The 115,315-nt window shown below is 67.6% G+C and carries 89 protein-coding genes and 2 tRNA genes (1 of these 91 running past the window's edge); 35 read left to right on the top strand and 56 right to left on the bottom strand.

The window, feature by feature from the left end:
- A partial coding sequence (locus RIV12_RS04560; RefSeq protein WP_309322465.1) for a chromosome segregation SMC family protein occupies positions 1–2,075 on the bottom strand: 2,075 nt, incomplete at its 3' end.
- A 173-nt stretch (positions 2,076–2,248) separates the two neighbouring features.
- On the opposite strand from RIV12_RS04560, the gene RIV12_RS04555 reads away from it, so the two are divergent.
- Complete coding sequence (locus RIV12_RS04555) at positions 2,249–3,202, top strand: ABC transporter ATP-binding protein (protein ID WP_309322463.1); 954 nt, start codon at positions 2,249–2,251, stop codon at positions 3,200–3,202.
- Entirely contained in the window at positions 3,199–4,443 is a 1,245-nt protein-coding gene (locus RIV12_RS04550) for an ABC transporter permease (protein ID WP_309322461.1), read from the top strand. The genes RIV12_RS04555 and RIV12_RS04550 overlap by 4 nt, the downstream gene beginning before the upstream one ends.
- 123 nt (positions 4,444–4,566) lie before the next feature.
- Here the strand turns inward: RIV12_RS04550 and ndk are convergent, their stop codons facing one another.
- Positions 4,567–5,007 carry a nucleoside-diphosphate kinase gene (ndk, locus tag RIV12_RS04545; protein WP_075418617.1) on the bottom strand — a complete coding sequence of 147 codons (441 nt, stop codon included), beginning with the start codon at positions 5,005–5,007 and terminating at the stop codon, positions 4,567–4,569.
- 84 nt (positions 5,008–5,091) lie between these two features.
- Entirely contained in the window at positions 5,092–5,772 is a 681-nt protein-coding gene (gene dhaL, locus RIV12_RS04540; protein ID WP_309322459.1) for a dihydroxyacetone kinase subunit DhaL, read from the bottom strand.
- Between the two features lie 374 nt (positions 5,773–6,146).
- Between dhaL and RIV12_RS04535 the strand changes: the two genes are divergently transcribed.
- Positions 6,147–6,878 carry a UTRA domain-containing protein gene (locus RIV12_RS04535; protein WP_075418620.1) on the top strand — a complete coding sequence of 244 codons (732 nt, stop codon included), beginning with the start codon at positions 6,147–6,149 and terminating at the stop codon, positions 6,876–6,878.
- A gap of 164 nt (positions 6,879–7,042) precedes the next feature.
- Here the strand turns inward: RIV12_RS04535 and RIV12_RS04530 are convergent, their stop codons facing one another.
- A complete protein-coding gene (locus RIV12_RS04530; RefSeq protein ID WP_309322456.1) occupies positions 7,043–9,094 on the bottom strand; it encodes a PTS sugar transporter subunit IIABC in 2,052 nt (683 codons plus the stop codon).
- 111 nt (positions 9,095–9,205) lie between these two features.
- Complete coding sequence (locus RIV12_RS04525; RefSeq protein WP_309322454.1) at positions 9,206–10,894, bottom strand: alpha,alpha-phosphotrehalase; 1,689 nt, start codon at positions 10,892–10,894, stop codon at positions 9,206–9,208.
- 315 nt (positions 10,895–11,209) lie between these two features.
- On the opposite strand from RIV12_RS04525, the gene RIV12_RS04520 reads away from it, so the two are divergent.
- A complete protein-coding gene (locus tag RIV12_RS04520) occupies positions 11,210–11,890 on the top strand; it encodes a hypothetical protein (RefSeq protein WP_309322452.1) in 681 nt (226 codons plus the stop codon).
- 14 nt (positions 11,891–11,904) lie between these two features.
- On the opposite strand, the gene RIV12_RS04515 is transcribed toward RIV12_RS04520, so the two are convergent.
- Positions 11,905–13,707, bottom strand: a complete 1,803-nt coding sequence (locus tag RIV12_RS04515) for a bifunctional folylpolyglutamate synthase/dihydrofolate synthase (protein WP_309322450.1) — start codon at positions 13,705–13,707, stop codon at positions 11,905–11,907.
- A gap of 530 nt (positions 13,708–14,237) precedes the next feature.
- Between RIV12_RS04515 and RIV12_RS04510 the strand changes: the two genes are divergently transcribed.
- Positions 14,238–15,560, top strand: coding sequence for a UDP-glucose dehydrogenase family protein (locus RIV12_RS04510; RefSeq protein WP_309322448.1), 1,323 nt, complete (start codon positions 14,238–14,240; stop codon positions 15,558–15,560).
- 21 nt (positions 15,561–15,581) lie between these two features.
- On the opposite strand, the gene RIV12_RS04505 is transcribed toward RIV12_RS04510, so the two are convergent.
- From RIV12_RS04505 to RIV12_RS04435, 15 genes are all read right to left on the bottom strand, one after another.
- Positions 15,582–16,985 (bottom strand): lipopolysaccharide biosynthesis protein, encoded by a 1,404-nt coding sequence (locus RIV12_RS04505; protein ID WP_309322477.1) that lies wholly within the window; start codon positions 16,983–16,985, stop codon positions 15,582–15,584.
- Between the two features lie 7 nt (positions 16,986–16,992).
- Positions 16,993–17,934 (bottom strand): polysaccharide pyruvyl transferase family protein, encoded by a 942-nt coding sequence (locus tag RIV12_RS04500; protein WP_309322446.1) that lies wholly within the window; start codon positions 17,932–17,934, stop codon positions 16,993–16,995.
- 291 nt (positions 17,935–18,225) lie between these two features.
- Positions 18,226–19,665, bottom strand: coding sequence for a lipopolysaccharide biosynthesis protein (locus RIV12_RS04495; protein ID WP_309322444.1), 1,440 nt, complete (start codon positions 19,663–19,665; stop codon positions 18,226–18,228).
- A 108-nt stretch (positions 19,666–19,773) separates the two neighbouring features.
- Positions 19,774–20,880 carry an EpsG family protein gene (locus tag RIV12_RS04490; RefSeq protein WP_309322442.1) on the bottom strand — a complete coding sequence of 369 codons (1,107 nt, stop codon included), beginning with the start codon at positions 20,878–20,880 and terminating at the stop codon, positions 19,774–19,776.
- Between the two features lie 9 nt (positions 20,881–20,889).
- Positions 20,890–22,041 (bottom strand): glycosyltransferase family 1 protein, encoded by a 1,152-nt coding sequence (locus RIV12_RS04485; protein WP_309322440.1) that lies wholly within the window; start codon positions 22,039–22,041, stop codon positions 20,890–20,892.
- A 65-nt stretch (positions 22,042–22,106) separates the two neighbouring features.
- Positions 22,107–22,889, bottom strand: coding sequence for a glycosyltransferase family 2 protein (locus tag RIV12_RS04480; RefSeq protein WP_309322438.1), 783 nt, complete (start codon positions 22,887–22,889; stop codon positions 22,107–22,109).
- Positions 22,890–22,920: 31 nt separating this feature from the next.
- The gene (locus tag RIV12_RS04475) at positions 22,921–23,607 is read right to left on the bottom strand and encodes a sugar transferase (protein WP_309322436.1); all 687 of its coding nucleotides are present in this window, start codon (positions 23,605–23,607) and stop codon (positions 22,921–22,923) included.
- The gene (locus tag RIV12_RS04470) at positions 23,604–24,815 is read right to left on the bottom strand and encodes a DegT/DnrJ/EryC1/StrS family aminotransferase (protein WP_309322434.1); all 1,212 of its coding nucleotides are present in this window, start codon (positions 24,813–24,815) and stop codon (positions 23,604–23,606) included. The genes RIV12_RS04475 and RIV12_RS04470 overlap by 4 nt, the downstream gene beginning before the upstream one ends.
- The gene (locus RIV12_RS04465) at positions 24,815–26,893 is read right to left on the bottom strand and encodes a polysaccharide biosynthesis protein (protein ID WP_309322432.1); all 2,079 of its coding nucleotides are present in this window, start codon (positions 26,891–26,893) and stop codon (positions 24,815–24,817) included. The genes RIV12_RS04470 and RIV12_RS04465 overlap by 1 nt, the downstream gene beginning before the upstream one ends.
- A 543-nt stretch (positions 26,894–27,436) precedes the next feature.
- On the bottom strand, positions 27,437–28,630 hold the full coding sequence (locus RIV12_RS04460; RefSeq protein ID WP_309322430.1) for a tyrosine-protein kinase domain-containing protein: 1,194 nt from the start codon (positions 28,628–28,630) through the stop codon (positions 27,437–27,439).
- A gap of 407 nt (positions 28,631–29,037) precedes the next feature.
- Positions 29,038–29,979 carry an ATP-grasp fold amidoligase family protein gene (locus RIV12_RS04455; protein ID WP_309322428.1) on the bottom strand — a complete coding sequence of 314 codons (942 nt, stop codon included), beginning with the start codon at positions 29,977–29,979 and terminating at the stop codon, positions 29,038–29,040.
- A 236-nt stretch (positions 29,980–30,215) separates the two neighbouring features.
- Positions 30,216–33,575 carry an isoleucine--tRNA ligase gene (ileS, locus tag RIV12_RS04450; RefSeq protein ID WP_309322426.1) on the bottom strand — a complete coding sequence of 1,120 codons (3,360 nt, stop codon included), beginning with the start codon at positions 33,573–33,575 and terminating at the stop codon, positions 30,216–30,218.
- A 530-nt stretch (positions 33,576–34,105) separates the two neighbouring features.
- Positions 34,106–35,053 carry an aldo/keto reductase gene (locus RIV12_RS04445; protein ID WP_309322424.1) on the bottom strand — a complete coding sequence of 316 codons (948 nt, stop codon included), beginning with the start codon at positions 35,051–35,053 and terminating at the stop codon, positions 34,106–34,108.
- Positions 35,054–35,208: 155 nt separating this feature from the next.
- A complete protein-coding gene (locus tag RIV12_RS04440) occupies positions 35,209–36,075 on the bottom strand; it encodes a hypothetical protein (RefSeq protein ID WP_309322422.1) in 867 nt (288 codons plus the stop codon).
- Between the two features lie 118 nt (positions 36,076–36,193).
- Positions 36,194–36,976 (bottom strand): SDR family oxidoreductase, encoded by a 783-nt coding sequence (locus tag RIV12_RS04435; RefSeq protein WP_075418641.1) that lies wholly within the window; start codon positions 36,974–36,976, stop codon positions 36,194–36,196.
- Positions 36,977–37,091: 115 nt separating this feature from the next.
- On the opposite strand from RIV12_RS04435, the gene RIV12_RS04430 reads away from it, so the two are divergent.
- From RIV12_RS04430 to RIV12_RS04390, 9 genes are all read left to right on the top strand, one after another.
- A complete protein-coding gene (locus RIV12_RS04430) occupies positions 37,092–38,459 on the top strand; it encodes a Na+/H+ antiporter family protein (RefSeq protein WP_309322420.1) in 1,368 nt (455 codons plus the stop codon).
- An 88-nt stretch (positions 38,460–38,547) separates the two neighbouring features.
- Entirely contained in the window at positions 38,548–39,372 is an 825-nt protein-coding gene (proC, locus tag RIV12_RS04425) for a pyrroline-5-carboxylate reductase (protein ID WP_309322417.1), read from the top strand.
- Between the two features lie 454 nt (positions 39,373–39,826).
- Positions 39,827–41,530 carry a nitrite/sulfite reductase gene (locus RIV12_RS04420; RefSeq protein WP_309322415.1) on the top strand — a complete coding sequence of 568 codons (1,704 nt, stop codon included), beginning with the start codon at positions 39,827–39,829 and terminating at the stop codon, positions 41,528–41,530.
- Positions 41,527–42,318: a phosphoadenylyl-sulfate reductase gene (locus tag RIV12_RS04415; protein WP_309322413.1), complete on the top strand. Its 792-nt coding sequence runs from the start codon at positions 41,527–41,529 to the stop codon at positions 42,316–42,318. Before RIV12_RS04420 ends, RIV12_RS04415 begins: the two co-directional genes overlap by 4 nt.
- Entirely contained in the window at positions 42,315–43,319 is a 1,005-nt protein-coding gene (cysD, locus tag RIV12_RS04410; RefSeq protein ID WP_309322411.1) for a sulfate adenylyltransferase subunit CysD, read from the top strand. The genes RIV12_RS04415 and cysD overlap by 4 nt, the downstream gene beginning before the upstream one ends.
- Positions 43,319–44,677, top strand: coding sequence for a sulfate adenylyltransferase subunit 1 (locus tag RIV12_RS04405; protein ID WP_309322409.1), 1,359 nt, complete (start codon positions 43,319–43,321; stop codon positions 44,675–44,677). Before cysD ends, RIV12_RS04405 begins: the two co-directional genes overlap by 1 nt.
- Positions 44,678–44,680: 3 nt before the next feature.
- Complete coding sequence (cobA, locus tag RIV12_RS04400) at positions 44,681–45,481, top strand: uroporphyrinogen-III C-methyltransferase (protein ID WP_309322407.1); 801 nt, start codon at positions 44,681–44,683, stop codon at positions 45,479–45,481.
- Positions 45,482–45,523: 42 nt separating this feature from the next.
- Entirely contained in the window at positions 45,524–46,564 is a 1,041-nt protein-coding gene (locus RIV12_RS04395) for a sulfite exporter TauE/SafE family protein (protein WP_309322405.1), read from the top strand.
- Positions 46,561–47,247, top strand: a complete 687-nt coding sequence (locus RIV12_RS04390) for a sirohydrochlorin chelatase (RefSeq protein ID WP_309322403.1) — start codon at positions 46,561–46,563, stop codon at positions 47,245–47,247. The genes RIV12_RS04395 and RIV12_RS04390 overlap by 4 nt, the downstream gene beginning before the upstream one ends.
- Positions 47,248–47,346: 99 nt before the next feature.
- Here RIV12_RS04390 and RIV12_RS04385 read toward each other — a convergent pair whose 3' ends face one another.
- The 11 genes from RIV12_RS04385 to arc form a co-directional block, all read right to left on the bottom strand.
- Positions 47,347–48,150 (bottom strand): TetR family transcriptional regulator, encoded by an 804-nt coding sequence (locus RIV12_RS04385; protein ID WP_309322401.1) that lies wholly within the window; start codon positions 48,148–48,150, stop codon positions 47,347–47,349.
- A gap of 106 nt (positions 48,151–48,256) precedes the next feature.
- On the bottom strand, positions 48,257–49,066 hold the full coding sequence (locus RIV12_RS04380) for an ABC transporter permease (protein WP_309322399.1): 810 nt from the start codon (positions 49,064–49,066) through the stop codon (positions 48,257–48,259).
- A gap of 118 nt (positions 49,067–49,184) precedes the next feature.
- Positions 49,185–50,138, bottom strand: coding sequence for an ABC transporter ATP-binding protein (locus RIV12_RS04375; protein WP_309322397.1), 954 nt, complete (start codon positions 50,136–50,138; stop codon positions 49,185–49,187).
- A 213-nt stretch (positions 50,139–50,351) separates the two neighbouring features.
- Positions 50,352–52,091: an ABC transporter ATP-binding protein gene (locus RIV12_RS04370; protein ID WP_309322395.1), complete on the bottom strand. Its 1,740-nt coding sequence runs from the start codon at positions 52,089–52,091 to the stop codon at positions 50,352–50,354.
- Positions 52,092–52,093: 2 nt separating this feature from the next.
- On the bottom strand, positions 52,094–53,854 hold the full coding sequence (locus RIV12_RS04365; protein ID WP_309322475.1) for an ABC transporter ATP-binding protein: 1,761 nt from the start codon (positions 53,852–53,854) through the stop codon (positions 52,094–52,096).
- A gap of 163 nt (positions 53,855–54,017) precedes the next feature.
- Positions 54,018–56,426, bottom strand: coding sequence for an ATP-binding cassette domain-containing protein (locus RIV12_RS04360; protein WP_309322393.1), 2,409 nt, complete (start codon positions 56,424–56,426; stop codon positions 54,018–54,020).
- A 70-nt stretch (positions 56,427–56,496) separates the two neighbouring features.
- On the bottom strand, positions 56,497–57,132 hold the full coding sequence (locus RIV12_RS04355) for an ECF transporter S component (protein ID WP_309322391.1): 636 nt from the start codon (positions 57,130–57,132) through the stop codon (positions 56,497–56,499).
- A 412-nt stretch (positions 57,133–57,544) separates the two neighbouring features.
- Positions 57,545–59,092: a proteasome accessory factor PafA2 family protein gene (locus RIV12_RS04350; protein ID WP_309322389.1), complete on the bottom strand. Its 1,548-nt coding sequence runs from the start codon at positions 59,090–59,092 to the stop codon at positions 57,545–57,547.
- Positions 59,089–59,277, bottom strand: a complete 189-nt coding sequence (locus RIV12_RS04345) for a ubiquitin-like protein Pup (RefSeq protein ID WP_003786115.1) — start codon at positions 59,275–59,277, stop codon at positions 59,089–59,091. Before RIV12_RS04345 ends, RIV12_RS04350 begins: the two co-directional genes overlap by 4 nt.
- Entirely contained in the window at positions 59,274–61,049 is a 1,776-nt protein-coding gene (locus tag RIV12_RS04340) for a proteasome accessory factor PafA2 family protein (RefSeq protein ID WP_309322387.1), read from the bottom strand. Before RIV12_RS04340 ends, RIV12_RS04345 begins: the two co-directional genes overlap by 4 nt.
- 5 nt (positions 61,050–61,054) lie before the next feature.
- The gene (arc, locus tag RIV12_RS04335; RefSeq protein WP_309322385.1) at positions 61,055–62,692 is read right to left on the bottom strand and encodes a proteasome ATPase; all 1,638 of its coding nucleotides are present in this window, start codon (positions 62,690–62,692) and stop codon (positions 61,055–61,057) included.
- 193 nt (positions 62,693–62,885) lie between these two features.
- On the opposite strand from arc, the gene valS reads away from it, so the two are divergent.
- Positions 62,886–65,702 carry a valine--tRNA ligase gene (gene valS / locus RIV12_RS04330; protein WP_309322383.1) on the top strand — a complete coding sequence of 939 codons (2,817 nt, stop codon included), beginning with the start codon at positions 62,886–62,888 and terminating at the stop codon, positions 65,700–65,702.
- A gap of 116 nt (positions 65,703–65,818) precedes the next feature.
- Positions 65,819–66,427 (top strand): GNAT family N-acetyltransferase, encoded by a 609-nt coding sequence (locus RIV12_RS04325; RefSeq protein ID WP_309322381.1) that lies wholly within the window; start codon positions 65,819–65,821, stop codon positions 66,425–66,427.
- On the opposite strand, the gene RIV12_RS04320 is transcribed toward RIV12_RS04325, so the two are convergent.
- The 5 genes from RIV12_RS04320 to RIV12_RS04300 all read right to left on the bottom strand — a co-directional run bounded on the left by RIV12_RS04320 (position 66,390) and on the right by RIV12_RS04300 (position 72,632).
- Positions 66,390–67,403 (bottom strand): LacI family DNA-binding transcriptional regulator, encoded by a 1,014-nt coding sequence (locus RIV12_RS04320; protein ID WP_309322379.1) that lies wholly within the window; start codon positions 67,401–67,403, stop codon positions 66,390–66,392. The genes RIV12_RS04325 and RIV12_RS04320 overlap by 38 nt on opposite strands.
- The gene (locus RIV12_RS04315) at positions 67,384–69,162 is read right to left on the bottom strand and encodes a glycoside hydrolase family 13 protein (RefSeq protein ID WP_309322377.1); all 1,779 of its coding nucleotides are present in this window, start codon (positions 69,160–69,162) and stop codon (positions 67,384–67,386) included. The genes RIV12_RS04320 and RIV12_RS04315 overlap by 20 nt, the downstream gene beginning before the upstream one ends.
- Before the next feature lie 198 nt (positions 69,163–69,360).
- Positions 69,361–70,224 (bottom strand): carbohydrate ABC transporter permease, encoded by an 864-nt coding sequence (locus RIV12_RS04310; RefSeq protein WP_309322375.1) that lies wholly within the window; start codon positions 70,222–70,224, stop codon positions 69,361–69,363.
- Positions 70,221–71,258 carry a carbohydrate ABC transporter permease gene (locus RIV12_RS04305; protein WP_075418665.1) on the bottom strand — a complete coding sequence of 346 codons (1,038 nt, stop codon included), beginning with the start codon at positions 71,256–71,258 and terminating at the stop codon, positions 70,221–70,223. The genes RIV12_RS04310 and RIV12_RS04305 overlap by 4 nt, the downstream gene beginning before the upstream one ends.
- Before the next feature lie 81 nt (positions 71,259–71,339).
- The gene (locus RIV12_RS04300; RefSeq protein ID WP_309322372.1) at positions 71,340–72,632 is read right to left on the bottom strand and encodes an ABC transporter substrate-binding protein; all 1,293 of its coding nucleotides are present in this window, start codon (positions 72,630–72,632) and stop codon (positions 71,340–71,342) included.
- A gap of 374 nt (positions 72,633–73,006) precedes the next feature.
- On the opposite strand from RIV12_RS04300, the gene RIV12_RS04295 reads away from it, so the two are divergent.
- Complete coding sequence (locus tag RIV12_RS04295; protein ID WP_309322473.1) at positions 73,007–74,836, top strand: AMP-dependent synthetase/ligase; 1,830 nt, start codon at positions 73,007–73,009, stop codon at positions 74,834–74,836.
- Between the two features lie 47 nt (positions 74,837–74,883).
- Positions 74,884–76,785, top strand: a complete 1,902-nt coding sequence (locus RIV12_RS04290) for an AMP-dependent synthetase/ligase (RefSeq protein ID WP_309322370.1) — start codon at positions 74,884–74,886, stop codon at positions 76,783–76,785.
- A 58-nt stretch (positions 76,786–76,843) separates the two neighbouring features.
- On the opposite strand, the gene RIV12_RS04285 is transcribed toward RIV12_RS04290, so the two are convergent.
- From RIV12_RS04285 to RIV12_RS04270, 4 genes are all read right to left on the bottom strand, one after another.
- Positions 76,844–77,176 carry a chorismate mutase gene (locus RIV12_RS04285; RefSeq protein ID WP_075418669.1) on the bottom strand — a complete coding sequence of 111 codons (333 nt, stop codon included), beginning with the start codon at positions 77,174–77,176 and terminating at the stop codon, positions 76,844–76,846.
- On the bottom strand, positions 77,173–78,474 hold the full coding sequence (gene clpX, locus RIV12_RS04280) for an ATP-dependent Clp protease ATP-binding subunit ClpX (RefSeq protein WP_075418670.1): 1,302 nt from the start codon (positions 78,472–78,474) through the stop codon (positions 77,173–77,175). The genes RIV12_RS04285 and clpX overlap by 4 nt, the downstream gene beginning before the upstream one ends.
- A gap of 255 nt (positions 78,475–78,729) precedes the next feature.
- The gene (locus RIV12_RS04275) at positions 78,730–79,404 is read right to left on the bottom strand and encodes an ATP-dependent Clp protease proteolytic subunit (protein ID WP_075418671.1); all 675 of its coding nucleotides are present in this window, start codon (positions 79,402–79,404) and stop codon (positions 78,730–78,732) included.
- 1 nt (position 79,405) lies between these two features.
- Positions 79,406–80,044, bottom strand: a complete 639-nt coding sequence (locus tag RIV12_RS04270; protein WP_003786603.1) for an ATP-dependent Clp protease proteolytic subunit — start codon at positions 80,042–80,044, stop codon at positions 79,406–79,408.
- Between the two features lie 310 nt (positions 80,045–80,354).
- Between RIV12_RS04270 and RIV12_RS04265 the strand changes: the two genes are divergently transcribed.
- Both RIV12_RS04265 and RIV12_RS04260 read left to right on the top strand, forming a co-directional pair.
- Positions 80,355–80,723, top strand: a complete 369-nt coding sequence (locus RIV12_RS04265) for a cupin domain-containing protein (protein ID WP_309322368.1) — start codon at positions 80,355–80,357, stop codon at positions 80,721–80,723.
- Between the two features lie 567 nt (positions 80,724–81,290).
- On the top strand, positions 81,291–82,424 hold the full coding sequence (locus RIV12_RS04260) for a glycosyltransferase family 2 protein (RefSeq protein ID WP_075418673.1): 1,134 nt from the start codon (positions 81,291–81,293) through the stop codon (positions 82,422–82,424).
- A 170-nt stretch (positions 82,425–82,594) separates the two neighbouring features.
- Here RIV12_RS04260 and tig read toward each other — a convergent pair whose 3' ends face one another.
- The 6 genes from tig to rpmF form a co-directional block, all read right to left on the bottom strand.
- Positions 82,595–83,959 carry a trigger factor gene (gene tig / locus RIV12_RS04255; protein WP_309322366.1) on the bottom strand — a complete coding sequence of 455 codons (1,365 nt, stop codon included), beginning with the start codon at positions 83,957–83,959 and terminating at the stop codon, positions 82,595–82,597.
- A gap of 534 nt (positions 83,960–84,493) precedes the next feature.
- A complete protein-coding gene (locus RIV12_RS04250; protein WP_309322364.1) occupies positions 84,494–85,318 on the bottom strand; it encodes a hypothetical protein in 825 nt (274 codons plus the stop codon).
- Between the two features lie 8 nt (positions 85,319–85,326).
- Positions 85,327–85,845: a hypothetical protein gene (locus RIV12_RS04245; RefSeq protein WP_309322362.1), complete on the bottom strand. Its 519-nt coding sequence runs from the start codon at positions 85,843–85,845 to the stop codon at positions 85,327–85,329.
- Between the two features lie 41 nt (positions 85,846–85,886).
- Positions 85,887–85,960 (bottom strand) — tRNA-Pro (locus RIV12_RS04240).
- A 48-nt stretch (positions 85,961–86,008) separates the two neighbouring features.
- Positions 86,009–86,079: transfer RNA gene (locus RIV12_RS04235), tRNA-Gly, on the bottom strand.
- 34 nt (positions 86,080–86,113) lie between these two features.
- Positions 86,114–86,278, bottom strand: coding sequence for a 50S ribosomal protein L32 (gene rpmF, locus RIV12_RS04230; RefSeq protein ID WP_003784449.1), 165 nt, complete (start codon positions 86,276–86,278; stop codon positions 86,114–86,116).
- Positions 86,279–86,433: 155 nt separating this feature from the next.
- On the opposite strand from rpmF, the gene RIV12_RS04225 reads away from it, so the two are divergent.
- The 3 genes from RIV12_RS04225 to epsC all read left to right on the top strand — a co-directional run bounded on the left by RIV12_RS04225 (position 86,434) and on the right by epsC (position 89,401).
- The gene (locus RIV12_RS04225; protein WP_309322360.1) at positions 86,434–87,222 is read left to right on the top strand and encodes an IMPACT family protein; all 789 of its coding nucleotides are present in this window, start codon (positions 86,434–86,436) and stop codon (positions 87,220–87,222) included.
- Between the two features lie 548 nt (positions 87,223–87,770).
- Positions 87,771–88,700, top strand: a complete 930-nt coding sequence (cysK, locus tag RIV12_RS04220; protein ID WP_309322358.1) for a cysteine synthase A — start codon at positions 87,771–87,773, stop codon at positions 88,698–88,700.
- 125 nt (positions 88,701–88,825) lie between these two features.
- On the top strand, positions 88,826–89,401 hold the full coding sequence (epsC, locus tag RIV12_RS04215; protein WP_075418679.1) for a serine O-acetyltransferase EpsC: 576 nt from the start codon (positions 88,826–88,828) through the stop codon (positions 89,399–89,401).
- 94 nt (positions 89,402–89,495) lie between these two features.
- Here epsC and RIV12_RS04210 read toward each other — a convergent pair whose 3' ends face one another.
- Genes RIV12_RS04210 through RIV12_RS04200 form a run of 3 tightly spaced genes read right to left on the bottom strand, consistent with a single transcriptional unit; the run spans position 89,496 to position 92,345 of the window.
- Positions 89,496–90,794 carry an alpha/beta fold hydrolase gene (locus RIV12_RS04210; protein WP_309322356.1) on the bottom strand — a complete coding sequence of 433 codons (1,299 nt, stop codon included), beginning with the start codon at positions 90,792–90,794 and terminating at the stop codon, positions 89,496–89,498.
- A gap of 40 nt (positions 90,795–90,834) precedes the next feature.
- Positions 90,835–91,836, bottom strand: coding sequence for an Fpg/Nei family DNA glycosylase (locus tag RIV12_RS04205; RefSeq protein WP_309322354.1), 1,002 nt, complete (start codon positions 91,834–91,836; stop codon positions 90,835–90,837).
- Between the two features lie 2 nt (positions 91,837–91,838).
- Positions 91,839–92,345: a ribose-5-phosphate isomerase gene (locus RIV12_RS04200; protein WP_309322352.1), complete on the bottom strand. Its 507-nt coding sequence runs from the start codon at positions 92,343–92,345 to the stop codon at positions 91,839–91,841.
- 98 nt (positions 92,346–92,443) lie between these two features.
- Between RIV12_RS04200 and RIV12_RS04195 the strand changes: the two genes are divergently transcribed.
- The 5 genes from RIV12_RS04195 to pepN all read left to right on the top strand — a co-directional run bounded on the left by RIV12_RS04195 (position 92,444) and on the right by pepN (position 101,609).
- Positions 92,444–94,627 (top strand): M13 family metallopeptidase, encoded by a 2,184-nt coding sequence (locus RIV12_RS04195; protein WP_309322350.1) that lies wholly within the window; start codon positions 92,444–92,446, stop codon positions 94,625–94,627.
- A 203-nt stretch (positions 94,628–94,830) separates the two neighbouring features.
- The gene (locus RIV12_RS04190) at positions 94,831–95,784 is read left to right on the top strand and encodes an LPXTG cell wall anchor domain-containing protein (protein WP_075418683.1); all 954 of its coding nucleotides are present in this window, start codon (positions 94,831–94,833) and stop codon (positions 95,782–95,784) included.
- Between the two features lie 157 nt (positions 95,785–95,941).
- Positions 95,942–97,048, top strand: coding sequence for an LCP family protein (locus RIV12_RS04185; protein WP_309322347.1), 1,107 nt, complete (start codon positions 95,942–95,944; stop codon positions 97,046–97,048).
- A 225-nt stretch (positions 97,049–97,273) separates the two neighbouring features.
- Complete coding sequence (locus RIV12_RS04180; protein ID WP_309322345.1) at positions 97,274–98,815, top strand: LPXTG cell wall anchor domain-containing protein; 1,542 nt, start codon at positions 97,274–97,276, stop codon at positions 98,813–98,815.
- Between the two features lie 193 nt (positions 98,816–99,008).
- A complete protein-coding gene (gene pepN / locus RIV12_RS04175; protein WP_309322343.1) occupies positions 99,009–101,609 on the top strand; it encodes an aminopeptidase N in 2,601 nt (866 codons plus the stop codon).
- A 122-nt stretch (positions 101,610–101,731) separates the two neighbouring features.
- Here the strand turns inward: pepN and RIV12_RS04170 are convergent, their stop codons facing one another.
- Positions 101,732–103,180: a PTS transporter subunit EIIC gene (locus tag RIV12_RS04170; RefSeq protein WP_075418738.1), complete on the bottom strand. Its 1,449-nt coding sequence runs from the start codon at positions 103,178–103,180 to the stop codon at positions 101,732–101,734.
- Between the two features lie 258 nt (positions 103,181–103,438).
- Here RIV12_RS04170 and RIV12_RS04165 point away from each other — a divergent pair, with 258 nt between their 5' ends.
- From RIV12_RS04165 to RIV12_RS04155, 3 genes are all read left to right on the top strand, one after another.
- Complete coding sequence (locus RIV12_RS04165; protein WP_309322341.1) at positions 103,439–104,182, top strand: GntR family transcriptional regulator; 744 nt, start codon at positions 103,439–103,441, stop codon at positions 104,180–104,182.
- A gap of 194 nt (positions 104,183–104,376) precedes the next feature.
- Entirely contained in the window at positions 104,377–104,607 is a 231-nt protein-coding gene (locus RIV12_RS04160) for a PTS sugar transporter subunit IIB (RefSeq protein WP_309322339.1), read from the top strand.
- Complete coding sequence (locus tag RIV12_RS04155) at positions 104,604–105,065, top strand: PTS sugar transporter subunit IIA (protein WP_309322337.1); 462 nt, start codon at positions 104,604–104,606, stop codon at positions 105,063–105,065. Before RIV12_RS04160 ends, RIV12_RS04155 begins: the two co-directional genes overlap by 4 nt.
- A 142-nt stretch (positions 105,066–105,207) precedes the next feature.
- Here the strand turns inward: RIV12_RS04155 and malQ are convergent, their stop codons facing one another.
- Positions 105,208–107,427: a 4-alpha-glucanotransferase gene (malQ, locus tag RIV12_RS04150; RefSeq protein WP_309322335.1), complete on the bottom strand. Its 2,220-nt coding sequence runs from the start codon at positions 107,425–107,427 to the stop codon at positions 105,208–105,210.
- A gap of 433 nt (positions 107,428–107,860) precedes the next feature.
- A complete protein-coding gene (locus RIV12_RS04145) occupies positions 107,861–108,088 on the bottom strand; it encodes a PTS sugar transporter subunit IIB (RefSeq protein WP_070659179.1) in 228 nt (75 codons plus the stop codon).
- A 367-nt stretch (positions 108,089–108,455) separates the two neighbouring features.
- On the opposite strand from RIV12_RS04145, the gene ptsP reads away from it, so the two are divergent.
- From ptsP to RIV12_RS04125, 4 genes are all read left to right on the top strand, one after another.
- On the top strand, positions 108,456–110,153 hold the full coding sequence (gene ptsP / locus RIV12_RS04140; RefSeq protein WP_309322333.1) for a phosphoenolpyruvate--protein phosphotransferase: 1,698 nt from the start codon (positions 108,456–108,458) through the stop codon (positions 110,151–110,153).
- Entirely contained in the window at positions 110,150–111,130 is a 981-nt protein-coding gene (locus RIV12_RS04135) for an acyl-CoA thioesterase (protein WP_309322331.1), read from the top strand. The genes ptsP and RIV12_RS04135 overlap by 4 nt, the downstream gene beginning before the upstream one ends.
- Before the next feature lie 127 nt (positions 111,131–111,257).
- Positions 111,258–111,521 carry a hypothetical protein gene (locus tag RIV12_RS04130; RefSeq protein WP_256695740.1) on the top strand — a complete coding sequence of 88 codons (264 nt, stop codon included), beginning with the start codon at positions 111,258–111,260 and terminating at the stop codon, positions 111,519–111,521.
- Positions 111,522–111,748: 227 nt separating this feature from the next.
- Entirely contained in the window at positions 111,749–112,528 is a 780-nt protein-coding gene (locus RIV12_RS04125; RefSeq protein WP_309322329.1) for an alpha/beta fold hydrolase, read from the top strand.
- Between the two features lie 394 nt (positions 112,529–112,922).
- Here RIV12_RS04125 and RIV12_RS04120 read toward each other — a convergent pair whose 3' ends face one another.
- The 3 genes from RIV12_RS04120 to ettA form a co-directional block, all read right to left on the bottom strand.
- Positions 112,923–113,627, bottom strand: coding sequence for a M23 family metallopeptidase (locus RIV12_RS04120; RefSeq protein ID WP_309322327.1), 705 nt, complete (start codon positions 113,625–113,627; stop codon positions 112,923–112,925).
- A gap of 157 nt (positions 113,628–113,784) precedes the next feature.
- Positions 113,785–114,243 carry a peptidase inhibitor family I36 protein gene (locus RIV12_RS04115; protein ID WP_178388863.1) on the bottom strand — a complete coding sequence of 153 codons (459 nt, stop codon included), beginning with the start codon at positions 114,241–114,243 and terminating at the stop codon, positions 113,785–113,787.
- A 355-nt stretch (positions 114,244–114,598) separates the two neighbouring features.
- Positions 114,599–115,315 carry the 3' end of an energy-dependent translational throttle protein EttA gene (ettA, locus tag RIV12_RS04110; RefSeq protein ID WP_075418693.1) on the bottom strand. The gene runs 966 nt beyond the window's last position, so only the last 717 of its 1,683 coding nucleotides appear in the window; its start codon lies off the right edge, out of view; the stop codon is at positions 114,599–114,601.

Genomic DNA, 115,315 nt, shown 5'->3' with positions numbered 1-115,315 from the left:
GCGGTGAGCTCGAGGACCGACGAGGCCCCTCGACCGGCCCCGGCGACCCAGCCGGGCGCCAGGACGTCGCCACTGCGGGTGGCCACGACGGCGTCGGGCAGCTCGGCACGCAGGGCCCTGGCGGCCTCGAGGTCCTCGACCACCCAGGAGCCCTTGAGCAGTCCGTCCAGGACCTGACCGAGACGTCCCGGCCCCGACTGCGCGGGACTGACGAGCCCGCGAGCAGCCAGTGCTCCGCCACCGGGGACCGACACACTCTCATCATCGGCATCGGCAGGAGCGCTCAGTGAGGGATCGTCGGCCAGCACCAGCCGCACTGCCCCGATGTCCTGGCTGCGGGCATGATCCAGCCCGACCAGGGCCACCTCGGCATCGGCGGCCAGGCCGGCCTCAGCGAGCACGCCCAGGAGGGCGGCGACGGCGTTCTCCCAGCCACGCTCGACGCTGAGGTGCTCCGCGAGCGGCCCGAGGAGACCATCAATACCGGCTTGCAGCAGCGCGGCCGTGCCGTCCTGGCCGCGCAGGGACATGGCCAGGGTGTCGCGCCTTGCGGCCCAGGTGGCCCGGTCGGAGGCGGCCTCTCTGCGGGCGTCGGTCGCGGCCGCGACAGCCTCACGGGCCTCGGCCAGGTGACGCGTGGCCTCGTCATGGGCGTCCGCGGCTCGGGCCGCCACATCGGCCGCCGCACTTACCTCGGCGGACGCCCGCGTTGGTGCTCCAGCGTCGTCCCGCCCACCACCGTTGGCCATCTCCGCCGGTGCGGTCACTCCCCCGGCCTCAGCCAGGGCGGTCCGGGCGCCGTCCTCACGAGCCTCAGCGGCCCGTAGCGCACTGCGCGCCTGCTCAAGAGCGGCCAGACTGGCCTCATGGCGGCTCCTGGCGGAGGCGACGCGCCCGCCAGCACGGGCGATGGTCTCACGTCGCTCTGAGACGCGACGCTGAGCGGCCGAGAGCTCCTGGTCCGCCGCCTTCTCGGCAGTTTCCGCGTCCGCGCGCGCTCGAGTGGCGTCACTGAGTGCGGTGCGGGCGGCCTCGACGGTGTCAGCGAGCTCGGCCTCCTCCCGGCCCGCGGCCTCTGCCCGACGCTCGAGCTCCTCAGGATCGGTGCCGTGGCTCGGGGCGGGGGCGGAGGCGAGGAGCCGGATCCGTTCGCCGGCCACGTCCGCGAGCGCACCGAGGGACTGGGCAGTACCGGTGAGCTCCTCCCAGATACTGCCGGCGCGGGCGAGGCGCTGGGCGGAGGTGGTCTCGATGGCGGCCAGCTCGCTCAGACGCGCCCTGGCAACGCGCTCGGCCTCCTCGACGGCGCTGCGGCGCCGTGCCAAGGCCTCCTTGTCCTCGTCGCCGGCCTCCAGGAGGGACTGGGCCTGGACGACGTCGTCGGCCAGGAGCCGGGCGGTGGCGTCACGAACCTCGACCTGGATGGTTCGGGCGCGCCGGGCGATGGCGGCCTGCCGGGCCAGGGGGCCGAGCTGGCGGCGCAGCTCCTGGGCTAGGTCGGAGACTCGGGCGAGGTCTGCGGCCATGGACTCGAGCTTGCGAAGGGCGCGCTCCTTGCGCTTGCGGTGCTTGAGGACGCCGGCGGCCTCCTCGATGAAGCCGCGACGGTCCTCCGGTGTGGCGCTCAGGACCGCGTCGAGCTGTCCCTGCCCGACGATGACGTGCATCTGGCGCCCAAGACCGGTGTCGCTGAGGAGCTCCTGGACGTCGAGGAGGCGGCAGGGGCTGCCGTTGATCCGGTACTCCGACCCGCCGCCGCGGAACAGGGTGCGCGAGATGGTGACCTCGGTGTAGTCGATCGGCAGGGCGCCGTCGGTATTGTCAATGGTCAGGGAGACCTCGGCACGCCCGAGGGCCGGACGGGAGCCGGCGCCGGCGAAGATGACGTCGGCCATGGAGCCGCCGCGCAGATTCTTGGCGCCCTGCTCCCCCATGACCCAGGTCAGGGCGTCGACGACATTGGACTTGCCGGACCCGTTGGGACCGACTACGGCGGTGATGCCGGGCTCCAGGCGGAGGGTGGTTGACGAGGCGAAGGACTTGAATCCCTTGATCGTCAACGTCTTGAGATGCACGGGTGCCACCCTAACAGCGCAGGCGGTTCTGACGGAGACAGAAACGACAAAGGGACTTGACACGACCGCGCTGGACAAGCAGACTTTCCATATCGCGACGGCCGGGTACGCAGCGCGTGCACCTGCTTCACCATCCCCACCCACCCCTCGTCCCCGAACCCCAAGGAGCCACGATGCTCGTACTGTCCGGCCTATCCAAACGCTTCGGGAGCCTGCAGGCCCTGGATGATCTCTCCCTGTCCCTGGACCGCGGTGAGATCGTCGGCTTCGTCGGCGCGAACGGAGCGGGCAAGTCCACCACGATGCGCATCGTCATGGGGGTGCTGGCCGCCGACTCCGGCGCCGTGACCTGGAAGGGCGCCCCCATGGACGCCTCCATCCGACGCACCATCGGCTACATGCCCGAGGAGCGCGGTCTCTACCCCCGGATGAAGGTGGCCGAGCAGCTCATCTATCTGGCCCGTCTCCACGGACTGTCCACCTCCGCCGCCAAGACGGCCGCGAACCAGTGGACCGAGCGCCTGGGCCTGGAGGAGCGCCGCGGCGACGAGGTGCAGAGCCTGTCGCTGGGCAACCAGCAGCGCGTCCAGCTGGCCGCCGCGCTGGTGAGCGACCCCGAGCTGCTCATTCTCGATGAGCCCTTCTCCGGCCTGGACCCGGTGGCCGTGGACGTCATGAGCCAGGTCATCCTGGAGCGGGCGGCCGCCGGGGTGCCCACTCTCTTCTCCTCCCACCAGCTCGACGTCGTCGAGCGCCTGTGTGACCGGGTGGTCATCATCCGCTCCGGCCGGCTCGTGGCCGACGGCACGGTTCCCGAGCTGCAGGCCACCGAGGCGCCCCGATGGCGGGTCGTCGTCGAGCAGGCCGCCGGGAGCGCACCGGTGGAGGCCGGCTCCTTGCAGAACCTGCCCGCCCCCACGATCGACCTCGATGACGCCGGCCGCCTGGTCATCACCGCGCAGGGAGCCGATGAGCAGGACCTGCTGAGTACCGCTCAGCGCCTGGGGACGGTGCGCGAGCTCGGCCCGGTGCGCCACCCGCTCACCGAGATCTTCCGGGACGTCCTCACCACTGCCGCCCGTGAGGGGACCGCAGACACGAACGAGAAGAAGGAGGCACGCCGATGAGCGACCGGACCACCCCTATCACTCGCCGTCAGGAGATCGCCCTGGTCACCGGCCGCGAGCTGCGGGCGCACCTGCTGAAGAAGTCGACCATCATCCTGACCCTGGTGCTGCTCATCGCCGCCATTGGCGGCATCGTCGGTATCAAGCTCTACACCTCGGGCCAGGACCAGGCCTACCGGGTCGGACTCAAGGGCGTGACGGTTGCCCAGGCCACCGGGTTGGACAAGGTGGCCGCCTCCAACGGGGAGACGATTGAGCTCGTTGACGTCTCCGCGCACCAGGCGAAGGACGTCCTGGCCGACGACGCCCCCGAGGGCACGCCGCACGTGGACATGGTTCTCGACGTCTCCGGCTCCGCCCCCACCATCACTGTGGAGAAGTCGGCTGACGACGCGGTCGTCTCTGGGGTCACGGCCTTCCTGCAGCAGGCGGCTCTGGGACAGCAGATCGCATCCTTGGGAGGCGATCCCGCCCAGGTGGCCTCGCAGCTCAGTGCCGCCAAGCCTGAGGTCACGGCGCTCCATGCCCCTCAGCGCGATTCCGCCGACTTCGGCTCGCGCTACGCGATCCTCATGACGATCGACATCCTGCTGCTGTTCGCCATCATGGGCGGCGGTCAGTTCATCGCCCAGGGAGTGGTGGAGGAGAAGTCGAGCCGGATCGTGGAGATCCTCCTGGCCTGCGTACGGCCCAGCTCACTGTTGGCCGGCAAGATCCTGGGGATCGGCATCACCTCGGTGCTGACCACGGGAGTCGTCGCCGTCGCCGGGGTCATCACCGCGAAGGCAACGGGAGTCATGCCGGACATCAGTCTCAACCTGGACGGCGTGCTCGTCGCGATGATCGTGTGGATGATCGTGGGCTACGCGATCTTCGCGGTCGCCTTCGGGGCCGCGGCCTCACTCGTGAGCCGGCAGGAGGACGTCAGCTCGGTGAGCATGCCCCTGGTCATGCTCTCGATGATCCCCTATGTCCTGAGCTTCATGATGGCCACTGGGGACACCAACAGCGTGACCTTCCGAGTGCTGTCCTACCTGCCGCCCTTCGCCCCCTTCATGATGCCGGCGCGCCTGGTGCTGGGGATCTCCTCCTGGACCGAGCAGCTGATCGCCCTGGGGATCGCACTCGTCTTCCTTCCGCTGCTGGTGCGCGTGGCGGCGGCGATCTACACCCGGGCCGTCACCCGCACCGGCGCCCGGGTCCCGCTCAAGGAGGTCCTCAGGAGGGCGGAGCGGGCCTGAGCACGGTCCTCATCCGCCTTCACCGACCACATACCGACGACGATGGTGCGCCTCCCCATGAAGGGAGGCGCACCATCGTCGTCTGATGGCAGCCGTCAAGCGCTCTGTGGGACGGGTTGCGAGTCAGTCGGCCAGCTCGGGGAACCAGATGGCGATCTCTCGGGCGGCGGACTCGTCGCTGTCCGAACCGTGGACGAGGTTGAGGATGGCGGGGGTTCCCCAGTCGCGTCCCAGGTCTCCGCGGATGGTGCCGGGGGCGGCCGTGGTGGGGTCGGTGGGCCCCATGAGGCTGCGCACGCCCTCGACGACACGCTGGCCCTCGACGACTGCGGCCACCACGTTGCCGGAGGTCATGTACTCCACGACACCGGGGTAGAAGGGCTTGTCCACGTGTTCGGCGTAGTGCTCGGCGAGGATCTCGTCGGTGGGGGCGAGGACCTTCAGGGCCGTCAGGGCGTACCCCTTGGCCTCGATACGACGCAGAATCTCGCCGGTGAGGCGGCGCTCGACGGCGTCGGGCTTGATGAGAACGAGGATGCGACCGGTCTGGGACGTGCTGGCCATCGGGACTCCTTGCTGGGTTGGCGGGTGAGGGACCGAGTGGACCATAACGGGTCCGGGCCCCCGCCTGCCACGGCAGAGCCGAGATCAGGCCTGCTCGACCACCTGGAGCCTGTCGGAGGAGCGGTCACGGGCGGCTTCGAGAGCGGCCTGAAGAATGAGCGCAGAGGACTGGGCTCCAGGGTCTCGGTGGCCGCAGGAGCGCTCCCCCAGGAAGGAGGCCCGACCGCGACGGGCCTGGAGGGGCTCGGTGTCCTGGGCGCCCTTGACAGCGGCTTGAGCGGCTGCGGCGAGGACGCCGACCTCGTCCTCCCCGATCTCGGCCGCCTCCTTGGCGGCCACCGCCGCAGGGCGCCAGGCGTCGGCCATGGTCTTGTCCCCGCTGTTGGCGTGTCCCCGGACCTCCAGCCCTGAGGTGGCCTCCTCCAGGGCGCGGGCCAGATCCCCTGGCCCCCAGGCAGCGGCCTCGCTGGAGCGGGCGGCCTTGAGGAAGGCCGTTCCCAGCAGCGGCCCGCCGGCACCGCCGACGGTGGCCATGAGGGTGGTGGCGACGAACTTGAGAACTCCTCCGGGATTCGCCGGCATGCCTCCGGCCTGCTGAGCCGCATTGAGCTTGGAGACCACTGCCTTCATGCCGCGGTCCAGGTTGTCCCCGTGGTCGGCGTCTCCGATGGCCCGGTCCAGTTCGGTCAGCTCTGTGCGGTTCTCAGCGATCAGCTCGGCGGCGCGACGGGTCCAGTCAAGGGCCCAGGCAGCGTCCAAAGACATGGTGTTTCCTTCTCGGGTCTTGGCAGGTGTTGATTCCGGGCCTGACCGCCATGCACCCGAGGGTGAAGGACGACCATGTGGCTGTGATCGGGCCCTGCACGGACCCGATGGGTCCCGGTGCATCCCGGGAACGCCCGTGGGAGGCACCGGAGCAGGCCGACGAGGTGCTCATCGCCCGCTCGCTTTTCCATCCTCTCACGCACCCGATGACCTCGCTCGTTGGGACAGGGAAGTAGCGTTTGACCAGCACGAACGAACACGTTTCCGAGGGTGGCGCGGTGGAGGCCGACGACGTGATACTTGTATGCACAGGTTCAGGTGCAACACCAGTCGCCCACCGACCGTCGCCAAGCCTCAGGAAGAGGAGCCGCCCCGTGGCCCAGGCCAAGTACAACCAGATCTTCCAGACCCTGCGCGGACGCATCGAGTCAGGTGCCTACGGCTTCCTCGAGCTGCTCCCCTCGGAGAACACGCTGGCCGAGGAGTTCAAGTGCACCCGCAACACGGTGCGCAAGGCACTCGCTCTGCTTGTGGCCCAGGGCTACGTCCAGACGATGCAGGGGCGGGGCATCCAGGTGATCTCCCGACCACGCGAGACCTCCACCTTCCTGGTCGGGGGGATCGAGTCGCTCCAGGAGGCCGCCGCGCGCAACCGGATCCCTCTGAGCACCCACATGATCTCCCTGGAGGAGGGTGTGGTCGACGCAGAGATGGCTATGGCCTCCGGCATGACCGAGGGGGCTGAGATCATCTCAGTCAAGCGGCTGCGCCTGCTGGACGACGTCCCCCTCATCGTGGACACCAGCTACTTCCTGACCTCGATGGTTCCTCAGCTGACCCAGCAGATCGTCGAGTCCTCGATCTACGCCTACCTGGAGGAGGTCCTCGGGGTGCGGGTGGCCAGCGCGACCCGGCGGATCACGGTGGAGCGGGCCACGGATGAGGACCGCCGGCTCATCCACCTGGAAGGAATGGACTGCGTCGTCGTCGTCTCCTCGGCGACCTTCGACTCGGCCGGGGCGCTCTTCGAGTACACGCGCTCGCGCCACTCCCCCGTGGACTTCGCCTTCCAGGACACCGCGCACCGGCTGCCGGCCGAGCGCTGAGCCGAAAGCACAGCCCCCGACAGAGCCTCGAGCTCCGAGCGCTCCGCGAGAACCCGCGCACAGGCCGGTGGCCCGACTGCATCTCAGGATGCTGCCGGGCCACCACTCCACTGACAGCGGCGGGACAGGCTCGTTGAGCACGTCGGCGTCAGTACGCCACCGTCCTACTTGGCGACAGGCTCGCGGTTGCCGAGGCGGACCTTCTTGACCGTGCGCTCCTTGTCGAAGTCGGCCTGCTTGAAACCGAAGAAGTAGGTACACAGGAAGGAGACCAGGAGGGCCGCGACCCCGGCGATCCAGAAGCCGGTGAAGGAGGCGTCCATCCCCTTGGGGTTGACGAAGGACGGGAAGCCGACGAAGCCTCCGGTGAAGCCCCACATATTGACGTTGAGCAGTCCAGTGAGCAGCCCGCCGACGGCACCGCCGATCGAGGCGGTGATGAAGATGCGACCGTACTTGAGGTTGAGGCCGTACATCGCCGGCTCGGTCACCCCGCAGAAGGCTGAGATCGTGGCAGGGGCAGCCATGCGCTTGATGCGAGCGTCACGCACCTTGACCCAGACGGCCAGGGCGCCACCGCCCTGGGCGATCATCGTGGCCGAGACGATGGCGTTGAGGTGGGAGTAACCGGGGTTGGCGAGCTCGGAGGAGATGATCGGGATGACCGCCCAGTGCAGGCCGAAGATGACCAGGCACTGGTAGAAGCCGCCGATGAGCAGACCCGCGAGCGTGTAGTTGAAGCCCAGCACCGCGTTGATGACGGTGGCGATCCCACCTGAGACGAGCATGACGACGGGACCGAAGACCAGCAGAATGAGGGCGGATACCACGAAGATCTCGATGAGCGGCCCGAAGATCGGTCGGATGACGGCCGGCAGCACCTTCTTGAGCCAGGGCTCGATCTTGGAGGCGAGCCAGGCCCCCACGATGATGGGGAAGATCGAGTAGGCGTAGGCGTTGCCGGCGGGCAGAGAGACCGGGATGCCGAAGAAGTCGGCATTGAAGACAGTGCGCCCCACGGTGATGACGTCGTCGGTGTTCTTGGACATGTCCACCACGGAGGGGTAGCAAAGCACTCCACCGATGATGGCCACGACGATGGGGTCGGCCCCCAGACGCTTGGCCGCGGTGAAGCCGACGATGATCGGCAGGAAGAAGAACATCGACGAGCTCATGGCGTCGATGAAGTGGAAGGTATTGGAGGCCTCGGTGACGACCTTGAACTGAACGAGCAGCGCCAGGAGACCCTTGAGGATTCCGGAGGCCGCCAGCATACCCACCACGGGGATCATCGATCCGGTGATGACACCGATGAGGGAGGAGAAGCCGAGCTTGACCCAGCCCCACAGGGTTGTGGGCCGCTCGACGACCTCGACGTCGGCGACCTGATCGTCGGCCCCCGCGTTCGGCAGCTGCGCGACGACGGCGTCGTAGACGTCGACGACGTCGGGGCCGATGACCACCTGGTACTGGCCGCCCGACTTGACCACGTCAATGACGCCGTCGAGGTCCGCCACAGCCTCGTCGTCAGCCAGGGACTCGTCCTTGAGGTAGAAGCGCACGCGAGTGATGCAGTGCAGGACGGAGCGGACGTTGTCAGAACCTCCGATACCGGCGACGATGTCGGCCGCGGTGGCGTCGAATCCGGTGAGGCCGTCAGTGCGTGCCCCATCGGCAGCATCGGCATCAACCTCGGTGCTCGCGGTATCTGCCGAAGCCGCAGCATCACCCTCAACCTTGAGCGAGGCGGTGGCGACGACGGCACCCGCGTCCGTCCTCCCCGTGGTGACGTTCAGGTCGGCCAGGTGAGTGATCGTGTTGGTCAGGACCACGATGGCGGTGGTTGCCTTGCCCGCGGCGCGGACGGCCCCAAGATCCATAGTGCCCAGGGACTGTCCGGCCTTGACGGTGTCGCCGACCTTGACGCTCAGGTCGAAGGGGGCGCCCTCGAGCTCGACGGTGTCGACGCCGAGGTGCAGCAGGACCTCCAGGCCCGACTCGCTCTTGAAGCCGATGGCGTGACCGGTGCCGGCGACCATGGTGACGGTGGCGTCGACCGGCGAGACGATCGCGCCGTCGTCGGCGGGCTCGATCCCGAGCCCGTCCCCCACGGCCTTGGAGGAGAAGACGGGGTCGGGGACGTCGGAGAGGTCGATGACCGTCCCCGCCATCGGAGCGGAGACGGGGACCACGTGGTCCTGATCTGGTTCGGACATGGAGGGTTCCTTTCGGAGCGCGATGGGTACGGCGGTATCGGGGAGGGCGGCTCGGCAGCTCTCCGGGGCGGGCAGAAGGCAGAAGGAAGAAAGGGGTCGAGGGCGGCCGACTCAGGCGAGCAGGGCGATGGCCTCGTAGGGACGCAGGTGAAGCGTCCCTGCCTCAAGACGGTCGGCGACGACGGGCAGCCCACCGGGGCTGCGCGAGAGGTCGTTGCCGTCGTAGTTGCCGATGAGGATGCGGGCGGTGGTGAACCCCTCGGGGACAGGGACCTCGGCGCCATGGTCACTGAAGCTGCACAGGACCAGCAGACGGCTGCCCTCGTGCTCGCGAATGTAGGCCAGGACGTCCTCGTGCTCCATGAGATAGGGAGCGTAGGTACCACGGGAGATAACGGGCAGCTCCTTACGCAGGGCGATGAGGCGCCGGTAGTAGGGCAGGATCCGCCCCTGCGCCTCCTCGCACTCGACATTGACGGCTCCCTGGTTGGTGGGCCGCAGCCAAGGCCTGCCGGTAGTGAATCCGGCGCCGGTGGGATCGGCGTTCCACTGCATGGGGGTGCGTGCGTTGTCGCGGGCCTTGGAGTGGACGACGGCGAAGGCCTCATGGGGCTCCATGCCGCCGGCCGTCAGCTCCTTGTAGGCATTGCGGGCCTCGACGTCGACGTAGTCCTCAATGGACAGGTAGGCAGGGTCGGTCATGCCGATCTCCTCACCCATGTAGACATAAGGAGTTCCGCGCAGCAGGTGGATGACAGTGGCCAACATGGTCGCGGACTCGACGTGGTAGTTCACGGGATCGGCGAAGCGGTCGATGGCGCGGGGCTGGTCATGGTTGTTCCAGAACAGGGCATTCCAGCCGCCACCGGCCTGCATACCCAGGGCCCACTCGTTGAGGATGCGCTTGAGAGCGGCGAAGTCGTAGGGGATGCGGGTCCACTTGGCGCCGTCGGCGTAGTCGACCTTGAGGTGATGGAAGCTGAAGACCATGCTCAGCTCACCATTGGCCGGGTTGGAGTAGCCGACACAGGCCTCGACGGTGGTTGAGGACATCTCGCCGACGGTCATCGCGTCGGGATCCTGACCGAAGCTGGCGGCCGAGAGCTCACGCAGGTAGTCATGGACAAGAGGGCCGTCGGTGTACATGTAGCGGTCATCGGTGTCGGCGGGCGCGTCCTCAAGCGGCAGGGTCTTGCCGATGACGTTGATGACGTCGAAGCGGAAGTCCTTGACGCCCTTGGAGCGCCAGAAGTTGACGACTCCAGCGGCCTGGGCACGCACGGCCGGGTTGTGCCAGTTGAGGTCCGCCTGGGTACGGTCGTAGAGGCACAGGTAGTACAGGCCGGTGTCACCGAAAGGCGCCCAGGCGGGGCCGCCGAACTTGGAGACCCAGTTGGTGGGCAGCGAGCCGTCCTCCTTGGGCGGCAGCAGGTAGAAGTAGTCCTGATAGGCGGGGTCTCCAGCCAGGGCCCGTTGGAACCACTCATGATCGGTGGAGACGTGGTTGAGAACCATGTCCAGCATGACGCCGATGCCGCGCTCCCCCAGGGCGGCGACAAGGTCCTCGAAGTCCTCCATGGTTCCCATGGCCGGGTCGATGGCGCAGTAGTCGGAGATGTCGTAACCATTGTCCCGGCCCGGCGAGGGGAAGAAGGGGTTGAACCAGACATGATCCACCCCCAGCGAGGCGATGTAGTCGACCTTCTCAATGATGCCGCGCAGGTCACCTACGCCGTCACCGGTGGAGTCACGGAAGGACTTGGGATAGATCTGGTAGACGACGCTGTCCGTCAATGACATGCGGGGCTCCTGTGGGAGGCGGGATGGAATCGGAGGACTCACCCCGAGCGACTTGTGCACACAAGTATGCACTTGTGTGCACAAGTCGTCGACACGTCCTTTTGTGTGATATGTCATGTGACTGGTTTCCGGAAGCGACGCCCCAAGTCTCTGGGCGTAGCACCCTCATCCCCGTTCTCTCCACAAGAAAGATGGTCTCCCGTGAGCAGCAGTGAGCCCGTTCGCCCGCCCCGCCCTCAACACCTCCCCGCCCGAGTCCGACGAGCCTTGCCAGCACTCCCACTCCTGTGCACCCTGACACTCAGCGCCTGCGGCATGAGTGGCACAACATCCTCCGAAGCCGCATCCGCCCCATCCGCTCAGGAGACACCCTCGGCCTCACACTCAGCAGCCGCCTCTCCATCCGGGGGCGGGCCGAAGCCGTCCGCAGCACAGACGCAGACCGCATCGGGATCCTCATCTCCGTCGACGCAGGCCACTGACGGCCCCAATCCCACACCGGCGAACACCGCCCCCGACCGCAGCACGCTCCTCAATGCCTCGCTGCCCCTGCCCTCAACCTGCACAGCCGGCGGCCCCGTTTCCTTCTCCGGCGGACAGGCCTCTTTGAGCTTCGGAGGATTCGCCAGGATCGAGGACCCCTCGGCCACCTACATCCTCGACGGCACTCCCACCACCGCCGTGGCACTGACCTGCAACGGCGGCGGATCGGCAGCCTTCCCCTCCCTGGCGTTCTACGACGACGAACTGAGCCTCGTCGCCTCCTACGACCTGTCGAGGATCGGTGGCGCAGAATCCCACGAGCCGGTTATCACGTCACTGGAACCCCGGGGCGACATCCTGCACGTGGAGTGGAGCAACGAGAAGCTCCCCACCGATACCACCGGAACGCACACCGGCTCAGGCACGGGCAGCGCCGACCTGAGCTGGAACGGGACGTCGTTCGACAAATCGAACACCACGGTCCACGATGCCCAGGGAAACCAGGTGGGCTAGAAAACCAGGACGGATCAGGGCCTGCCGAACAGGACGCGGGCCTCTGCGGCCAGGACCACGGAGCCGACGATCAGGACTCCCGAGGCGGTCAACGGGGTGTCGTGCCCCTCGGACAGGGCGACGGCCTGAGCCACGCCCTCGCCGAGCTGCCGGCTCACGACGACACGGTCGGCGCCGTAGACCTCCCGGGCGATCTCGCCCAGGTCGTCGACGTCCATGGCCCGGGGCGAGTCGATGGGGACGCATACGACGGCATCGGTCACGGGCTCCAGGCCCGCCAGGATGCCCTCGGCATCCTTGTCCGCCATGACGCCCAGGACTGCAACGAGGTGCTGGAAGCCGAAGGCCTCCTCGATGGCCCCGGTGAGGGCCTCGATGCCGTGGGGGTTGTGTCCGGCATCGACCAGGACCGTGGGCGAGGAGCGCAGGACCTCCAGGCGGCCGGGACTGGTGACCGAGGCGAAACCATCCTCAACGATGCGGGCGGGCACCTGGCGGCCGCCGTGGATCGCCTCGGCGGCCGCCAGGGCCAGCAGGGCGTTGCGGGCCTGGTACTCCCCGTGCAGGGGGACGAAGACGTCCTCGTAGACGGCTGCGGCGGTGGCCAGCGTGACGAGCTGACCACCGACGGCGAGCTGGCGGTCGAGGACCCGCAGGACACCGGCCTCCGGCGAGGTGGGATCCTCCTCCGGATCGCACTCGCGGCGCACAACGGCCCGGTGCAAGGCTGCGGCCTGCTCGATCTCGGCAGCGGCGTCGGGGACCTGATGGGCGACGATGACGGTGGAGCCGTCCTTGATGATGCCGGCCTTCTCGTGAGCGATCTCGGTGATCGAGGAGCCCAGCCAACGCTCATGGTCGCGCCCGATGGGGGTAATGACGGCGACGTCGGAGCCGATGACGTTCGTGGCGTCCCATCGCCCGCCCAGGCCCACCTCGATGACGGCCACGTCGACGGGATAGTCGGCGAAGGCGGCCAGAGCCATGACGGCCAGGACCTCGAAGAAGGACAGGCGAGGCCCACCGGCGGCCTGGGAGCGCTCGTCGACCATGGCGATGTAAGGGGCCACGTCCTCCCAGGCGGCGATGAACCCTTCCTCACTGATCGGTTCACCGTCGAGGCTGATGCGCTCACGGATGGTGGCCAGATGCGGGGAGGTGAAGCGACCGGTGCGCATGCCGCCGGCGGCCAGAAGGCGCTCGGTCATACGGGCGGTGGAGGTCTTGCCGTTGGTGCCGGTGATGTGAACGGTACGGTAGGTGCGCTCGGGGTTGCCCAGGAGATCAAGGACGGCCTCGACCCGTTCCAGGGAGGGCTGGACCTGGTGCTCGGGAGCGCGCGCGAGAATCTCGGCCTCAACCTCGCGCATACGGGCAGAGACCTCGACGCCGCGGGCAGCGGCCTCCAGGTCTCGCAAGTGCTCGCCCTCGGAGTCGCCGGGAAGCCGGGGCTCCCAAGAGTCCCAGTCATCGGAGTCGTCGGCGTCGACCTCGGCAAGGAGCTCCTCGAGGCGGTCGGCGTCACCGCCGGGGATCATGTTGGCGGCGACGAGCTCACGCAGAGCCTCAAGGTCCTCACGGTCCTGAGCCTCGGCGTCGGCCTCCTGCCGAGCACCGGCCCCCTGAAGATCGGAGACGGAAACGCTCAGCCCCTCGGCCGGATCTGGGGCGCCCGCAGCCTCCAGGTAGGGCAGGAGATCAGGGTCGACACCGGTCTCACCGAAGACGGCGTCGACGACCTCCTCCCCCGTGGCACCCTCGGGGATGCCGAAGGCGGCGCCGGGACTGGTCTGCTTGGAGTCGTCGTCTGCGGGCACTGTGCCATCCTTTACTCGACGTGGCGGGCTGGACAGAGGCTCTCTCACGTGCTCCCGCCCCGCCCTAATCTAGCCGAGGCTCCAGGGCGGACCGCACCACTCCCCTGGACTCCCACCGGCCGACGTCCGACGGGATGACCGCTTGTCCAGCGCGCGTTGCGGCAGCGCAGGCCCCACACCTCTGGACACCCCCTGGACTCTCGCGATCCGAACGACCACGGAGTCGCCTGCCTCATTGACGCGTGAAGCCACGAACACAGACGCGCGCCTCCGTCACGATGAATGACAGGAAAATCATCTGAGCACAATCTCTCACAGCAGGACCCGGACATGCGCACAACAATTTCTCCTTAAATCTCTCTGAGCAGCCAACACGACTTATCACCCCCAACAATGCGAGTACCATGATCGTTGGATAAAAACTCGATGAATACATCCTAATTCTCGGTGAAATGTTTGAGGAATTCACCAGGGAACCTTATGGATATAGGGGTAGACACACCCCCCACATACCCGTCTAGGCTTTCTCCATGCGTTTGTCAGTGATTGGTTGCGGATATCTCGGCGCTGTTCACGCTGCGTCAATGGCGGAGCTTGGACATGATGTAGTGGGCGTGGACGTCGACGCTCGCAAGGTAAATCTTCTGAGCGACGGCAGGACCCCGTTCTTCGAGCCCGAGCTGGAAGGTCTTCTGGCTCGTAACGTGGAGGCCGGGCGCCTGACCTTCACACAGGACTTCTCCGCCATTGAGGGCGCTCAGGTTCATTTCATCGGCGTGGGTACCCCACAGTCCGAGTCGGGGGCGGCGGACATGACCTACGTCGACGCAGCCGTGACCTCCATGCTCCCCCACCTGGGGCACTGCACCAGTGGCCCCGAGGTTGTCGCCGGCAAGTCCACGGTGCCCGTTGGCACCGCATCACGTCTGGCCCGGCTGATCGAGCCGACCGGGGCGCTGCTGCTGTGGAATCCGGAGTTCCTGCGGGAGGGCTTCGCCGTTCAGGACACGCTGCGCCCGGATCGCATGGTCTACGGCCTGCCGGAGAATCCCGGTGCCGCTGCCAGCGCCCAGGAGACGATGGACGCGGTCTACGCACAGATCCTGGCCGCCGGCACTCCGCGCCTGGTCATGGACTACGCCACTGCCGAGCTGGTCAAGATCAGTGCGAACGCCTTCCTGGCCACGAAGATCTCCTTCATCAACGCCATGTCCCAGGTCTGCGACGCCGCGGGTGCCAACGTGACGGCTCTCGCCGAGGCGATCGGTATGGACGACCGTATCGGCCGCCGTTTCCTGCGGGCCGGTATCGGCTTCGGTGGGGGCTGCCTGCCTAAGGACATCCGCGCCTTCCAGGCCCGTGCCGGCGAGCTCGGCGTCGGCGACGCCCTGGCCTTCCTCGCAGAGGTTGATCGGGTCAACGACACCATGCGCGCAGGCGTCATCCGCACAGTTAAGGAGATCCTCGGTGAGCGCACGTCCGCAGCCACGGTGACGGTACTCGGGGCCGCCTTCAAACCGGACAGCGACGACATGCGCAACTCCCCCGCCCTGGATCTCGCCGTGGAGCTGTCGGGCATGGTCGAGCGAGTCGTCGTGCATGACCCGGCCGCCGGCCCGATCCTCACCGAGAGGACGAACCGTCCTTACGAGGTCGCCGCCTCCGCCCAGTCCGCCATGGAGGGAACCGACCTTGTCATCATCGGCACGGAGTGGCGCGAGTACCAGGATCTCGACCCCGCCCAGGCGGCCGGCCTGGTGCGTACCCGCTACGTCATTGATGGACGCAACTGCCTGGACGCGCAGGCCTGGAAGGCGGCCGGATGGAGCTACCGGGGTATCGGACGGCGGTGAGCAGGGTGGGGCGGCGCGAAGTCAGCGCCGCCCCACCCTGCGGGTTAGAGGTCCGGCCACCGCTCGAACGCTGCTGGTGAGAACCGTCATGTCGCTGGTCGCCAGGAGCGCCAGGCAGGCCCAGACTGCGGCGCTCAGCCATGAGCCGCCGTCGTAGGACGTGCCCACGGCCATGATGCTGAGCAGTGCGAGCTGGTAGGTGAGGCGAGGCCGGTCCATGGGCAGGTCGATGCGGTGCCTGAGATCTCGGGCCCGCACCACCAGGACGAGGGCGTAGGCCACCGCTCCGGCCAGACCTGCGCCCCACGGCCCCATGAAGGGCACAAGAGCCACACCGAGGATCACGTTGACCACTGCTCCCAGTGCGGTGGAGACCATGAGCATGCGACTGTTCATGAGAGCCTGGTAGAAGGTGCCGAAGAAGATGGTCATCACCCCGAAGGTCGCTGCCAGCATGAGCAGGGGGACGTAGCGCCACCCCTCGGCGAACTCGGCCTGGAGCATCACCCTGGAGATCGGCCGGTTCAAGGCGATGACCAGGCCCGCGGCCGTCAGAGTGGCCAGGGAGTAGCCCCGTAGAACGGAGCCGAAGAAGGCGCCGCGGTCGGGTGAGCTGATCTCTCGGGCGGTGGAGTACTGCCAGGCCTGCTGGAACACGGAAGCCACGATGTTGATGAGTGAGGGCATTTTGCTCGCTGCGGTGAAGAGCCCAGCGGCTGCCAGGCCGCTGCCCCACAGGACCACGTACCGGCCTGAGACGCTCACCAGCCACCACGACAGCAGGTTGGGAACGAGCGGTAGACTGTAGACGAGCATCCGGCGCAGCAGTTCACGATCGACCCGGAATGGAGCCAGGAGCCGGTACTCGGCCGACCCCAGGAAGGCGGCAATGCCACCCACCAGGTAGCCGATGGAGTAGGACCACAGGTAGCCCTCGATGCCCGCGTGTGCGTGGACGAGGAGCACGTAGGTGGCCACGACCATGGCGAGCGCATTGATGAGCCCGTAGACCACGAAACGGCACACGTGGCCCAACCCTCGGGCGAGCTGGGTGGTGGCCTTGAAGACGCACACCGAGCAGAACAGGACGAAGAAGGACACAGCGTGCTCCATGTCCCACAAGGCACTGCCCAGGGCACAGAGCGCCCCGGTACACACGATGCCGCCGCCCAGGACCACCAGGGAGCCGGCGAAGAGCTCGTCCTTGGGAACGTCGTCATCAATGGAGAAACGGTAGAGGGCCTCGACCACACCCAAGGAGAGCAGCGGCAGCACGATCTCGATCGCACTGTTGAGCAGCTCGGCCGTTCCGTACTCACCAGCCGTCAAGGCGGTCGTGTACAGGGGCATGAGCACCAGGGAGACCGCCTTGACCGCCAGACCCCCCAGAGCGAAGACCAGGGTGTTGCCCAGCAGGAGCCTCATGCGCCCCTTATGGCTTGCCGACACCGAACTGGGCCTTCCACTTCTCGATGAGGTCGAAGTCCAGGCCGTGGATCCTGGTGGGCCAGGAGGACTCGACCAGGTCGGCCAGATCGGTCTCGATGGAGTCGCGCTCCACCAGCGGCAGGGAGTAGTCCTTCGCCATCTCCCTCGCGCGGTAGTCGATGGCCACGATGATGGCGCGTCGTTTGCGCTGCAGGGCGAAAATGCCCCCGTGCAGGCGGTTCCCCACGTAGTCGACGCCTCGGTCGAGCACCTCCCGGAATCCCGCCAGGCTCGGCGTGACGATTTCGACGTCGTCGGCCGCTCCCAGCGACTGCAGGTAGTTCAGGTCGTCGATGGACTGGGGCCAGAAGTGCAATCGCGAGTAGCTCCTGCGCAGCACGTCGATCATCGCCCGGTCCTTGCGCGGGTTCGGGTGGTAGGAGGTGAGAGTGAAGACCACCTCGTCGCCCTTGGCGTGGGGAATGGTCTCGCAGTGCTCGGGGGTCAGTCCCCACAGGGTGGGGCAGCCGGTGTTCCAGGCCCGTAGCCCCACCCGCTCCAGGAGATGCTTGGTGCGCTCGTCCCGCACCGAGTGCACGACCTTGTGGGACAGCACCTTGCGGTAGAGGGCCCGTGTGTAGAGGTTGACCGATGAGGAGTTGGCCCCCGCACCCACGCCCAGACACACCGTTCCTGTGGCCATCCCGCAGTTGAGGTAGTTGATGTTCCACGTCGGCAGGGGCCGCAGCATATTCGTGTACAGGGCGTTGGTGCCGCACAGGAGCTTGATGTCAGCTCCTTTGAAGATGCCGAGCCGACGCTTGGACAGAAGATACTGTGCAGGCGTGTACATCGGGGTATGGGTGGCCAGGCGCATGACATAGTTCGAGGAGAACAGTTCGCGCCAGTTCATCTCAATGGATCGCCCAATGATCTCATCCCCCATATTGAGAGAACCAACGGATGTATCCAAAAGAAGAATACGCTTCATAATCTTCCCTTCTTGCATTGGCAAGATGCTTCAATTCGACCAGCCTGATCGGCTCGACAAGGATACGTTGTATCCAAAGATTGGCTCTCTCACAGACATCACGGAAAGACAACAGGGATCACCGCACTGTACAGTTAAGACAAAACACACCGGTGGACACAAAAGCAATTTCACAAGCGGGGCACTACATCGTTTCTTATCCCACAGAGTCGTTCCACCGTTCACATTCTGCGCGGGGATTCCCTGTCAGAGCCGGCGCAGCAGTCGCCCATTCCGACGTCCCAGGGACTCCGTCACAGCTCGAGCGCTGCTGGTGAGAACCGTCATGTCACTGGTTGCCAGCAGCCCCAGGCAGGTCCAGACCACGGCAGTCAGCCATAAGCCGCCGTCGAAGGACATGCACGCAGTGATACCGATGAGCAGCGCGAGCTGGTAGGTGAGGCGAGGGCGGTCTATGGGCAGGTTGATGCGGCGCCCAAGATCACATGCTCGCACCACCAGGACGAGCATGTAAGCCACCGCTCCGGCCAGACCTGCGCCCCACGGCCCCATGAACGGGACGAGAGCCACACCGAGGATCACGTTGACCACCGCCCCCAGCGCGGTGGAGGCCATGAGAACGCCGCTGTTCTTCAAGGCCTGGTAGAAGCTCTCGAAGAAGATGCTGATGACCCCGAAGGAGGCGACCAGCATGAGCAGGGGGACGTAGCGCCACCCCTCGGCGAACTCGGCCTGGAGCATCACCCTGGAGATCGGCCGGTTCAAGGCGATGACCAGCCCGGCGACCGTCAGGGTCGCCAGCGAGTAGCCCCTCATCACGATGCCGAAGAAGGCTCCACGGTCAGGAGAGCTGATCTCTCGGGCAGTCGAGTACTGCCAGGCCTGCTGGAACACGGAAGCCACGATGTTGACCAGCGCAGGCATCTTGCTCGCCGCCGTGAAGAGCCCAGCAGCCGCGACTCCGCTGCCCCACAGGACCACGTACCGGCCTGAGACGCTCACCAGCCACCACGACAGCAGATTAGGCACGAGCGGCAGACTGTAGACGAGCATCCGGCGCAGCAGTTCACGATCGACCCGGAAGGGCACCAGCAGCCGGTACTCGGCCGACCCCAGGAAGGCGGTAATGCCACCCACCAGGTAGCCGATGGTGAAGGACCACAGGTAGCCCTTCACACCCAAGTGTGCGTGGACCAGGAGCACGTAGGTGGCCACGACCATGGCGAGCGCATTGATGAGCCCGTAGACCACGAAACGGCGCACATGGCCCAGCCCACGGGCCAGTTGAGTGGTGGCCTTGAAGACGCACACCGAGCAGAACAGGACGAAGAAGGACACAGCGTGCTTGACGTCCCACACAGCGCCGGCCAGTGAGCACAGCACCCCAGCGCACACGACGCCCCCGCCCAGGACCACCAGGGAGCCGGCGAAGAGCTCGTCCTTGGGAACGTCGTCGTCAATGGAGAAACGGTAGAGGGCCTCGACCACGCCCGCCGACAGCAGCGGCAGCACGATCTCGATCGCACTGTTGAGCAGCTCAGCCGTTCCGTACTCACCAGCCGTCAAGGCGGTCGTGTACAACGGCATGAGCACCAGGGAGACCGCCTTGATCGCCAGACCCCCCAGGGCAAAGACCAGGGTGTTACCCAGCAAGAATGCGATGCGGTCCTTATAGTTCGCCGACACCGAACTGCACCTTCCACGTCGGGCTGGAGTCGCACCTCTCCCGCTGGCAGCCACCGCTCAGATCGCTGACATCGGTTCTACACGAACTCGCAGAATGGACAGATTCCATCACGGGATCCCTTTCTCAAAGACGGTTCGGTAGGGAAAGAGGTGGTACCACTCAGGGCGGTACAGGAAGAAGATCGTGGAGGCCGCGAAGGCGATGATCACCAGCAGGGCGCCGATGTAGGAGCGCTCAGGTCTCCGCCCCCGCACCGTGATGTTCACCAGGCCGACGACGAAGGGCATCGTCAGGTACATCTCGAGACGATCAACGAGGTTGAAGCCCAGCGACACCGTCACCATGGCGATGTCGGCAACGGCGAGTGCCAGGAGACTGCGGGTACGCCCGGAGGGGTCTTCCTCCACGGCGGCCGCCCAGCCGCAGGTGGCCGCCAGAAGCATGAGAAGGATGCGCACCACGATCAGCAGAACGGTGGCCGAGCGCACCCCGCCGTCGGCGTAGTCGGTGTTGAGATAGTGACCGTAGTAGGCGGAGGACGCCGCAAGGGAGTTCATCACCCAGCTCAGCGACAGCATGCTGGTCCCAATGAGGGTGCCCCATTTGAACCAGTCCCCGAAGGTGCTCAGCCGCATGGCGGAGACGAGGTAGACGATGAGTAGGAGCAGGGCGCTGACATGGAACTGGGAGGCGAGCACGATGAGCAGGACGTAGCGCAACAGCTTGCGTTCCATGAGCGCGGGAACGGCCAACAGGAAGATCGCCACCGCAACACTCTGTCGAGCGAAGAGCATGAAGTCGTAGAAGGCGGACATGCCGAAGGCGAGGAGGACCGCCAGGGAGTAGCTGGCGGCGTATCGCTTGATGAACAGGACCGCTGAGCCGTAGACGAACACCGAGATGATGAGCAGCAGGACGTTGAAGTCGTCCGTGATGCGGCTGACCAGGTAGTTGAGCAGGACGTAGCCGTACTCGAAGCGGCTGACGGTGAAGGCCTCCTGGAGGGAGGTCGTCGCCTTGATCGCCTCGAAGACGCGGTGGTACTCGATCGTGTCATTGCCGACGCTGACGGCTCGCAAGGAGGAGAAGGCCACGAAGGCCACGAAGGCCACGACCAGGATGGCCGGGGAGCCTCGCCGGTCAGCACGGCCTCTCAGCCCCAGGAGGGCCGCTGGCAGAAGAAAGGTGGCGAATAGCGCGTAGTGGATCCACATGCTCCGGCATCACCATTCCGCCAGCGCACGATAACGGTGCGCCAGCCGGTCGGCTTCATGAGTGATGTCGAAGCCTGCGGTGCGCGCGGCCGCCTCACCCTCCGCCCTGCGCCGCGGGTCTCGCCCGTGGTCGAGGGCCTCGTTGACACGCTGTGCCCACTGAGCCGCCGGCGTATCCAGTGGCAGGAAGGAGACCTCCCCGATCGCGACCTCCTCGGTCACCTCGTCGGAGCACACCAGTGGGAGCCCCGCGCACTGCGCCTCGACCCCCACCATCGGCAGCCCCTCGTAGAGAGAGGGAAGGAGGAACATGTCCATGGCCTGGTAAAGATCAGGAACGTCCTTGCGGTCCCCCAGGAACAGGACGCGGTCGCTCAGACCGCGCTCGGCCACCACTGCCTCGATGCCCGGTCGCAGCGGGCCGTCGCCAATGAGCATGAGACGGGCCTCGGGTCGCACACGGAGCAGCTCGGTGCACACGTCGATGAGGAACCGGTGGTTCTTCTGCTCATTGAACCGCCCCACATGGCCGACGACGGGCGCGTCTCCCAGCCCCAGCCCGGCGCGCACCTGGGCACGGACCGCCTCACGGAAGCGGTAGGTGGTCACGTCGATCGCGTTGGGGACCACCTCGAAGCGACCCGAGCCGAAGAGGAAGTCACCGGCCGCCCGTGAGCAGGCCAGGCGGGCATCGGAGTAGGCCCCGATATTGCGGCAGACGAGCCAGTTGCGCAGGCTGCGCAACCGGGAGTCGGAGTACGCCGTCGCATGTGAGTGGACGGCGAAGGCACGCACCCCGCGGCGATGGGCCACCGGGTAGAGGAAGCGCGACAGGATGGGGTCGTGCAGGTGCGCCACGGGGTACTGCCCCGCGTGCTGCTCCAGCAGCTGCCCCAGGGATGATCGGATGCGACCGATGCGGTTCCCGGCATCGATGACGTAGCAGCGCCCACCCAGTGACTCGATCTCCTCACGGTGGGTCTCGTCGGGTGTGGCGTAGCAGAAGAAGTCGAACACCACCTGCGAGCGGTCCATGTACCTGAGGTAGTTCATGAGCACGCTCATGACTCCGGAACGCCGCGAGATCGATGAGTTGATCTGCAGGACTCTCAGGGGCCCGTCCCCGGAGTCCTGCGGGGTCACAGACTGTTCCTGACTCATTGCCGGCCTCCCTCCGTCGGCCCCGGGCCGGTCCGGGGAACTGGTCGTCCTGTTAACGCTCGTCCTCATTTCACCTTGAGGGTCTTGATGAGGACCCACACGCCGATGTGGAAGACGGAGCGGGGGACGCTGAGATGCTCGATGTCGCGGTAGAGCGTCCAGTGGTACTTGACCAGGCTCCGCTTGTTGGCCGACACCGATCCCGAGCGGAGCCGGTACCTCATGAGCACGACCGGCATTCCCCAGATGTAGGGCTCGGTGCGGAGCATGCGCAGCCACAGGGCGTCGTCGTTGCGCTTCCTGATGTTGGGCACCTCGAACTTCCCCAGGCGCGCCACGTCGTACATGACGGTGGAGTTGCCCACCGGGCAGTCCAGGAGCAGGCGGTTGTAGCTGGTCCTGGCCGGGCTGCGCACGATCTTCCCGGTGGGAACGCCCTGCTCGTCGATCTGGGCGTAGGCGGTGCAGGACATGGCGACGCCGCGCGAGGTCATGAAGTCGATCTGGCGCCTGAGCTTGTCGGGGTGCCACAGATCGTCGGAGTCCAGGAAGGCCATGTAGCGCCCCTGCGCCAGCTCCATCGCCCGGTTGCGGGCCATGGCGGCACCGCTGTTGGTCTCCAGCCGCACGTACCGGATCCGGGGGTCGGCCTCGGCCAGCGCCCCGACCACATCGGCGGTGTCGTCGGTGGAGCAGTCGTCGACGACGAGCAGCTCCCAGCGGGGGTGGGTCTGGTCCTGGACGGTGGCGATGGTCTCGGCGATGAAGGCGCCACAGTTGTATGTCGGCATGATGACGGAGACCAGATCGGCATCCGGTTCGCGATCGTGCTTGGCACCTGCTGTCATGCTTGCTCCTTAGGTGTCGTCGTTGCGCGTCTCATGTGGCGACCGCCAACACGGTCCGGAGCGCGATCGACAGATCTCGCCCAATGCTGAAGTTCTGGACGTCGCGCAGGTTGAGGCGCATCTTGGCCGGCAGGACCTGGGTGAGGTAGGCGTCCTGGTCCGGCGGGGCGGCCGCCAGGATCTCGGCCTCATCCTTGAACTCGATGGAGGCCGTGGAGGTGACCCCGGCCGGCAGCAGCAAGGTGGCCCGCATCTGCGGGGTGTACTGGTTGACGTACTCGGGCACCTCCGGCCTGGTCCCCACGAAGCTCATCGTGCCGCGCAGGATGTCGATGAGCTGGCTGATCTCGTCGAGCCGGTACCGGCGCAGCACCGCACCGATCTTCGTGACCCGGGGGTCGTTCCCCCGGGTGATCTGGTCCCCCGGGTCGGCCGGCCGGTGTGTCATGGTGCGGAACTTGACGATCCGGAACTCGCGCCCGAACTGGGTGACCCGCCGTTGGCGGAAGAACACCGGTCCGGGCGAGTCCAGCTTGATGAGGGCCGCCAGGATGATGAAGAGCCACCCGAGCAGCACCATCAGGACCGTCGCTCCGACGACGTCGAGCAGGCGCTTGAGCCGCAGCTGGAGTCCGCGCCGGGACAGTGCCTCGTAGTAGGGGCGAACCTCATCGGTCCGCAGGGCGGCCGGCAGGTCCTCCCAGGGCGGCATCCTCATGATCGCCCCATCGCCGCGAGCGCCTCGAGCGCGCAGCTGATGACGTAGTCGACCTGCTCGTCGGTCAATGAGGTGTGCAGAGGCAGGCTCACCTCATTGGCGTAGAGGGTGTGGGCCCGTGGGAAGTCCTCGATGCTGAAGCCGAGGTTCCGGTAGGCGCTCAGCAGTGGCAGCGGCTTGTAGTGGACGTTGCAGGCCACGTCTGCGCGCGCCATGCGCTCGATGAACTCGTTGCGCTCATCCTCCCCCAGACCCGGCAGGTTCGCCAGGTAGAGGTGCCCGGAGGAGACGCTCCCGTCCTCGTAGTGCCGCAGCGACGTCACGCCCGCCGGCGCCAGGGCCTGGTCGTAGCGGGTGATGATCTGGCGCCGACGCTCGAGCATCGAGTCGTAGCGGGTCATCTGGGCCAGGCCGATCGCGGCGCACACGTCGGTCATGTTGCACTTGTAAGCGGGACTGACGACGTCGTACTCCCAGGCCCCCAGTCGGGTCTTGGACAGGGCGTCCTTGCTCTGCCCGTGCAGGGACAGCAGCATGTACTGGCGGTAGAGCTCATCGTCCAGGCCCAGCTCCGGCCTCCACGTGACGGCGCCGCCCTCCGCGGTGGTCAGGTTCTTCACGGCGTGGAAGCTGAAGGTGGTGAAGTCGGCGGCGCTGCCCGAGGGCGTGCCGTCGCGCCGGGCGCCGAAGCTGTGGGCGCCGTCGGCGACGAGGGCGACGCGCCCCAGTGCCTCCTGGACGGCCCCGGCCGGGGTGAAGAGGTGGCTGCGGCTGTCGACGACCGCGCGCAGGGCCGGGTAGTCGCACATGCGTCCGCCGATGTCGACCGGAATGACGGCCTTGGTCCGCGGGGTGATGGCGGACTCCAGGACACTGGGGTCCAGCCCGTAACCGCCGTCGGCCTCACCGGCGTCGACGAGAACCGGGGTGGCGCCCACGTGCACGACCGGGGAGGCCGAGGCCGTGTAGGTGTAGGCGGGGACGATGACCTCGTCCCCTGGACCGATGCCGAGGACTCGAAGGGTCAGCTCCAAGGAGGCGGTCGCGGAGTTCAGGCAGGCGGCCCGGGTGGTTCCACAGCGCTGCGCCACCTGCTTCTCCAGGGTCTTGGTGCGCGGCCCCGTGGTGATCCAGCCCGATCGCAGGGCATCCACCACTTCCTGGCACTCGGCATCGGTGATGTCCGGGGGTGAGAAATCGACACGCATCAGCCAGCTTTCCTCATTGTCGACGACGTACTCGTACTGTTTTCAAGACGTGGGTGGTAGGTGGGCACCGCACGAGCCAGCTCCCGTTTGATCTGCTCGCTTCCCTCGGACAGGCAGGCCATGAGCCGAGCGATCTTGTCCTCCACCTCCAGCCTGGTGGGCGGCGGTGCCGTGGAGACGAGGATCGATGTGTTCTCCGTGGGACGCAGTTCCTCGTCATGCATCTGCAGCTCCTCATAGAGCTTCTCGCCCGGGCGCAGCCCGGTGAAGGCCACCTCGATGTCACGCCCCACTCGCAGGCCCGAGAGCTTGATGAGGTTGACGGCCAGGTCGTAGATCCGCACGGGCTGCCCCATCTCCAGGATGAAGATCTCTCCGGCCTGAGCCATGGACCCGGCGGTGATGACCAGTTGGGCCGCCTCGGGGATCGTCATGAAGTAGCGGGTGATGTCCGGGTGGGTGACAGTCAGCGGCCCACCTGATCTGAGCTGGCGTCTGAACAGCGGGATGACCGAGCCGTGGCTGCCGAGCACGTTGCCGAAGCGCACGGCGGCGAAGACAGTGGTGCGACTCGTCTGGGCCAGGGCCTGGATCTCCAGCTCGCACAGTCGCTTGGTCGCCCCCATCACGTTGGTGGGGTTGACCGCCTTGTCGGTGGAGACCAGGATGCAGTGGCTGCAGCCGAGCTCCTCCGCCAGACGGCAGACGATCCAGGTGCCCAGCACGTTGTTCTCCACGGCCTCGCGGGCGTTGTCCTCCATGAGCGGCACGTGCTTGTGCGCCGCCGCGTGGAACACGACCTTGGGCCGGTACCGCTCGAAGCAGTCACGGACGATGCGCTCATTGGTCACCGAGCCGATGACGACCGAGAGCGTCACCCCCAGCTCGGTGGCCTTGGGCTGCATCTCGTGGAGCAGCTCGTAGGCCGTGTTCTCGTAGACGTCGAAGATGACGATCTGCTGCGGTCGGGCCTCGATGAGCTGGCGGACCAGCTCAGAGCCGATGGAGCCGCCGCCGCCAGTGACCAGGACGACCTGGCCGCGCACGTACCCCATCCCCGTGGAGTCGAAGGCGACCTCGTCACGGGTGAGCAGCTCGGAGATCTCGACTTCCCGCAGCGCGATCCGTCCGTCATCCTGCTGGGCCAGGTCCCGTACGTTCGGGAGGGTGAGGATTCTCAGGCCCGTCGTCAGGCAGATGGACAGGATGCGCTGACGCTCGGAGGCCAGGGCTGAGGGGCAGGCCAGGACGATCTGCTCGGCCTGGCACTCCTGGGCGATGCGGGGGATGTCGTCACACGAGCCGAGGACCTTGACGCCGTGGACGTGGCGACCGTGCTTGGTGACGTCGTCGTCGACAAGGGCCACCGGTTCTCCGCACATGTCCTCGTCCCCCAGGTGCATGCGCTTAATGGTCAGCGAGCCTGTCTGCCCGGCTCCGACGATGAGGGTGCGGGGGCGGGTGCCTCGCTCACCTGCTCGAGCGCTGCGCTGGGCGCGGCTGTGCCACAGCGCCCGGACGGCGAGGCGAGTTCCCGCGGTCATGATGACGAGCAGCGCCCAGGCCATGACGTAGGAACGCACCGACAGCCCACCATCGAAGGCCAGGGAGAAGAGGAGATCACCGCAGACCGAGCCGACGACGGTCGCGTAGAGAATCCTCAGCGCCTCCGCCATCGAGGCGTAGCGCCACAGACTGTTGTACATCTTGAAGGTGGCGAAGACTCCCACGTTGACGATCCCGAGCACGCCGATGGCCAGGAGGCCGCCGGTCGCGCCTGTGGCGGTCGCCCACTTCGTGGTCCCCCACGCCGCGCAGAACAGAGCCACATAGGTGGCCAGGAAATCGACGACCATCAGAGCGAGGGGCTCGAGCCGGCACAGGGAGGAGCCCGTCCTCAGCGCGCTGCAGTCCGACGGCTTCATGGGGGCGGAGCCCGGTGCCCTGGAACCGCCGGCGGTGGCTCCCCCCTGTTCTTCGAGGGATCGTGCGGGTAGCGGCACGCCAGGTTGGCGCGCCTCGGCCCTGCGCTCATCACGGCTTGCGACGCCGTGGGAGTTCTGACGTGCTTCAGGCATGAGTCGTCACGCTCCGCTGACTCAGCTGACAAGCAAGAGACACACCGCCTGAGAGTGAGGGACTCCGATCAAGCGTGCGACGCCGGTGGGAGCGACAGATTTCAAATGTCATCAGGGTTTCAATCTGCGGATGGGCGAACAGGTTTCACTGATTCGCGGGACGGACTTGGGGATGCAGCTCCTACTGTTGAACAGGAGGAAATGGTGCGGAAAACGGCAGACGGAACCTCATGGCACCATCAAGATCAACTTCCGTTTTTAATGATCAGCATCAATCTAACACCGAACACCACCGATTGGAATATTTCTGAGGAGATTTCTCCTCGATCATCGTTTATCAACAGATCCGGGTTGGCGCGGTCGGACAAAACCACAGGCAACTCTTACCTGAATACTTGAAGTGACAAGCTCAGTTTCGACCGGAACCGAAGGTGTGCACCACTGACAGATATCAGATCTCCCGCAAGGTAACATTTAAATAAACTCCTTGACGGTGCGACCTATTCTTCTGCACACGAATTCCGCACTCGGGGAAGGAGAAGGCTAGACGGTTGCTCTCTCTGCATGAGTGGCACCGACCTGAATGCCCTGCCCCCCACGCCCGACATCGGACACATTGGTGAGCACCACTCCGAGCATGTGCCCTCCGCCCTGCCCCACAGCCAGGGCCGCCTCGCGGAGCCCTTCCGCAGTGGTGCGCCCGGCTCGCGCTACAAGAAGGACGCCGCCGGCACATGCGGCCAGCACCACGGCATCGGTGAAGCGGCAGACCGGAGGAGCATCGATGACTACGATGCGGTCCGAGGCCAGATGTTGCAGGAGGTCACTCATGTTGCGGCCGCCGAGCAGCTCGGAGGGATTCTCGGGCATCTCACCAGCAGGCAGGAGCTCCAGGCCCGCCACCTCCCCTTCAACCAGGACCTGACTGAGGCGCGCCGAACCCGCCAGCACCTCTGCGAGTCCTGGACCGCCCTGAGCTCCGACAGTGCTTGGCGAACGCAGGTCCCCTCCGACCAGAACGACCCGATGGCCGGACAGGGCCAGGACCCGCGCCAGGCCGGCAGCCGTCTCCGAGGCCCCCTCCTGCGGGCCGGCCGAGGTGACGACCACAACCTGCCGAGCCCCGTGAGACAAGGCGTGAAGCAGATTGGTACGGGTGGCACGCAGCCGCTCCTCGACCTCCGCCCGCACACCTCGCCCCAGCCGCAGGGACGAGGGATCCTTCGGCAGAACGCCGAGCACCGGCGCCGTCAAAGCCTCGCGCACGTCCTCAGGCCCCTTGAGGCTCTTGTCGAGCAGCTCCTGGACAAGAATCCACACATAGCCCAGGACCAGCCCGGCCAGCAGCCCCACCGCCACACAGGTGACCAAGGCGGGGGACCGAGTCGCGCTCGCCAGCTCGGCGGAGGACAGCAGAGAGATCCGTACTGGGGAGTCGGCACCCTCCAACTCCCCCACCTCTGCTGCGGCCTGCCGGATGACCTCATCGGCCAAGATCTGAGCCTGGCGGGCGGAGGACGCCTTGACGGATACCTGCACCGACACGGTCTCGGGTGTCCTCGCCGCGTACACCGAGGAGGCCAGCTCCTCGGGGGTGACGTCGAGCTTGAGAGAGTCCACTACTCGCTGGGCGACAGCCTCCGAGGTGAAGACCGGGACAACGGCGTCAGCCTTCATGCCGGCGAGCTGCGCCGCGTTGTAGTGGGACTGCGTGTTCTCCGCCGGATCTCCTCCCACCTCTACATGCAGGTACGCCTGAGCGTTCGCCGTGTAGGAGCTCGGCGACACGAAAGCGAACACTATTGAGAAAAGTACGCAGATCATAACCGCCAGAGCGAGAGATCCAAGGCGTCGACGAGTCAGTTGAAGAAGGTCCTCGAGCGTCATCCGCATATCACCTGCCATTATTCAGGACTGATAGGGCGCGGCACTCACTAACATGAAGTAACAGCCATGAAACCCCATGAAGGAGTGCCGGAATTAATGAGACAGACAGTAACACGCGGGAGCCCCGGCAAGGCAAGCGACCAGAAGTTTTAATGAGAAAGCCCTCATGTACATCGAGGAAATTGAAGGGTCCCACCCACCGGATTCGACAATCTTCGTAGAAGACCTACAGAAGCCATTCCTCGCGTTTTAAACCATCACAGTGTGACACCTTTGAACGACTTCTTCTCAGGCAGGATGATGCGATCTCCGAAAATACGATCGTAGCGAGGGGGAGCAAAGTCGGACAGTCCATCGGCGTCGGTGAAGGTGATCTCGCCGAAGTAGACGCGCCCCCTCACCTCGTAGAAGTCGACGCGCGCGCAGGCGAATCCCTTCCCGAGCCTGCTGGCCAGCAGGAGCATGGTCTCCAGGCCGCTCGGCGGGGGGACGTCTGGGGAACGGACGGCTTCACAGGTGTACTCGAAGGGCGCTCGGGTCCAGTCCGGGAGGTAGGTTCCGCGCATCGCGCGACCCGCACGCCTGTCCACGGTGAAGACGAACTGGACGACGCCGTCGAACACCATGAACTTGTAGTCCCGCAGCCCTCCGGTGCCGTCACGCAGGAAGGGCTCGCACACGATGCGCGGCTCGCAGTACTCGTAGTGCAGCTCGAATCCGCCCTTCATCGCCTGACGCAGGCCGAGCCACTTCTTGAGTCGCCGACGAGCCCAGGCTCGATCAAGAGCGCTCTTGTCCGGCACGAGGATGTTCCATCCCGAGCCGTGCGTGGCCTTGAGGACGAAGCTGTTGGGGAGGGAGGCGAAGTCGATCTCGTCGGGCGAGTCCCACACACCCAGCAGGGGGACGAGGTACTCCTCCCCCACCGTGTCGGCAACCCACTCGCGCACCAGGTACTTGTCCGCCAGACGCCCTTTGAGCGGGGTGGAGTCATAGAGCTTGAGCCAGTGGATCTTCTCAGTCATGGTGCGCGGCGCCTCCAGGTGGCAGGGGCGGCACTTGAACAGCCAGTACCAGTGCTTGAGGGCGGACCGGTACTGGGGAGGCGAGAGACGACAGTTACGGCGGTAGATCGCCCGCTTCAGCCAGCCCTGAGCCGGCAGGGGGAGAATGGCCTCCGCAGTGCCCCTGATACTCATCGTCCGTACCTCTCAAAACCAAGGCGGCCAGCGAGCTCGCCCCCAGGGAGGAAGCCGCGCACAACGCTTCCCCTGCCGTCACCGTGGCGGCAGGGGGCGTACTTGCCGGGAGATGGGAGAGGCGACCCGCGGGAAGGGGAGGCGCCGCTGCTCAGCCAAGCCCTGGTGACCGAGCGACGGATTTATTCTGCCTTATCCCTCAGGTAATCGGAAAGTTAATCGACCAGCGTGTCGGATCAGCGATCCCTCGTCTCGGAGACCTTCTCGACCGTGGCGGTCGGCTCCTGGGCGGCCGGGTCCGCCACGACGGAGGCGTCCACGCAGCCGACCTCCCGCTTGATGAGGTCCAGGTGGGCACCGGTCCAGGCGCCCTTGTCCTCCGGAACCCTCAGCTCCAGGCGGATCCGGTCCCCCACGTGCAGGCCTGCGGCCTTGCGCTCATCCTGAACCAGACGCACCAGGTCACGGGCCCAGCCCTCGGCCTCCAGGGCGTCGTCGAGGGCGGTGTCCAGGACGACGAAGGCACCCGAGGGCAGCATGGTGGCGGCCAGGGAGTCGTCATCGACCTCGATGCGGGTGGTCAGAGTGAAGGCGGAGTCCTCCGCCTCCAGGACCACCGGGGTGCCATCGAGCAGGACGTCGTCGAAGCGCACGTCACCGTCCTCGGTGAGCTCCCACTGGCCCGCCTTGACGGCGGCGAAGAGCTTGGAGGTGAGCTTGCGGACCTCGGGGCTGAAGGCGCGTGGGTTGAGGGCCAGGTCCGTTCGGACCTCGTAGCCGGCGGACTCGGCGTCCAGGACCCGCACCTCCTTGACGTTGACCTCCTCGGCCACGAGCTCGCGGAAGGGGGCCATCCCGGCCGGGTCGGCCGTGGCGACGGTCAGGCTGCGAAGCGGCTGGCGCACGCGCAGCTTCTCGGCCTTGCGCAGGCTCAGGGCGGCTGAGACCGCCGCGCGGGCCTCATCCATGGCCGTGACGAGCTCGGGGTTGGCGACGTGGTCGGGCAGCACGGGCCAGTCGGTCAGGTGCACGGAGCGCCCACCGGTCAGGCCCCGCCAGATCTCCTCGCTCACCAGCGGCGCCAGCGGCGCCATGACCTCGGTGAGCACGCGCAGCACGGTGGCCAGGGTGTCGAAGGCAGCCGTCTCACCGTCGGTGAAGCGCTGGCGCGAGGTGCGCAGGTACCAGTTGGTGAGCACGTCGAGGAAGTCACGGATCGTGGCGCAGGCCCCGGTGATGTCGTAGCCGTCCATCTGGGCGGCCACCGTCTCGGCCAGGTCCTTGGTGCGGGCCAGGACGTAGCGGTCCATGACGTGCAGGCCGCCGTGCTTGGCGAACAGGCTCGCGTCGTCGAGGTCGACGCCGTCGGTGACGTAGCCGGACTCCCCCACCTGACCCGCGTAGAGGGCGAAGAAGTACCAGGTGTTCCACAGCGGCAGCACCACCTGGCGCACGGTGTCGCGGATGGCCTTGTCGGTCACCACGAGGTTGCCTCCGCGCATGACCGGCGCCGAGAGCAGGAACCAGCGCATGGCGTCGGCCCCGTCGCGATCGAAGACCATGGAGACGTCCGGGTAGTTGCGCAGCGACTTGCTCATCTTCGCCCCGTCGTTACCCAGGAGGATGCCGTGGGAGACGCAGGAGGTGAAGGCGGGTCGGTCGAACAGGGCGGTGGCCAGGACGTGGAGGGTGTAGAACCAGCCGCGGGTCTGACCGATGTACTCCACGATGAAGTCGCCCGGGTAGTGGGACTCGAACCACTCGACGTTCTCGAAGGGGTAGTGCACCTGGGCGAAGGGCATCGAGCCGGACTCGAACCAGCAGTCCAGGACGTCGGGGATGCGGCGCATCATGGACTTGCCCGTGGGGTCATCGGGGTTGGGCCGCACGAGGGTGTCGATGAAGGGGCGGTGCAGGTCGGTGACCTTCACGCCGAAGTCGCGCTCGAGATCGGCGTAGGAGCCGTAGACGTCGGTGCGCGGGTAGTCGGGGTTGTCGCTGACCCACACCGGGATGGGGGCGCCCCAGAAGCGGTTGCGGGAGATGGACCAGTCGCGCGCGTTCGCCAGCCACTTGCCGAAGATGCCGTCCTTGATGTGACCGGGGTACCAGTCGATGTCCTGGTTGAGCTCGACCATCCGGTCGCGGATCGCCGAGACGCGCACGAACCAGGAGGAGACGGCCTTGTAGATGAGCGGCTTGCGGCAGCGCCAGCAGTGCGGGTAGGAGTGCACGTAGGAGGCCTGGCGCACCAGGACGGCGCGTTGGTTCTCGTCGCGGCGGGCCAGAGGGCCGGTGCCGTCGCGCAGGTCGGCCACGATGGGCTTGTTGGCCTCGAAGACCTGCAGCCCGGCATAGTCGCTCACCTCCTCGGTCAGGCAGCCGCCGTCATCAACGGGGACGACCGTCTCGATGCCGGCCTCGGTGCAGGCGATCATGTCGTCCTCACCGAAGGCCGAGGCCATGTGCACCAGGCCGGTTCCGTCGGAGGTGGTGACGAAGTCGGCGGCGATGATCGTCCAGGCCTTCGGCCCGGGGGCGGCGCCCTCGGCCCGGTGGGCGGCGTCGTCGAAGTAGTCGAAGATCGGGTGGTAGCGCCGCCCCACCAGGTCGGCCCCGGTGCAGGTGGACACGACCTGCGGGTCCTCGCCGAGCTCGCGGGCGTAGGCGCCCAGCAGGTCCTTCGCGATGACGACGTCCTGGCCGGCGACCGGCGAGTCGAGGCCCTCATCGACGTGGACGGTCACGTACTCGACGTCGGGGCCCACGGCGATGGCCAGGTTGGAGGGCAGGGTCCAGGGCGTGGTGGTCCAGATGAGGACCAGCTCGGGGCGCTCGGCACCCTGGCGCAGGGGCTCCTCCAGGCGCAGGCCCACCGTGACCGTGTTGTCCTGCCGGTCCTGGTAGACATCGTCGTCCATCTTGAGCTCGTGGTTGCTCAAGGGGGTGCGGTCGTGCCAGCAGTAGGGCAGGACGCGGTAGCCCTGGTAGGCCAGCCCCTTGTCCCACAGCTGCTTGAAGGCCCACAGCACCGACTCCATGTAGTCGGGGTCGAGGGTCTTGTAGTCGTTGTCGAAGTCGACCCAGCGGGCCTGGCGGGTGACGTAGTCCTCCCACTCCTTGGTGTAGCGCAGGACGGAGCTGCGGCACTCCTCGTTGAACTTCTCGATGCCGATGCCGCCGGGGCGGGTGATCTCGGTGACGTCGTCGATGCCGAGCAGGCGCTGGGCCTCGAGCTCGGCGGGCAGGCCGTGGGTGTCCCAGCCGAAGCGACGCTCGACGCGCTTGCCGCGCTGGGTCTGGTAGCGCCCGACGGCGTCCTTGACGTAGCCAGTCAGCAGGTGGCCGTAGTGGGGCAGGCCGTTGGCGAAGGGCGGGCCGTCGTAGAAGACGAACTCGTCGCAGGGCTCGCCGCGGTTGTCGATGGAGGCGTGGAAGGTGCCGTCGGCCTTCCAGTAGGCCAGGACGTCCTCCTCAATGGCGGGGAAGGAGGGCGAGGGGTCGATCTGCTCCCCCGGGCGGTGCAGGGGGTAGAAGGCGGCGCCGGTCGGCTCGCTGCCGCCGGCGGTGGTGCTGTCAGCCATCTTCTCAGCCATCGCGGTGTGCTCTCGTCTCACTCGTTCCTGCCGCCTCGGGCGGGTGCCCGGGGCCTGACGAGGACGACGTCGGCTCCCGGCCGGGCCTGGTGCCCGGCTGGTGCCGCACCGCGGTACCACCTCGCTTGCCGTGCTGCGCGCCCCGACCGGGACGGCCTGCACGACCGCTTCGTTTCCAGCTGTGACGGGCTGTCCCGTCCGGTTCTACTGAGGGCCGACGGCGCTGGTGCGCCGAGGTCCGGTTCTTCCGGAGGCTCGCCGGTGATGGCCGGGTCGGTGCCTTTGCTCCGGGGAGTGTAGTGGGCGGCACGCATCCGGGGCCAGTTCGCACCCCGCCTCGGCGACGTCGTCCTCCCCACACCCGGCGATGGAATAGCGACCGGGTGTCCACCTGTCTCGGAGCCGGCGACCGTGACCGAATCTGCACACACCGACAAGAACTTCAAAGACGACACGAATACGCGTCGCCTTTGAGGAAAAGGTCGATCTGTGGGCGGCGCAGTGCCGGCGCCGGCTCGGATCCGCTCGGTCTAGCCGGCTGCGTTGAGCTCTTCGACAGCCTCTTCCGGGAGGCTGAAACGGGTGGCCTTGACCGCGTCAGTGAGCTGAGCGACGCTGCTGACGCCCACGATCGGGGTGATGGACGGGTGCTGGGCGTTGAGGAGGGCCAGGACGACCTGGCTCGGCTTCATGGCCAGGCTGTCCGACCACCTGCGCAGCGCCGTCAGCCGGTTGTCAGTCCCCGGATGCCTGTAGGCCTCGGGCAGCGGGCGCTCCGGGTGCTCGTAGGCGCCGGTGAGCAGCGGCGTGTAGGCCCACAGGTCCAGACCGCAGCGCTCGGCGAGGTCCTTGCTCTCGATGGTCATCATCCCGTGGGGATGGTCCTCACCCTCAACCGGGGTATCCGGCCTCGGGTGGAGATACGACTCCCGCAGCTGCAGGGCGCTGAATCCGGCCACACCCCGCTGCTGGGCGTGCACGTTGGCTGCGGCGGCGTACCAGGCCGGGTGGTTGGACAGCCCGATCCGTGCGGTCAACCCTTGGTCAACCAGGTCACCGAAGGTCTCGGCGACATCGGCGACCAGCTGCTCCCGATCCTCCATATGAGCCCAGTACATGTCGATGCGCTCCGTCTGCAGGCGCTGCAGGCTGTCCCGGATGGCTCGGTTGACAGTGTCCCTACCAAGGCCCTCCACGGCGTCTGGGAAACCGTGGGGGCGGGTCGGCTCCGCACCGACCTTGGTGCTGATCCTTACCTGGTCGCGCACGCCTCGATCAGCGAGCCACTGGCCGATGACGGTCTCGCTCTGGCCACCGAGGCCGGTCTCGGATCCCCAGAAGGCGTAGCAGTTCGCGGTGTCGATCCACTGGCCGCCCAGATCCAGGTAGGCGTCGAGGATCTCTCGGGACTGGGTGGCGGACAGGCGGGTTCCGAAGTGCATGGTGCCCAGCGCCATGCGGGGGTGTGCGTCAGTCATTGGGGCCCTCTCCTCCGTGTCATCAGGGTGAGCGGTGCGAGATGTGCCAGAGACCGTAACCGATTCTGCACACACCGACAAGAACTTCAGGGACGACACGGATACGCGTCGTCCCTGAAGAAAATGTTGATCCGTGGGCGGTGGCGCCGGCGCTCTCAGCCCTGGGCGCTTGGAGAGGCGTCCTGCTGCTGAAGGACACCCGAGGAGCCTGAGCCGCCCTTCTGGTTGCCATCACCCGAGCCGGAGCCTGACTGCTGGTCGCCGCTCGAGCCCGAGCCGGAGCCACCGGAGGCGTCCCCGTTGGGGGTGGTCCGGCCGGCTCCACCGGAGCCTCCTCCCGGACCGCCCTGGCCGTTCTGTCCGCCGGGGCCGCCCTGTCCGCCCTGACCACCGGGGCCGCCACCGGGCATCTGCCCGCCGGGGCCACCCTGACCACCAGGGCCTCCGCCGCCAGGACCTCCCTGCCCCCCTCCGGGCATGCCCTGACCGTTGCCGCCTCCCTGCTGCTGGGCTTGACCGTGCTGGGAGCCGGAGCTGAGGAGCTCGTTGGTCCCCCACCCGGCCCCGAAGGAGCCCGCCAGCAGCGCCACCCCGGCAGCGCCCACGACGGCGCGACGGCGGTACCAGGGCCCACGAGCCTTGCGGGCCTTCTTGGCCGCCGCGGACGTGGAGGGCACGACGCCGATGGTCGCGGCGTTCTGAGCATCCGGAGAGGCCCACGCCCCGCCCAGCCTGGTGTCAGCGGTGCTGTTGCCGGCAGCCGCCGAGCGAGCCGTCCCAGAGCCCTTGGCGGAGTCCTGCGTGACGTCCTTGGCGGGGGCCTCGGCCCTCAGCGTGCCTGCGTCAACGGCGTCCACGGTGTTCTTGACGTCCTCAGCATCCTCGACGCCGTCACTGCCTGTGGCGCCCTGCGAGAGGCGCTGCGCAGCGGCGTCGACAGCGTCGCTGGTGGGAAGACTCTCCGTGGCCGCGTCACGCTGGGAGGAAGTGGCGTCGCCACCGGAGGAGACGTGCTTGCTCATGGGTGTCCTTTCAGTCTGTTTCCCGGCCCGGCCGGGGCTAGAACAGACGTTAGGAACCCGCGCTGTGCTCGGGGCAGGTCGAGCCTGTGGACCACCTATGTCCGACGGTTCTGCTCCCCTACTGCTCCCGGGCCACCAGCGTGTTGGATGCCTGGGCCCGCGGCCGCACCACCATGGAGTCGATGTTGACGTGGGCGGGCAGCTCCAGCGTCCAGGCGATGCAGGCGGCGACGTCGGCGGCGCTCAGGGGCTCGGCGACACCGGCGTAGACCTTCGCGGCCGCCTCCGCGTCCCCGTGAAGGCGGTTGAGGGAGAACTCCTCGGTGGCCACCATGCCGGGGGCGATCTCAATGACGCGCACCGGCTCACCCACCAGCTCCAGGCGCAGCGTGCTGGCGATGATCCGCTCGGCGTGCTTGGCCGCCACGTAGCCGCCCCCACCGGGGTAAGTGTCGTGAGCCGCCGTGGAGGTGAGGAAGACCAGGTCCCCGCCCCGCTCCCGCAGCCCCGGCAGGAAGGCCTGGCTCACGCGCAGGGCCGCGAGCACGTTGCGCTCATACATGGTGGCCCACTCCTGGGCGCTGCCCTCGGCGACCGGGTCGACTCCCAGCGCGCCCCCGGCATTGTTGACGACGGCGTCAACAGGCCCCTCGGCAAGCACCTCACTGGCCAGGTGCTCGACGTCGCCGGCCTCCTGGAGGTCGGCGGCCACCCACGTGCAGCCGGTCTCGGCGGCCAGCGCCTCAAGACGCTCCACCCGACGCGCGGTGGCGACAACCTCCCACCCGTGGGAACGCAGGAGCCGAACAGTGGCGGCACCAATGCCGGTGGAGGCCCCGGTGACGAGGGCTCGGCGGGCCGGTACGGAGTCGACAGTGACGTTCTTGCGGTTCTCGCTCATGAGCCCACGATACGTCCCCGTCACGCTCACCTGGCACAATCGGCCTCGATTCGCACCGGTTCACCCAGGCCCGCTCGCGAAGCCCAGCACAGTCGGCCCCACCGGAAGGCCCCCTATGAACGCCGTCATCCTCGCCGTCCTGGTCATGCTCATCCTGGCGATGCTGCGCGTCCATGTGGTCCTGTCCCTGTTCGTCGGCGCACTCGCAGGCGGGCTGAGCGCCGGCCTGGGCATCAGCCACACCATGGTCGCCTTCCAGAACGGGCTGGCCGCCGGGGCCAAGATCGCCCTGTCCTACGCGCTGCTGGGGGCCTTCGCCATGGCGGTGGCGCACTCGGGCCTGCCCCAGCTGCTGGCGAACTGGCTCATCGGCAGAATCGAGAACAAGGACGAGTCCGCCTCCCGTAAGGCCGTACGCACCACCACCATGCTGGTGCTGGGCGGGCTCACGGCCATGGCAGTCATGAGTCAGAACCTCATCCCGGTTCACATCGCCTTCATTCCTCTCGTGGTTCCGCCACTGCTCATCGTCATGAGCCGCCTGCAGCTGGACCGCCGCGCCGTGACCTGCGCCATCACCTTCGGGCTGGTCACCACCTACATGTTCCTGCCCCTGGGATTCGGACGGGTCTTCCTCCACGACATCCTCTACGCCAACATCAAGGAGGCGGGCCTGGACGTCTCCCAGATCTCAGCCACCCACGCCATGGGGATCCCGGCGCTGGGCATGGTCTCGGGGCTGCTCATCGCCGTGTTCGTCACCTATCGCAAGCCCCGCGCCTACCGGATCGACACCGGCAACGGCACCGGCTCGGGCGAAGATGTCTCCGGCCCGGTCGAGATCGACCGCCACAAGGTGGCGATCGCGCTGGTCGCCGTCGTCGCCTGCTTCATGGTCCAGACCTTCCTGACCTGGACGGAGTCCGAGGCCGACCCGCTCCTGGTCGGGGCGCTCACGGGTCTGCTGCTGTTCATGGCCACCCGGGTCGTCACCATCGCCGAGGCCGACGACGTCTTCACCGGCGGCATGCGGATGATGGCCCTCATCGGGCTCATCATGATCACGGCGCAGGGCTTCGCCGCCGTCCTGAAGGAGACCAAGCAGATCGAGCCGCTGGTGAAGTCGGCGACCTCCCTGTTCGCGGGCTCCAAGCCCGCCGCCGCCTTCGTCATGCTGCTCGTGGGCCTCATCGTGACGATGGGCATCGGCTCGTCCTTCTCCACCCTGCCGATCATCTCGGCGATCTATGTGCCGCTGTGCGTCTCCCTGGGCTTCTCCCCGGTCGCCACGGTCTCCCTCATCGGGACCGCCGGCGCCCTGGGGGATGCCGGCTCACCGGCGTCGGACTCCACGCTGGGGCCGACGGCCGGACTCAACGCCGACGGGCAGCACGACCACATGCGCGACTCGGTCATCCCGACCTTCCTGCACTTCAACATCCCCCTGCTCATCGCCGGCTGGATCGCCGCCATGGTGCTCTGAAGGCCACCGGCACCCCGGAAGTCGCACCGCCCGGCGCGGCGTCGCGGTACGGTGATGGCCTCACGTCGCAGACGAGCAGGAGGCCTTCATGCGTATCGGGTTCATCGGCGCCGGCAACATGGTCAGCGCCATTGTGCGAGGGGCCGTGGCCGCGGGAACACCGGCCGGACACCTGCTCCTGACCAGCAAGCACGGCTCCGCCGAGCGCCTGGCCGGGCAGGTCGGGGCCGTCCACGTGGCCGACGCCGCCGAGCTGGTCTCACGCAGCGACATCCTCATCCTGGGGCTCAAGCCCTACGTCATCCCCGACGTCCTGCCCCGGCTGTCGGAGGCCATCGCCAGCAGCAGGCCCCTGGTGGTCTCCATCGCGGCCGGCCTGAACCTGGAGCGCCTGGAGTCGATGCTGCCCGACGGGACCCGGGTGGTGCGCACCATGCCGAACATGGCCGCCGCCGTGGGCGAGTCGATGACGGCACTGGCGCCGGGGAGCAGTGCGAGCACTCAGGACCTGGAGACAGTGCGCACGCTCATGGAGACCATCGGTGGCACCGTGATCCTGGAGGAGAGGGACTTCTCCTCCTTCATCGGCCTGGCGGGCTCCTCCCCCGCCCTGGTGTGCGCCTTCATCGATGCCCTGGCGCGCGCCGGCGTCATGGGTGGCATCCCCAAGGCCCTGGCCGTCCAGATCGTGGCTCAGGCGGTGCTGGGGACCGCCCGCACAGTGCAGACCGAGGCTCAGCGCACCGCCGAGGGAGGCAACGGCCGCACCCCGGCCGATCTCATCGACGCGGTCTGCTCCCCCGGCGGCACGTCGGTGGCGGGCATGGTGGCCCTGGAGCGGGCCGGTTTCTCCGACGCCGTCGTGCGCGCCTTCGAGGCCATCGCCGAGCGGGACCGCGAGCTGGGCGCCTGAGCACAGGCGCAGGCCCAAGGACCCACACCACTGCCGCACGCCACCACGGGGGCAGTGTGCGGCAGTGCGACCTTTTCCCCGTCCTGACTCGATAAAGCGCCCCTCAACGGCTCTACCGTGACTCGAAGCACAGATCATTCTTGCTTGTCGCCAGGTAAATGCATGGTTAATGTTCTGGCCATGACCTTCCCTCACGCAGTTCTTCTCAGCGGCGCTTATCCCGCTGACGTTCTGCGTGCCCATGCGGTCATGTGTTGTCGGGCCTGACCAGCGCCTGACACCACGGGGATTTCACCCCGCAACGAGGTATCCGGCGCAATGAAGCGTCCGGAAGGCCCCGTTGAGACGGCTGACGCCAACCGAACGGCCCTGCAGGCTCTGCACGCAGCAGCACACCAGGCCGACCCCGGACGCTCCTCACGCGCCAATGACACACCACCGTCATGGAGGAGCAATGACCACCACCGTCACGCCACCCGCCCGCACCGTGCGCCCTCCGCGCAAGGCCCGGTCGAACGGCCAGTGGGCCCTCGACGGGCGCAAGCCGCTCAATGACAACGAGGCCTTCAAGCAGGACGGGGCACCGCTGGCGGTGCGCGACCGGATCATGCGCATCTACGGCCCCGGCGGCTATGAGACCATCGCGCCCGATGACCTCAACGGCCGTTTCCGCTGGTGGGGTCTGTACACCCAGCGCAAGCAGGGAATCGACGGCGGCCGCACCGCCCAGCTGGAGGCCTCCGAGCTCTCCGACCGCTACTTCCTGCAACGGGTGCGTCTGGACGGCGGAAGCCTGAGCCGCGAGCAGCTGCGGGTACTGGGCTCAGTCTCCAACGACTTCGCCCGCGGCACCGCCGACATCACCGACCGCCAGAACATCCAGCTCCACTGGGTGGAGATCGAGAGCGTGCCCGAGATGTGGCAGCGCCTGGAGTCGGTGGGGCTGACCACGATCGAGGGCTGCGGGGACACGCCCCGGGGCTTCCTGGTCTCGCCGGTGGCCGGCGTCGCCAAGGACGAGATCATCGATCCGACCCCGCTGGCCCGTGCCATCAAGGACACCTACCTGGGCGACCCCGAGCTGGCCAATCTGCCCCGCAAGTTCAAGACGGCCATCACCGGCTCCCCCAGCCTCGACATCCTCCACGAGATCAACGACATCTCCTTCGTCGGCGTCAACCACCCCGAGCTCGGTCCCGGCTATGACCTGTGGGTGGCCGGTGCCCTGTCAACCGCGCCACGTCTGGGCCAGCGGCTGGGGGCCTTCGTCACCCCGGAGGACGCCCTCGACGTCTGGTACGGCGTCATCCGCATCTTCCGCGACTACGGCTACCGGCGCCTGCGCAACAAGGCCCGGTTGAAGTTCCTCATGGCCGAGTGGGGGCCGGAGAGGTTCCGCCAGGTCCTCCAGGACGACTACCTGGGGCGTGCCCTACCCGATGGCCCGGCACCTGAGGAGCCGAGTGGGGACTCCGACCACATCGGCGTCCACGAGCAGAAGGACGGCCGCTTCTGGGTGGGGGTCAAGCCGCCCGTCGGTCGGTTGAGCGGTGACGTCCTGCTGGGCCTGGCCGACCTGGCTGAGCGGGTCGGCTCGGACCGGATGCGCACGACCCCGCTGCAGAACCTGCTGCTCCTGGACGTGCCGGCTGACAGAGTCGATGACGCCGTCGCAGGCCTGCGGGGGCTGGGGCTCGACCCCGACCCGGGCGCCTTCACCCGCTCGACCCTGGCCTGCACCGGGCTGGAGTTCTGCAAGTTCGCGATCGTGGAGACCAAGAAGCTGGCGGCGCGAGTTTCGGCCGAGCTCGACGCGCGCCTGGCGGACACCGACCTGGAGCGGCGCATCACCCTGACCGTCAACGGCTGCCCGAACTCCTGCGCCCGCATCCAGATCGCGGACATCGGCCTCAAGGGCCAGATCATCACGGTCGACGGCGAGCAGATGCCCGGCTTCCAGGTTCACCTGGGCGGCGGCCTGGCCGCCGACGGACGCGCAGAGGCCGGCCTGGGTCGCACGGTCCGGGGCCTCAAGGTTCCCGCCTCCGGCCTGACTGACTACGTCGAGCGCCTGGTGCGCCGCTACCTGGACCAGCGCCTCCCCGAGGAGGCCTTCGCCCAGTGGGCGCACCGAGCCGATGAGGAGGCCCTGCAGTGAACGCCGTGACCGCCGAAAGTGCCCGGGGGCCCCTGGGCCTGCCACACTGTGCTCCTGCCGCCTCGAGGTCACGGGGCGCCGGCCGGGCCCCGCTGCGGTCCGCCGAGGAGCTGCGCGCCCTGGCCGAGGCCGGCGCGCGCGAGCTCGGAGACGACGCCACGGCCCTCGACGTCGCCCAGTGGGCGGCCCAGAACTTCCCCGACACGCTGGCCGTGGCCTGCTCCATGGCCGACGCCGTCCTGCCGCACGTGGTCTCCCGGATCCTCCCCGGCGTCGACGTCCTCTTCCTGGACACCGGGTACCACTTCACGGAGACCGTGGGCACCCGCGACGCGGTGGCCGCCACCATGGGCGTCACTGTCGTCGACGTGACTCCCGAGCTGAGCGTGGCCGAGCAGGACGAGCGCTACGGGCCGGACCTGTGGTCACGGGACCCGGCCGCCTGCTGCCGTCTGCGCAAGGTCGAGCCGCTGGCCCGGGCCCTGAGCGGCTACGAGGCATGGGCCACCGGCGTGCGACGCGAGGACGCCCCCACCCGCACCCGCACGCCGCTGATCGGATGGGACGCCACTCACGAGATCGTCAAGATCAACCCCTTGGCCGCCTGGAGCATGGAGGACCTGACCGGCTACGCCGACCAGCACGGCGTACTCATCAACCCCCTCCTCTACGACGGATACCCCTCGATCGGCTGCGCCCCGTGCACGGCGCGAGTCAGACCCGGAGACGACCCCCGTTCCGGCCGCTGGGCCGGATTCACCAAGACAGAATGCGGAATCCACCTATGAGCATCACCTTGACCCACCCCCGTCCGGCCCCAGCCACCTCCCCCGCCCAGGCGCCGGAGCTCGAACCGGCCGGTCTCACCGCCCCTTCCCAGGCGCCCGCCACCACTGAGACCCTGGACATTCTTGACGTCCTGGAGGCCGAGGCCATCCTCGTCATCCGGGAGATCGCCGCCGAGTGCCGCCGCCCCGTCCTGCTGTTCTCCGGAGGCAAGGACTCCGTGGTCATGCTGCACCTGGCGCGCAAGGCCTTCTGGCCCGCTCCGATACCCTTCCCCGTCCTGCACGTGGACACCGGCCACAACTTCCCCGAGGTGCTGGCCTACCGTGACCGGACGGTCAAGGACCTCGGTCTGCGGCTCGTGGTGGCCCGCGTCCAGGACTACATCGACGACGGCCGTCTGCGCGAGCGCACCGACGGCACCCGCAACCCGCTCCAGACGATCCCCCTGCTCGACGCCATCGAGGAGAGCGGATTCGACGGCGTCTTCGGCGGCGGACGCCGCGACGAGGAGAAGGCCCGGGCCAAGGAGCGCATCGTCTCCCTGCGCGACGAGTTCGGACAGTGGGACCCGCGCAACCAGCGCCCCGAGCTGTGGAACCTGCTCAATCCCCGTCACCGTCCCGGGGAGCACGTGCGGGTCTTCCCCCTGAGTAACTGGACCGAGCTCGACGTGTGGCGCTACATCGAGCGCGAGGACATCGCCCTGCCCGACCTCTACTACGCCCATGAGCGCGAGGTCTTCCTGCGTGACGGGATGTGGCTGGCGGCCGGCGGCGTCAACCGGCTGCGCGACGGCGAGCAGGTGGTCACCCGCACCGTGCGCTACCGCACCGTGGGCGACATGTCCTGCACCGGCGCCGTCGAGTCCGACGCCGCCACCAACCGCGACATCGTCCTGGAGGTCGCCGCCTCCACCCTGACCGAGCGGGGAGCCACCCGCGCCGATGACCGCCTGAGCGAGGCGGCCATGGAGGACCGCAAGAAGGAGGGCTACTTCTGATGAGCACCCCCACCCTCACCGATATCCCCGCCGAGGCCGAGGCACGCGCCGCCACCACCGGCTCGCTGCTGCGACTGGCCACGGCCGGCAGCGTCGACGACGGCAAGTCCACGCTCGTGGGCCGCCTGCTGTTCGACTCCAAGTCCGTCCTGCGGGACCAGCTGGCCGCCGTCGAGCAGGTCAGCCTGGACAGGGGCCTGACCAGTGCCGACCTCGCGCTGCTGACCGACGGTCTGCGGGCCGAGCGGGAGCAGGGCATCACGATCGACGTCGCCTACCGCTACTTCGCCACCCCGCAGCGCTCCTTCATCCTGGCCGACTGCCCCGGACACGTGCAGTACACCCGCAACACGGTCACCGGCTGCTCCACGGCCGACGTCGTCGTGCTGCTGGTGGACGCCCGCAACGGGGTCCTGGAGCAGACGCGCCGCCACCTGGCGGTCGCCGCCCTCCTGCGGGTCCCGCACGTCATCGTCGCGGTCAACAAGATCGACCTGGTGGACTTCTCCGCCGAGGTCTACGCGGCCATCGAGGCCGATATCCGCGCCGTGGCCGCGGAGCTGGGCGTGGCCGAGATCCATGTCCTGCCGACCTCCGCGCTCCTGGGCGACAACATCGTCGAGGCCTCGTCCAGCACTCCCTTCTACGAGGGGCCGACCCTGCTGGGGCTCCTGGAGTCCCTGCCCACCGCCCGCGATGAGGGCGCCTTCCGCCTCCCGGTCCAGCTGGTCATCCGCCCTCAGGGGGCGGCGCCGGCGCCCGAGCTGCGCGACTACCGCGGCTACGCCGGGCAGATCACCTCGGGCACGGTGCGCGTCGGCGACCCCGTGGTGGTCCTGCCCTCGGGCAGGCGCTCGCGCGTGGCCGGCATTGACCTGGGCGAGCGCAGCCTGGAGGAGGCCGTCGAGGGCCAGTCGGTGACGGTGCGTCTGACCGATGACGTCGACGTCGCCCGCGGTGACACCCTGGCCGCGGCGGGCGACGCGCCCCAGGTGCTCACCGAGGTCGCCGCCCGCGTGTCCTGGCTGAGCGAGCAGCCCCTGCGCCCCCGGGCGCGAGTGCTGCTCAAGCACGGCGCTCAGACGGTCCAGGCGATCGTGGGCACCATTGAGGGCCGCCTCGACCTGGACGACCTGACCACGGTGCCGGCGGACGCCCTTGAGCTCAACGACATCGGCCTGGTGCGTCTGCGCCTTGCCTCACCGGTGCCGTTGGCCGACTACTCGGTCTCCCGGTCCGACGGAGCCTTCCTCCTCATCGACGCCCACGAGGGCGGCACACTCGGCGCGGGCATGGTGCAGCTGGCGGGCTCAGGCAGCTCCGACCCCGCTGCGACCGCCTCCTCAGGCAGGGGCTGAGGCATGGCCCGCGAACTTTCCCCCCATGCACCCGCTGGCTCCACCGGCTCAGCGGGCGGCTGGGTGGCGCTGGTGGGCGGTGGCCCGGGCAGCAGCGGCCTCATCACCGCTCGCGGCCTGGAGCTGTTGGGCCAGGCGGACGTGGTCGTCGTCGACGCGCTGGCGCCCCGGGACCTCCTGGAGGACCTTGACCCCAGAACCGAGGTCATCGACGCCTCCAAGCGGCGCGGCCGGCACGTCTTGAGCCAGGAGGAGATCGATGCGCTCCTGGTCGACCTGGCCCACCGCGGCAAGGGGGTGGTCCGTCTCAAGGGCGGCGACCCCTACGTGCTCGGGCGCGGCGGGGAGGAGGCGGCCGCCTGTTGCGCGGCCGGTGTCGCCGTCGAGGTCGTCCCGGGGATCACCAGCGCCATCGCCGTGCCCGCGGCGGCCGGGATCCCCGTGACCCACCGGGGCCTGTCGCGCGGCTTCTCGGTCATCACGGCTCATGCGGATCTCGGGGTGCTCCCCCAGCGCCGCGATCACACCCTCATCCTGCTCATGGGGGTCTCCCGACTGCGGGACTCGGTCGTCTCCCTGCTGGAGGCCGGCAGCGATGCGGCCACTCCGGCAGCGATCATCGAACGCGGTTACCTCCCCGACCAGCGCGTGACCACTACCGAGCTGCGATGTCTGGCCGACGTCGCCGCCCGGTACGGCGTGACCGCCCCCGCGGTCATCGTCATCGGCGACGTCGTCACTCTGAGCCCGTACTGGGCTGACCGAGTCGTTGAGGAGGCCCGGCCGGCGAGCCCCGCCGCCTGAGCCCGCCTCGGCGCATGTAGACCGAATGTCCCGGAGTCACTGATGCGCAAGCTTGTTCTTCTCGCCCTCGTCGGCCTGGCCGCTCAGCTGGTCGACGGCTCTCTCGGGATGGGGTACGGCATGACCTCGTCCTCCCTGCTGCTTCTGGCCGGTCTGAGCCCGGCACTGGCCTCGGCCTCGGTGCACCTGGCTGAGATCGGCACGACCCTGGCCTCGGGGGCCTCCCACTGGCGGCTGGGCAATACCGACCCTCGCCTGGTGGTCCGGCTGGGGCTGCCCGGCGCGGTGGGGGCCTTCGGCGGAGCGACGGTCCTGTCTCACCTGTCGACCCGAGCGGCGACCCCGGTGACGGCGAGCCTGCTGATCCTGCTGGGGGCCTATGTCCTGGGGCGCTTCTCCCTGCGCCCGCCCCGAGGCTCCGGCAGCAGGCGCTCCCCGCACGGCAGACGGCTCCTGTTTCCCCTTGGGATGGTGGGCGGTTTCGTTGACGCCACCGGCGGTGGCGGCTGGGGACCGGTGGTGACGACAACGCTGCTCACGGGCGGTCGCACGGCGCCGCGCACCGTGGTCGGCTCAGTGGGGGCCTCGGAGTTCCTGGTGACGGTGGCGGCCTCGGCCGGTTTCCTCACCGGACTGGGCACCGCCGGCATCAGCCTTAGGATCGTCCTGACCCTGCTGGCCGGTGGACTGGTGGCTGCACCGATCTCCGCCTGGCTGGTCTCCCGTCTGCCCGGAGCGGTGCTGGGTACCGCAGTCGGCGGACTGATCCTGGCCACGAACCTGCGGGTCCTGCTGTCCTGGGCCGAGGCCTCGGCCCGAACCGGGTTCCTGTTGTACGGCACGCTCGGGGTGGTGTGGGCGGCCTTCCTGACCCTGGCGATCCGCAAGGCGCAGGCCAGTGCCAAGGATGTTCGCGAGGAGACCGATCAGGCGCTTGAGGAGGTCCGATCCACTCATCAGCGCGGCCACGCACCTGCCGCTGTACCGGACGAGCCTCTCACCTCCGGTGAGCCCATCGGGCCGAGGCCGGTCGACCCGGTTCGTTCTCGCACGAGTGCAGATCTGGTGGTGGAGCCGGTATGAGTACTCGTCCTCTGGTACTGCTGGCCCATGGCTCGCGCCGGCCCGGGCCGTCCTCAGTCCTGTCCCGCACCGCCGAGCGCGTCCGCACGATCCTGCCGGAGGTGGAGGTGCGCACCGGCTACATCGAGCTCCAGCCCCCGGACCCGACCACGGCGCTGGAGGGGCTGGTGAATCCGGTGGTGCTGCCCTTCTTCCTGGCCCGCGGCCATCACGTCCTCAATGACGTACCGGCTGTGGTGGACCGGCACGGATCGGGGACGGTCACCGGGCACCTGGGCGTCGAGGAGCACCTGGTGGAGGCCGTCGCGCAGCGGCTCCAGGAGGCCTCCGCGCCCCTGGGCGGGCTCCCAGGGCTCGACCATGTTGTCCTAGGGGCGGCCGGGTCGCGTCAGGCGGCGGCGCTGGAGGAGGTCGAGGCCATCACCCACTTGCTCGAGGCACGTCTGGGGCGCAAGGTAACGCCCGCCTACCTCTCGGCTGCACGCCCCAGCGTCCGTGACGCGGTGAGCTCGGCCCGAGCCCGGGGTGCCAGGCGGGTGGGTGTGGCCACCTACCTGCTGGCGGAAGGGCGTTTCCACCGGACCCTGCACTCCACGGGCGCCGATATCGTGGCCGCTCCCATCGGCGACCACCCGGCGGTCGCTGAGCTGGTGGTCCACCGCTACCGGGAGCAGGTCGCCTGACCGCGAGCCCCTTCCTCCATCGAGAAGGACACTGTTCGCGGAAGACAACCGTTGTCCGTGTCTTTAGGCAAAACATGCCGCTCTCGGCGGAGAGGCATATCAGTCACGGCCATCCTCAAGGAGCCGCTCGGACAGGCGCTGGACGATGGGTTCGACCTCCTGCGAGGTGGTGGCTGCGGCGCTCACGCGGCCGAAGATGCCCACCGCCAGAAGTCCGAAGGCCGTCTCCTCATCCTGCTGGCTCGGCTCACGGCGTCCATGGGAACGGGCCACCAGGAGGGAGGTCTCTCTCAGCCAGCGGCGCCAGCTGCCGGCCAGCCGGTCCCGGGAGTCCTCATGACGAATCGCGTAGAGCCAGGTCTCCAGGTGCAGGACAACATCCTCCATGGGAAGCTCCTGGAGCTGCTCGCCCCACTGCTCGGGGCTCGCCATCTCCCGAGCGGCCTCATCCGGACTCTCCTCACCACAGGTGACGACCTCCAGGAACAGGGCCTCCTTGGAGGGGAAGGAGGAGTAGAAGGCGCCCTTGGTGAATCCGGCCGCCGAGGCGATGTCACTGACCGACGCCCCCTCGTAGCCCTTGGCAGCGAAGACCTCCCTGGCAGCAGCAAGAATCCGCGCCCTGGTCTCCTCGCTCCGACGGCGCCCGCCGCTCCGACCCGAGGCGGCGCCGCTGACTGCAGTGGAGGCGGAGGCCAGCTTCCGGGAGGCGAGGTCCAGGGAGGCCGCTACCGCACTCTCACTGCTCCGGCGCGCTCCCTGACCGGCCGCCCCCACTGCACGGGAGAAGGCGGTGATCGCCTCATTGAGGGCGCGCGTCGCCTCCCTGATGTCATCAGAGGCGGAGGCCCCGGAGTCATCACTGTCACTGTTCGGCCCACGGGCAGAGCTCCTGGCGGTCATGCCCCCACTGTAGAGGAGGCCCCTCAGAAAGGGGTTCACGGCACTTCCCCCTCCACGTTCGTCACTCCCTCCACCGGGCTCCAACCATTCGGGCATCCCGGCCGACTCAGGGCCGCCTTCCCAGGGCCCATGACGCTCCGGCGACGGCCACCAGGCACCATCCGCCCAGGAGGCCCCAGGAACGGGTGGGCATGGTGGCGTCGTCGGAGAACAGTCCCGCACGCACCACCTGAGCCATGGGCTCGAAGGGCAACCAGCGGTGGATCTCCTGGGCCCAGTCGGGGAGCCTGTCGGCGGGGAAGCTGACGGGCGAGAACAGCATGATGCCGAAGGCGAGTACCTGGGAGAGGATCTGAGCCAGGGCCGGAGCCAGGAGCGTGGCGATGGCGTATCCGATGCAGGCCGCTGTCAGAGCGACCAGTACGGCGCCGGGCACCAGCCACCACTGCGGGGCGAGGTCGACGTCGAAGCGGGCGTTGGCCACGAGGACGCCCACAACCAGGCCGGGCAGTGCAAGAGCGGTCCAGATCGCGAGGTCTGCCAGGAGGAAGGCGATCCTGGGGACGGGCAGGGTGCGCATCCAGTCCAGGCTGCCCTCAGTGCGGGACTGGGAGACCCACTGAGGCGTCATAATGAGGCCCAGCGAGATGAGCGCGATCGCCGGGCCGCCGCCGGCCAGGTAGAGGCTCGCCTCGCGGCCTGGGTGGCCCGCGATGAGCCCGTATCCCAGGACCATTGAGACGGACAGCAGCGTCTGGACGATGATGAAGAGAGGAAGCACGGGCAGGCTGCGACGGAACTGCCACTGGATGAGCAGGCCGAGCTGACGCCAGAGCGAAGTCTTCTGGGACGCGACCTCGAGAACAGTCTCACTGGCCGGGGCCGCTTCAGCAGTGGCACTGGTTGGAGCAGGCATCGGATTCTCCTTACGTTTCATGTTTCTCTGGGGACTGGAGTCGCACCGCGCCTACGTAGCAGCGCGGGGATGACGCGAATCATCGGGACAGGCCGGGACTCCCACGGATTCACACGGTTCAGGCGGCATGACGGCGCACCTCCTCTCCCGTACTCCCGGTGAGATCGACGTAGACGTCCTCCAGTGAGATCGGTGCCAGCTCGTAGCGCTCGATTGCGCCGTCCTTGAGGGCTTGAGCGGCCCACTCCACGGCCTGGGTCGTACGCTGAGAGTCCACCGCCACGGATGCGCGCACGGCGTCGTGCTGCGTCAGGCTCATTCCCGCGGGAGGCTCGATCCGCCGGCCGGGAATCCGGCTGACCTCCAGGACGAAGGGAGATCCGTGGCCGGCCACGAGTGCCGCGGGGGTTCCCTCGGCGATGACGTGGCCGTGGTCCAGAATGGTGAGCCGGTCGACTGCCCGCTCGGCCTCCCGCACGTTGTGGGTCACCAGGAGGACCGCCGCCCCGGCCTCGGCCAGAAGACGGATCTGGTCCCACAGCAGGCGCCGGCGTACCGGGTCGACATCATTGGTGGGCTCATCGAGGATGACCAGGCGCCCGGGGACGACGGCGCACATGGCGAAGGCAGTCAGACGGGCAACTCCGCCGGAGATCTTCTGCGCGGGAGTCCTGGCCCACTCCCCCAGGTCGAGGGCGTCGATCAGCTCTTCGGCGCGCCTGCGCGTCTGACGCGGACGCCCTCCTCGTATACGCCCCACGAGGTCGATCGCCGTCAGGGGCGTGAGCCCGGTGATGGGCACATTGGCCTGCGCCTGGACATTGGTGAGGCGACGGGCGAGAGCGGGGTTGGCGACGGCGTCAACCCCGTCGAGCCTGATGCTCCCGGAGGTCGGACACAGCAGCCCCACCACCTGGTTGACCAGCGTGGTCTTGCCCGCACCGTTGTGCCCGAGGAGCCCGACCACCTCGCCGGCACCCACCCGCATAGTGACGCCGGCGTTGGCTCTCACCGCGTGCGGCCCACTTCCGAAGTGCTTGTGAAGGTCCTCAATGGCTAGTACGTCGGCCATGAAGCCCCCTCCTTTCGTTCAACTACCTGGAACCAAGCACCTGATCGGCCACCAGACCGATCCGTACCGGTTGGTATCTAACATACCACTCAGTATTACCAGAAGGTTTCACAGGGCTCTGAGGGTTCTCATAACAACAGAAACGCTGTCCCATACCAACCGGTACGGGACAGCGTCTGCCCACCATGTCGTCTGACCTGAAGCGGCCCCGCCTCACCCCTGACGGATGTGCCAGCGCGAGGAGGTCGTGGATGCCTCGATGAACTCGCGGAAGGGGCCGGGAACGGCCGCCAGCTCCTGGGGCGTACCACGCTGGGCCACGCGGGCACCGGCCTCGGTCGGTTCGAGGAACACGACCTCGTCGGCCTGGCGGACGGTGGACAGGCGGTGGGCCACCACGATGACGGTGCGGCCCTCGGAGAGCTCGCGCACCACCTCGGTGATGGCGGACTCGTTCTCCCCGTCCAGGGCCGAGGTGATCTCGTCGAGCAGCAGGATGGGTGCGTCCTTGACGAAGGCCCGAGCAATGGCGACGCGCTGGCGCTCCCCACCGGACAGGCTCAGCCCGCCGGGACCGACCTGCGTGTCCCACCCGTGCGGCAGCGCCTCGATGACGCGGTCCAGGCGGGCGCGTCGGGCGGCGTCGGCCAGCTCGGCGTCGGTGGCCTCAGGTCGGGCGATGCGCAGGTTCTCGCGGATCGTGGTGTCGAACAGGTAGACGTCCTGGAAGACCATGGAGGTCATGCCCATGATCGTCGAGGCGCGCATGGAGCGAACCGGTGCGCCGCCGATGGTGACGGTCCCGTCGTCGACGTCCCAGAACCGGGCCGCCAGGCGCAGGATCGTGGACTTTCCCGCCCCTGACGGGCCCACCAGGGCGGTCACTCTTCCCTGTGGTGCGCTCAGGGAGACTCCCGCCAGGACGGGGCAGCCAGCATCGTAGGAGAAGGAGACGTCGTTCAGGGTGATCGTGGTTCCCCGGGGCTCGATCTCCTGACCGGGCTCGGGGTCGGGCAGGGGACGCGCGTCGAGGATGTCCCCCACGGCCCGCAGGGCGACCTTCGCGTTGTCTGCCTCGGAGCCGTACATGGCGGCCTTGGTCAGTGGCAGGAGCGTGCGCGCGGTAACGGCCATGATCGCGAGGTATCCGACGACGTCGAGCCTGTGCCCGCTCACACGTGACAGTCCAGCCGCCATGACCAGGGCGAAGGCGATGTTGACGATGAGGTTGAAGTACTGCCCGGGTCTGCCTTTGACCCGTAAGCCGTCCAGGGTGGAGGCGGAGTCGGCCTCCAGGGCGGCTCGCACCGGCGCCCAGCCCGTCTTGGTGACACCGGTGGCGCGCAGCACGGGCTGGAGCCGGACGAACTCCACGAGGCGTCCGGCCGCGGCGCTCGAGGTACGGTCCTCCATCTCGTTGGCGCGAGTGGTGGCATCTTCCATGAGCCGCCACACGAGGACCAGCGGGACGATGGTGGCGGCCATGATGATCGCCAGGGGCCATTCGACGACGGCGGTGGCCGCCAGCATGACCAGCGGGACGATGAAGGCGTTGCACAGGTTGGGGATCACCATGGAGGCCAGGTGGGAGAGGGTGTTGACCTCCTTGGAGGTGGCGTTGACGACCGCGGCCTCCCGCTCGGCGCTGAACCAGCCCAGGGGCAGGGTCAGGACGTGTTCCGCGATGCGGTCGATCATCGTGTCGCAGACCTCGAAGACACTGACCCGGTAGGAGCGGTGCATGGCGGTGGTGTCGACGACGGCGGTCACCACACCCAGGACCACGACTGCGATCAGCCAGGCGGTCAGGGACTCCGAGCGGGAGTAGAGGGCGCGCAGGAAGGGGATCATGAAGGCCAGGGTGAGGCCCTGAAGGACGGCGGAGGCGACGAACCAGGCGGTGATGACCCGCATCTCGGCGGCGTTGACGACTCGCGTCAGCAGCTTCCACATGGCTACTTCCCCTCCTGCCCGGCGGTCTCGGCCCCGAGCTGGTCGACCTGCTCGGTCAGCGCCGCAGCATCGGTCTCCTCGTTCAGGTCCTGGCTGCGCCACATGACGGCGTAGCGGCCACCTGCTGCCAGCAGCTCCTCGTGCGTGCCGTGCTCGGTGATGCGTCCGGTGTCGACGACGAGGATCTGGTCGGCGTCGCGGATCGTGGACAGGCGGTGAGCGATGATGATGACGGTTCGCCCGGCCGCAAGTCGGGACAGGGCCTGGTGGATGTCGCGCTCGGAGGCCGGGTCGGCCTGGGCGGTGGCCTCGTCCAGGACGAGGACGGGGGCGTCCTGGAGGTAGGCGCGCGCCAGGGTGACGCGCTGACGCTCTCCTCCGGAGAGGAACCCGCCTTCGTCGCCCAGGGTCGTGTCGTAGCCATGGGGCAGACGCGTGATGCGCTCGTGGATGCAGGCCGCCCGGGCGGCCGCTTCAACCTGCTCCCGGGTGGCGTCGGGGCGTCCCAGGGCGATGTTGTCGTGGACGGACTCATGGGCCAGGGCCACATCCTGAAGCACGATCGCCACGCGCGAGAGCAGCCAGGGGAAAGTCGCATCTCGCACGTCGACGCCGCTGATGCGCACGGCGCCGTCGTCGACGTCGTAGAAGCGGGCGATGAGGCGGGCCAGGGTCGACTTGCCACCACCGGAGGGGCCGACGAGCGCTGTCACGGTTCCCGGCTCAGCGGTGAAGGACAGGCCGTGCAGGACCGGGGAGCCGGCCTCGTAGGAGAAGGTGACGTCCTCGACGTCGACGCGCCCGGGGGTGGGCCCCTCGCCGTCGCCATGGGTCCCCTCGGGCATTGGCGGCTGGGAGAGCAGGTCGGCGGTGGCCTGGGCGGCCATCCTGGACTCGTACATGTGCTGCATGAGACCGATGAGCGTCATGAGCCCCTCCGGCAGCCCGAGTGCCACCAGGAAGAACGGCAGTGTCGCCGACAACGGCGTCCACCCCTGGGAAGTGAACAGAACGGCCAGGACCGCGACCGTGGCGAAGACCGTGGAGGGCCGCAGGACCGCGGTCATGGCACTGATGGCCTTCCCGGACCTGCTCACCCACTCGTACGACAGGCCGGAGAACTCGGTGCGCGCCTGGCTGAAGCGGGTGCGGGAGGCGTCGGTGGCCTGGAAGCCCTTGATCTCCTTGATGCCCTCGAGCATCTCGACGGTCGCGGCGGCCAGCGCGGTCTGAGCGGCACCGAAGCGCTCGGTGATGCCCGACAGGCCGGACAGGGTCAGGAGCATCGCTCCCAGCGCGAGTACCCACAGCCCCACCAGTGCGCAGGCCAGGCGCCAGTCGGTCCACAGCAGATAGGCCGTCCCCGCCGCCGCCATGACGACGGCGTTGGTGGCGTCCCCGGGGACGTGGGCGACGAGGGTATGGATGGAGGTGGTGTCGTCGCAGACCATCTTGCGGATGGTGCCGTGCGGGATCTGCGCCACCCGCCCCAGAGGCAGGCTGCTGATGGCGTCCACGACCCGCTCACGCAGGTGGTGTCGCAGCCGGGCCTCGGCCAGGTGCGTGATCCCGAGGCCGGCCAGGTAGAGGGCCTGGGAGGCGAAGAGCGCCCCAACGGCGATGGCCGCCCAGATCCACAGACTGCCGCGCCAGCCCTCCGGTGAGGTCTCTCCCAGGCAGATGGCCGCCATGTTGCGCAGGGCCTCGAAGGGCACGATGGACATCAGCGCTCCGACGGCGGTCAGCAGCCCGGTGACGATCATGGCCGGGCGCGCCGGCCGGATGAGCTCGCCGACGGTGACGCCGGGACGCCCGGAGCCGCCGGCCTGCCCGGAGTGGTCGGGGTGCTCGGCCGGCTCCGTGGTGACGCGTTTCGTTGCCTGGTGAGTCGTCTGGCGAGTCGGTTGGTCGGTCATGGTGCTCTCCTCAGCGGAGGGTGTTCCAGGTGAAGGCGACCAGCGTCCAGGTGAGTGCGACGACTCCCCAGTCTCGCGCCCTCCAGGGCTCGTCGGTCATCTCGGTGCGCTGTCGGTGGGCGCCGAAGGCGCGTGAGTCCATGGACAGGGCGACGCGCTCGGCGTGCTGGATGGCCAGGATCATCAGCGGCAGGATCGATCCGATCCAGCGGACCACGGGGGCCAGCAGTCCCCAGCGGCCGCCCAGTCCGCGCAGCGCCCTGGCGGTGCGCAGGAGGACGAAGTCATCATGGAAGCGCGTGATGAAGGCGATGGCCGCGGTGCCCGCCGCCCCCAGACGGTAGGGCATGTGGAAGGTGGTGGTCAGGGTGCGGATGAGGGCCTCGGGGTCGGTGGAGACACCCGAGATGAGGACGAGTGCGATGAGTGCACCGATGCCGGTGCCTCCGGTCACCGCGTCACCCAGGTCGTAGAGGCGCGCGGCCGTCTCCTGGTGGTGGATCCCGCTGCTGAAGATCCAGGTCATGAGCGCGGTGACCGCCCAGGGGGCGATCACCGAGGCCACGGTGCGTCCCAGGGAGGCGCGCGCGGCGACGACGAGGAACGAGGCGACCAGCAGGATGCCCAGGTTGAGGTGATGGTTGCGTACGGCGAAGACCATCACCATGACCGGCAGGACCGAGGCGAAGAGGGTGAGGGGGTTGAGCGAGGTGAACAGGCCTCGCCGTGGCCCGGGCCGGGGCGGCACCGGGGCGGGCTCTGGCAGACCGGCGTGCGAGTCCGCTGCTTTGATGCTGGGCGCCCCTGACGGCTCGTCCGCGTCGTCGGCCGCCGTGGCCTCCCGCGCTGGGGCCGAGACCGTTCCGCCTCGCACCGACCCCGGCAGGGCGACGATATGGGTGCAGTGCCCCAGGGCGAGCTCGAGGTCGTGGGTGGCCATGATGACCGTGCGTCCCTGGTGGCGCAGCTGGTCGATGAAGTCCATGAGCTCGCAGGTGTTGTCCCAGTCCTGCCCGTAGGTGGGCTCATCAAGGACGACGACGTCACGCTCCTCGCTGACCATGGTGGCCACCGACAGCCTGCGGGCCTGGCCGCCCGAGAGGGTCAGCGGGTGGTGGTCCCGGTGGGTGACCAGGTGGAACTGCTTGAGGAGCCGGTCGACCCGCTCCGGCGGGGTGCCCCCGACGGCGAGCTCGGATCTCACGGTGGTGGCCACGAACTGGTGCTCAGGATTCTGGAAGACGTAGCCGACCAGGTGCCTGCCCTTGCCGACGGCACGGCCACCGACCACTGCCTTGTCGGCGCTTGAGCGGACGAGTCCGGCCAGGGCGGACAGGATCGAGGACTTGCCGGCACCATTGGGGCCGATCAGCGCCACCAGCTCGCCGCCTCCCAGCCGCAGGGACACCCGGGGTGAGCGCCCTGGGACCTCGAGGTCTATCAGCTCGACGCTGGTTCGGGGCTCGGGCCGGGGGCTGCCGGCGAGCGCGCGGCGGGTGTCGATGGCCTCGACCTGCTGCCAGCTCTCAGTGGAGTCCCACGTCCGTCTCTCCAGGTAGCGCACCTCCTCATCGGCGCACAGGTCGGCGAGCCGCGGCACCCGGATTCCGGCCTCGGCGCAGGTCAGTGCCGCCTCCGGCTCGGCCGCTCCCGAAGGGAGGTCGTCGTCGGTGTCACGCAGGGCGCGGGGCATCCACACTCCGGCGGCGGTCAGCTCGCGGCGGTGCCTCGTGAAGACCTCGCACGGCGAACCGACGGCGATGGTCATCCCATCGGCGTTGAGGGCCAAGACCTGGTCGACGATGGGCAGTACCGGGTCAAGATCGTGGTCGATGACGACGACCGCCATCCCGGAGGCCGTCAGGGAGGAGATGAGTGAGTAGAACTCCTCGCGGCCAGTGGCATCGATAGTGCTGGTCGGCTCGTCAAGGACGAGGAGCTGTGGTCGCATGGCCAGGGCGACGGCGACGGCAAGCCGTTGACGCTGCCCGCCCGAGAGCGTCCAGGGGTCGTCCCAGATGCGCTCGATCAAGCCCACCGCCCGCAGAGCCTCCTCGACCCGTGCGGCGATCTCCGGCCTGGGCAGGCACAGGTTCTGCAGCGGGAAGGCGACATCGTCGTGGACGGTGCGGGTGACGACGGCGGCATCAGGACTCTGGCCGACGTAGGCGACGGTCTCGGCCAGGGTCTGGACGGTGGCATCGGCGACCTCGGTGCCGTCCAGGCTCAGGCTGCCGGCGTACTCCGAGGGCAGGCAGTGCGGGATGAGCCCGCACAGGGCGCGTACGAGGGTGGTCTTGCCGCAGCCCGAGGGGCCGATGACGGCGGTGACCTGAGCGCGCAGGTGAGTGAGGTCGACGGATTCCAGGACCCAGCTCTCGCGTCCGAGGTAGTGGACGCTGAGGCCCTCAATGCTCACTAACGCCGCTTCTGCTGCCCTTTCCGGAGGCGGTTCGGTCTCGTGCTCAGCGAGCACGGCGGGCGCTGACTCAGGCACGGCCGGTCATGCGGTGATCGATGCCGACGCCGGCGCGGTTGAGCAGCCGGGTCAGGAGGATGGTGAGGCCGCCACCGATGAGTGCCGAGACCACGGCGATGATGACGCCGGCACTCGCCGAGGAGATGCCCGCCGAGGCGCTCATGACGGAGACGTACATGATGCCGTTGAGCAGGCCGAAGGTCGTCGCCGAGATGAGGAAGGACCACCAGGTCCACTTCCGGTAGAGCATGAGGGCGAGGGGTACCTCGACGAAGGCCCCGCCGATGAGGTTACCGACAATGGCCGCGGGACCCGTCGGAGTGGTGAAGACACTCATGATCCCCATGAGAAGGGCCGCGATCATGACGGCGCCGGGGCGGCGCACGACGGTGGCGGGCAGCAGGAAGGGAAGGAGCCACAGTCCCATGATTGCGCAGCCCAGGAGCACGGCATCTCGGGAGGCTCCCGCCGCCGGTGCGAGGTAGTTCAGCGGGACCAGGAGGATCATCGAGACGACCGCCAGGGCGGCGATCATCATGAGGTTCCGAGTTCCCAGGGCGGAGTCGGCCAGGCCTGAGCGGGACGAGGTGTGAATCGAGGGATGTTCCTGCTCAGTGGCCGCCGGCGTGTGGTTGGTGGTGCTCATGCTTTCTCCTTGCGTGTTCTCCCAGGTCACGGTGACCACTCCGACGTCGTGCCGGAGCCCCGGGGGCGTGCCGTGTCAGACGCACCTCCGCGATGACCGCACATCTACTCCGCCACCACCCTGTTTTGCAAATCATTATCATTATTGACTTGCGCAGAGAATCGCCCAACCCCAGCCGTACGGCTGGCACGCCGAATGAGTCACCCCTCAGGATGTCGTCCCTGACGGCCGATCCGCCCCACCCTGTTGGCTTTGGTGAGGCATACCTAAGTGTGTACTCCTTCTCGGGGGTTCCCGCAAGGGCCGAACAGGCACGGAGCTATCACAGCCCCCAGAACCAACCGTTGAAAAGACGGGAGAATCGGGTGGTCACCCGGCACCCAGGGGCGCCGGGACGGGGCCCGCAGGAGCCTCAGCCCGGCGCCCCCAGGCCGCCGCGACCCACGAGGTCGATGCGGTGCATCTCCTCGGGGCGCAGTTGACGCACTCTCACGGTCAGGGACTCGGCCGCCTCATGGACCGTCTCCAGGGGGTCGGGCAGGTCCACGGGCGCGGTGGGCGGCGAGTCCAGGCGCAGGCTCTCCCAGGACACGGAGAAGTCGGCGCCCACCTCCAGGCAGGCCGCCACGAAGGCTCCGCGCAGGGCGGCGCGCGTGGCCGGGGGCGCCTGGCGGGCACGCTCGATCTCCTCCGGTTCGCACAGGTGCGCCATGGCCCCCTGGGCGACCAGGCGTGGGGCCAGCCCTGTCTCGGCGTTGAGATCGTGGTAGGCCAGGTCCACCCGCGAGCGCAGGGTCTCCAGAGCCTGGCCGGACAGCTGGGGGTGGCGCTCGCGCTGGGCGCGCATGAGGCGACGCTTGATGGCCCAGTCGATCTCGGTGTCGATGGCGCCGTCGTCGTGACGGCGCAGCGCTGAGATGACGCGTGGCGCCAGGTCGGTGAGCAGGTGATCGGCGCCGCGCAGGAAGCCCGGCACTCCGGCGTCGTCCAGGTAGACGGTCAGCCGCTCCAGGAAGGACTCCTGGATGTCGACGGCACTCAGGCGGCGACCGTCGACGGTGACGGCGGGGACGTCCCCCCAGGGGCTCTCCCCCAGTGCCGACAGCGTGGCCAAGGGGTCGGCCAGGGCCAGGTCGCTGAAGTCCCAGCCCGCCTCAAGGGCGTCCAGGAGCAGGAGGGTCACGGCGCTGCGCAGCCCCGTTGTCGGCTCGGCCATGGTGGTGTCGGCGCAGGTGACGTGCAAGCGGCGCAGGCGGCTGGCGTCGGCGTGGGGCTCGTCGCGGGTGTTGACCAGGGCTCGCTGCCCGGTGGTGTCGGCCGATGTCAGAGCCTGAAGGTGGGGGGCGCGCGGAGACAGACCCCATGCGGACTGCTCGTCCCCAGCCCCGCGGCCGTCCTTGTTCGGCTCCGATGGGCTGCCCCCCAGCGGGCGCCCGGAGCCGACCAGCACAGGGCGCGTGGCCAGGAAGGAGGTGAGGACCGCCATGGTGGTCTCACTGTTGCCGCCGGCTGCGTCGTCCGGGGCGTCGAGCAGGCTGCGGGGCACGGAGTAGCTCTCGTGGCAGCCGTAGGTGTGGCCGGCGGAGTCGGTGTTGTTGGCCAGGAGGTGGAAGCGGACCGCCGTCCCCGCGTGGGCGAGGCTCGTGGCGGCGCTCTCCGCCATGGCCGCCAGGATCGCCCGCCCGGCCTGGTCCTGGGCGACGAGGTCGCGCACGCTCACGCACTCGGCGGTGGCGTACTCGGGGTGGGCGCCGATGTCGAGGTAGAGGCGCCCGCCGTTGGGCAGGAAGAGGTTGGTGCTGCGGTAGCCGGCCGGCCGGTGACGGAAGATGAGCGCCGCCGCACGCTCGACATCCGGCAGATCCGCCTTCACCGCTTCCGGTGGCCCGGCGGGGGTGCACAGGACGCCGAACTCGGTCTCCAGGCCGGTGACGCGCGGCCCCGGGGCGCTGGCGCTCACTGGCCGCCCTTCTGGACGAAGCCTCGCACGAACTCCTGAGCGTCAACGGCCAGGACGTCGTCGATCATGTCCAGGACCGAGTCCAGACCCTGGCCCCGGGCAGGTCCGGCCGGCGCGGGGGTCGGGTCGTCATCGGGGGCGGGGTCGTCCTGGCGGCTGCGGGACGGCTGGGCGAACTCACTCATGTCTGCTCTCCTGACAGGGTGGCGGGTACAGTCACGGCTTCGGCGGTCGGCGCCAGGCGGTCCAGGCGCTCGCCCGTGAGGCGCGTCAGGACCTCGACGACGTCGGCGGCGCCCTCGACGGCAGATGACGCGGTGGCGCGGGTGAAGGACAGCGGGTCGGTCAGGGGCAGGCGACGCTGATCCTTCTCACCGGTCTCCAGAACCATGGAGTGCCAGCCGGCGGCGACCACCTGACCGGGGAAGGCGCTCACGAGCCTACCGCGCAGCCAGGCCCGGGTCGTGGTGGGCGGCTCGCTCAAGACGGCCTCCCCCATCTGCTCGCCGAGCCCACCGCGTGCATCGACGCCAGCGGGCACCCGCTCGGCCAGGCCCCGCCCGGCCGGGGACAGCTCGGACCAGGCCAGGTCGACGGCGTGGAGGACGTCGCGCCCGCGCGCATCGGGGTGGCGACGCGCGGTGGCGTCCAGAAGCTGCTTCTTGGCGACCCACTCCAGGTGCCCTGCGGGGCCTTCCGAGTCCCCCGGGTCTCCCGACTCGTCGCCCCTGGCGCGCAAGGTCTCGAGCTCGCGCAGCGAGGCCTGCCAGAAGGCGAGGATCGCGCCGGTCTCCGCCCCGCCGGTGTCGGCGCCGTCGGCCAGCGCTGCCAGGTCCGGGCTCAGGGGATCGCCCGACGGCGCCGGCGCGAGGCGCCCCTGGCCCTCCAGGTGGCCGCGCACCGTCTCGAGGTACTGCTCCAGGATCTCCAGGGCGCTCAGACGCCGCCCGTCGGCGAGCTCGAGCGCGCCGCGAAGGCGGGTGTCGCGAGAGATCTCCCGGGCCTGGGCCACAGGGTCGGCCAGGCGCAGGCGGCGCCAGGCCGCGGGGACGCCGTCGGCCAGGACCTGGAGCACCAGGGAGGTCATACCGAGCTTGAGCCAGGTCATCGTGTCGAAGCAGTTGGCGTCACCGGGCACCAGGTGGAGGCGCCGCCAGCGCTCGGGGTCGGCGTGGGGCTCGTCGCGGGTGTTAACCAGGGGACGGTCCACCGTGGTTCCCAGGCCCACGACCTTCTCCAGGTAGTCGGCCCTCTGACTGATCTGGAAGGTGGCGTCCTGGGAGACGGCACCGGTGCCGACCCGGCCGGCGCCCACCAGGAGCGGGCGGACCACGAGCAGGGGCACGAGGGCCTGGGTGAGGTCGTCGAAGTCGATCGAGCGGGACACGAGGTAGTTCTCGTGGGTGCCGTAGGTGGCGCCCTTGCCGTCGACGTTGTTCTTGAACAGGCGGGCCGCCACCCCGCGACGGCGCAGCAGCTCAGCTCCCCGGGCTACCAGGAGGTCCCCGGCCCTGTCGGCCAGGGTGGCCTGTGCGGCCCCGGTGCACTCGGGGGTGGCGTACTCGGGGTGTCCGTGGTCCACATAGAGGCGCCCGCCACTGGACAGGCAGGTGGCGGTGCCGCGCTGCCAGGCCTCCTCCTGGGAGGTCAGGCGCACGACGGCGGTGGTGCGCACCCGCCCGGGGACGGGGGCCTCGACGGACCCGGCTCCGGGGATGTCGGTGAGCATGGAGGGGTCGGCCGCTGAGCGGTCCATCTCGAAGCCGCGGGCGTCACGCAGGGGGTACTCCCCCGAGTAGTCCCAGCGCACGCCCGGGCAGCGCCCCTGCTCGCTCTCGGCCTCCAGACAGGCCGCCACGACGTCCTCGGGCTCAGCACCGAGGATGCCGTACTCGGTCTCCAGGCCCATGACCGTCACCTCGCGGCCGGGAGTCCGCCGGGAGCTCGTCGATGCCACCGTCCTCACTCCTCCCGGAGGCGCTGGAGCACGGTCATGGAGGTCACCGGGGCACCGCGCCGCCCGCTGACGCGGGCCCAGTCGTCGGGGTGGACGGTGGCGGGCAGGCCCTCGTTCTCCATGATCTCCTCGATGACGGCGCGGTGCAGGTGCTCCTGCGTCAGACCGCGCCTGCCGCTGGTGACCAGGTCTTTGACCGCCGCCTTCTTGGCCCGGTCGACGATGTTGGCGAGCATGGCGCCGCTGACGAGGTCGGCTACGTGGAGGATCTCGACCTGCCCGTCGGAGTGGGTGAGCTCGACCATCTCGGTGGCGCGGCGGCGGGTGTAGAGGGCCTCGATCACCTGCTCGATGAGAGCGTCCACCGCTCCCTGCGCGCCGCCGCGGGCGGCCAGGAGCTCCTCGCTGATCGGGAGGTCGGGCGTCAGGTAGGTCGCCAGGATCTCGGCGGCGCCGTCCCGGTCCGGCCTGCCGATACGGATCTTGACGTCGAGGCGGCCCGGTCGCAGGATCGCCGGGTCGATCATGTCCTCGCGGTTGGTGGCGCCGATGACCACGACGTTGTCGAGCTCGTCGACGCCGTCGATCTCGGCGAGCATCTGCGGGACGACGGTGGTCTCGACGTCTGAGGACCGCCCGGACCCGCGGGTGCGGAACAGGGAGTCCATCTCATCGAAGAAGACGACGACGGGCACCCCGGTGGCCGCCTTCTCTCGGGCCCGGGCGAAGATGACGCGGATGCGCCGCTCGGTCTCCCCCACGTACTTGTCCAGCAGCTGGGGGCCCTTGATGTTGAGGAAGTAGGCCTCGCCCCGGCCGCCCGCCCCCAGGGAGGCGGCAACGGCCTTGGCGATGAGGGTCTTGCCGCATCCGGGCGGCCCGTAGAGCAGCACCCCGCGCGGCGGGGTGAGTCGGTGCTCGCGGTAGAGGTCGGGGTGGAGGAAGGGCAGCTCGACGGCGTCGCGGATGAGCTCGATCTGCTCGCCCAGTCCCCCGATGTCGCCATATCCGACGTCGGGCACCTCCTCCAGGACGAGCTCCTCGACCTCGGAGCGCACCACGGAGCGCAGCGCCATGCGCACGGCCAGGTCGGCCACGAGCGCATCGCCGACCCGGGGGCGGTGGTCGCTCAGGGTCGCCGAGAGGCTGAGGACCTGCTCCTCGTCGTGGCGGGCCAGGACCAGGACGGTGCCGTCGTCGTAGGTCTCTTTGACGGTGACGACCTCACCGAAGCGCGGTGAGGGGGTGGTGTCGGTAATGACGAGGTGCTCGTTGAGGACGACGTCGTCACCCGGGTGGAGGGAGGAGGACACGACGGCGGGCCCCACCCCCACCCGGTGGCGCCGCCCGGCGATGGAGACGTCGGCGGTGCGCGCGGTGGCGTCCACGGCCAGGACGGTGGCGTGCGCCAGGGGTGGGAGCTGAAGGGCCTTGACGTCCTCGTGGAGGGCCGCCAGCTCCTGGCGCACGGCCCTCAGGGCGTTGGCCAGGTGTGCGTTCTTGCGACTGAGCACGCCGGCGTTCTCACTGAGCTCCCGCAGACGGTCGGTGGCGTCCGCACCGGACCCGACAGAGGGGTTCCGGGAGACGCCCGACATCGTCTGCGCCACTGGGTCCTTGTTCTCCACCGGCTCCTCATCCATGTGCGTCCTCCTCGACTACGGCCCGGGACCGCTTCGGGTCCCCCTCGATCCGTGTTGGTACAAGCGTACCAATCAGCACCCGTTTCGTAACCCGTTTCCTCATCCATAAGGCAGGTGGAGCAGCACCGACGCCCACCGACCTCACACCGGACCGTGTCGAGTGCCCGGGCCGCATCGTGACAGAATCGACCTCATGTCTGAGACCCCCACGAGCCACGCCGCTCCCTCGTCATCGTCCAGCCGCCTGCTGCCCTCCGAGCCCCACAGCCCGCGAGTGCCGGCCAAGGTGTCGACCGACGGCCTGGAGACCACCTGGGGCGAGCGCTGGGAGTCCGAGGGGACCTACGCCTTCGACCGCAGCGCCGAGCGCGCCGAGGTCTTCTCGATCGACACCCCGCCGCCGACGGTCTCCGGCTCCCTGCACGTGGGGCACGTCTTCTCCTACACCCACACCGACACCGTGGCCCGCTTCCAGCGCATGCGCGGCAAGGCGGTGTTCTACCCCATGGGCTGGGACGACAACGGCCTGCCCACCGAACGCCGCGTCCAGAACTACTTCGGGGTGCGCTGCGACCCCTCCCTGCCCTACGACCCTCACTTCACTCCCCCGCACACCGGCGGTGAGGGCAAGTCGATCAAGGCCCGCGACCAGGTGCCGGTCTCGCGTCGCAACTTCGTCGAGCTGTGCGAGCACCTGACAGTGGAGGACGAGAAGCAGTTCGAGGCCCTGTGGCGCAGGCTCGGCCTGAGCGTGGACTGGTCGCACACCTACCAGACCATCGGCGAGCGAGCCCGCAAGGTCGCCCAGACCGCTTTCCTGCACAATCTCGAGCGCGGTGAGGCCTACCAGGCGGCGGCGCCCGGACTGTGGGACGTCACCTTCCAGACGGCGGTGGCCCAGGCAGAGCTGGAGTCTCGCGAGTACCCCGGCTTCTACCACCGTCTGGCCTTCCACATCGTCGATGAGGAGGCCGCCGCCAAGGCCGAGGCCGCCGGCGCCCCGGTGGAGAACGGCGTCGACGTGTGCATCGAGACCACCCGCCCCGAGCTGCTGCCCGCCTGCGTGGCCCTGGTGGCCCACCCCGATGACGAGCGCTACCAGCCCCTGTTCGGCACCACGGTGGCCTCCCCCGTCTTCGGCGTCGAGGTGCCGGTCCTGCCGCACCCGGCCGCGGAGAAGGACAAGGGCGCCGGCATTGCCATGTGCTGCACCTTCGGTGACACCACGGACATCGACTGGTGGCGCGACCTTCAGCTGCCGCTGCGCGCGATCCTGCGCAAGGATGGGCGCATCGAGACGGAGACTCCCGAGTGGATCACCTCCGAGGCCGGCCGCGAGATGTACGAGGCCATGGCCGGTAAGACCGCCTTCTCCGCCCGTGAGGCCCTCGTGGCCCGCCTGGCGCAGACCGGTGAGATGCGCGGCGAGCCCGTCAAGACGGTCCGTCAGACGAACTTCTTCGAGAAGGGCGACAAGCCCCTGGAGATCGTCACCTCCCGCCAGTGGTACATCCGCAACGGCGGTAAGGAGTGGACGAACCCGGCCTCCGGCACCGACCTGCGCGAGGAGCTGCTCGAGCGCGGCCGCCAGCTGGAGTTCCACCCCGACTTCATGCGCGTGCGCTACGAGAACTGGGTGCGGGGCCTCAACAACGACTGGCTGATCTCGCGTCAGCGCTTCTTCGGTGTCCCCTTCCCGCTGTGGTACAAGGTCGACGCCGACGGCGAGGTCGACTACGACGCGATCCTGACGCCGGCCGAGTCCGAGCTTCCTGTGGACCCTTCCTCCGACGTCCCGGCCGGCTACACCGAGGACCAGCGCGGCGAGCCCGGCGGCTTCGTCGGCGAGCTCGACATCATGGACACCTGGGCCACCTCGTCCTTGTCGCCCCAGTTGGCCTCGGGCTGGTTGAGCGATGAGGACCTCTTCGGCCGGGTCTACCCGATGGACCTGCGCCCGCAGGGGCAGGACATCATCCGCACCTGGCTGTTCACCTCGGTGGTGCGCGCGGACCTGGAGTTCGCGGCCCTGCCGTGGCGGAACGCCGGCCTGTCGGGCTGGATCCTGGACTCCGATCACAAGAAGATGTCCAAGTCGAAGGGCAATGTCGTCACCCCCATGGGTCTGCTGGAGCAGTACGGCTCCGACGCCGTTCGCTACTGGGCCAGCTCGGCCCGCCTGGGCCTGGACGCGGCCTTCGAGGAGACCCAGATCAAGATCGGCCGGCGCCTGGCCATCAAGGTCCTCAACGCCTCCAAGTTCGCCCTGTCCATGGGGATCCCCTGGGATGCCGATGAGGCCACCGTGGCCGCGGCTCCCGCCCCCTGCCTGGATGCCTCGGTGGTCAGCGAGCCGATCGACCGCGCGGTCCTGGCGGCTCTGGCCGACGTCGTCGACACCGCCACGGCGGCCTTCGAGGAGTTCGGCCACGCCCGGGCCCTGGAGGTCACCGAGTCCTTCTTCTGGACCTTCTGCGATGACTACATCGAGCTGGTCAAGGACCGGGCCAATGACTTCGACGGTTCTCACGAGCCCGCTGCCGTCCGCTCGGCGCGGGCGACGCTGGCGATCGCCGTGGACACCTTCGTGCGCCTGCTGGCCCCCTTCCTGCCCTTTGCCACCGAGGAGGTGTGGAGCTGGTACCGCACCGGCTCGGTGCACCGGGCCGCCTGGCCGCAGTCCGATGGTCTGCGGGAGGCCTCCTCCGGGGCCGACGCCGAGCTGGTAGCTCGCGCGGGAGTCGCCCTGGCGGCGCTGCGCAAGGTGAAGTCGGAGGCCAAGACGAGTCAGAAGACGCCGATCCTCTCGGTGACGTTGGCCGTTGCTGACGACCGGCCCGAGTACGCCGAGGCCATCGAGGCGGTGCGTGCGGATCTGACCGAGGCCGCCAAGGTCACCGGTCCCTTCACCGTGGAGCAGGCCGCCCCGGCAGCCGACTCGGCTGAAGGCGCCTCCCCGGTGACCGTGACCGCCGCCGAGCTCGGCGAGGCACCGGCCAAGAAGAAGTAAGCCGCAAGGCCCCGGTCCTCTGTTGAACAGTGGCGCCGCCCCCTCTTCGGGGCGGCGCCACCGTCGTCGCAGGTATGTTCATCGCTGCCTGCCTGCGATCTCATACACTGGTCCCGATGACGATCAACCTCGAACCCCTGGAACCCGCCGGCCGCGAGTCCTTCATCGCCGACCTGCAGGAGGCCTTCGAGCACTTCGTAGGCGACGCACGAGCCTCATTCATCGACACGTCCCTGCTCGAGGACGGAACCGTCAACCCCGCCGCCCCTCCGATCCTTCCGCGAGAGGACATTGAGGAGTCACTCAACAGGTCCGAGGCCCAGGCTCTGCGCATCATTGAGGACGGTACTGCGGTCGGCGGCGTCATCCTCACAGTGAAGGGAAATCGCGGAGAGATCGAGATTCTCGCGATCAATGCAAGCGCGCACGGACGCGGCATCGGCGCACGCGCATGGACCGCCATCGAGGAGGCGTACCCCGATGTGCGGGTGTGGGAGCTGGTGACCCCTTACTTCGAGGTGCGCAACATCCACTTCTACGTCAACAAGTGCGGTTTCCACATCGTGGAGTTCTTCAACGAGCACCACCCCCCTCTGCCCCGGGCATGGACAAGGACCTCTCCTTCCGCTTCGTCAAGTATGTGGGGCTCCCGGAGTAGGGGGTGGACGCAATCCGTAGCGGCTCCGACTATTCCTGATGGCGTGCCGTGGAGCCGCGGTCTGTGAGGACCGCGGGTATGAGCCTGCGGCGCTGGGGCGGATCCGGTTCCCCCCTGAGGCGGCTCAGGAGAAGTGAGCCCGCCTCAGTCCCCATGGCCTCACGGTCCACACTGAGCTCGCTGAAGGCCTCCCCATGGCGGCCGCTGTCCTGCGTGACCCCGAGGGTGAGCACGGACAGGTCCGCGGGAACGGACAGCCCGTGGGCCTGCGCCGCACAGGCCAGTCCCACCACGGCGGCGGGGTTGTTGGAGATGACGGCGCTACACCCCTCCACCAGTCCATCGGCTCCCACGATGTCACCGCCGGCCAGCGCCAGCTCCGGCACCTGGCGCACCAGGACATCCACCCCCAGATCACCCGCGGCGAGCAGAAGCTCATGGGCCTGGTCCTGACGCGCGTGGGCGTCGTCGTAGGCGGTCTCCCGCATGAGCGCGACGATGCGCCGGTGCCCGAGCCCGGCCAGGTGCTCCACGGACGCGTGCGCCATCTGGACGAAGTCGGTATCAACACCCGGCGCCCCGACGGCACGACCAGAGGATCCGATGAGGACGGTGGGGATCTCCTCATCCAGGAGCATCGCCTCCCGCTCATCACCCTGAGCCACGTCCATGAGGACAACACCGCCCAGGGAGCCCGAGCGCACGAGCGAGCGCAGCTCGATCAGCGGTGCCGAGGAGGTCATGACCGGGATGACGACCTGGATCCCGCTGGGTTCCAGGGCCCGGCGCACTCCGTCGACATAGTCGAGGTCATTGGCGTCGATGGTGGAGCGTTGGCGTCGGAAGAGGACTCCTACGGTGCGCAGCACCGGCGAGGCCAGTGAGCGGGCGGCGGTGTTGGGGTGGTAGTCGAGCTCGCGCACGGCCCGCATGACTCGTTCCCGGGTGCTCGAGCTCGTCGAGCGCTGACCGCTCAGGACGTAGGTGACGGTCGAGGGCGACACGCCCGCCGCCCGGGCCACGTCAGCGCGGGTCGCCGCCATCGGTTCCTCCAGCAGAGGGCCCCAGCCAGCAGGCGCCGTTGGGCGGCACGACGACGGCGTCCACGGCGCCCGTCGCATCCACTGATTCCGTTCCCTCAACCTCGCTCCGGCGCCAGGAGGTGATGAGGGGCCTGCCGGCCCCCTCGATCGCCACCGGCTGCTCGGTGGTGTTGAGGACGATCCCAGTGGTGCCGTTGCGCAGGTGCAGGACCCCGGGCTCGCTGTCCAGCCACTCCACTGTCCCGCGCCCGAGTCGGAGCTCGCGGCGCAGGGCGATGGCCCGCCGGTACATGGTGAGGGTGGAGTCCTCGCGTCCCTCCTGGGCCTGGGGCGAGTACTCGCCCCAGCCCTCGGGTTGGGGCAACCAGGTGCGGCCGGTGGCGTTGTAGCCGTAGGAGGCCCCGTCCCGCGTCCAGGGCAGAGGGACCCGGCATCCGTCGCGCCCCGGTATGAGGTGGTTGGTGCGCTCCCACAGGGGGTCCTGACGAGCCTCGTCCTCCATGGTGGTGTGCTCGGGCAGTCCGAGCTCCTCGCCCTGGTAGAGGTAGGCGCTGCCGGGCAGTCCCAGCATGAACAGGGTGGCGGCACGCGCTCGGGCCAGGCCGAGCTCGGCGTCGGGCTGGGGGTCCTTGGGGCCGATCCCGGGGTCGGTGTCCATGTCGGCGGGGTAGGCCAGGCGGGAGGCGTGGCGCACGACGTCGTGGTTGGACAGCACCCAGGTGGCGGGCGCCCCCACGGCACCGTACTCGCTCAGGGAGACATCGATGACGCGGCGCAGCTCGTCGGCGTCCCATCCGGCGCCCAGGAAGGGGAAGTTGAAGGCCTGGCTCATCTCGTCGGCGCGCACGTACTGGGCGGCATCAGCCTCCGTGGGCACCCAGGCCTCGGCGACCAGGAGGATGTCCGTGCCGACCTCGTCCAGGACACGGCGCCACTCGCGGTAGATGTCGTGAACCCCGGGCTGGTTGAAGGCGGGTCCAACATCGGGCAGCTTCTCGTGGGCCGTGTCTTCATCCGGGGAGCCGGCGACGTTCCACCGGTCGGGGCCGAGGTCGTCGTCGGGCAGACCCTCGGCCTTGACCAGACCGTGGGCGACGTCCACGCGGAAGCCCTCGACGCCGCGCTCCACCCAGAAGCGCAGGAAGGTGCGGAAGTGCTCGTGGACGTCCTCGTTGGACCAGTTGAAGTCGGGTTGCTCGGCTGCGAACAGGTGGAGGTAGTACCAGCCCCGGTCCTCGCTGCCGCCGGTGAGCGGCTCCACCGGCTGCCAGGCCGGCCCGCCGAAGAGCGATCCCCAGTTGTTCGGGGCGCCGTCGTCGCTGTAGCGGAAGATGTAGCGGTCGCGCTCGGGGGACCCCGGCCCCGCCTCCAGGGCGGCACGGAACCAAGGATGCTGGTCGGAGGAGTGGTTGGGGACCAGGTCCACGATGACGCGGATGCCGGCCTCGTGGAGGTCGGCGATGAGGGCGTCGAGGTCCTGCAGGGAGCCGTACTCGGGGGCCAGGTCGAAGTAGTCCGAGACGTCGTAGCCGGCGTCGACCTGGGGTGAGGGGTAGAAGGGCGAGAGCCACACGGCGTCCACGCCGAGTGCCACCAGGTGGTCGACGTGCTCCCGGATCCCCTGGACATCGCCGATACCGTCGCCGTTGGCGTCGGCGAAGGAGCGCGGGTAGATCTGGTAGATGACGGCATCGCGCCACCAGGCGTCGGTGTCGGTGCGCGATACAAGTCCCTGCTGACGGGCACTGGTCGAGGTCATGAACAGGTCCTATGTCGGGCCGCGGCACTGCGGCCAGGTGAAAGAGAAGACGAGGGATGAGGGAGTGGGAGGTCGGGAGACGACCAGCGTCGTCCCGAACGATCTCTGTGGGGCGGCAGTGCGGTAGTGCCGCCCCACAGAGACGAACGGGTGATGGGCGGGCTCTCCGGTGAGCCGAGCCCAGGCTTGCAGCCGCCCCTACTGCTTGAGACCTCCTGCGGCCAGACCCGCCACGATGCGGCGCTGGAAGAAGAGCACCATGAGCACCAGCGGCAGCGTCATGATGACTCCGGCCGCCATCTGTGAGCCGAAGGGCGTGTTGAACTGGGAGTCCCCGGTGAACTTCGACAGCAGCACCGTGGCCGGCTGCATGGAGGGGTTGATAATCATCGTGACGGCCACGAGGAACTCGTTCCAGGCGCCGATGAAGATGATGATGGCGGTGGTGAAGATTCCCGGCGCGGCCAGCGGGAGGATGACCTTGCGGAAGGCCTGGCCGGGGGTGCATCCGTCAACCATGGCGGACTGCTCGAGCTCCTGGGGCATCTGCCGGAAGAAGCTCGTCAGGTTCCACACCGCCAGTGGTAGGGAGAAGGACAGATCCGGGACGATCATCGCCTGATAGGTGTCCGTCCAGCCCCAGGCGGCGAAGTTCTTCAGCAGGGGCACAATGATGGCCACGAGCGGGAACATCGAGGTGGCGATGATGAGGAGCATCAGCACACCCTTGCCCCGGAAGTCGAGGCGCGCCAGGGCGTAGGCGGTGAAGGTCGCCACCGCCAGCGCCACGATCGTCACGATGATCGAGACGACCAGGGAGTTGATGAGGCCGTTGGCGAAGTCGTTCTTCTCGGAGAAGACCGCCTTGTAGTTCTCGAAGGAGGGGTGGCGGGGCCACCAGCTGTTCTCGAAGATCTCACTGTCGGGGCGCAGGGAGGAGACCAGCATCCAGTAGAAGGGCGCCAGGCAGTAGATGACGATGAGGACGATTCCGACGGTAGAGAAGAGGCTTCCCCAGTCCCTCTTGGTCTTGCGGACCGGTGCAGCGGTGGAGGTGCTCATGCCTGCTGGCTCCTTTCAGTAGCCGTCTGGGAGGCCGGGGTGGAGGAGCCGGAGCGCTTGAAGAAGGCACTGACCGGCAGCTTGCGCTCATTGCGCTTGCGTCGGGCCTCGTCGTTACCACTGATGTCGGTGTTGGTGATCTTCAAGAACGCGACGGCGAAGACGAAGACGTAGAGGAACAGGATGAGGGCGTAGGCCGCGGCACTGCCGTAGCGCGAGTTGGAGCTCTCGTCCTGGACCAGCATGGAGAGGGTCTCCACGCTGCCCTTTCTGGGGCCGATAAGGATGTAGGGCAGGTCGAACATGCGCAGGGCGTCCAGGGCACGGAAGACCACGGCCACGACGAGCGCGGGCTTGACCAGCGGCAGGGTGATGGAGGTGAAGCGTTTCCAGGCGCTCGCGCCGTCGATCTTGGCGGCCTCATAGACCTCGTCGGGAATGAGCTGGAGCCCCGCCAGGGTGAGCAGCCCGATGTAGGGCGCCGTCTTCCACACGTCGGCGATGATGATGGCCATCTTGGCGCTCAGATCCCCTGAGGCCCACATGACGTGCTGGCCCAGGATGGCGTTGGCGACGCCGTTCTGGTTGAAGATCCAGCCCCACAGGATGGCGGAGACGGCGGTGGGGATCGCCCAGGGCACGAGGATGGAGGCACGCACGATGCCGCGTCCCTTCATCGCCTTGTGCATGATCAGCGCCATGGCCACGCCCAGAACGGTCTCCAGGACCACGGTGACCACGCCGAAGAGGGTCGTGTTGTAGAAGGCCACCCAGAACCTCTCACCGGCGCTGGAGAAGATGTCGGTGTAGTTCTTCAGCCCAACGAAGGGCTCAGTGGTGGAGAAGAAGCCGTCGTCCTTCAGCCGGGGACGCCCGAAGAGCGACTGGTAGAGGGACTGAGCGATGGGGATGAGGATGACGATCGTCAGCACCAGCACCGTGGGCGAGATGAGCATCCAGGCCAGACGGGCCTGCGCCTTAGAGCTCTTGGACTGGTGATTGACGACTTGCTCGGAGTGCGTCGTGGTACTCATGACTGTCCTTTGACCGTCCTTGTTGACATGACCGGTTTGTCTCAGGGGGCACCGCCCGCGGCGGCGGCCGTTGCTGTGGCCTTACCCCTCCAGCTTCTTCAGGCTGCCGCTCAGGCCGGCGATGACATCCTTGGAGGACCGGCTCCCCGGCTGCTGGATCGCGGGATAGATGCTGTCCTGGATCTTCGCGGTGACGTCGCCGTAGTAGACGGCCTGAGGGCGGCTCTTGGCGTTCTCGAGGCTCTTCTTGAGGATCGGCAGGTAGGGGAACTCCTTGAGAAGCTCGGGGTCGTCGTAGAGGGATCCGAGGATCGGGGCGAGCGTCTGGGTCTTGAGCTGGTAACGCTGGGACTCCTCGCTGATCCACCACTTGACGAACTTCAAGGCGGTCGCCTTGTTCTTGGACCCCTTGGTGATGGCGCAGTTGTGCCCACCCAGCGTGGAGACGAAGGGCTTGCCCTCGATGCTCGGTAGCGGTGCGACGTCGAACTTGTCCGTTCCCAGGGACTCCTTGTTGTTGGCGTACTGGTAGGGCCACTGCCGGTAGAAGAGGAGGTCGCCCGACTCGAAGGCGTTACGTCCGTCCTCCTCCTTCCACTCCAGGGACTCCTTGGGGATGTATCCCTTGGCGAAGCCATCGATGAGCCACTGCAGACCGGTGGCTGACTCGGTGGAGTCGAGGATGACCTGGGCATCGTCGTTGTAGAAGCCACCGCCGGCGGTGTGGATGAACTCCGAGGCGCAGCAGGTCAGGCCCTCATACTTGGCGAACTGACCGCCGAACCCCCCGATGTCCTTGTGGTCGGGCAGCGCCCGGACCTTATCGATGGCGGCCTTGACCTCATCCCAGGTCTTGGGGACCGCCACACCGGCCTTCGCCAGGAAGTCCTTGCGGTAGTACATCATCGGAGCGTCTGTGACGAAGGGGACCGCGAAGAGCTTGTCCTTGTAGACGCCCGTCTTCCAGACGGGGTCGAGGATGTCGTCATTCTTGAGCTCGTCCTGGGGCAGCTCGACCACCCACCGGTTGGCGGCGAACTCCGAGACCCAGACATTGTCCAGGGAGACGACGTCGTAGGCGTTGGAGTTGATCCTGGCGGCGTTGACGAGGGCAGTGCGCTGCTGGTCGGCCTCGGCGGAGAGCTCGATGAGCTTGACCTCCTCACCGGGGTTGGCCTTGTTCCACTCATCGATCCTGGCCTGCACCTTGCCGGCCGAGTTGTCCTTGCCCTGGACCCAGGTGATCGGTCCGGTGCCTTCAAAGGTGACGGGGCCGTCGTCGTCTCCGCGTGAGGTGGAGCAGGCCCCGACTGAGGCCAGCGCCGCAGCCAGGGCTGAGCCCTGGATGAACTGACGACGGGGTAGGGGTGTCATGTGTGTTTCCTCCTTGAAACTGCTGCGGAGCCCACCGGCTCCGTTCCGGAAGGACCCACATCGTCGACGCGCGTCGACTTGGGCATGAGAGGCACGTTACACATCTGCAATCTCCCGGTCAAGCCATTTTTCACTCGCCATCTCGGATGCCTTGAGAGGAACCTCCGAACCACAGACTCCCCTGCCATCCCCCACACCCCACGATCTCCACGAGACCGCTGCACACCTCCTGTGAAAACCTCCACAGCCACCCTCTCCTTCTCTCACCTCAACGGTGCGCCGCCCTTTCCGCCGCCTGACACAATGAGGCCGTGAGCTCTCACCACTCCTCGCCCCAGGCCACCAGTACCAGGCCGCCGCGCTATCCCGGCCACATGGCCGACGGGGTCTCCAGCACTGAGATCCCCTTCCAGCCCGAGGCGCACTGGTCGGTTCCGTGGCTGCTCGCCGATCGCATCGCCCGCAGCGGTGACCACCCGCTCGTGGCCCGCAAGTCACCCCTGTCCGGGGACTGGCAGGAGGTCTCGGCCCGGGCCTTCGGCGAGGAGGTGGCCCACGTGGCCGCGGGTCTCATCGGCATGGGGCTCGAGCCGGGCACCGCCGTCGGCATCATGGCGCACACGTCCTACGACTGGTTCCTCCTGGACATGGCCATCGCCCGCGCGGGCCTCGTCTCGGTGCCCATCTACGAGACGAGCTCAGCCGAGCAGGTCGAGTGGATCGTCACCGACTCCGACGTGCGTCTGGTCATCACCGAGAGCGGCACGCTGGCCGAACTCGTACGCGGCGCCGTCGCCGGTATCGAGCAGCCGGTGAGGGTCCTGGCACTGGACTCCGACGCGATCACCACGATCGTCCAGGCGGGCTCGGGCGTCAGCCCCTCCCAGGTCGACCAGCGCACCAACGCCCTCAAGGTCGACGACGTCTACTCCATCATCTACACCTCCGGCACCACGGGCCGCCCCAAGGGCGTCGAGCTCACCCACCGCAACGCCGTCGGCATCCCCTATCACGGGGTGCGCTACCTGCCCGGCGTCCTGTGGGGCGGCGATGTACGCCTGCTGCTGTTCCTGCCGCTGGCCCACGTCTACGCCCGCTGCCTCCAGCTGCTGTCCCTGGCCGGCGAGGGCGTGCTGGGCCACACCCCAGACGCCAAGACCCTCCTGCCCGACCTGCAGTCCTTCGCCCCCTCCTACATCCTGGCCGTCCCGCGCGTCCTGGAAAAGATCTACAACGCCGCCGACGCCAAGGCCGGCAGCGGCGCCAAGCTCAAGCTGTTCCGTTGGGCCGCCAAGGTCGCCATCGCCTACTCCCGCGCCCTGGACACCCCGGAGGGCCCCTCCCGCGGTCTCCGTCGGGCGCACGCCGTGGCCGATCGTCTCGTCTTCCGCAAGATCCGGGGACTCATGGGCCCCAACGCCCGCTTCATCATCTCCGGCGGAGGGCCGCTGGGACAGCGTCTGGGGCACTTCTACCGCGGACTGGGCCTGGTCATCCTGGAGGGCTACGGCCTGACCGAGACCATCGGCCCGGTCAGCGTCAACACCGACTGGCTCAACAAGATCGGCACCGTCGGTCCGCCCGTCTGCGGCAACGAGATCCGCATCGGTGAGGATGACGAGATCCAGGTCCGCGGCATGGGCGTCTTCTCCACCTACCACAACAACTCCGAGGCCACGGCCGAGGCCTTCACCGCCGACGGTTGGTTCCGCACCGGCGACATCGGCGCCCTCGATGATGACGGCTACCTGCGCATCACCGGACGCAAGAAGGAGCTCATCGTCACCGCCGGCGGCAAGAACGTCGCCCCCGCCCAGCTCGAGGACCGCCTGCGCGGTCACCCGCTCATCAGCCAGGTGCTCGTGATCGGGGACGGGGAGCCCTTCATCTCCGCACTCATCACACTGGACAAGGAGATGCTCCCCCAGTGGCTGCGCAACCACGGGCTGGCGGCCATGGACGTGGTCGAGGCATCCTCCCACCCGCAGGTGCTCGCCGCCCTGGACCGGGCCGTGGCGCGCACGAACCGCGCGGTCTCCCGCGCCGAGTCGATCCGCGCCTTCCGGGTGCTGGCCACCGACTTCACTGAGACCAACGGCCTGCTCACCCCGTCGCTGAAGGTCAAGCGCGGCCCGGTCATGGAGGCCCACGCCGACGTCATCGCGGACATCTACAGCTCCACACGCAAAGGACCGCAGGAGTAAACGGGAGCAAACGTCACCACTCGCCTCAGGCGGGCATACTTACGACCATGACCGACGCCTCCGCCCGACCAGCCGACTCCAACCCCTCCGCCTCGTCCGGAGAGCACACCACCGAGCTCCTGGTCCCGGTTCATGACGGCATGACAACACCCTGGGCGCTGGCCGAGCGCGTGCGCCGCAGTCCCGACGGCGGGCTCATCGCCCGTAAGTCCCCCTTGGGACGGCGCTGGCGGGAGATGAGCGCCAGCGCCTTCCGCACCCAGGTGCGTGAAGTGGCCGCGGGACTGGTGGCCCGAGGTCTTCAGCCCGGAGACGCCGTCGGCATCATGTCGCACACGTCGTATGAGTGGACGTTGCTGGACTTCGCCGCCTGGGAGGCGGGCCTGGTCGTGGTCCCCGTCTACGAGACCTCCTCGGCCGAGCAGGCCCAGTGGATCCTCACCGACGCCGGCGTGAAGCTCATCATCGTGGAGAACGAGGCCATGGCCTCCATGGTCGGCGCACTGGCCTCCACCGTGCCCGAGCTGGAGAGTCTGCAGGTGCTGTGCGTCGAGCGCGAGGACGTCCTGGGACTCATCAAGTCCGGTCGAGGCGTGGACGCCGGCGAGCTCGACCGGCGCACCGCGACCCTGACCTCACAGTCCTTGGCCACGATCGTCTACACCTCCGGCACGACCGGCCGCCCTAAGGGCGTCGAGCTCAGCCACGGCAACCTCGTGCACCTATGCGTCAACGTCTGCCCGCACGTACCCGAGGTCCTGGGCGGGGCCGAGGTCCGTTTCCTGCTGTTCCTGCCCTTGGCCCATGTGCTCGGCCGGTTCGTGGAGATCGCGATCGTCTGCTCGCGCTCGGGTGTGCTGGGGCACGTGCCCGACGTGCGTAATCTCGTCAACGACCTGGGCTCCTTCCGCCCCACGGCGGTCCTGGCCGTGCCGCGGGTCTTCGAGAAGATCTACAACGCTGCGGACGCCAAGGCGACCGGCGCCAAGCAGAAGGTCTTCCGCCTGGCGGCCAAGACCGCGATCGCCTATTCGCGGGCCCTGGACACGCCCGAGGGACCATCTCGCCGGCTCAAGGCTCAGCGCGCCGCCTTCGACAGGCTCGTCTTCTCCACCCTGCGCTCCGTACTGGGAGGGCAGGTCACGCACGTGGTCTCCGGGGGCGGGCCTCTGGGCGAGCGCCTGGGGCACTTCTACCGCGGCGCCGGGGTCACCGTCCTGGAGGGCTACGGCCTGACCGAGACCATGGGACCGTGCAGCGTCAACCTGCCAGACGCCACCCGGATCGGGACGGTCGGCACCCCGCTTCCCGGCTGCGCGATCCGCCTGGACGACGACGGAGAGATCCTGGTTCGAGGCATCGGCACCTTCGCGGGTTACCACGACAACCCCGAGGCCACGGCCGAGGCCTTCACCTCCGATGGCTGGCTGCGCACCGGGGACATCGGCTCCTTCGAAGGCGCCGAGGGCTTCCTGAGGATCACCGGGCGTAAGAAGGAGCTCATTGTCACCGCCGGGGGGAAGAACGTCGCTCCGGCCCCGCTGGAGGACCGTCTGCGGGGTCACCCGCTGGTCAGTCAGGTGCTCGTCGTGGGCGAGAACCGGCCATGTGTCGGGGCACTCGTCACCCTGGATGCGGAGATGCTGCCGCTGTGGCTGTCCTCCCACGGGCTGGAGGAGATGACCGTCGTCGACGCCGCCCGGGACCCGCGGGTACGCGCCGCCCTGGAGAGGGCGGTGGCCCGGACCAATGAGGCGGTTTCACGGGCGGAGTCGATCCGCACCTTCGAGGTGCTGCCCACGGACTTCACGGTGGCCAACGGCCTGCTGACCCCCTCGCTCAAGGTGCGTCGCGCCGAGGCGGAGAAGCGCTTCTCGGCCGAGATCGAGGCTCTCTACACGCGTACGCCGCTCGTCCCCAGCACCACTGTCTCACCGTCGCAGAACTGAGAAGGATCAACGGCAGAGGCGGACGCCCCCGGCTGCTCGCGGGATCAACTCTTGACTCCTACGGCTCCGTCGGCTTGGTGCGCTCGGCCTCGTGGTCGTCGCGGATCTCCTCGTGGTGCTGGATGACCTCGGCGACGATGAAGGTGAAGAACTTCTCGGCGAAGATCGGGTCAAGACCGGACTCCTCGGCCAGGGCCCGCAGACGCGCCACCTGCTGCCTCTCGCGCCCAGGGTCGGCCGGCGGCAGGTCCAGCCGGGCTTTGAGCAGGCCGACCTGCTGGGTGCAGCGGAAGCGTTCGGCCAGGAGATGGACAAGGGCGGCGTCGAGGTTGTCGATGGTGTCCCGGTAGACGGCCAGCTGCGGAGGAACACCGCCCTGCCCCTCGCTCATGCGGTCCGACTCCGCTCCCCCACCTTGTTCGTCGAGCGCAACGTGCCCGATCCGGACTGGTAGTTGGGCTTCCCGGTACCCCTGACGGCATCGGCGTCGACGACGACGCGCCCGACCTCAGGCAGAGAGGGGACCTCGAACATGGCCTGCCCCAGAACCTCCTCGACGATGGAGGTCAGCCCACGGGCACCGGTCTTGCGCTCCAGGGCGAGGGAGGCCACCGCCTCAATGGCCGCATCGGTCAGCTCCAGCTCGACGCCGTCGAGACTGAAGAGGTACTGGTACTGCGAGACCAGAGCGTTCTTGGGCTCGGTCATGACGCGTACGAGCTCACGCACTCCCAGGTCCTGGACCGTGGCGATGACGGGCAGGCGGCCGATGAACTCGGGAATCAGGCCGAACTTGTGAAGGTCCTCGGGACGCACCGGCGAGGTGAAGACGTCCTGCGAGCCGGTGCTACTGGTCAACTGCGCCCCGAAGCCCACCATCTGAGCACCGGACTCCTTGCGCTGACGCTGGCGCACGATCTCCTCGATACCGGCGAAGGCGCCGGCGGCGATGAAGAGAATATTGGTGGTGTCGATCTCCAGGAACTCCTGGTGCGGGTGCTTGCGCCCGCCGCCGGGCGGCACGGAGGCCGTTGTCCCCTCGATGATCTTGAGCAGTGCCTGCTGAACGCCCTCACCCGAGACGTCGCGGGTGATCGAGGGGTTCTCCGCCTTGCGACCGATCTTGTCGATCTCGTCGATGTAGATGATGCCCTTCTCAGCACGCTTGACGTCGCCGTCAGCGGCCTGAATGAGCTTGAGGAGGATGTTCTCCACGTCCTCACCGACATACCCCGCCTCGGTCAGAGCCGTGGCATCCACGATGGCGAAGGGGACGTCGAGGAGGCGAGCCAGCGTTCGGGCCAGATGTGTCTTACCGGTCCCGGTGGGGCCCAGCAGGAGGATGTTGGACTTGCCCAGCTCCAGGCCGTCGCCCTCAGCCACGGAGCGCTCCTTGACCTGGACACGCTTGTAGTGGTTGTACACCGCCACGCTCATGGCGCGCTTGGCGGCCTCCTGACCGATGACGTACTGGTTGAGGAAGTCGAAGATCTCCTGGGGCTTGGGCAACTCGAGAGGCACACCGGCGCCGGAGTCGCTCAGCTCCTCATCGACGATCTCGTTACACAGCTCGATGCACTCGTCACAGATGTAGACACCGGGCCCGGCGATGAGCTTCTTGACCTGCTTCTGGCTCTTGCCGCAGAAGGAGCACTTGAGCAGATCCACACTCTCAGCGTTACGTGCCACAGTTTCCTCCAGGTTCGTCATCGGCCCCCCGCGCCCGGGCGGCCCTGCGTCAGCCTACGGGCTGAGTCGGCAGGTGCGCCGAGGACATGGCGGCGTGTCCAGTCCGCAATATGCCACGTTGAGCAACACGCTGCCAGCGTTTGCGAGTTTTATTTCCACCGACTGTGCGTGCGGCGCTCCCGCCGATCGCGGAGGGGAGCACCGCACGCAGTATCAGCACAGCGTCGATTGCCCGGTCAGCACCCCGACAACTCCTCAGGAGGAGTGCGGGGAGGCCGGGGCCTTGCGAGACGTGAGCACCTGGTCCACGATCCCGTACTCCTTGGCGGCTGTGGCCGTGAGAATCTTGTCGCGCTCGAGATCGGCATGGATCTTCTCTCGGTCCCGACCGGTGTGCGCGGCCAGGGTGTCCTCCAGCCAGGAGCGCATGCGGTCGATCTCGTTCGCGACGATCTCGATGTCGCTGGCCTGCCCCTGCATCCCCTCCATGGCGGGCTGGTGGATGAGGACGCGCGCGTTGGGCAGCGCCAGGCGCTTGCCCTCGCTGCCTGCGGCCAGGAGCACGGCGGCGGCGGAGGCCGCCTGCCCCAGGCAGACGGTCTGCACCTGCGGCTTGATGTACTGCATGGTGTCGTAGATGGCTGTCAGTGCCGTGAAGGATCCACCGGGGCTGTTGATGTACATGGTGATGAGGCCGTCGGGGTCCTGGGACTCCAGGACCAGGAGCTGGGCCATGATGTCATCGGCGGAGGCGTCGTCGACCTGGACGCCCATGAAGACGATGCGGTCCTCGAAGAGCTTGGCGTAGGGGTCCTGACGCTTGAAGCCGTAGGCGGTGCGCTCCTCGAACTGGGGCAGCACGTAGCGGGCCTGCGGCATGGCACCGGCCTGGCGGGCGATGGCCTCGAAGTAGGGACGGGTCGAGGACATGTCAGTTGTCTCCGTTCTGCTTGCCGATCTCCCGGCTGGAGCGCACGATGTGGTCGACGAAGCCGTACTCCAGGGCCTCCTGGGCCGAGAACCAGTGGTCGCGGTCGGAATCGGCGATGATCTCCTCCACCGTGTGCCCGGTGTTGGCCGCGGTGATCTCTGCGAGCTCCTGCTTCATCTTGATGATGAGGTCGGCGTTGATGCGGATGTCGGTGGCGGAGCCCCCTGCACCGCCGGAGGGCTGGTGCATGAGCACGCGGGCGTGCGGGGTGAGGTAGCGCTTGCCCTTGGCACCGGCCGACAGCAGGTGCTGTCCCATGGAGGCGGCCAGGCCCGTGGCCACGGTGGCGACGTCGGGCTGGACGTACTGCATGGTGTCGTAGATGGCCATACCGGCAGTCACCGAACCACCGGGGCTGTTGATGTAGAGGTAGATGTCCCGCTCGGGATCCTCGGCGGCCAGCAGAAGCATCTGAGCGCAGATGGCGTTGGCGTTGTCGTCACGCACCTCGGATCCGAGCCAGATGATGCGCTCCTTGAGGAGTCGGTTATAGATGGAGTCGGTCAACCCCAGACCCGCGCCAGCGGCGTCGGCTGCCTGGGGAGGGGCGACCGCAGCGGGTGTGTAGAGCTCGCTCACGTCAGTCCTCTCATGGTCGGTGTCGCCAACGCTAACGCGACGGCCCCGGCCACCATGCCCGCCATCGCACCCTTTTCGCCAACGGCGCAGGTGCACCGGCCGAGGGAGGACCCACATCGAGCATCCCTCTACGATCACGGCGTCTCCTCAGGTGGTCGGAGCCCCGACGGCGCACCCCTCGGCCGCGTCACCGGTACTGTCTGCCCTGACGGTCGTCGTCCGGCACCCGGGATGCCACAGCCTCATGGCGTGGTCGACTCGCCCCTCACAACCCTCATCACCCACATCGTCCAGCACCGAAGGAGCACACATGCCCCCCTCATCCAGCACCCCATCCACCGAGTCCCTGTTCCGGCTCGGTCTCAATGCCGCTCTCCCCATCTCCGAGGAGGCCACCACCTCGCGGGTCGTCGTCAACAACGACATCCTGCGCACCGTCGTCTTCACCTTCGACGCCGGTCAGGTCCTCACCGAACACTCCTCCCCCCGGGCAGTGATCGTCACGCTCCTGGAGGGCGAGATGGACTTCTCCATCGGCGAGCGCACCGAGAGGATGGGAGCCGGGGACGTCATCTATCTGGCACCCGGCGACCGTCACGCCCTGACGGCCGTGACGCCGTGCCGCATGCAGCTGGTGATGGTCGACGTCGACAAGGTCGGTGCGGCAACCGAGAAGTAGCCCAGGAGCGGGCAACCGCCACCAATCAGCAGCCGGCCGGTCGACGGCCGCCACCGCATGGGGTGGGGAGCGAAGCACTGAGGTGTTCGCCCCCACCCCACATCCTTGTGAGATCCACTAAATCAAACACCCTGTCCAGGCGCGTCGCAGCACCCGGGCAACCGGACTTCATCTGGAGCATGACGCGCAGTGTTGCGCCTCACTCGAGCACCCGGAGGCGAAGCGGCGGTAAGCCAACTCACGTACGCTTGTAGGAAAACTAAACCGTCCGTAGGTTAGATTGTAGGCGCCCGAGATCTTAACGTGACCCGCTTCCCACACCGTGGCATCAGCGAGACGGGCGTGGCACCATCGATTTTATCCACCCGAGAACGCTGGAGCATCCGCCTGCCTGACGGCCACCAAAGCTCCGCTTCTCGCCGTCGTCAGCCTACCACATTCTTTTAACATTCAATAACCCCGTCCCTACTCGAACAGCACGTCTTTTCCGCCTGCCACACCACCCAGTAAGGGGTTACCCGTGTTCAGCACGCTTGCACAACTCCATGCACCAGAGAGGACCACCGCATGATCGTCATTACCCTGCTGGTGGGAATTCTTTTCTGGATCGGAATTGATATCTGGGCCGGCATCACCTCAAAGTGGTACAAGGCTGTGGAGCTGAACTCGAACATCACCTCAGATGACTTCAGCGTCCTCGTACCGATCTACGGCAATGTCAAGTACCTGCAGAACGCGGATTACCTACGCCCCTACGGCAATCGAGTAGTCCTGTGCACCACCTCCGGTGAGTCTGAGGAGTTCTACCGCGATCTTGAGGACATCGCCATTCGCTATGGATTCAGGATCTTCCGCAGCGATTACGTCCCGCGCAAGGTGGGCCGCAAGCGAAGCACCTCGGGCATCACCCGGGACACAGTCGTACGTGACGCACTGCTGGCCGCGCCTCTCAACTCCTACATTGTCTGCCTTGATGCCGACACCACGGCGCAGGAGCCACTGACCCACATCATTGGCGCCCTGGTGGCCAATAAGGCCGACTTCGCCTCGGTGACCATCGTGCCCCAGAAAAAGGGCCCCTTCATCGTCCAGATGCAGCGCCACGAATACGTCGTCTCAATGCGCGCCCGCAGAATCATGCCATGGCTGCTCAGCGGCGCCCTTCATATTGGCAAGACCGACGTCATGCGTCAGATCATGGCCCGCCACTCGCTGTTCTTCCAGGGAAATGACATCGAGTCCGGAATCATCGGAGACGCACTGGGTTACAAGGCCGTCCATATTCTTGCCCACGTCAACACCAATGCACCCGACACGCTGTACGCCTGGTGGCGCCAGCGGATCGCATGGAGCGGTGGTTCCTTCAGACTATTCATCGTCAATTTCAGATTCGTCTTCCAGCACCCCTTCCTGTGGCTGTACAGCGGCATCGTGGTGATCAGCATGTTCGTCCTCAGGTGGATAGCCGTTGTGAATCCCGGATGGACGCTTCTGCTCGCACTGTTCATCTACTACGCCGCTATCGTGTGGCTTCACTGGGACCACGGCAACAAGTGGCTGATCTTCCAGCCGTTCTACTGTCTCTTCGTCAGTCTCATCGTGGTTCCCATCGGGGTTGCCTACTATTTCAAAATGGCGATTCCTGAGCGCAACTTCGGAGTCATCCGTCCCAAGCGCAAGGAACTTGTCACGGCGAGCTGATTCTCATCCGGGACACGTCCAGCCGACGCAGGCAGCCCCGTCCCAACAACGCCTCTCCATACGGCAATGGGCCCACCTTCTTCCGGAAGGTGGGCCCATCTTTTTGACACGGAGCGTCCCGCGTGAGCGGCGGGAACGCACGTCAACTCATGCGTCCGAGCGCCGTGGACTCACTCGGCGTCGTCGTCCTCAGCGGAGTCGGCGTCCTGCGCCGCAGCAACGGCAGCGGCCTCTGCTGCCGCGGCGGCGTCATCCTCATCAGAACCGATGAAGGCGGACAGGTCCACGGTCTCACCCTTGGAATCAACCACTGCAGCCTGGCGCAGCGCCATGGCCAGCGACTTGTTGCGAGCGACCTCGGAGACGAAGGCGGGAATCTGACCGGCCTGCTGAGCACCCTGGAGGAACTGGGCGGGCTCCATGCCGTACTGCTGAGCGGTCTGGAAGAGGAACTCCAGGAGCTCGTCCTGAGCCACCCCGACCTTGAGATCCTCAGCCAGGACATCAAGGATGATCTGGTCGCGCACACCGGTGACGATGTCCTCGCGGATCTCCTTGGCGTGCTCCTCGTCGCCCTCCTTGCCCTCGGCCCGAAGGTGCTGGGCGACCTCGGCCTCAACGACGGCCTCAGGCACATCGAAGGTGACCTCGCTGCGCAGGTGCTCCAGGAGAGCATCACGGGCGGCGACTGCCTGCTCGCCGGTCTTGCGCTCGGTGACCTGCTTGACGAGGTCCTCGCGCAGCTCCTCGACGGTGTCGAACTCGGAGGCGAGCTGGGCGAACTCGTCGTCGACCTTGGGCAGCTCACGCTGCTTGACGGCGGTGGCGGTCACCGTGACCTCGGCCTGCTCACCAGCGTGCTCGCCGCCGGCCAGCTCAGTGGTGAAGGTGGCGGACTCGTCGGTCTTCAGACCGCGCAGAGCGGTGTCCAGGCCCTTGAGCATGTTGCCCTTGCCGATCTCGTAGGAGACGCCGGAGATGGAGTCGACCTCCTCGCCGTCGATGACGGCCTTGAGGTCGATGGTGACGAAGTCACCGGTCTTGGCCTTGCGACCCACGGACTTCAGCGAGCCGAATCGGGCACGCAGGTTGTCCAGCTCGGTGTCGACGTCCTCGTCAGTGACCTCGACGGCGTCCACGGTCAGCTTGGTCTTGCTCAGGTCCGGCAGCTCGATGACGGGCCGAACAGTGACCTCAGCGGTGAAGGCGAGCTGGCCGCCGTTCTCACCGGTGGCGTTGGGCAGCTCGACGACGTCGACCTCGGGCTGGAGCATGGGGACCCGCTCGGCCTCGGTGATGGCGTCCCGGTAGAAGTCGGAGAGCTTGTTGTTGACGGCCTCCTGGATGACGGCCCCGCGACCGACACGCTGGTCGATGACCCGGTTGGGGACGTGACCGCGACGGAAGCCGGGGACCTGGATCTGGGAGCCGATCTCCTTGTAGGCGGCATCCAGGCTGGGCTTGAGCTCCTCATAGGGGACCTCGACGGTCAGCTTGATGCGGCTGGGGTCAAGATTCTCGACATTGGTCTTCACGGGGGTTGCTCCCATAGGTCTGAGTTCTGCGGTAACACCGACACGCTCGGAGGTGTTCGGCGGACGCGCGTCTGTGGCGTCAATCCGTGCCATCTTAGGGCAAACGGGCAGTGGGATCGATGCTGCGCCCACACCTGGCGCATGAGTCTGGACACAGGCGGAGACGCCGGGCACGGTGCGTCATGGCCGTCGGTCGCATCGACATATTCACGAGCCACACATCCGGCATCGACGCACCCCTGAGACGACCCGGACATCACGCTGTCGCCCACGGGACGAGGAGTCGGGCTGGCGGGATTTCAATCCGCGGCCCCCGCTCCCAAAGCAGGTGACATCCCAAGGGTGACCCCCTGAAAACACTCACCGAACCACTGACCAGCCATCCCAAAACCAGCCATCAACGCGCCATGTTTCCGAGACGCCATGCAGACCCCGGAATCAAGCCAAAAACGCACCCTCAGAGACGACGAAAGCGCCTCCACTACCCGGGTAGGTAGCGGAGGCGCCTAGCTGTTCAAGAAGCCATCTCAGCCGTCAGACAGTACGGCGCAGAACGACGTCGTGAACCGTCAGCGACGGGATTGGAGCCTCCAACCAGACGCCCCACACGTCACCCACGCTCGGGTCAACCTCACGCGGCCGGATATCCAGTTCGAGCACCTGATGGTCGCCCTTCCGGACAGTCAGGTCTGTGATCTTGGCGCCCTGGTCAACCTGCGCCGGGTGCCCGGCCTCCTGGAAGCGGCGAGCCGTGTACAGGGCCGCCTGCCCCTCCTCCTCACCGAAGTTCCCGCCCGGGTAGGAGTAGCGCACAGTCAGGTGCCACGTCCCCTCCGAGGGCTTCAACTGGTCCAGGCCAGGAGCGAGCACCGGGTACTGGGAGTCCAGGCGCACACCGTCGCCGGCCTCCGCTGCGCTCACCTTCGGCCACTCACTGATCGGCGGGAACAGGGTCGGGCTCGCGGACACGGGATCCGCCGAGCGGACGATGACCGCCCCCAGCGGAGTGCCGGCCGGGACCGGCTGACCCGCATCGAGGCGGACCACCGGCGCGAACCGGACCATGTTCCGGGCAAGCTGCTGCGTCAGCGCCTCAGCCTGCCCGGCCACCTCGGCGGCCTTCGCCGCGTCGGCCTTCGTCTGCTCCGCGGTGTTCCGCGTAGCACGGATGCTGTCCCCCATGCCGTTGACCTGAATCTTGGTCGCGTAGGCGGCGTCCGCCGCCTCACGGGTGACGTACGCTGACAGGTCTCCGGCCGGGGCCTGCGGCTTCCCCTCGTCGTTGATCTTCACCCCCGATGCCCCGATGTTGATGGTCACCTGTGACGGCCCGCAGTACTCGGTCTTCTCGTCTGCCATGACTCCCCTTATGCCTGGATCTCGATACTGACGGGGATCTCCTTCGCCCCGTCCCACACAGTCACAGTCGCCGCGACCTCACGGCCCCCATCCCACACAGTCACGGACGGGCCGGCCGGAGCCGGCGGGACCGGAGTCTCATACACCTTCAGCGATGAGACCAGGACGTCGCTCGCGGCCGCAGGGACGCTAACGGACGGAAGCCACAGGGGACTCGGGTTAGCGGGCAGTTCAACCTCCGCGACGACCGTCGCCCCCTGCCCCGCAGCCAGCGGCACACTCTTCAAGTCGAACGGGCCAGAGACCTTCTTTTTCGCCTCACTGAACCAGTTCACGCGCAGGTCCAGCTGGGAGCCCGCATCGGCCGAGTAGGCGATCTCGAAGGTGAACCGGCGGGAGCCTACCGAGACGGCAGAGCCGTCGTAGGGAGTGGTCGAAGCCCCGGCGGGAAGGAACGCGCCGGCGTCACGCCGCTGCCCCTTGCTGCGCCACCACGCCCCGAGAGCCGGGATGATGCTGTCAGCCATCACGCCTCCTTCCTGATGATGATCGTGCCGGGGTTCTCCGGTCGGGCTGGCGGGATTTGAACCCGCGGCCCCCTGCTCCCAAAGCAGGTGCGCTACCAAACTGCGCCACAGCCCGTGACGTGACGAAAGGGACCGCCGAGGAGCGGCCCCTTTCGGCTCACAGAGCGGGTGACGGGAATCGAACCCGCGCAATCTGCTTGGAAGGCAGAGGCTCTACCATTGAGCTACACCCGCATAGATGAAGGGTTTCACCCCTCCACCGGCAGCCTCACTGCTCGATGAGGCCCTCCTTGTAGGCCCGCGCCAGACGGCGAGGCACGGAGATCTCGCGGCCCTGGACGCGGATGGTGTTGAGCTCGGTGAGCTTGGCCTTCCACTGTGAGCGGCGGTTGCGGGTGTTGCTGCGGGACATCTTCCGCTTCGGCACTGCCATGGGCCCGCTCCTCTCTCATGAACCTGGGGATCGGATGACCCCTCGAAACTGGACCGAGGGACACCATAACGACATCGCCGGGACCGCTTCCAGTCCAGGACCGCCTCAATACGTGTGACATCGGTCCCGCAGCCGCTCCGTGCGAGGATCCTGCCATGGCCCCGCACGCCCCTCACACACCATCGCACCAGCCATCTCAGGAGCAGGGATCCCCCGGGCTCATCACTCTGACCCACGGGGAGCAGCCCGAGATCGACGTGGAGATCAAGAAGTCCCACTTCCTGGCGCGCGCCTGTCGCACGGACTCCATGAGTGAGGCCCGCGACTTCATCGCAAGCGTGCGCTCCACCTACCCCGACGCACGCCACCACTGCTCGGCACTGACGCTCACCGACCTCTCGGACGGACACTCCCTGGCCGCGCCTCCCCCGCCCACCGAGCGCTCCAACGACGACGGCGAGCCCTCCGGCACGGCTGGCCAGCCCATGCTCGACGTGCTGCGGGGAACGGGACTGGCCAACACGACCGTCGTCGTCACCCGCTACTTCGGCGGAACGCTCCTGGGAACCGGCGGCCTGGTACGCGCCTACTCCGAGGCAACCGCTCAAGCACTGCATGCGGCCGCACGCGTCACCCTGACCCGGCTTCACCTATGGGACCTGCGGGTGCCAGTGGCTCAGGCCGGCAGAATCGAGGCCGAGCTGCGCTCCCGCGATCGCACCGCGACTTCGGGGCCAACGGTGGAGGACACTGCCACCATCCCGGTCCCGACCATTCGCGTTGAGGAGACGATCTGGGGACCGACCCACGCGGTCCTCGTACTGGCCACCTCTTGCGCCGATCCTGCGCTCCTGCAGGCTCCGCTGGCGGCCCTGACTCGCGGCGAGGGGAGGGCCGAACCGGCCGGCAGCCGGCTGGTCGAAGTACCTGTGTCCCCGACCTGACGACGATCGGGCTCCCCGATCCCCCTGAGACGCCCTCGCGGCACGCGTGGTCCTCAACGGGTACGCGACCACGATGCGAACAGATGACGGACGGATGTGGCGATCGCCGTCGGTCACGGGGTAGGGTTCTCGCCAACGGCCGGGGCACCAAGCCCCGGACGACCCTATGAGCAGTCATGCCCAGGCAGGCGCAGTCAGTCGCCTTGAGGAACAGAGGAGGACCCGTGATGGTTATGACCGTCATGTGCACCGTGTCCGCCATGTCCTCCATGCCCATCGCGCCCGCGTGCTGCTGCCGGTGTCGGTAGGGCGCCAGGCCACGACATCTGTGCGCGTACCGCTGCGCGCATGCCCGGCGCTCCCGGAGCAGGCGGTCACCCCTGCTGTTTGAGCCACTCCGTACGACGTGGCCACCCCTGACGGACGCGGACCGTCCCCATTTCTCTTCCTCTCACGAGCTCTTGCGGGCCCGACGTCGCCTCATCGCGCAGCGCCGCCGGTCACCGCAGCCACAGGGCTCACCCAACCCACATCCGAAGGACATCACTATGACGTACGCACCTGACGCAACCGCCCTGGTCGGCAACACTCCCCTGGTCCGCATCAACCGTGTCACCGATGGAGCCCCCGCCACCGTCCTGGCCAAGGTGGAGGCCTTCGAGCCGGCCGCCTCGGTCAAGGACCGCATCGCTCTGTCCATCGTGCGCGCCGCGGAGGAGTCCGGTGACCTCAAGCCCGGCGGCACCATCGTGGAGGCGACCTCCGGGAACACCGGAGTCGGCCTGGCCATGGTGGGTGCGGCCTTGGGCTACAAGGTGATCATCACCATGCCCGAGACCATGTCCAAGGAGCGCCGGGCGATCATGCGCGCCTTCGGTGCGGAGCTGGTGCTGACCACTGAGGGCGGCGTGGCCGGGGCGGTCAAGCGTGCTGAGGAGATCCAGGCGGCCATCCCCAACTCGATCCTGGCATCCCAGTTCACCAACCCCGCCAACCCCAAGGTCCACCGCGAGACTACGGCCCGGGAGATCCTGGAGCAGACCGGGGGTGACATCGACGTCTTCGTGGCCGGCATCGGCACCGGGGGCACGCTGACCGGTGTGGGCCAGGTTCTGCGCCAGGAGAAGCCCGGGGTGAGGATCTACGGCGTCGAGCCCTCCGAGTCCCCGCTGCTGAGCGAGGGGCAGGCCGCACCCCACAAGATCCAGGGTCTGGGCCCCAACGTGGTTCCCGAGATCCTCGACCAGGGCATCTGGGACGAGCTGCTCCACATCGACTCCGACGTCGCCATCACCTACGCACGCCGTGCCGCGGCGGAGGAGGGCCTCCTCGTGGGGATCTCCTCGGGCGCTGCCCTGGCCGCCGCCAGCGAGCTGGCCAGGCGCCCCGAGCTGGAGGGCAAGACCATCGTCACCGTTCTGCCGGACACCGGTGAGCGCTACCTGTCCACGCCTCTGTTCAAGGACTACCTCGACTGACGGCCCCGACGGCGGCGATCCTGGGAACAGGTGAGCCGCCGTCGGTGTTGTCACCGGCGCAGCGGGTGAGGTGAAGGCTCACAAGCCGACCTGGGCCGCACCGTCACCCACCAGAGGAGCACACCATGCACAACTCCGAACGGTCCCTTCTGGACCTGGCCCGCGAGGACCTGGCCACGGCCCGCAGGCGCGATCCCGCCGCCCGTTCCAACGTGGAGGTGGCCCTCCTCTACCCGGGTGTCCACGCCCTGTGGGCGCACCGGGCCGCCCACAAGCTGTGGCACAAGGGGCACCGCTTCGCGGCGCGCGCCCTGTCTCAGGCCGCCCGAAACTTCACCGGTATCGAGATCCACCCGGCTGCAGTCATCGGTGAGCGCTTCTTCATCGACCACGGCATGGGCGTGGTCATCGGCGAGACGGCCGAGGTCGGCGATGACGTCCTGCTGTTCCACGGAGTGACACTGGGCGGGGTGTCGATGAGCCCCGGCAAGCGTCATCCCACCATCGGCAACAATGTGCAGATCGGAGCCGGCGCCAAGGTCCTGGGGCCGGTCGTCGTCGAGGACGGGGCCAAGGTGGGTGCCAACGCGGTCCTGGTGAAGAACCTCCCGCAGGGCTATGTCGCCGTGGGCGTACCCAGCCGAGCCCGCGACCCTCGCACCGACCCCGAGCTCATGATGGATCCGACCATCTACATCTGAGCCGCCTCTCAGTGGCCCGGAGACCGCCTCATGCCGTCCCTCGAGTATTCCGGCAAGCCCCTGGGGCACCCGCTGAGCGCACTCATGCACCCGGTCAGCGGGCGACCACTCCGGTGGCCAGGTCGCGCAGGCGGTTGAAGACCCGGCCGCCGGAGGCGCGTGAGCCGTCATGCTCGTACTCGCTGGTGATCCAGATGCGCAGGCCGGGGATGAGCGCGGCCGTCTCCAGGGAGGTGGTCATCGGCACGAACACGTCGCGGGCGTAGACGGCGGCCGCCCCGGGGGTCGTCGTGGACCTGAGGCGGGTCGGGTCGTAGAGCGCCGGCCACTCGTGCGCGGCCAGGAGGTCTGCCACCTCCAGCCAGGGGTGCAGGCCGGTGTCCTCGACGAAGGCATCACGGCGCACGTGCTCACCTGTCAACAGGGTGGGATCGTCGTCGAAGACCGCGGGGCGCACCCGCTGGGCCGCCCAGTCGGTGGTGCCGGTGTCGGCCCAGCAGGACTCGTGGATGACGGCGTAGAGCGGGAACCTGCCGCCGAAGGGCAGGCACTGTCCCAGGTCGTAGCGGAAGGCCCATGAGTCGGGGTCGCGTTCCAGGAGGTAGTGGATCGTGTCCGCGCCCCCGGCTCCACCCAGCAGGGCGCCGAGCGAGCGCAGGCGCTCAGGTCCGACGAGGTCTCCAGCCGCCGTCCTCAGCTCGCCCCGACCGGCCTTCTCAGCCAGGGACGCCATGCGGTCGCGGTCCTGGGGGAAGCGGGCGTAGTACTCCTCGCTCTTGAGGCGCATCGCCTCGTAGCTGAGGGCGTAGACCTCGTCGATGCTGTGCCCGACGGCGGGCAGGCCACCGGTGATGTAGACCTTCTCCAGGCTCTGGGCATGCTCGGAGAGGTACCGGGTGACGCAGAACCCTCCGAAGGACTGGCCCAGCAGGCTCCAGCGCTCCAGGCCCAGAGCGCGGCGCAGGTCCTCGCAGTCCTCGACGATCTCATCGGCACGCAGATGAGTGAGCAGCCGGGCGGTGTCTACTGGGGTGCCGGCGGCATCGGGCCGGTCCACCGGGCAGGAGGCTCCGGTGCCGCGCTGGTCGACGAGGATGAGTCGGTGGTGCTCGAGGATCGCACCGATCCAGCCGAGCCCGGAGTCGGCACTGGGGCGGGGTGCCTCGCAGCCCGGCCCGCCCTGGAGGAAGACCAGTGGCGGCCGGGAGACCGGGTCGATGCCGGCAACTGAGATCTCACGGGCGTAGACAGTGATGGTCTCCGTGCTGTCCGGGGCTGAGTCCCCCTGCCCGCTGCGGTCCAGGGGAACGGTCAGGTGATGGTCGCGGGTCAGCAGGCCGGCGGTCGAGGAGGACCAGCTCGAGGAGTGCAGGGCGGGCGAGGCGTTCGACATGCCGCCACCTTAGTGGGACCCGGAGGGTCGCCAGCCGGTTTCAGTGGGCCTGACAGGTCGGGCACCAGAAGAGCCGGCGGGAGGCGACCTCCCGCTCCGCCACCGGGGTCCCGCAGCGCAGGCAGGGACGGCCGGTGCGGTGGTACACGTACCACCGGCCGGCCTCGGGGTCGTCAGGTGGCAGGGGGGCGGGGACGTCGTCGAGGTCGACGGTGGTGATGAAGCCGGTGGCCACCCCGTACTCCATGAGGGGACGCAGGTCCTCCCAGATGGCCCGCAGCCGCTCCTGGCTGATGCGGTTGCCCGCTCGGAACGGCGAGACCCCGACCCGGAAGAGCGTCTCGGCCCGGTAGATGTTGCCGGCTCCGGAGATGACGGCCTGGTCCATGAGCAGCTCCCCGATGCTCTTGCGCCGCGAGCGCGCCTTGGCCACAAAGGACTCGACGTCGGCGTCGGCACGCAGCGGGTCCGGGCCGAGGCGACGGCGCACGGCGGCCACGCCCTCGGAGTCCAGCAGCTCGCAGGCCGCCGGTCCGGTCAGGTCGGCCACCCCGTGCTCGCCGAGCAGCCGCAGCCGCACCGCGCCACGCGGCTCGGGCGGTTCCCACTCCTCGGGGGCGGGCCCATGCGTGGCTGCATCCTGCCCCTCGGCTTCGAGGCTCCCGCCGTTCAGCCCGGCCAGGGCCGACCCTCCCCCACCTTTGAGGGCATGCTCGCCGCGCTCACCGACGCGCCGACGCGGCGCCCCGATGGCGTGGGGCGCCGTGAACTCACGGTCGCCGTCGAAGGTCCACGCCCCGTAGAGGCCCAGGTGAATCCGCAGCCAGGTGACGGAGGCGTCGTCGAGGGACGTGTCGGCGCGAGGGCCGAAGGGCAGGAAGAGGTGCTTGCCATGGGCCTGGCTGCCCAGGAGGACCTGACCGTCAAGACGGCTCGCTCCGTCCGCGAAACGCCCCTGCGGCGAGCGCACGCGCAGGCTCTGACCACCGTAGAGCTCGTCAAGGGCGGCGGCGAGCCGGTGGATGGTGTGCCCCTCCGGCATGCTCAGGCCCCGGTGGGGGTGGAGGCGCCGTCGGGATCCGCTGCCGGTTTGGCGTCCCCGTGAATGCGACGCTCATAGTCGGTGAGCTGCGCGATACGACGCGCGTGGCGCTCATCCCCGCTGAAGGGCTCGGCGAGGAAGGCGTCGATAATCTCCATTCCCGTGCCCAGGTCGTGCATGCGCCCTCCGACGGCGACGACATTGGCGTTGTTGTGCTGCCGGCCGAGTCGGGCCGTCTCGATCGACCAGGCCAGGGCGGCGCGCACTCCGTCGACCTTGTTGGCGGCGATCTGCTCCCCGTTGCCGCTCCCCCCGAGAACAATGCCAAAACTGCCGGCGTCGGCCACCACGGCCTCCCCGCAGGCCAGGCAGAAGGCGGGGTAATCGTCATCCGGGTCGTATGAGTGGGCTCCGTGGTCGACGACGCTGTGCCCCTGTTCCCTCAGGTGCTCGATCACGGCGCTCTTGAGCTCGAAACCGGCGTGGTCGGAGGCAATATGGATGCGCATGGGCAGAATTGTGCCTCACGCGAACAGCGCTTCGCACCATGAGGGCACGGGTGCTGTCAGGACGCCGGACGGCACCGGACCGGGTTAGCGTGTCCGCTATGACTGACGCCTCCGCGACCTCACCGATTCCCACCGGCTCCTCATCCGACTCACCGATCCGGGACTCTCAGCCGGCGAGCGCCTCCGGCACCACTGCCGGCGAGGTTCTCGCCGGAGTGCTGGAGACGGGGCACACCGACACCTCCATCCGCCCCCAGGATGACCTGTTCCGATTCGTCAACGGCCAGTGGCTCGCCACCGCCGAGATCCCGGCGGACCGTCCCAGCAGCGGTGCTTTCACCACGCTGCGCGACGAGGCCGAGGCCGCCTGCCGCCAGATCGTCGAGGAGCTCGCCGAGCACTTCTCCTCCGTTGCGTCCGAGAGTGCCCCGGAGGTCCTGGCCACCAACCGGGGCCGAGTCGGCGCCCTTTACGAGGCCTTCATGGACGAGGCCCACCTGGAGGAGCTCGGGGCCGAGCCACTGACTGAGGAGCTGGCGCCGGTGCTGGGGGCCTCCTCCAAGGAGGAGCTGGCCAGAGCGCTGGGCAAGATGACGCCGATCGGCTTCATGGGCGTCGTCGGTGCGGATGTCGAGGTCGACATCAACGACCCGGATCGCTATACGAGCTGGATCGGACAGTCGGGGCTGGGGCTGCCGGACGAGTCGTACTACCGCGAGGAGGCTCAGGCCCCGCTGCGCCAGGCCTACGTGGCGCACGTGGCCAGGATGCTGGTGCTGGCGGGTCTGACGGAGTCCTTCGGCGCCTCCGGTGAGGACCTCGCCGAGCGGGTCATGGCCGTGGAGACCGCCCTGGCCAAGGGCCACTGGGACCGCGTCACATGCCGTGACGTGGAGAAGATGAACAACCCGATGTCCTGGCAGGAGATCGTGGACTCGGCACCCGGCCTTCCCTGGCACGAGTGGCGTGAAGGGATTCGCGCGGCCGCCCGAACCGCCGGCATCGAGCAGACCGTCTTCCTCGACGAGACCATCGTCACCCAGCCCGACTACCTCCCCCACGCGGCCGGCGTCTGGCAGGAAACCGACCTGGGGGACCTCAAGGCCTGGGCGGCCTGGCACGTCGTTCACGGACGCGCCACCCTGCTGTCAGGAGCCTTCGTGGAGGAGAACTTCGACTTCTATGGCCGCACGCTCCAGGGGACTGACGAGCTGCGCCCCCGTTGGAAGCGCGGCGTCGGCCTGGTGGAGTCCTGTCTGGGCGAGGCGCTGGGCGAGATCTACGTGGAGCGGCACTTCCCGCCGTCGCACAAGTCGATGATGGAGACCCTGGTGGGCCGGCTCATCGAGGCCTACCGCCAGTCCATCTCCTCGTTGGAGTGGATGAGTCCGGCCACACGGGAACGGGCCCTGGAGAAGCTGGCTCTGTTCACCCCCAAGATCGGCTACCCGGTGCGCTGGCGCGACTACTCCGCCGTCGAGATCGTCCCCGGGGACGTCCTGGCCTCGGTGCGCAGCGTGGAGCGGGCCGATATGGCCTACTCGCTGAGCAAGCTGTCCAAGCCGGTGGACCGCGACGAGTGGCACATGACCCCGCAGACGGTCAACGCCTACTACAACCCCACCATGAACGAGATCGTCTTCCCCGCTGCGATCCTTCAGCCTCCTTTCTTCGACCCGCAGGCCGACGACGCCGTGAACTACGCGGGGATCGGCGCTGTCATCGGCCACGAGATCGGCCACGGCTTCGACGACCAGGGCTCCACCTTCGACGGCACCGGAAAGGTCAGCGACTGGTGGACTCAGGAGGACCGGGATGCCTTCACCGAGCGTACGAGCGCGCTCATCAGCCAGTACGACGCCTACACGCCCGAGGTCGTCGTCGACAAGCACCGGGCAGCGGGCACGGAGGACACCGAGATCCCGCACGTCAACGGCGCTTTGACCATCGGGGAGAACATCGGCGACCTGGGTGGCCTGGGCATCGCTCTCAAGGCATACTCCTTGGCCCTGGCCGACGCCGGTATCCCCTCAGTGGAGAAGGCTCCCGTCATCGACGGACTCACTGGTCTACAGCGCTTCTTCTACTCCTGGGCTCGGATCTGGCGCTCCAAGAGCCGCCCGGACTACGCCGAGCTGCTTCTGACCGTGGACCCGCATTCGCCGGCCGAGTTCCGGTGCAACGGGATCGTGCGCAATGTCGACGCCTTCTACGAGGCCTTCGACGTCACGTCCGACGACGCCTTGTGGCTGGCCCCGGACAAACGGGTCTCCATCTGGTAACGGACCCGGGCGCTCGGAACCGCACCCGCAAGCCAGAACCCATTGGCCCACATAGGATAAGCCGCAACTACTCGGCACTGAGGCCGATACCTCATTCACAGAAAACGATGGAACCTCCTCCCATAGAACGCTAAGGTTGATAACAACGCGGTGACACCCCGTCTCACCGGTTGCCACCTACACCCGTAGACCTAGGAGTACTCATGCGTCTTGGACGCCCCCTGGCCGCCGCGAGCGTGATGGCTGCCGCCATCGGCGCTTCCCTCGCCGCCTCGCCCGCCCTGGCCGATGGCAGCATCAAGTTCGCCGACGACCAGCAGAACATCGTCAGCCCCACGGACACCGCCTTCTCGGTGTCCGGAACGGGTTGCACCGGCCAGGACGCGGTGGTCGGTGTCGCCCTGTACGCCCCTGACGGCACTATGTCCACCATTGTGAAGGCCACCCCCGACGCTGAGGGCAACTGGTCCACCACCCTGGACATCCCCGACCTGGTCAAGTCCACCGGCGTTGAGGCCAAGACGGACGGCACGGCCGACGGCTGGTCCATCGGAGCCGGCTGCGTCACCTACGGCGAGGAGAAGGGCCAGGCACAGGAGGGCATCGCCTTCGACGACACCAAGGTGGAGGGCACCTACGAGATCAGCACCGACGAGAAGGGCGTTCAGACCTTCAAGATGGACGTCAAGGGCTTCTCCCCCAACGAGGAGGTCACCTTCACCCTGGTCAGCAAGACCGACCCCTCCAAGACCTACCCCATCGGCAAGCTGACGGCTGACGCCGAGGGCAACGTCAAGGGCGAACTGCCGGCTCCCGCCAACGTGGACGACGGCGAGTACACGCTGACCATCGAGGGAGCCCGCTACGGCGAGGGCGGCAGCAGCACCAAGACCGTCGTCGTCAAGGACCACCGCTTCGACCTCGTGGCCAACGACGGCAACAGCATCGCCGACAACGGCGCCACCGCCGCCCCGACCGCTCCCGCCAACGGTGGCAGCGTGAACACCCCGGCCGACAACGGCGCCACTCCGGCGGCATCCACCTCCAACAAGCCCCTGGCCCAGACCGGTGCCAACGGCCTGCTCTTCGGCGGCATTGCCGCGGCCCTCGTGGTCATCGGTGGTGGCGCCCTCATCGCGCGTCGCCGCAAGGCCTGATCGCATCCCCCAGTCTGACTGGGAACACGTCCCGCCGGGGAGACAGCACCACCGCGTGCCGTCTCCCCGGCGGCTTTTTTCTATCCCGCACCCCTCATACGGCGCGCACAACCGCGCCTTCCGGCAATAGCACCGCCCCGCAGCGGACACTGAAACCATGGACTCCACCTCCAACGACGAGCACAGCGCAGGCTCCTCAGCCGCCTCAGCCGACACTGGGGACCCCAGCGACGCCGCTTCCTCCCCGCCCTCACAGCGCCGCCGAGGCAGCGGCCGCCATGGCATCAGGCACTGGTCGCGGCGACGCAGGATCGTCGTTGGCCTGAGCGCCGCAGTGATGACGACCGCTCTGGCACTGGGAACAGACGTGGCCGTCCTGGTTCATCGCCCCGCACGCGTCGATATCGCCATGCCCTCCGCATCCTCTCCGACAGCCGGCGAGACCTGGCTGATCCTGGGGACCGACTCCCGCACCACCGTGCCGGGCGACCAGAACCGCTACGGAACCACTCAGGAGGTGGAGGGCTCCCGCGCTGATGTCATCGCCCTCGTACGTCCCTCCCAGGAGGGGCTCACCGTCATCAACCTGCCCCGGGACCTGACCATCAACAGCAAGGGCAGGGAGCTGGACCGCCTGGCCACCACCTACGTCCCCGGACCGCAGAACACGGTCGATGCCCTGTGCACCGGCCTGGGGATCCCCGTCACGCATCTGGTGACCATCGATATGGCTCAGTTCGCCACCATCATCGACTCGTTGGGAGGCATTGAGGTGGACGTTCCCGAGCCGGTTCGGGACGCCTATACCGGACTGAATCTCACCCATGCCGGACGCCACCGGCTCAGTGGGATCGACGCCCTGGCTCTTGTCCGCTCACGGCACCCGGAGATTCTGCGCGACGGCACGTGGGTGACCATGAATCAGACCGATGGCGCCCAGCGCCGCACACAGTCCACGACCACCGTCATGCAGGCCGTGCTGTCCGCCGTTGGACAGAAGGCCAGTAACCCAGTCGCACTCCATCAGCTGGCGCACACCGTGGCCGGCAACATCACCCTGGACTCAGGCACCGGACTCAGCGACCTGGTCGCGCTGGGACGCAGCGCCTCGAAAGCCAGGAGGGCCGGAGCCACCACGACGATCATCGACCTTCCGACAGGGCCTCGGGACGAATCGATCATCGTCTCACCCAACCAGGAGTCGCGCGCCCTGCTGGCCCGCTATGGGTACAGCCCCAAAACCTGTCGGCCAGCAGCCTCTTAATCGCCGACCACCGACACCCCGAGCGTTCCCCGCCGTATCAGTCTTTCGTCGCTCTTCCCGAGCCACTATCCATATTCTCACGTGAGCGAGGACACTCCCGTATGTGACTGGTATCACCTCGGAGACCCACGCCCCCGCCCTATTCCTCGTTACGGTAGATAACGAGTCGGTGAAGAAATCGGATCACCGACACCCATCGTTCCCCCGTCAGACCTAGGAGGACACATGCGTCTTGGACGCCCCTTGGCCGCAGCCAGCGCGGTGGCCGCAATGACCGGAGCCTCGCTCATTGCCTCCCCTGCTCTTGCCAACAGTTCCAACCGGAACAGCCCGAGCACCCCGAGCAGCTCCAGCAGCCCGGCTCCCAGCAGCACCGCCGAGGCCACGCCGGCCCCCAGCAGCACCACTCAACCCGGCTCGGCTCCCAGCAGCACCGCCGAGGCCACGCCGGCCCCCGGCAAGACCAGCGAGGGCAGCAGCTTCAAGATCACCCAGGAGAAGACCTTCGTCTCCGCCAGCTCCAACACGTCCTTCACCGTCTCGGGAACCGGCTGCACCGGGAAGCAGGCCACCGTCGGCATCGCGCTGTACGCACCGGACGGCACCGTTTCCGACGTCGTCAAGACCGAAGCGGCCTCGGACGGCAGCTGGACCTCAGACCTCGATCTGGCGGCACTCATCAAGTCCATCGGCACCTCTGCTGCCACTACCACCGAAGGGTGGAAGATCGGCGCCGGCTGCACGACCAACGGCGGCAAGACTGAGATGGCCCAGGTGACTACGCAGCAGCAGACTCAGATCTACTTCGACGACACGCGCATCACCGGCTCCTACGAGGTCTCCGCCCGCACAGAGAGCCAGGCCCAGACCTTCACCTTCAACGCCCAGGGCTTCTACGCCAGCGAGACGGTGACTGTCGTGCTCAAGAGCAAGAGCGACTCCAGCATCACCTACACCCTTGGAGAGCTGACGGTTGACGCCAACGGCAACCTCACGGGCAACCTGCCCGCTCCCGCTGACGCGGCCAATGGCGAGTACCTCCTGGTGCTGACCGGTTCCCACCACAGCGAGACGGCCACCAGCCAGACCGTGACCACGGTCTCCAACCACACCTTCACCGTTGAGAGCACTGAGCAGAAGGCCGCTGAGCAGCAGACCACCGAGCAGAAGGCTGCTGAGCAGAAGGCCTCCGAGAACAACGGCGGCGGCAACAACAACGGTGGCGGCGACAAGCAGGCCAACGGCGGTGGCGACAAGACCACCACCGAGCAGCAGACCACCGAGCAGAAGGCCGCTGAGCAGCAGACCACTGAGCAGCAGACCACCGAGCAGAAGGCTGCTGAGCAGAAGGCCTCCGAGAACAACGGCGGCGGCAACAACAACGGTGGCGGTGACAAGCAGGCCAACGGCGGTGGCGACAAGACCACCACTGAGCAGCAGACCACCGAGCAGAAGGCTGCTGAGCAGAAGGCCTCCGAGAACAACGGCGGCGGCAACAACAACGGTGGCGGTGACAAGCAGGCCAACGGCGGTGGCAAGCAGGCCGGTGGCGACAACAAGGGTGGGACCGATCAGAAGGTCAACAACCTGAACTCGAACGCCAAGGAGTCCTCCTCGGACAACCGGGCCGGCGGTGAGACCACCAAGGACAGCGACCGGTCTCTGGCCCACACCGGCGCCAACGGCATGATCTTCGGCGGAATCGCCGCATTCCTCGCCGTGGCCGGAGGCGCAGCGCTGGTCCTGCGTCGCCGCAACAAGGCCTGAGCCGATCTGACCTGATCCGCTGACGTTCCCCGAACCACGGGAACAGCCTCGGCGCCGGGGGACGACATGTGACGTGTCGTCCCCCGGCGCCGTTATATGCAGCGCTCCAGGCGCTGCCAGTGCCGATCAGAAGGTGAGACAATCGCCCGGCGCGCCCCCATGGGCCGCGCTTCCCCTTCAGACAGGAGTTCTTATGCCCGGCCAGAACCTGACTCGTCTTGAGGCCGCCGAGCGCAGCGCAACCGTACAGACCCAGAGCTACGCCGTCGTCCTCGATCTCACGCGCGGTGAGACGGTCTTCGGCTCCACCACTACGGCACGGTTCGCGGCCGCACCGGGATCCTCCACCTTCATCGACCTCGTTGCACCGACTGTCCACTCCATCACCCTCAACGGACTCCCTCTTGACCCGGCCGAGGTCTACGCGGACTCGCGCATCGCACTGAAGAATCTGGCCGCAGACAACGAACTGGTCGTCGTCGCCGACTGCGCCTACATGCACACCGGAGAGGGACTGCACCGCTTCACCGACCCGGCCGATGGCGAGACCTATCTCTACAGCCAGTTCGAGGTCCCCGACTCCCGGCGGGTATTCGCCGTCTTCGAGCAGCCCGATCTCAAGGCCTCGTTCACCTTCACCGTCACCGCACCGTCGAGCTGGACGGTGCTGTCCAACTCCCCCACTCCTGAGCCGACTCCCACTGAGGCCCCCGACGGCTCAGGGGACGCTCACACCTTCGTCTTCGCCCCCACCGAACCGATGAGCTCCTATGTCACGGCCATCGTCGCCGGGCCTTACGTCGGTGCGACCGACGAGTACGTGGCCGACGACGGACGCACCGTGCCCCTGGGCGTCTACTGCCGCAAGAGCCTGGTCGAGCACATGGACTCGGAGGAGATCCTGGACCTGACCAAGCGGGGCTTCGCCTACTACGAGGACCTGTTCGCCACCCCCTACGCCTTCACCAAGTACGATCAGATCTTCGTTCCCGAGTTCAATGCCGGGGCGATGGAGAACGCGGGCTGCGTCACCCACCGTGATGACTACATCTTCCGCTCGAGGCCCGTCGAGGCCCGCGTGGAGCGGCGAGCTGTGACGATCCTGCACGAGCTGGCACATATGTGGTTCGGAGACATGGTCACCATGACCTGGTGGAACGACCTGTGGCTCAATGAGTCCTTCGCCGAGTATACCTCCACCCTGGCCACTGCCGAGATCACCCGCTGGAACCAGGCCTGGACGACCTTCCAGACCTTGGAGAAGGGATGGGCCTACAACCAGGACCAGCTCAGCTCCACCCACCCCGTGGCCGCAGAGATCAACGATCTTCACGACGTCGAGGTCAACTTCGACGGCATCACCTACGCCAAGGGGGCCTCGGTCCTGGCCGCGCTCGTGGGCTACGTGGGCAGGGACAACTTCTTCGCCGGCATCCAGCGCTACCTGGCGGCGCATGCCTACGCCAACGCCGAGCTGAGCGACCTGCTCCGTGAGCTGGAGGCGGTCTCAGGCCGCGACCTAGGTACCTGGACCCGTCTGTGGCTTCAGGAGGCCGGCGTGACGACCCTGCGCACGCAGCTCGCCACCGACGCCGACGGCGTCATCACCCAGGCGGCCGTCCGTCAGGAGGTCCCCGCCGACTCGCCGGCATCTCTGCGCCCGCACCGAGTGGCGATCGGCTGCTACAGCCTGACCGGCAGGGGCGCCGAGGCGCGCCTGGAGCGCACCCACCGCATCGAGCTCGATGTCGACGGCGAGATGACTGAGGTTCCCGAGCTGGTCGGCTCTGAGCGGACCGACGTCATGATCCTCAACGACGACGACCTCACCTACGCCAAGGTGCGCCTCGATGAGGCGTCTCTGTCCTTCGGGCTTGATCACATCGAGGCCTTCTCCGAGTCCCTGCCGCGCTCGATCGTCCTGGCCTCGGCCTGGGACATGGTGCGCGACGGCGAGCTCGCCGCCTCCCGCTTCCTTGAAGCGGCACTGCGGGCGCTGGCCGTGGAGGAGCACTCCTCGGTCATCCAGGGTCTTCTGGGCCGGGTCACCACCTGCCTGTCCGGTTTCCTGCCCCCGACCACGCGCCGAGATCTCGCTCCGGGAACAGCCGACCGGCTGCTGGAGCTGGCTCGAGCCGCCCAGCACGGCAGTGACAAGCAGCTTCAGCTGGTCCGGGCGCTGGCCGCTCACGCCGTCACTGAAGAGCAGCTCGACGTCGTCGCCGGTCTTCTGGAGGGGACCGAGACCCTTGGCGGGCTCGACATCGACCAGGATCTGCGGTGGGACCTGCTGATCGGTCTGGTGGCCGCCGGCCGCAGCGGGGAGGAGCAGATCCGTGCCGAGGAGGCTCGGGACCGCACGACCACAGGACGGGAGCGCGCCGCCGAGGCTCGCGCATCGATTCCGACCCCGGAGGCGAAGCAGGCCACGTGGCAAGCGCTCGTCGATGACGCCTCCATGCCCAATGAGACCCAGGTGCGCGTACTGCGGGGCCTGACCAACGTCGAGCGCCACCCTGAACTGCTGGTTCCCTTCGTGGGCGCGTATGTGGAGGCCATCGACTCCGTATGGTCCTCGAGAACCTTCCACATGGCCGAGAATCTGCTGACAGGCCTGTGGTCCTGCGTCACGGTGGGCCTGGAGGGCGCTGATGACCCGGCCACCGCCCTGACGGGCTGGTTGGAGTCCCACACCCAGGCACCGGCCGCGCTGCGACGGATCGTGCGCGAGAACCTCGATGACACGCTGCGCGTGGCCAGGGCGCAAGCCGCTGAGAGCCCGAGTATCCACTAGCCGCGTCGTGCTCCGGCCCGGACACCGGGTTCAGGAGAACGCAATGAGCTGGGGCCGAGCGCATGACGCGCTCGGCCCCAGCCCGTGAGGTACCGGCCCCGACGTCCCAGTACCCGAATCGTTCAGCGCCGGGATGACTCCGCAGGCTTCTTGCCCGTGGACTTGGCGGCGGCGGCCTGCGCGGCGGCGAAGGCGTCAACGTCGTCGTCCTCGCGCCCAGGGGTCTTGAAGTCGAACTTGACGATGAGGAACCTGAAGAGGAAGTAGTAGATGACGGCGTACACCAGTCCCATGATGACAATCATGAGCGGGCCGCGAACCACACCTCCGGAGAGCTCGGCGGACTTGCCGAAGTTGAGCAGATAGTCGATCGCTCCGGCGGAGAAGGCGAAGCCGTCCTTGGCGCCCAGCAGGTTGGCGATGGCCAGGGACGATCCGGTGAGTACCGCGTGGACGGCGTAGATCGGGAAGGCCACGTAGGCGAAGGCGTACTCGAGGGGCTCAGTGATACCGGTGATGAAGGCGGTCAGGGCCACCGAGATCATGAGGGCACCGGTCGCCTTGCGCTTGGCGGGCTTGGCCGTGTGCCAGATGGCCAGTGCGGCAGCGGGCAGCGCGAACATCATGATCGGGAAGAAGCCGGTCATGAAGCCTCCGGTCCACGAGTTCGAACCGTCCACGCCCTGGAAGAAGCAGGTGATGTCACCGTGCGCAGTGTCCCCGGAGGCCGTCTGGCAGGAGCCGAGCTGGAACCAGGGCACGGAGTTGAGCAGGTGGTGCAGGCCGAAGGGGATGAGCAGCCGGTTGACGGTACCGAAGACGAAGACCGCCAGGGCACCACTGACGCCCTTGGAGTTTCCGGCATGGATGAGCCAGCCGCCGAGCTGCTCGTTGATGAGCCAGTTGAAGGCGGGGTAGATCGCCGACATGACCAGGGCGATGACGAGGGAGGCGCCGGAGGTGACGATCGGGACGAAGCGGCGTCCGCCGAAGAAGGCCAGCCAGTCGGGCAGCTTGACGCGGTAGTACCGCTGCCAGAGCAGGGCGGCGGCGACGCCGATAACGATTCCGCCCAGGACGCCGTAGTTGATGGGCGTCTGGGTGGGGATGTCGCAAAGCTTGACTCCCTGGTTCCAGGGGCCGACCTGTGCGATCTTGCCGGTGGCAGGGTCGAAGGAGTGGAGGCAGTCGAGGGTCTCCTTGCTCAGGGGGTCGGGCTTGCCCATGATGATGGGCGACATGGTCCAGGTGACGGCGCGGTAGATGAGGTATCCGAACAGGGCGGCCACCCCGGTGGAGCCGTCGGCCTTCTTGGCGAAGCCCACGGCGACGCCGACGGCGAAGATGAGGGGCAGGTTGTCGAAGACTGCCCCACCGGCCGCGGCGAAGATGTCTGCGACGGGCTGCACCCAGGACAACTTCGAGGCGAGCCCCTCGGCCCCGAGCATGTCCGCCTGCCCCAGACGCACCAGCAGACCCGCCGCCGGAAGCGTGGCAATGGGCAGCATCAGGGATCTCCCCAGACGCTGAGCAAGGGCGAAGGCGCCGCCCGTCTTCTTCTTGTCTGACATGATGTTCTCCAGTTCAGGATCGAGCGGCTGCATTGCCGCGTCAGAGATAGCCACCATGACGGTGGTAGTCGGGACGGATCGACACCGAACACGTCTGGACCAGTACCACCAGAAAAACCGATAGACCCTTCAATGTCAAGCGCGGGATACAGCTCGTCGGCCATAATGATATGAAAGTCGACGCGACGGAGCGGAAGCAGTGGTCGCGGCCACCCCCTTCTCTGGCCGCCTCCACTCACTGTCAACCAGGGGAGCCCCATGCCCAAGAACGCAGGCAAGAAGCCGGCAAAGTACGTCATTGTGCGCAATCACCTGCTGGATCTGGTCAGGAACGGGCTCGCCAACGGCAGCCCGGTGCCGTCCGAACGTGAGCTGTGCGAGCAGTTCGAGGTCTCCCGCATGACCGTGCGCCAGGCCATCGACACCCTCGTCGTCGACGGCATCCTGGAGCGGCATCAGGGCAAGGGGACATTCGTGGCACCCCCGAAGCTCGACCTGCAGGTTCGGCTGACCTCTTTCACTCAGGAGATGCAGCGGCGCGGGATGGAACCCGGTGTCGTCATGCTGCAGGCCGAGACCATTGCCGCCGAGGAGAGCGTGGCGGAGGCGCTTGAGCTCGAGGTGGGGGCCGAGGTCCACCACCTGCGTCGCCTACTGACCGCCAACGCCATCCCCATGGCGATCGAGGAGAACTGGATCCCCGCAGGGCTCCTTCCCGATCTGCTGCGCACCAGCCCGAACTTCTCGGTCTACGCCGAGCTGTCCCAGGCCGGCCTGGCGCCGCAGTGGGGAGAGGACATGATCGAGGCCCACGCGGCCACGGCCCCGGAGGCAGCACTGCTGCCCGTCCAGGAGGGCGCCCCGACCCTGGACATCACTCGACGCACCTTCCACGAGCACTGCGCCATCGACTACTCGCGCACCCTGTTCCGAGCCGACCGCTACACCCTGTGGGTCCCGGTGGCCGCACCCAAGCCCGCTTTCCGCCCCGACCGCTCATAGCCTTGAGGAGTCGTTGAAGGCCGGTACTGGACAACCTCCGAGCGACCTGTACCATGGGGTACTGGTATGGACCATTAGTCCGGTACCGGCGAAGGTGCCGCACCTGACTGCACCTCCCCTACGTCCTGACGCCTCATCTCGGCACCATCACCCACCGATCCCGGCAGCCGCCCGGGAAGACCCAGGAGGAACACATGTCTCAGGCACAGAACATCGTCGACGCTCTCGGAGGATTCGACAACATCGTGGAGATCGAGCCCTGCATCACGCGGCTGCGCTGCGAGCTGGAGGACGGTTCCCTCGTGGACGAGCCTGCCCTGAAGGCCGCGGGCGCGCACGGGGTCGTCAAGCTCGGCGATATCGTGCAGGTCGTGGTCGGCCCCAACGCGGACACGATCGCGGAGGACATCGAGGACCTGCGGTGAGCCTGACCGTCCAGTCCCCGGTATCCGGTCTCGTCATCGCTCTCGACGACGTTCCCGACCCCGTCTTCTCCGGCAAGATCGTCGGCCCCGGTGTAGCTGTCTTCCCGGACCCCGATTCCGGGGACGAGGTCAGCGCCCTGGCCCCCATCAGTGGGACACTCACGAAGATCCACCCCCACGCCTACGTCGTCACCAACGATGACGGCCGCAGCATCCTGGTCCATCTGGGGCTGGACACCGTGAGTCTTGGGGGCAGCGGCTTCACTCTCCTGGCCGATGAGGGACAGACCGTCGATGCGGGCAGTCCCGTCATCAGCTGGTCCCCCGCTCAAATCGAGACCGGTGGACTCAACCCGATCGTCCCAGTCATCGCCCTGGAGGGCGACGAATCCGATGTGAAGCCGATGTCACCCGGCCGCAGGGTCGCAGCCGGCGACACGCTTGTGACCTGGGCCTAGGCCCGAGCACGGGTCCGGTCTCATCCGGCCCCGCCTGCACTACGTGTGGTCCCGACCGTCGGTGTGACAGTCGGGACCACAGCGTCTCAGCGGCCTACCCGGCTCCGGCCCGTCTGGTCCGGTGAGCTCGGACCGAGAGTCTTCAGTCCTGCGGGGACATCTCGTCTCGTACGACGCTCAGCAGGCTGCCCAGGCGTGCGTTCTCGGGCAGGTCGTCGACCAGGACAACCTCGCCCGCACCGTCGGCCAGGGGGATCCGCCAGTTGGGGTACTCCTGGTCAGTGCCGGGCTGGTTCTGAGCGCGCCGCTCCCCCACGCCGTCGACCAGAGCGACACCGACCAGGACCGAGGGGGTGCGCACCACGTAGCGGTGCAGGGCCTCCACGACCTGACGCTCCGTGGGTGCGTCCCCCAGCAGACCGTGCTCGCGCAGTCGGGCGGTCATCCGGTCACGCTCAATGCGGGCCTCAGTACGCACCTGCTCGACCGGCTCAGTGAGCAGGCCGAGGCGCTCGCGCAGATCGACGTGCTCGTCAGCCAGGTAGCCGGCAGTCGGGGGAAGATCGTGGGTGTTGACCGTGGACAGGGCGAGCCTGCGGTAGTCCTGGGGCTGAAGGGGCCAACCGTCGTGCTGCTTCTCGAACCACAGGACGCTGGTTCCCAGCACACCGCGACTGGCCAGGTAGTCGCGCGCCCAGGGCTCCACGGTTCCCAGGTCCTCACCGATGACGACGGCGCCGGCCCGGTAAGCCTCCAGGAGGACGACGCCGAGCATGGCCTCGTGGTCGTAGCGCACGTAGGCGCCGTGGTCCGCGCCCATGCCCTCGGGGATCCACCACAGGCGGAACAGGCCGATGATGTGGTCCACGCGCAGTGCGCCGGCGTGACGCAGGACCGTTCGCACCATGTCACGCAGAGGGGCGTAGGCGCTGCGCGCCAGGTACTCAGGGTTCCACGGCGGCTGGGACCAGTTCTGGCCCTGCTGGTTGTACATGTCCGGCGGAGCCCCCACGGTGACTCCGGAGGCGAATGCCTCCGGGTTGGACCATACGTCCGCGCCCTGCGCGTGCACACCCACGGCGAGATCATCCATGATGCCCAGGGCCATCCCCGAGGCGAGGGCCTCGGCCTGGGCACGGGCCAGCTGCTCGTCGACGATCCACTGCAACCAGGCGAAGAAGTCGATGCGCTCAGCCAGCTGGTGCGCCTCGTTGGCCACGTATGCGGAGTCCGCCTCCCGCAGCGTGGCGGGCCAGGACTGCAGGGGCCCGTGCTTCTCCACCAGCGCGCTCCACAGGGCGAAGCGCTCCAGACCCTCGCCCTGCTCGGCGCGGAAGCGCTCGAAGTCTCGCTGACGGGAGTAGGAGCGACCGGCGGCGAAGATGACCTCGAGGGCCTCGCGCTTGGCCTTCCACACCGCATCGCGGTCAATCGGCTCGGCACTCAGGTCACTGTCCTTGACCTCCTCGAAGGCCCACTGCACCAGCGAGCGCTTGGGGCCGGACAGGTGGGCCACCTCGGGGATGTTCTCCGGCCGGATGTAGAGCGGGTTAACGAAGCGACGCGTCACCGGCAGGTAGGGCGAGGGAGTCATCGGCGCCACCGGCTCAGCCGCATGCAGCGGGTTGATGAGCAGGAAGTCGGCCCCCTGGTCCCCCAGGAAGGCGGCGAGCTCAGTGAGGTCGTCGGTGTCGCCGGTCCCCCACGACCTGCGTGAGCGGGTCGAGTACAGCTGGGTCATGACTCCCCAACCGCGCTCACCGAGGGACTCGGGCAGATCGAGGTGGTTGGGGGTGACCGCCAGAGCCGAGGTCACTGTGACGGTGTCCGCCTCGCCGTCGGCGGGCGGTGCGGCGTGAGCCCCCTGCGGGGCCGCCTGGTCGGTGGAGCTGGAGCCGGGGCTGACCTCGGCGATGATCCGGTGCCACCCCAGGGGCAGATCGGCACCGAGGATGAAGGAGGCGCGGCCGCGCTTGATGCCGTCCACCTCCCGGGGCACGGTCCAGTCCTCGGTCTGAGTCAGCTCACGGACGTCGCCGTCCTCGAGCTCAACGCGAACCCGCACCCTGGCGCCGTCGGGCACGTAGACGGGGACGGTGGACTCGACACCGCCGCGCGTGACGACCGTGGGAGCGAGCGTCTGCCTCCAGGGGGCGTCCTCGACCTCTCGCAGAGCGCGCCCGATCTCCTCCTCGGAGTGGGTGCTCACCCCCAACGCGGCGAGCACGGCCCTGAGAGTGGCGCTTGAGGGAGAGGCAAGGTTGCCGTGATAGTCCCAGTACTCGGTGGAGACGCCGTGCGCCTCAGCCAGTTGCTTGAGGCTCTCAGAAGCAGATAGCTGGTCGTCGTTGAACTCGTTCATGTGCGTGGGTCAACCTTGCGTGAGCAGATGTGCGGTGGAGCGCCATGGAGCGGGCATGGAGCAGGGTTGCGCTCCGCCATCACCCCTGGGGATGGATGGGTTGGATCGGGATGCGGGTGCTAGCAGGACTAGCAGTGTCCAAGTGTGCCCTAGCAGCTGAGGGTTGTGCACCCGCCGCACCGTGTCTCGTGACGTTTTGCTGCAGCTGTTTCACTGCGACGCCCCGGGATGGCGCCACTGCGGATGAGAAGCTCGGGGAACGTGTGCCCAGGACCGCACGGTCGGCCGGCCGTCGACTGACCAGCCGGTGAGCCCCGCCCTCGTTCCCGGCATGCGCCTAAACGCCGTACCAGGACAGACGGGTCGCCCGGCTCCGCGATGAAGGTGCTGGAGCCGAGCGCCCACGCAGACCGTCCGGGAACGGGCTGATCAGTCAGAGAGCCGCGATCTCCGAGGCAAGGTTGTCCGCCGTGGGCCCCACGACGACCTGGACGACACGGCCCGAACGCACCACGCCGAAGGCACCGGCCGCTCGCAGCGCCTCCTCATCAACCTTCGTCTGATCGGTGACCTCGACACGCAGACGCGTAATGCACGGCTCGAGATCGGTGATGTTCTCCTGGCCGCCGAGACCGGCGACGATGTCTGATGCAGTGCTCATGGCTTCTCCTTCCCGGTTGCCGTCCTCACGCAATCCCCGTCAGTCATGCGCTTGGTCGGGCAAATGAGGTCCTTCGTGCTCACGATCACTTTATCCCACCTCCGCGTTGTCCGCGGCGAAGAATCCGGGGCGGAAGGAAGGACGCATGCCCACGGAGGCAGCGGGGGCCTGCCGCGCGGGAGACGACCGTGCGGGAGCACCTTCCTCGCTTGACGGCGTTCCCTCACGTAACCTTACGGGAACACGATAGCTGCCTTGACGACGCCGCAGAGGAGCTCGTTATTCCCCTGGCGGAAACGCCTCATTCCGGCCACAGTCGGGGCACAATGAGCGATGATCCCCATTCGTCTCCGATGAGGAGCACCACATGACAGCGTCCGACACCACCTCCACAACTCTGTCCGGCATCGGTGTGAGCCCTGGCCTTGTGGCCGGCCCCGTCGCCAGGATGGCACCCCCCATTCCTGAGCCCGAGATCGCGACCCTCGAGCCCAGTCGCGACGTCGAGAAGGAGTGCGAGCGCATCGCACTGGCGGCCCAGCAGGTCAAGAAGGGCCTGGAGCTGTCCGCGGCCGAGGCCAAGGCCGAGGCCCGAACCCTCCTTGAGACCACAGCACAGATGGCGGCCGACCCCACCCTGACCTCGACCGCGCAGGCCATGGTGCGCGAGAAGCGCCTGGTTCCAGAGCGAGCCGTGTGGGAGTCGGCAGGGACACTGGCCGCCATGCTGGAGTCGCTGGGCGGTTACATGGCCGAGCGCACTCGTGACGTCCAGGACGTGCGCGACCGCATCGTCGCCGTCCTGACCGAGTCCCCGATGCCGGGAATCCCCCGTCTGCCTGAGCCCTTCGTGCTCGTGGCGACGGATCTGGCCCCGGCCGACACCGCGCTGCTGGACCCCGAGAAGGTCATCGCCTTCATCACCTCCGAGGGCGGCCCCACCTCGCACACCGCGATCCTGGCCCGAGCCCTGGGCATGCCGGCGATCGTCGGCACCGGTGAGGAGGTCACTGACGCACTGGCCGAGGGCGATATCGTCCTGGTCGACGGCACCAAGGGGAGCATCACCCTCAACCCCTCCGAGGACGCTCTGCACCGGGCCAGGGAGCTCGCCTCGCGAGTGCGCGTCTTCAACGGTGACGGAGCCACGAAGGACGGCCACGAGGTCCAGCTGCTGGCCAATGTCGGTGACGCAGCCGGCGCCCGTAGTGCCGCAGAGGCCGGGGCCATGGGCATCGGCCTGTTCCGCACCGAGTTCTGCTTCCTGGACCAGCCCGAGGAGCCCACGGTGGAGGCTCAGGTGGAGGCGTACCAGGGCGTCTTGGAGGCGTTCCCCGGCAAGAAGGTCGTGGTGCGCACGCTTGACGCCGGTGCGGACAAGCCGCTGCCCTTCCTGACCGACGCCACCGAGGCCAACCCGGCGCTCGGTGTGCGCGCCTACCGCACGACGCGCCGCGACCCCGAGGTCCTGGACCACCAGCTCGAGGCCCTGGCCAAGGCCGAGGCCGCCACTGAGGCCAAGGTGTGGGTCATGGCCCCGATGATCTCCACGGCCGAGGAGGCGGAGGCCTTCACGCAGAAGGCCCGCTCCTACGGTCTGAAGACGGCCGGCATGATGATCGAGGTGCCCTCCGCCGCGCTCATGGCCGACAAGCTCTTCGAGCACGCCGACTTCGCCTCCGTGGGTACCAACGACCTCACCCAGTACGTCATGGCGGCCGACCGTCTGCTGTCCTCGCTGGCCGACCTGTCCACGGCCTGGCAGCCGGCCGTCCTGCGTCTGATCGGTACCGCGTGTGAAGGGGCCTCCCCCAAGGGACGCCCGGTGGGCGTGTGCGGTGAGGCCGCAGCGGACCCGGCACTGGCGACCGTCCTCGTGGGTCTGGGAGTCGCCTCTCTGTCGATGACGGCACGCGCGCTGCCGGATGTCGACGCCGTCCTGAAGTCCGTCACGTTCGCCGAGTGCCAGGAGCTGGCGAGGATCGCCCTGGACGCAGCGACGGCCGAGGACGCGCGCACGGCGGTGCGTGCTCAGTTGCCGATCCTGGAGGAGCTCGGCCTGTGACAGTCCCTTACCCCGTCCCCGCCGCCACGGAGGAGCCTCTCGGGTCGGTGACCCGGATCCTCAACCTGGCGGCGGGTGACGGGGAGGACATCTTCTCCGGAGGCTCTCTGCCCCAGCTCTCGGGCCGGGTCTATGGAGGACAGGTGGTTGCCCAGGGCATGCTTGCCGCGGCGGCCACGATCGAGGACGACGGTGACGGTGAACGTCTGCCGCACTCGGTCCATGCCTTCTTCATGAGGGGCGGGCAGCCCGACACGCCGATCACCTTCGCCGTCGAGCGCCTGCACGACGGGCGGTCCTTCTCCCAACGACGCACCACCGCTTCCCAGGAGGGCACGCCGATCCTCACCATGCTCACCTCCTTCCAGGAGGAGCAGGAGGGGGCCGACCTCCATGTTTCTGCCCCCTCGGTTCCGCGCCCTGAGGACTTGACGAGCGCTCTGGAGATCTTCCGCACGATCGACCATCCGGTGGCGCGTTTCCTGGGGCGAACGGCGGCCTTCGACCTCAGGCACGTGGAGGGCAATCTCTACCTGCGCCCCACCAAGGAGCGTGTCGGTCGCCAGCACCTGTGGATGCGCTCGCGCAGCCGCATCCCGGAGCAGACCGCCCAGACTGTGCACCGGGCACTGCTGGCCTACGTGTGCGATCAGGTGATGCTGGAGCCGGTGCTGCGAAGCCAGGGACTGTCCTGGCGCAGCGAGGGCATGAGTCTGGCGACCCTCGACCACGCCCAGTGGTTCCACCGGGACGTGGACATGGGCGACTGGCTGCTCTACGTGCAGGACTCCCCGTCCTCACAGGGCGGCCGCGGCATGGCGCGCGCACAGGTCTTCGACTCATCCGGCAGGCTCGTGTCGACCATCGCCCAGGAGGGCATGGTCCGTATGCCCTCCGGTTCCCAGTCCGACGGCGGTTCAGGACGTTGGCGGATCCGCATGGGCGAGGGCGACGACGGCAGCGCGATCCCCGGCTGAGGCTCTCTCCACCTTTCCTCCTCTCAGGTGATTAACGGTGCCGATTGCCATACTTCAGATTCTCAACGCTATCGCCGCAACAATCAGTACGTTGTCATCACTGCTGGCTGTCTTCCAACCTCAGATCATGAGCAAGTCGCGAGAGGTCAGCGCCGGGGAGAGGTTCTTCGCTCAGATGTATGCGGCTCGAGCGGTTCCCCTCGGCGTGATGACGGCAGCCGTACCTTTTGTCGCCGCTTCAGACATCACTACCGTGAGGCTGGTCCTCATGGCTGCAATGGTGGTCCAGATCGTCGACGCCGGCATCGGTATCCGACGCAGAGAGGTGGCCATGATCATCGGCCCGTCGATCGCGGCCATCATCCACGGCATCACAGCCTGGCTGACATAAACGCATTTATTCAGATTCCTTCTCAAGAGGAGAGAATAGGGTTAGTCTAGGCGTCAAAATGACAGAGAGAGGACGTGAGACTCAGGGGACGATTCGAGACAAGAATGCAAACGGAACCACACACAAGAGCCACTGACAGTAAAAACAATCTCCCACTCGTGAACGCAATCTCATCATCCCCACCACCCCAGCGAACAGCTTTTAAGTTTTCATGATATGATCGAATCATGACTTTTGTGACACTGTCAAACGGCGGCAGCCTTTGGTACTCCATAAGAAACACATTATCACCCAAACCTCCATTAGTGCTTATCCAAGGAAGGGGACTCGACCACCACGGATGGGACTCCGTTCTCAGCGAATTCACCAATCGAACCATCGTACTCCTTGACCACAGAGGCACCGGCCAGAACACAGCGCCACTGAACTCAGAATGGTCGACGAGAGATTTCGCAAAGGATGTAGTAACCATCCTCGATCACGCAGGCATCGACAGGGCGCACGTTTACGGACACTCAATGGGAGGAAGAATTGCTCAGTGGCTCGGAGCGGAGCATGCAGATCGCATTATTACACTCATCATTGGGGGCACCAGCGTTGGTGACGGAACTGGACTACCTCGCCCTACCACTGGAGCAGCGGCCCTAGCATCCGGCGACCCAAGCGCACTAGTTTCACTCTTCTATCCGGATCCTTGGATCGCAGCAAATCCTCAACAAGCCACCAGCGTCTTCCCCGCACCTCATTCACCGGAAGCAATGAGCATCCACAGCAAGGCCTCAGACCGCCCTGACGGGCCAGCCCCAGAAAACATTACGGCCCCCACTTTGATCCTGCACGGCACGAACGACCCTATCTCCGATCCTGGCAACGCAGCAATCCTTGGAAATCGAATCCCAAATGCGGAAGTATTCATGATTCCGGACGCCAGGCATGCATACTGGGCCGGAAATCCAGAAGTTCATGCCTCGGTCGCAAAATTCATTTCATTAAATGATCCGAACTGATGCCTTTGTTTTTCTCCCGCGTCGCGTCAGCGACTCGGTGTCCACACATCGACATGGCTGGCTCCACAGTAGATGCGGTTGGACGACGACCCCGGAATCTCGGGAGTTCCGCTTGGACCCCTACGTCGCCGCAGCGTTCATGTCCGCTGTGTGGACACCGGAATGGTGCGGGTTGGGGACTGCGTTGTCCATCCAGGACGTACTTCTCCCCCACACGACTGCGGCCGGATCTCAGAGGCTTGCAGGAGAATGCAGTCCTCGCCGGAGAAGTACGTCTCCGAGCGGGAACTGCGTACTGCGCCGTAGGCCGATCCCCGCTTCTTGCCACGATCAGGGCGCGGCGGCCCCACGAGGGGACATCCGCCGGATCCGAGGCTCATTCTGTAGCGTCGCCTCAAGGCTGAGCGATGATCGAGCCCTGCTCGGGGCACGACTGCCGGCGAAACTCCCAGGGAGCATCTTGCTGCGGGCTGCGTTGCCGGAACTCCTCGAACCGGAGCGGCACCCCCTTGGCGGCATAGGCATCAGGGCTGTCCATGGCTTGAATGTGGAGATGGGGCTGCGTGGAGTTCCCGGAGTTGCCGCATCTGCCGATCTGATCGCCGGCGCGCAGCCGCTCACCTGGCGACACCTGAACAGACCCTCGCTGAAGGTCCACGAGTCCAACGTAATAAGGGCTGCCCGTAACCTGGATGATGACGTGATTCCCGAGGATCGCGGTCAGTCCCCGCCGAATCCGCCGGGGTTGGCTCAATCCGTGCGGGATGAGTGTCAGCATGGAGCGGCGCGCCTCATGGTCGGGTTCGCCGTCGTGAGCAGACACCACAGTTCCTGCAACGGGTGAGTACAGGGGGCGCCCGAAGGCGTAGAAGAGCTCTGGCGATTCGGTGGCGAAGACCGTACGCAGGCTGCGCTTAGGCGCCGTGCGACCGTCATCGTCGACGGCGAGGAAGTCGAGCGCGTACGTGGTGGCGAACAGATCGGTCCCGTGGCTCGGGACGCGGCGCGTGGGGCTGATCTCAGTCAGCCACTGCCCGTCGAATGGAATTCTCCCGGTGACGCCTTCTTCGGGGATGAGCCCCGATGTCTCTCTACCCATGAGGACACCTCCAAGCAAGCACTCTCAGCACGACCAATATTACCGGGCAAAGCGAAAAAGACACCACGGGAGTGTGGATGACGAGAGTGGTGCCAGCCGACATCTGTTGACGTCGGCTGGCACCACTGTTGACGACACTCCATCAGCTCAGCCCAGACTATACGGGGCAGTTCCCATTCACGCACAACTTAACGTTGTCGTTAATCTCATGCGACGCATTCTCATTCTTGAGTTCAGGTCGGAGGTTCACCGGCTCACCATCAGGGATCGTCTGACTAGGTCCTGAGTGGTTGGAGTTGTAGTAAATTGTCACCGACCGGCCCGTCCGGTTCCAGACCGAGGCCGCGTTATTCTTCACGCACTTGCCTTGCCCATTTCCAGACCCCTTGAACTCATAGCAGTTGGGCTGACTGCCACCGTAGTTGGGGATGGAGCCGCTGAAATCAGAAAGCGAGCCCTCCCCGTTGCTGTTGTAGTAGAGACAGACCTCTCCAACGTCACAGACACCGTCCCTCTCAGCAGCACTTGCTGCCGAAGTCGGAATCAGAAGAGCGCCTGCGGTCAGCAGGATGAGTGAGCCGGCACTTGCGATACGGCGAGCCATTGTCGTACCCATGATGATTGTCCTTTCAAAGTGGCGGAGTATGTGAGGCGACACCCTGACCACGTGAGGTCGCCGCCTGAAATAACCATAGAATCCGCCTTCTGAAACTCACCAGAGCGGTCGACCCCCATTGACGAACGCCTACCCCAACCATTATAGTGCTCAATTTTATGCATCTAGTCGCTCCGACGTCGACGCCACCGCTCTTGAGGAGTGCCTCCGAGTCTCCGGCGGCGACGGCTTCAGGCACCATGACGAGGCACCCTCATCGCCCATAACGGATATGCCATTCCCACAGCCAGTCGGCTGTGGGAATGGCATATCCGTCTGAGACGGCGGCTCGAGCCGGAGCTCGATCGCTCAGGGTTCAGTCGCGGGTCAGCTTCCGGTAGGTGACCCGGTGGGGGCGGGCCGCCTCGGGGCCGAGGCGCTCGACCTTGTTCTCCTCATAGGAGGCGAAGTTCCCCTCGAACCAGTACCAGCTGGCCGGGTTCTCGTCAGTTCCCTCCCAGGCCAGGATGTGGGTGGCCACGCGGTCGAGGAACCAGCGGTCGTGGGTGATGACCACGGCGCAGCCGGGGAACTCCAGCAGGGCGTTCTCCAGGGACCCCAGGGTCTCGACATCGAGGTCGTTGGTGGGCTCGTCCAGGAGGATGAGGTTGCCGCCCTGCTTGAGGGTCAGGGCCAGGTTGAGGCGGTTGCGCTCACCGCCGGAGAGCACGCCGGCCGGCTTCTGCTGGTCTGCTCCCTTGAAGCCGAAGGAGGCGACGTAGGCGCGCGAGGGCATCTCCACGTTGCCGACCTGAATGTAGTCCAGCCCGTCGGAGACGACCTCCCAGAGGGTCTTCTTGGGGTCGATACCGGCGCGGGATTGGTCGACGTAGGAGAGCTTGACGGTCTGGCCGATCTTGAGGTCTCCGCCGTCGAGCGGCTCCAGGCCCACGATGGTCTTGAACAGGGTGGACTTCCCAACGCCGTTGGGGCCGACGACCCCGACGATGCCGTTGCGCGGCAGGGTGAAGGAGAGCCCGTCGATGAGGGTGCGCCCGTCGAAGCCCTTGTTGAGGTTGGTGGCCTCCAGGAC

The organism is Actinomyces stomatis, from assembly GCF_031292835.1.
Lineage (GTDB): Bacteria > Actinomycetota > Actinomycetes > Actinomycetales > Actinomycetaceae > Actinomyces > Actinomyces stomatis.
This window is presented reverse-complemented; position numbering and strand designations above follow the sequence as displayed.

Coding starts and splice junctions, on each gene's coding strand:
- RIV12_RS04555 (WP_309322463.1), top strand. CDS start 2,249: ATGCTCGTACTGTCCGGCCTATCCAAACGCTTCGGGAGCCTGCAGGCC.
- RIV12_RS04550 (WP_309322461.1), top strand. CDS start 3,199: ATGAGCGACCGGACCACCCCTATCACTCGCCGTCAGGAGATCGCCCTG.
- ndk (WP_075418617.1), bottom strand. CDS start 5,007: ATGGCCAGCACGTCCCAGACCGGTCGCATCCTCGTTCTCATCAAGCCC.
- dhaL (WP_309322459.1), bottom strand. CDS start 5,772: ATGTCTTTGGACGCTGCCTGGGCCCTTGACTGGACCCGTCGCGCCGCC.
- RIV12_RS04530 (WP_309322456.1), bottom strand. CDS start 9,094: ATGTCCGAACCAGATCAGGACCACGTGGTCCCCGTCTCCGCTCCGATG.
- RIV12_RS04525 (WP_309322454.1), bottom strand. CDS start 10,894: ATGTCATTGACGGACAGCGTCGTCTACCAGATCTATCCCAAGTCCTTC.
- RIV12_RS04520 (WP_309322452.1), top strand. CDS start 11,210: ATGAGTGGCACAACATCCTCCGAAGCCGCATCCGCCCCATCCGCTCAG.
- RIV12_RS04510 (WP_309322448.1), top strand. CDS start 14,238: ATGCGTTTGTCAGTGATTGGTTGCGGATATCTCGGCGCTGTTCACGCT.
- RIV12_RS04505 (WP_309322477.1), bottom strand. CDS start 16,985: ATGAGGCTCCTGCTGGGCAACACCCTGGTCTTCGCTCTGGGGGGTCTG.
- RIV12_RS04500 (WP_309322446.1), bottom strand. CDS start 17,934: ATGGGGGATGAGATCATTGGGCGATCCATTGAGATGAACTGGCGCGAA.
- RIV12_RS04490 (WP_309322442.1), bottom strand. CDS start 20,880: ATGTGGATCCACTACGCGCTATTCGCCACCTTTCTTCTGCCAGCGGCC.
- RIV12_RS04485 (WP_309322440.1), bottom strand. CDS start 22,041: ATGAGTCAGGAACAGTCTGTGACCCCGCAGGACTCCGGGGACGGGCCC.
- RIV12_RS04480 (WP_309322438.1), bottom strand. CDS start 22,889: ATGACAGCAGGTGCCAAGCACGATCGCGAACCGGATGCCGATCTGGTC.
- RIV12_RS04475 (WP_309322436.1), bottom strand. CDS start 23,607: ATGAGGATGCCGCCCTGGGAGGACCTGCCGGCCGCCCTGCGGACCGAT.
- RIV12_RS04470 (WP_309322434.1), bottom strand. CDS start 24,815: ATGCGTGTCGATTTCTCACCCCCGGACATCACCGATGCCGAGTGCCAG.
- RIV12_RS04465 (WP_309322432.1), bottom strand. CDS start 26,893: ATGCCTGAAGCACGTCAGAACTCCCACGGCGTCGCAAGCCGTGATGAG.
- RIV12_RS04455 (WP_309322428.1), bottom strand. CDS start 29,979: ATGAGTATCAGGGGCACTGCGGAGGCCATTCTCCCCCTGCCGGCTCAG.
- ileS (WP_309322426.1), bottom strand. CDS start 33,575: ATGGCTGAGAAGATGGCTGACAGCACCACCGCCGGCGGCAGCGAGCCG.
- RIV12_RS04445 (WP_309322424.1), bottom strand. CDS start 35,053: ATGACTGACGCACACCCCCGCATGGCGCTGGGCACCATGCACTTCGGA.
- RIV12_RS04440 (WP_309322422.1), bottom strand. CDS start 36,075: ATGAGCAAGCACGTCTCCTCCGGTGGCGACGCCACTTCCTCCCAGCGT.
- RIV12_RS04435 (WP_075418641.1), bottom strand. CDS start 36,976: ATGAGCGAGAACCGCAAGAACGTCACTGTCGACTCCGTACCGGCCCGC.
- RIV12_RS04430 (WP_309322420.1), top strand. CDS start 37,092: ATGAACGCCGTCATCCTCGCCGTCCTGGTCATGCTCATCCTGGCGATG.
- proC (WP_309322417.1), top strand. CDS start 38,548: ATGCGTATCGGGTTCATCGGCGCCGGCAACATGGTCAGCGCCATTGTG.
- RIV12_RS04420 (WP_309322415.1), top strand. CDS start 39,827: ATGACCACCACCGTCACGCCACCCGCCCGCACCGTGCGCCCTCCGCGC.
- cysD (WP_309322411.1), top strand. CDS start 42,315: ATGAGCATCACCTTGACCCACCCCCGTCCGGCCCCAGCCACCTCCCCC.
- RIV12_RS04405 (WP_309322409.1), top strand. CDS start 43,319: ATGAGCACCCCCACCCTCACCGATATCCCCGCCGAGGCCGAGGCACGC.
- cobA (WP_309322407.1), top strand. CDS start 44,681: ATGGCCCGCGAACTTTCCCCCCATGCACCCGCTGGCTCCACCGGCTCA.
- RIV12_RS04395 (WP_309322405.1), top strand. CDS start 45,524: ATGCGCAAGCTTGTTCTTCTCGCCCTCGTCGGCCTGGCCGCTCAGCTG.
- RIV12_RS04390 (WP_309322403.1), top strand. CDS start 46,561: ATGAGTACTCGTCCTCTGGTACTGCTGGCCCATGGCTCGCGCCGGCCC.
- RIV12_RS04385 (WP_309322401.1), bottom strand. CDS start 48,150: ATGACCGCCAGGAGCTCTGCCCGTGGGCCGAACAGTGACAGTGATGAC.
- RIV12_RS04380 (WP_309322399.1), bottom strand. CDS start 49,066: ATGCCTGCTCCAACCAGTGCCACTGCTGAAGCGGCCCCGGCCAGTGAG.
- RIV12_RS04375 (WP_309322397.1), bottom strand. CDS start 50,138: ATGGCCGACGTACTAGCCATTGAGGACCTTCACAAGCACTTCGGAAGT.
- RIV12_RS04370 (WP_309322395.1), bottom strand. CDS start 52,091: ATGTGGAAGCTGCTGACGCGAGTCGTCAACGCCGCCGAGATGCGGGTC.
- RIV12_RS04365 (WP_309322475.1), bottom strand. CDS start 53,854: ATGATCGTCACCGGGCTGCTGACCGCCGTCGGAGCGCTGATGTCCATC.
- RIV12_RS04355 (WP_309322391.1), bottom strand. CDS start 57,132: ATGAGCACCACCAACCACACGCCGGCGGCCACTGAGCAGGAACATCCC.
- RIV12_RS04345 (WP_003786115.1), bottom strand. CDS start 59,277: ATGAGTGAGTTCGCCCAGCCGTCCCGCAGCCGCCAGGACGACCCCGCC.
- arc (WP_309322385.1), bottom strand. CDS start 62,692: ATGGATGAGGAGCCGGTGGAGAACAAGGACCCAGTGGCGCAGACGATG.
- valS (WP_309322383.1), top strand. CDS start 62,886: ATGTCTGAGACCCCCACGAGCCACGCCGCTCCCTCGTCATCGTCCAGC.
- RIV12_RS04325 (WP_309322381.1), top strand. CDS start 65,819: ATGACGATCAACCTCGAACCCCTGGAACCCGCCGGCCGCGAGTCCTTC.
- RIV12_RS04320 (WP_309322379.1), bottom strand. CDS start 67,403: ATGGCGGCGACCCGCGCTGACGTGGCCCGGGCGGCGGGCGTGTCGCCC.
- RIV12_RS04315 (WP_309322377.1), bottom strand. CDS start 69,162: ATGACCTCGACCAGTGCCCGTCAGCAGGGACTTGTATCGCGCACCGAC.
- RIV12_RS04310 (WP_309322375.1), bottom strand. CDS start 70,224: ATGAGCACCTCCACCGCTGCACCGGTCCGCAAGACCAAGAGGGACTGG.
- RIV12_RS04305 (WP_075418665.1), bottom strand. CDS start 71,258: ATGAGTACCACGACGCACTCCGAGCAAGTCGTCAATCACCAGTCCAAG.
- RIV12_RS04300 (WP_309322372.1), bottom strand. CDS start 72,632: ATGACACCCCTACCCCGTCGTCAGTTCATCCAGGGCTCAGCCCTGGCT.
- RIV12_RS04295 (WP_309322473.1), top strand. CDS start 73,007: ATGGCCGACGGGGTCTCCAGCACTGAGATCCCCTTCCAGCCCGAGGCG.
- RIV12_RS04290 (WP_309322370.1), top strand. CDS start 74,884: ATGACCGACGCCTCCGCCCGACCAGCCGACTCCAACCCCTCCGCCTCG.
- RIV12_RS04285 (WP_075418669.1), bottom strand. CDS start 77,176: ATGAGCGAGGGGCAGGGCGGTGTTCCTCCGCAGCTGGCCGTCTACCGG.
- RIV12_RS04275 (WP_075418671.1), bottom strand. CDS start 79,404: ATGTCCTCGACCCGTCCCTACTTCGAGGCCATCGCCCGCCAGGCCGGT.
- RIV12_RS04265 (WP_309322368.1), top strand. CDS start 80,355: ATGCCCCCCTCATCCAGCACCCCATCCACCGAGTCCCTGTTCCGGCTC.
- RIV12_RS04260 (WP_075418673.1), top strand. CDS start 81,291: ATGATCGTCATTACCCTGCTGGTGGGAATTCTTTTCTGGATCGGAATT.
- RIV12_RS04250 (WP_309322364.1), bottom strand. CDS start 85,318: ATGGCAGACGAGAAGACCGAGTACTGCGGGCCGTCACAGGTGACCATC.
- RIV12_RS04245 (WP_309322362.1), bottom strand. CDS start 85,845: ATGGCTGACAGCATCATCCCGGCTCTCGGGGCGTGGTGGCGCAGCAAG.
- rpmF (WP_003784449.1), bottom strand. CDS start 86,278: ATGGCAGTGCCGAAGCGGAAGATGTCCCGCAGCAACACCCGCAACCGC.
- RIV12_RS04225 (WP_309322360.1), top strand. CDS start 86,434: ATGGCCCCGCACGCCCCTCACACACCATCGCACCAGCCATCTCAGGAG.
- cysK (WP_309322358.1), top strand. CDS start 87,771: ATGACGTACGCACCTGACGCAACCGCCCTGGTCGGCAACACTCCCCTG.
- epsC (WP_075418679.1), top strand. CDS start 88,826: ATGCACAACTCCGAACGGTCCCTTCTGGACCTGGCCCGCGAGGACCTG.
- RIV12_RS04210 (WP_309322356.1), bottom strand. CDS start 90,794: ATGTCGAACGCCTCGCCCGCCCTGCACTCCTCGAGCTGGTCCTCCTCG.
- RIV12_RS04205 (WP_309322354.1), bottom strand. CDS start 91,836: ATGCCGGAGGGGCACACCATCCACCGGCTCGCCGCCGCCCTTGACGAG.
- RIV12_RS04200 (WP_309322352.1), bottom strand. CDS start 92,345: ATGCGCATCCATATTGCCTCCGACCACGCCGGTTTCGAGCTCAAGAGC.
- RIV12_RS04195 (WP_309322350.1), top strand. CDS start 92,444: ATGACTGACGCCTCCGCGACCTCACCGATTCCCACCGGCTCCTCATCC.
- RIV12_RS04190 (WP_075418683.1), top strand. CDS start 94,831: ATGCGTCTTGGACGCCCCCTGGCCGCCGCGAGCGTGATGGCTGCCGCC.
- RIV12_RS04185 (WP_309322347.1), top strand. CDS start 95,942: ATGGACTCCACCTCCAACGACGAGCACAGCGCAGGCTCCTCAGCCGCC.
- RIV12_RS04180 (WP_309322345.1), top strand. CDS start 97,274: ATGCGTCTTGGACGCCCCTTGGCCGCAGCCAGCGCGGTGGCCGCAATG.
- pepN (WP_309322343.1), top strand. CDS start 99,009: ATGCCCGGCCAGAACCTGACTCGTCTTGAGGCCGCCGAGCGCAGCGCA.
- RIV12_RS04170 (WP_075418738.1), bottom strand. CDS start 103,180: ATGTCAGACAAGAAGAAGACGGGCGGCGCCTTCGCCCTTGCTCAGCGT.
- RIV12_RS04165 (WP_309322341.1), top strand. CDS start 103,439: ATGCCCAAGAACGCAGGCAAGAAGCCGGCAAAGTACGTCATTGTGCGC.
- RIV12_RS04160 (WP_309322339.1), top strand. CDS start 104,377: ATGTCTCAGGCACAGAACATCGTCGACGCTCTCGGAGGATTCGACAAC.
- malQ (WP_309322335.1), bottom strand. CDS start 107,427: ATGAACGAGTTCAACGACGACCAGCTATCTGCTTCTGAGAGCCTCAAG.
- RIV12_RS04145 (WP_070659179.1), bottom strand. CDS start 108,088: ATGAGCACTGCATCAGACATCGTCGCCGGTCTCGGCGGCCAGGAGAAC.
- ptsP (WP_309322333.1), top strand. CDS start 108,456: ATGACAGCGTCCGACACCACCTCCACAACTCTGTCCGGCATCGGTGTG.
- RIV12_RS04130 (WP_256695740.1), top strand. CDS start 111,258: ATGAGCAAGTCGCGAGAGGTCAGCGCCGGGGAGAGGTTCTTCGCTCAG.
- RIV12_RS04125 (WP_309322329.1), top strand. CDS start 111,749: ATGACTTTTGTGACACTGTCAAACGGCGGCAGCCTTTGGTACTCCATA.
- RIV12_RS04120 (WP_309322327.1), bottom strand. CDS start 113,627: ATGGGTAGAGAGACATCGGGGCTCATCCCCGAAGAAGGCGTCACCGGG.
- RIV12_RS04115 (WP_178388863.1), bottom strand. CDS start 114,243: ATGGGTACGACAATGGCTCGCCGTATCGCAAGTGCCGGCTCACTCATC.